A 115343-nucleotide genomic window follows, 5' to 3' on the forward strand; every position below is an offset into this window, starting at 1 on the left:
ACATCCTACCGAATCCTGACGAACTCCGAATGCCACTTGATATACGCGGCAGTGAGGCTTGGGGTGCTAAGGTCCCAGGCCGAGAGGGAAAGAACCCAGACCGCCAGCTAAGGTCCCAAAATTTAGACTAAGTTGAACAAAGGGGGTCCACTTGCTTAGACAGCCAGGAGGTTGGCTTGGAAGCAGCCATTCCTTTAAAGAGTGCGTAACAGCTCACTGGTCGAGCGAGAGGGCATCGATAATAATCGGGCATCAAGTCTAATACCGAAGCTGCGGATTGTATTTATACACTGGTAGGGGAGCATTCCCTGCCGCGATGAAGGCGCGCCGGCAAGGCGCGTTGGAGCGCAGGGAAAAGCAAATGTAGGCATAAGTAACGATAATGCGGGCGAGAAACCCGCACACCGAAAGACCAAGGTTTCCTGATCAACGCTAATCGGATCAGGGTTAGTCGGGTCCTAAGGCCGAGGCGAAAGCGCAGGTCGATGGACAGCTGGTTAATATTCCAGCACCGGCCATGCATAGCGATGCGGTGACGGAGAAGTGAAAGGACCGCGCACTGACGGAATAGTGCGTTTAACACCGTAGGTATTGGACCGGTTGTAAAGTACGCCGGACTAGCTGAAAGTGGAAAGTACGCCAACCCTTCGGGGGCGGCGATAGTGTCCCTAACCAGGCTCCCGAGAAAACCCGCTAAGTGTTTGACTGCATGGCCGCCCGTACCGCAAACCGACACAGGTGGTCGAGGAGAGAATCCTAAGGTGCTCGAGTGAATCACGGCCAAGGAACTCGGCAAAATGGCCCTGTAACTTCGGGAGAAGGGGCGCTTCCTCTGGGCAACCAGAGAAGCCGCAGTGAAAAGGCCCAGGCGACTGTTTAACAAAAACACATGGCTTTGCGAAATCGAGAGATGAAGTATAAGGCCTGACACCTGCCCGGTGCCGGAAGGTTAAGAGGGGGGGTTAGCCTCTAAGGCGAAGCTCTGAATCGAAGCCCCGGTAAACGGCGGCCGTAACTATAACGGTCCTAAGGTAGCGAAATTCCTTGTCGGGTAAGTTCCGACCTGCACGAATGGTGTAACGATCTGGGCGCTGTCTCAGCCGTGAGCTCGGTGAAATTGTAGTCTCGGTGAAGATGCCGAGTACCCGCAACGGGACGGAAAGACCCCATGAACCTTTACTATAGCTTAGCATTGACGCTGGGTAACTCATGTGTAGGATAGGTTGGAGGCTGTGAAGCGGTGTCGCCAGGCATCGTGGAGCCGTCCTTGAAATACAACCCTTGAGTTGCTTGGCGCCTAACCTCATAAAGTGGGGAACAGTGCTTGGTGGGTAGTTTGACTGGGGTGGTCGCCTCCAAAACAGTAACGGAGGCTTTCAAAGGTTCCCTCAGCACGCTTGGTAACCGTGCGCAGAGCGCAATAGCATAAGGGAGCTTGACTGTGAGGCCTACAAGCCGAGCAGGGCCGAAAGGCGGATATAGTGATCCGGTGGTTCCGCATGGAAGGGCCATCGCTCAAAGGATAAAAGGTACTCTGGGGATAACAGGCTGATCTCCCCCAAGAGCTCATATCGACGGGGAGGTTTGGCACCTCGATGTCGGCTCGTCACGTCCTGGGGCTGGAGAAGGTCCCAAGGGTTCGGCTGTTCGCCGATTAAAGTGGCACGCGAGCTGGGTTCAGAACGTCGTGAGACAGTTCGGTCCCTATCTGTTGTGGGCGTAGGAGATTTGAGGGGTCCTGACCTTAGTACGAGAGGACCGGGTTGGACGAGCCTCTGGTGGACCTGTTGTGGCGCCAGCCGCAGCGCAGGGTAGCTACGCTCGGACGGGATAAGCGCTGAAAGCATCTAAGTGCGAAACCCGCCCCAAGATGAGATCTCCCTTGAAGGGCCGTCAAAGACGATGACGTTGATAGGCCGCAGGTGTAAAGTCAGAGATGGCAAAGCCGAGCGGTACTAATTGCCCGGGCGCGTCCGGTGCGGTGCACTGGCCCGCCGCTCTCGTAAATTTCCTTGCTTTTCTCTCCCCCACTTATCATGTCATAAAGCATAGGGCACGCATAGAAACCGTGCAACGATAATGGTGGCTATGGCCCCGGTGAACACCTCTTCCCATTCCGAACAGAGCAGTTAAGCCCGGGAGCGCCGATGGTACTGGGGTCACACCCGGGAGAGTAGGTGGCCGCCAACCCCAACAAAGGGGCAGCAGGAGACAATCCCGCTGCCCCTTTTCCTTTTTATACACCCACCAGGGAAGGGAGGCATAGCAGCCCCAACAAACTGGCCAAGATACAAGTATAGCTCTGGAAGCATGTTGTTTTTTCATCTGCTCCTCTTTAACTTGTGCTATGGCATTCTTGTACCCGTCTTTCCTTTTTGCACTAGCCGCTGTGGCTGTTCCTGTTATACTTCACCTGGTGCAACTTAGGCGCGCTAAACGGGTGCTGTTTAGTAATGTGCGTTTCATACAGGTCTCCAAAGACCTGACTGCAAGTCAGCGTAATCTTAAGGAGCTACTTATTCTACTTTGCCGGATACTCTTTATTGTTTTCCTGGTTTTAGCCTTTGCACAACCTTTTTTGCCTGCCTCTGATACTGCGGTGGCTACTGATGAGTCAGATGTTGCTATAGCAGTTGATAATTCCTTTAGTATGCAGAATATGCATCAACAGGAAGACCTGACACTACTAAATGTTGCGACAGACCAAGCAAAAGTAATTGCTGATCTTTTTCCAGCATCAGCTGCTATCATGTTGTCTTCTACAGACATGCTCAATCATGGAGCTCCTGTACAGAAGAATGAGGCCGCTGCCATACTAGACCAGCTGAGTTTCTCTGCAAAGAGTTTCGCAGCATCCGCAGCCCTAAAGAGTCAACCTTCGCATCTGTTTATACTTTCAGATTTCCAGAAGAACACCTTTTCGCCCTCTATACTAGGTGAGGCAGACTCTGCTACGCAAGTGCACCTGGTCCCTATGGCTGCTGCCACTACTACTAACGTCACTATCGATTCAGTTTATCTGGAGGACGAGTTTATCAGATCTGGGGCTGAAAACCTGCTACACGTGCTATTAACTAATACAGGGAGCGAAGCAATAGAAGATGTGCCTGTTAAGCTTTTCCTTCAGGATGAGCAGGCATCAGCCTTAAGTATAGATTTGCCAGCTAAACAAGCTACAGAGGCAGTATTGTCCTTCAAAGCTGCTGGAAACAAAACTACCAGAGCTTATGTGCAGGTGGAGGACTATCCTGTTGAGTTTGATAATACCTATTATTTTGTACTGGCTCAGTCTGCACCTATTCAGGTAGTAGAAGTGTCTGATGCACCTAACTCAAACCTGCAAAGGCTATACAGCAACGAACCCTTTTTTAGGTTTACTTCTTTTCGAAGTGGTGCTATAAACTACGCTAGTATGGCTGGAGCCGATATTGTTATACTTAACGGTGTTGAATCGCTTACAGCAGCTCTTGCCGCTACAGTGGCTAATTATGTGAAAGAAGGTGGTAATTTGGCTGTTATTCCGCCGGCAGGTGAGAACAGAGGCGCTTATACTACACTTTTCCAGAATCTTAATTTACCCGCTTCGTTTACTGGTGCTTCGGCTGATGCAGCTAAAACCAGCTTAGCTACGCCGAATCCCAACAACCCCTTTTTCCGAAGCATTTTCTCAGACTTCAATGCTGACATGCAAATGCCATCGGCAGCTAAAAGCTTAGCTTGGTCTAGAGCATCTGATGACATATTGAAGTACAGAGGAGGTGCGCCTTTTCTGTCACGCTTCAACAGAGGGAGCGGCTCAGTTTTTATGATGGCAGCGCCACTAAAGGAGAACTACAGCAGCCTTCCAAACCATGCGTTATTTGTGCCTATAATGTATCGCCTGGCAATTAGCAGCTATAAACAGTTGCAGCAGTTGGCCTACACCTTAGGTAGCGAAACCATACAAGTACCGGCCTTGGGGCAAAGGAATAAACGAGAAGGAGTATATGAGCTCCGTAAGGATACCTTAGCATACATTCCGGAGCAACAGGTGAGAGGAGGAAAACTTATCTTTAATGTACCTCCTGATATGGATGAGGCTGGCTTTTATACTTTACAGTTTCAAGACTCGGCAGTGGCAACGCTTGCCTTTAACTATAGCAAAGAAGAGTCTTACCTGGAGCAGTATAGCCCCGATGAACTGAAGGCATTGGTAGGAAATGATCGGCCTAATGTTCATGTGTACGACTATGGAGATGCTTTTTCTGTGAAGGGAGAGTTCGAAAAAAGATATTTTGGCGTTAAGCTTTGGAAATATTGCCTAATATTGTGTCTGTTTTTCCTGATGGCCGAAATAGCACTTATTAGATTCCTCTAACATGAAAGTACTTCTCCGAGCAGCAACTATTTACAACCCACAGTCTGAGTATCACCTGCAGCAGCAGAACATCCTGATAGAAAACGGCACCATTACCTATATTGGTCCAGATGAAAAGGAAGCAGACCATACAATTGCCAGCGATGGCTTAAGTGTATCAGCAGGATGGGTAGATATGCAAGCTTATACCGGAGAACCGGGCCTGGAGTATAAGGAGGATTTGGAAAGCTTAGCTGCAGCTGCAGCTGCGGGCGGTTTTACAGAAGTGCTCCTCTTGCCAAACACAGAGCCGGTGGTGCAGACAAAGAGTGCCATTAACTTCATCAAAAGTAAAGCGCAAACCTTACCGGTAACGCTCTTGCCAGCTGCTGCAGTAACTGTAGATGCACAAGGCAAAGACCTAACAGAAATGATAGACCTGCACCAGTCTGGTGCGATGGCCTTCACAGATGGTACGCACCCGCTACAGGGAGCAGATGTAATCTTAAAAGCACTGCAATACCTGCAGCCGCTCGATGGACTGCTGATGAACAGGCCAGAGCATACACGCCTTACCGAAGGCGGGCAAATGCACGAAGGCGAAGCCAGCACACGTTTGGGTATGCGTGGTATACCTGCTTTGGCTGAAGAAGTAATGGTAAGCCGCGATTTACAGCTACTAAGCTATGCTGGTGGTAAACTCCACTTCTCATTAATCTCTACATCAGCTGCCGTAGAGGCTATCCGCAAGGCAAAAGCGGCTGGCCTGCAGGTAACCTGCGATGTAGCCAGCTACCAGGTAGCTTTTACAGATGACACCATTGAGCCATTCGATACAAACTATAAAGTAACACCTCCTTTCCGTAGTCATACAGATGCAGAGGCCATCAAAGAAGGTCTGAAGGACGGAACAATCGATGCGGTGGCTTCAGCTCATATGCCGCAGGATGTAGAGGCTAAAAAGCTTGAGTTTGATCTGGCAGATTTCGGCATCATTAACTTACAGACTGCCTTTGCTGTGGCTAATACTACATTGGAATTACCGGTTGAGGTACTAGTCGAAAAGCTTAGCTCTAACCCACGTCGTATACTTGGGTTGTCAGAAGCTCGTGTAGCGGTAGGCGAAGCTGCAAACCTTACCGTTTTTGATCCTAGCCCATCATGGATGCCAACGCAGGAGGCGAACAAATCTAAATCCCACAACAGCCCATTCTTTGGCAAAGAGCTAAAGGGCAAAGTGCTGGCGACAATTCATAAGGGGCAACTAGTGCTCAACGATTCTTTTTAATATATTTAAACCTATATTTAGGTGTAGCTAACCTCCTAGAAGGTAGGCTTATGTAGAGGGCTTATGTTTAATCAAACAATTGTTCGGGTAAGTATACGCTATGGCGTATTTGGAGGCATTGTAAGTTTTGCACTGGTGGCCCTGCTGTACCTCATAGGCTATAATCCTTTTGGAGAAATTGGCCGCATCTCATACTTGCCTATCCCTGTTTTCATATTTCTGGCCATACGTTACTTTAAAAAGTTTAACGAGGGCGAACTGAACTTTGGGAAAGGCTTTAGAGTAGGCCTGGCAACCTCTTTCTATATAGCCCTGTGCGCGGCTATGCTGGTGTTTGTCTTTATCTACTTAGTAGGGCCTGAGATCATGAACCAGCATGTGGTAGAGATGAAGAGACTGCTGGAGGAAACTCGTGAGGAGCAGGTTAAGCTGCTGGGACAAAAAGTATATGATGAGGGCATAAGTGCTCTGGATAATATAACGCCAAGTATGTTGGCTGCCGATGATTTTGTGCGGAGGATTTTTGCAGGGTTGGTATTTTCGTTAGTGGCTGCCGTTTACTTCCGGAAGTAATAACTTCTAACCTATAACATAATAACCATGACTGAGAAAGAACCCTCTGTTGGATCTGTAGCCTTAAAGTGGGGCTTCATCTTTGCGCTAATTGGCGTAGTGTTTTCGTTAATTCTGATGGTAGCCGATTTGTCTGAGAACCGCTGGCTCTCAAGCCTGGCTTACATTATCCTGATCGTGGGCATTGTGGTAGCCATGAAAAACTATAAGGAGTTAAACCAGGGTTTTATGTCTTATGGACAGGGCTTGGGTATAGGCTCCATTGTATCGGCTATTTTTGGCTTCCTGTCTGGTCTGGGTTCTTGGTTGTACATTGAATTTGTAGACCCGGAGTACATGGCGCGCGTTATGGAGAAACAGCGTGTGCAAATGCTGGAGCAGGGCCTGACGGATGAGCAGATAGATGCAGGCATGGCAATGGCTGAGAATTTTCAGGGCCCGGTTACGATGATTCTTGGTGCTACCGTTGTCACATTAATATTAGGGTTTATCCTGTCGCTGATCATCTCTGCGGTGATGAAGAACACGCGACCGGAGTTTGAATAGAACATGCAATACGCTTACGATATTTCGGTAGTAGTTCCGCTTTTCAACGAGGAGGAGTCGCTGCCTGAGCTCGTGCGCTGGATCAGGAGAGTGATGCACGCGCACGAGTTTTCTTATGAGGTGATACTGGTGGATGATGGCAGTACCGACCGCTCCTGGGATGTGATAAACACCTTGGGTGAGGAGGATAAAGCCGTGAAGGGTATCAGCTTTAACCGTAATTACGGCAAATCCGCTGCTCTTAACGAAGGCTTCCGCCGTTGTGAGGGCGAAGTGGTTATTACCATGGATGCCGACCTGCAGGACAGCCCCGAGGAGATCCCGGCGCTGTATGACATGATCAAGAACCAGAAGTATGATCTGGTTAGTGGCTGGAAGAAAAAGCGCTTTGATCCACTCAGCAAGACTATACCCACCAAGTTTTTTAACGCTGCTACACGCAAGTTGTCAGGCATACAGTTGCACGACTTTAACTGTGGTCTGAAAGCTTACCGCCAACTGCTGGTGAAAAGCATTGAGGTGCACGGTGAAATGCATCGCTACATACCTGTAATTGCTAAGTGGAACGGCTTTACCAAAATAGGCGAAAAGGTAGTACAGCACCAGGAGCGTAAGTACGGCACCACTAAATTTGGCTTGGAGCGCTTTGTGTATGGTTTCCTGGACCTGCTCTCTATAACCTTCGTGAGCCGCTTTAAGAAGCGACCGATGCACTTCTTCGGCTCCTTTGGTACACTTATGTTCGTGGTGGGTTTAGGTATTACCATATGGCTTATTTTACAGAAGTTGTTTGGCCTGTACTCAGGTGGTCGCGTGCGCGATATCGTAGATCAGCCTTTGTTCTTTCTGGCTTTAGTGGCCGTTATACTTGGTGTACAACTATTTCTGGCGGGCTTCTTGGCCGAGATGATCTCCATGGCGTCGAATAAGCGGAACGAGTACCTCATCCGCGACAAAGTAGGCGCAATCAAAAAGTAATGGCAAAGCGGGTAACCATAGTTGGTCCGGCGCATCCTTTACGTGGCGGTGGTATGGCTACCTTTAACGAGCGGCTGGCTTATGCTTTTCAGGAAGCTGGCTGCGATGTGGAGATCGTCACTTTCAGCCTGCAATATCCTTCCTTTCTATTCCCGGGCAAAAGCCAGTTTACTGAAGAGCCTGCACCTCCAGGGCTGCGGATCAAAGTACTTGTTAACTCCATCAACCCTTTGAGTTGGTGGAGTGCTGGTCAGTACATCAGCAAGCAGAAGCCAGACCTGGTAGTGTTTCGGTACTGGCTACCATTTATGGGGCCTGCTTTGGGTACGATAGCACGACTTATCCGGCGCAACAAGTATAGTCGCATTCTGGCTATAACCGATAACGTTGTGCCGCATGAGAAACGCCCAGGCGATGTACCTTTCACGAAGTATTTTCTTAGCTCTTGCCATGGGTTCGTAGCACTTTCCCGCTCGGTACAGCAGGATCTGGAGCGATTTGAGCCTGCTAAGCCAAATGTATATCTTCCGCACCCACTCTACGACAACTTTGGAGCGGCCGAGACTAAAGAGGCTGCCTGTGCTGCCTTAGGACTTGATGCCAAGTATAATTACCTCTTGTTTTTTGGCTTTATACGCGCCTATAAAGGGTTGGACCTGCTGCTGAAAGCAATGGCTGACCCATGGGTAAAAGAGCTGCAGAATCTCAAGTTGATCGTTGCTGGTGAGTTTTACGAAGATGCCGCTCCGTACCTGCAGTTGATTGAAGAGCTGCAGCTGCAGGACAGGCTTGTGATGCGTACTGACTTCATACCTAACGCTGAAGTACGCCACTACTTTTGCGCTGCCGACCTGGTGGTGCAGCCCTACAAGCATGCTACGCAGAGTGGAGTAACACAGGTAGCTTACCACTTTGATAAGCCAATGGTGGTAACACGTGTGGGAGGCCTTTCTGAACTAGTTCCGAATGGCGAAGTAGGCTATGTGGCAGAACCACAGCCGGAGGCCATTGCTGCAGCTATTCAACAATTCTATACTTCTTCTGCAGGAACTGCCTTTTCAGAGAACATCAGAAAGTATAAGAAGCGCTTTAGCTGGAGCCGCTTTGTACAAGCCATGTGGGAACTGGCCGAAAAGGTGAAAACATAACATCCTGCCAAAGTAATAGCTCCTGTTCATAAGTGGCTCAGTGTCTTGTCTAGCTGAAGGTGCTTATGAGTAAATACAGAAAGGATTATAAATTTATAAGTCTGAATATTTGTCGCAACATTAAACAATCCCTACATTTAGTTTTAAAATAGCCACGTCGCTTCTAACTATTTATGCAAAAGGGATTGTTTATACTTGCTATTGCGCTAGCTCTCTTTTCATGGCCTTTTGTTGCCTCGTCGCAGGCTCACCTGGCTGATACCAGCTTTGTAGAGCAAGCCGTTGCAGATGCAGTGCAGTCCTACAAAAACAGCACTGGAGTACAGAGCCACTTGTACACCGGATCTGAATACTACTACATCCCAGACTCTTACCTGGATGGTCATCAATTCTTCAAGTCAAAGATTTTCAGTACAGGGTCTGTGCAATACGATGGTGTGTGGTACCGTGGTATACCTTTGCTGTACGACGTAGTGGTTGATGAAGTGCTTACCACTCACCCAACCAGTGGATACATCCTGAAACTGGTGAAGCAGAAAGTAAGGTCTTTTGAGCTAGGAGGAGAAACATTTATATACTTAGGTGCAGATAGCTCTGTCATTCAACCTGGTTACTACAGCCTTCTCCATAGTGGCAAAGTGAAAGTGCTTGCCTTTCGCGACAAGGAGGTGCAGGAGCGAACTACTACCAATGGCCTTGAGGGGGAGTTTAGGGTAACAGACAAATACTATCTCTACAAAGACGGAAGCTATCATCAGGTTAACAAGAAGCGCTCTGTTCTGAATGTGTTGCGCGACGAGAAAAAACAACTGAACAGGTTTATCCGGGACAACAATCTCAAGTTCAGAAAGCAGAAAGAGGCAGCTATCACCAAAGTAGCCCAATACTACGACACGCTTAAGAACTGATATCCCCCCGAGCATGTGCTTTTTTCGTTCATCAGTCGCCTAGGTTACTATATGCATCATATCTACCGAAAACTCTTTCTGCTGATCCTGCTTTCCGCGGGCACTATAGCAACTAGTTTGGCACAGCAAGCCACCGAGCCATTGGTTACAGGCAAGTATACCAGCACTGCTTTTCAGGACTTCATTAAAGACCTGGAAGCGCAAACATCCTACACCTTTTATTTTGATCCTGCGGCGGTTGATAGTTTGGCGGTAACGATGCAGGTGAATGCGCAGCCGCTGAGCCAGGTAATAAAGCAGGCCTTGCAGGGAACAAACCTTCACTTTGCCATCAGTCAGCAACGGCAGGTATTCATCACCGCAGAGAGAGCTATACTTACCAGACTACCGAAAGATTTTTTTACCAAAGGAGGCGCAACTGAAGCAGCAGGGCAGCCTCAGCTGGCAGAGTTATACTTACCACAGCAGCAAACACGGGCAAAGGCAGTCTCCGAAATCAAGCTATATGAAATAGGTACACCCAATAGCAATAACAAGTCGGGCAAGGCGAATCTGGCCGGTACTATACGCGATGCCAAAACAGGAGAGGCCATAATAGGAGCCTATGTCTATATTGAGTCGCCTACCATAGGCACAGCTTCGGACCAATATGGGTATTACTCTTTAACGCTGCCTGTGGGAAGGCATGAGCTAAAGATTCGTGGAGTGGGGCTGAGAAACGCTCGCCGCCAGGTGATGCTCCACAGCAATGGGAAGCTTGATATTGAGATGGAAGAGGAGGTGCGCACACTGAAAGAAGTACTGGTGGAAGCGGAAAAAGACCGCAATGTGTCGGGCTTGCAGATGGGTATGGAACGCCTTGATATCAGAACCATAAAACAGGTGCCGACAGCCTTTGGCGAGACAGATATTTTACGCGTGGTACTCACTTTGCCAGGTGTGAAGTCGGTGGGAGAGGGAAGTACGGGTATGAATGTGCGAGGTGGCTCCACAGATCAGAACCTGATTCTTGTGAACGATGCCACCATCTATAACCCTGCCCACTTATTTGGCTTTTTCTCGGCCTTCAATCCGGATGTGCTAAAATCAGTGGAGCTATACAAAAGTGCTGTACCAGCCAAGTATGGCGGCCGCTTGTCGTCGGTGCTGGAGGTAACAACCCGCGAGGGGAATAAAAAGGAGTTCTCTGGCTCTGGCGGTATAGGTTTGCTAACAAGCAGGCTGACGCTGGAGGGACCAATTATCAAAGATAAGACATCTTTTTTACTGGGAGGCCGCAGCACTTACTCTGACTGGATCCTGAAGCAGCTGCCGGACAAATCATTCAAGAACAGCGAAGCCTCATTCTATGATTTGAATGCCCACATCAGCCACGAAATCGCTAGCAAGAACAGTTTATACTTTACCGGCTATTTCAGCAAAGACAGGTTTAAACTGGCGGCTGATACGCTCTATCGCTATAAAAACCAGAACGCAAGTATAAAATGGAAGCACAACTTCCATAACAAGCTATACACTGTACTTACCGGTACACACAGCCATTACAGCTACGATATTTCTAACGAAGAAAATGCAGTTAATGCGGCAAAGCTAGCCTTCGGCATAAACCAGACTGGCCTGCAGCTCGACTTCAACTACTTCCCGGATTCTAAGCATACTGTTGATTTTGGAGCTAGCTCTATACATTATCATGTAACACCAGGCAGTCTCACGCCAAATAGCAGCGAGTCGCTGATTATGGAGGAAAAAGTACAGCGGGAGAAAGCTCTGGAGAGCGCAATCTATATCTCAGATCGCTTTGATGTAAGCCAGCGGCTGTCCCTATCTTTTGGCCTCCGGTATTCTGTATTTAATGCACTTGGCCCAAGGGATGCGTTCACCTATGCGCCCGGAGTGCCTAAAACAGTAAGTTCTATAGTAGATACTCTTTCTTATGGTTCAGGTGAATCAATTGCCACCTACCATGGGCCAGAGTATAGGTTCTCGGCAAGGTATGGATTGTCTGATAACTCTTCTGTGAAGGCTAGCTATAACAGGCTACGCCAGTACGTGCACATGCTCTCTAATACAGCCTCCATGTCACCTACTGATACCTGGAAGCTGAGTGACAGGAATGTAAAACCACAGATAGGGGACCAGGTAGCATTGGGATACTACAGAAACTTCAGGGCAAATACCATAGAATTCTCGGTAGAGGCCTACTACAAATGGATGCAGGACTTCCTGGACTACAGAAGCGGGGCCAGCATAATCATGAACCACCACATAGAGACAGATGTGGCTAATGCCGAAGGAAAAGCTTACGGCGTGGAAGTGATGCTGAAGAAAGCAACAGGCAAGCTGAACGGATGGGTGAGTTATACTTACTCCCGCACGTTAGTACGCATCAATGATCCAGCCACCTCTGAGATCATTAACAGGGGAGAGTGGTACCCGAGCAATTACGATAAGCCACACGACTTCACCATGATCAGCAATTACCGTTTTAGCCAACGCTTCAGTACATCCCTGAACTTTACCTACAGTACCGGTCGGCCAATTACGCTGCCACTGGCCAAGTATCACGACGGCAGCACGCAGCGCATACTTTACTCTGACCGAAACCAGTACCGTATTCCGGACTACTACCGTGTAGACTTCGCGATGAATATCGAGGGCAACCACAAGGTCAGGAAGCTGGCGCATAGTTCCTGGACGCTGGCTGTGTATAATCTTACAGGCCGCAAGAATCCTTATTCTTTATACTTCAAATCTGAGAACGGTCAGATTAACGGGTATAAAATGTCGGTTTTTGGGCAGCCTATACCTACTGTAACCTATAACTTTAAGTTTTAAGCACATGAGATTCCGAAACTGGAACAAGTTAATGCGTTGGCTTACTATGATGCTGTTGGTTAGCAGTTGCGTTGAGCCTTACTCGCCTGAAGTGCTGGAAGCGCCGAACAGCTTCTTAGTGGTGAACGGGTTTATCAATGCCAATGGCCCAACTACGATTCAGCTTCTCCGAACCCAGAACCTGAATGAAGAAACACCACCACCTGCAGAAACAGGGGCAGTTGTAAGAGTGGAGTCAGATGCCGGTGAGAGTTACACCCTGTATGAAGCAGGAGATGGCAGCTATACAGCTGGCAACTTAAACTTAAATCAAGCAAATAAATATAGGCTGTTTATCAGGACCCAAAACGGGAGGGAGTATACTTCTGAGTTTGTAGAGGTCAAACAAACTCCGGCTGTCGATGAAATTACTTGGGAGGTAATAGGCAACGAGGTGCAGTTGTACGTAAACACCCATGACCCAACCAATAATACACGCTACTATCGCTGGGAGTATGAAGATACCTGGCAGTTTCGGTCTGCTTTTTACACCAGCCTAAAGTTTGAGAATGACACGGTTGAAGATCGAACGGACAACGATCCGCTTATCTACAACTGTTGGAGGTCAAGTAGCTCAAACACTCTAGAGCTCGGAAACTCTGTTAGGCTCAGCCAGGATGTGATCAGTAACTATAAGCTCTTAGCCCTACCCTACAACACAGAGAAATTAGGTATTAAGTATAGCATGTTAGTAAGGCAATATGCCCTTACCCGTGAGGCCTATGAGTATTGGGAGATCCTCAAAAAGAACACAGAAAGTATAGGTACGCTGTTCGATCCATTGCCCTCCCAGTTAACAGGAAACATACGAAGCGTGGATGATCCGCAGGAGCCTGTTATCGGCTTTGTGACGGCATCCACCACACAAGAGAAGAGAGTGTTTATAGAGCGGAAAGATCTGCCAAGAGAGTGGCGCACCTTTATTCCTACCTGTTCTATTGATACACTTCTATTCGGAGAAAGGAGCGTGAAAGATTTCTTCAGCAGTGCTTATGTACTGCCGGTTGAAGAAGTTCATCCTCCTAATGGGGCACCTGTTGCCATTGGATATACCTACGCTTCCAGAAACTGTGTTGACTGCAGAACCAGAGGTACAAATGTTAAACCTGACTATTGGGAATAAATGATGCTTCTTAAGCAAGAGTCAAAGGTGCCGAAAAAGTTATACAGGCAGTTAATGCGATTGAGTGTAGCCGCGCTAGGCATCATGTTTAGTCTGGGTCATACTCCTCATGCTTGGGCACAAAACGGAGCGTTGGAAAGTATAGCGAAGGATTTTGACCAGCACCGGAAAAAAGCCTTACAGGAAAAGCTCTTCCTCCACGTTGATAGGCCAGCGTACATCTGCGGCGAAACCATGTGGTTTAAGCTCTATAATGTAGATGGTACCCTGCACAAGCCACTTGATATGAGTAAGGTAGCCTATGTGGAGGTACTGGATGCATCGCAGAAGCCGGTGCTGCAGGCAAAGATAGCCTTGAAAGAGGGTGTAGGCAGCGGGTCTTTTATCCTACCAGCTACGCTCGTTTCGGGCAACTATAGCGTCAGGGCTTACACTAACTGGATGAAGAACTTCAGCCCAGATTTATACTTTGAACAGGCTGTTACCATAGTTAATACTCTCCAAAAACTGCCGGTGCAGGAGGTGCCTAAAGGTGCGGCCCTTACTGCCCAGTTCTTCCCGGAAGGAGGAAACATGGTAGCTGGTGTTGCTAATAAAGTAGGCTTCCAGGTGGTAGACCAAGCTACAGGCGAAGGTGTGGCCTTTAAAGGAGAAGTGCATGACCGGGAGGGGAATAAAGTAGCAGAATTTGAGCCTCACAAGTTCGGGATCGGACATTTTATATTTACACCTGCTAAAGGCGGGGAGTACACTGCCATAATCAAACTGGCAGATAATCGTAGCCTGGTAAAGAAACTACCTTCAGCTTATGAGCAAGGATATGCGCTGCAATTAGAAGATACAGGTGCAGCGCAACTGCAGATAACGGTTAACCAAGCAGGAGTACAGGGGGAGCAGTTGTACCTACTCGGCCACACCAGGCAAATGATAGCCATAGCCGATGTAGCAGTTGTAAGTCAGGGAAGGGCAGTGTTTCTGGTTGATAAGAAGTTGCTGGCAGATGGTATTATTCACTTTACCGTTTTTAATGCCAACAAGCAGCCAGTGTGCGAGCGACTGTACTTTAAACGGCCAACACAAACACTGCAGCTGAATGTGGCAGCAGATAAAGCAGGCTATAACTCACGCGAAAAGGTAACACTGGACCTGTTAGCTGAGGCAGGTGTTGGTAAAGCTGCCTCAGCTAACCTTTCGCTAGCCGTGTTTAAACTTGACTCGCTGCAGAAGAACACCGGAAGTAGCATAGAAAGTTACATATGGCTTACTTCTGATCTGAAAGGTACAATTGAAAGTCCGAGCTATTACTTCTCTGCTGAAGGAGCAGCTGACCGTGAAGCCATGGACAACCTCATGCTGACTCATGGGTGGAGCCGCTTTAAGTGGGAAGATGTGTTGGGAAAGGAGCCGGCTAGTTATAAGTTCTTGCCCGAATACGATGGCCACCAGATAAGGGGTAGAGTTACATCTAGTGCAACCAGTAAACCGACTGAAGGCGTGGTTACCTATCTCGCCTCGCCAAGTAAGCTCATCCGCCTGTACAACTCCACCAGCAACGCGGATGGCTTTATTAGTTTTGACATGAAAGACTTCTTCGGAGATCGCGACATTGTGCTACAGAGCAACTATACCAAAGACAGCACTTATCACTTCGAGGTTTTCAGTCCTTTCTCTGATAAGTATGGACAGAAAAGTCAGTTGCCCTTTAATCTCTCCGAAGAACTGGAGCATGAGCTCACCCTACGCCATGTGCAGGCACAGGTGCAGCAAGCCTACTTTAGCAGCTACAGCAACAGGATAAAGCCAGCCAACGTGGATAGCCTGGCTTTTTACGGAAAGCCTGATGAGCAATATTTCCTGGACGATTACAAGCGATTTAAGGTGATGGAAGAAGTGATGCGGGAGTATGTGCCAGGGGTGCAGGTCCGAAAGCAAGGGGGCAAGTTCCGCTTCATGGTTTTTAACAGGCCTTATAGAAGCATATTCAACAATAACCCGATGGTACTGTTGGATGGCGTGCCTGTTTTTGATATAGATAAGATTATGGCTTTTGATCCGCTGAAGGTTAAAAAGCTGGATGTAATTTCCAGCCGCTTCTTCAACGGCCCTTTGATCTATGAGGGGCTAGTAAGTTATACTACTTACAAAGGCGATCTGGCAGGTTTTGAGTTGAATCCGAAAGCCTTGTTTCAGGCATACGAGGGACTGCAGCTAGAAAAAGAGTTTTACGCCCCTAGCTACGAGACAACAGAGCAAAGACAAAGCCGCTTAGCCGATTTCCGCAATTTACTCCATTGGGAACCAAACCTCAGCCTGGAAGCCGGTAAAGGGAACAAATTAAACTTTTATACTTCAGACCAGGCTGGTACTTACCTAGTAGTGGTGCAGGGAGTTTCAGGAGACGGGTTGGTTGGCAGCAAAGTACATTCTTTCACTGTGAAGCAGCCACGCGTATTGGAGTAATATCATTCTTTAATAACTTGAGCAAAGAAGTGCGGCGAGCGCAGTGTTCGTAAACTTTAAACTCATCTAAAACTATGAAAAAGAAGAACCACATACTTATACTGGGTGCCGGAGGAAACATAGGGGGCAAAGTAGCAAAAGAGTTAATCACTCTTGGCGAGCAGGTGGCTGTGTTTGGTCGTAGCCGCGAACGCCTGAGCAGCTTTGAAGGTAAGGCTGAGCTAAAAGAAGGCGATTTTAACGACGATAAAGCTTTAGGGCAGGCTCTTCAGAAAGCAAACAGCGTTTTCCTGACAGTGCCTGATGCTGCTTTTAACGATGCAACTGCTACGGCCAAACGTTTGGGTGTTTTGCTTCAGGAGACACCTGTAACGCATGTTGTGAACATCAGTAACAGCATTGTCAGGAAAGGCGGCGTACCTACCAGGTTAGTAGCCTTGGAAAATGAGCTAAATGAAGCGCTAAGGCAACATCTGCTGCATTTGCGTTGTGCCAATTTTTTCGAGAACCTCAACTGGGGCTTACACACGCCATACGCACCAGACCTGAGGCTACCATATATTTCATCCTACGAAGTGGCCTATGTGACTGCCAGGCATCTGCAGCAGCAGGACTTTACAGGCAAGCAGGTGAAGGCGCTGTTAGGCGAGCGCGACTATAGTATGGCTGAGCTGGCAGCCGCAGCAGGTGTAGCCTATCAGCAGCAGCCTTATACTCCTGAAAACATACACTTCTACAAACCTTTCAACGATGGTGATTTTGTGGTGGAGCAGCGACAAGACAGTCATACGTCTGTTCAGAAAGAAGAACGCTTTACCTTAGGCTATTTCCTTAAAAACAACTTATTGCTTCAGGTTTAAGAGTACGTTTAGCTAAAACAGAGCTCTTAATTACATGAGGAAGTACACCAAAAACAAGAATCCCCGGAAACCAATGACGTCCGGGGGTTCTTGTTTTAAAGATATTTATGAAGAGTGCTTATACCAACTCTACACCTGTATAGTTGAAAGGAGAGATTTTCTTAAGCTCCTCTTTCACGGCATCGCTTACCTGTAAGGTATCAATGAAAGTATGGATGCACTCTTCCGTCATTTTTTCGTTTTTACGCGTCAGTTCTTTCAGAGCCTCGTATGGTTGTGGGTATCCCTCACGGCGCAGCACAGTTTGTATACCTTCCGCTACTACAGCCCAGTTGTCTTCCAAGTGAGCATTCAGAGCAGCCTCATTCAGCTCCAGCTTACCAATACCTTTCTCTAACGATTTTAGAGCAATTAGTATGTGAGCTAGTGGTACTCCAACGTTGCGTAGTACAGTAGAGTCGGTTAGGTCACGCTGTAGGCGGGAGATTGGCAGTTTAGCAGCCAGGTGCTCCAGCAAAGCATTGGCAATGCCTAAATTACCTTCAGCATTTTCAAAGTCGATTGGGTTTACCTTGTGGGGCATGGCAGAAGAGCCTACTTCACCAGCTTTAATTTTTTGCTTGAAGTATCCCATAGACACATACTGCCACACATCGCGGGAGAAGTCTAGCAAGATAGTGTTCAGACGCTTAAGTCCATCGAAATAGGCTGCCAAGTTATCATAATGCTCAATTTGAGTGGTATACTGGCTACGCTGAAGACCCAGAACGTCCTGCACAAAGCGGTTGCCGAAGTCTGGCCAGTTAATGCTTGGGTAAGCCACATGGTGTGCGTTAAAGTTACCGGTAGCACCGCCAAATTTAGCCGAAAAAGGCACCTGGCTCAGTAAGTTCAACTGTGCCTCCAGGCGCTCTGCAAAAACCATCATCTCCTTGCCCAAGCGTGTAGGAGAGGCCGGCTGTCCGTGGGTGTGTGCCAGCATCGGAATATCTTTCCACTGCTGTGCTAGCCCTTGCAGGGTTTGATGCACTTCCTGATAAGTAGGCTGCAGTACACGCTCGTGCGCCTCACGAAGTGAAAGCGGAATTGCTGTGTTGTTTACATCCTGTGAGGTTAAACCGAAATGAATAAACTCTTTGTACTCACTGAGGCCCAGCTCATCGAACTTTCCTTTGATATAGTACTCCACCGCCTTCACATCGTGGTTGGTGGTTTTTTCTGTTTCCTTTATAGTTAAGGCATCCTCCTCAGAGAAGTTCTCATAGATGGCGCGCAGCTCCGGAAACTGGCTGGAACTGATGTTCTGCAGCTGTGGCAGTGGTAGCTCGCAAAGTGCTACAAAGTATTCTACCTCTACCAATACGCGGTAGCGGATCAGGCCAAATTCAGAAAAGTAAGGGGCAAGGTCGCTGGTGTGGCGGCGGTAACGGCCATCAACCGGCGAAATAGCAGTGAGTGTTGTTAAGTTCATGTTATGGGGATGTGGTTCTCCTGTTCAAAGATACACAGGTTTGCCTCAGGAAGCCAAATATGCACCGCTACTCTTATACTTTAGCTCTTTAATGCCTCATTTTTTGCAGATAATTTGATGCAACTTATTGACAGATAGAATGTTTAAGATTCTGCCTAATGTGAAATTTTGGCACTAAGCTTGCGGAAAGTGGCGTTAAGGGTATATCCTAACAGGCCTGCAACCGTAATAGGTGAAGTATGTTTATAATATAGCTTAATACCATTAAGTATATATATAATTTAGTATATTAAAAGTACACCATAGATTTTTTGATACAATTCTTATTACTTAATTCGCACCGGATTATATTTTGGACCGACGTTTGAAAAATAAAATACTGATTTGGGCTGGCGGAGTGCTGGCCTTCTTTATACTTCTGACTGTGCTGCTCTTCGCCTTCAGAAGCCGCTTGCTGGAGTATACCATTGAGCGGGTAATTGCCAAAGTAGAGAACAAGTACCCCGCGGATCTTAACATTGGCAGCGCTGAGTTTGTGGACTGGAACTCAGTTGTGCTTAGCGATATTTCTTTTGTACCGCATAACTTGGATACCCTCTTCACCACAGATAGTGTTCACGCTACTGTCAGTTTCCGCTCGCTCTTTAAAGGCCGAGTAGTTTTCAGGCGTTTGCAGGTAACCGATGGCTACCTCACTGCTGTAAAGAACAATGATGTAACCAACTTTGGCTTTCTCTTTAAGAATGGAGAGGAAACAGAGCAACCTGTTGATACTGCTAGTACGGGCCGAAACTATGGTCTCCTGCTCAATCGCTTGATAGAAACAGCTTTCGATAACGTGCCGGATCAGGTAGATTTCAAAAACCTGAACGCCTCTTATACTTCGCCTAATCGTACCATCGACATCAGAATGCCATACTTGCTAATGGATGATGGAAACATTGATTCAGAGGTATATGTACGCACTGACTCCATAGAGAACAACATGCGTGTGCGAGGTACCATAGACCCCGGCGATTACCGGATTTCTGCCAGTCTCTATGCCGGCGACACTGCTGGCATACGCCTACCATATGTGCAGCAGAAGTTTAATGCAAAAGTTGCTTTTGATACGCTGCATGTAAGCCTGGAGGATAAGGAGTTTCGGAATGATATGCTAACGGTTCGGGGTAACGCCATGGTAGATGACCTTGTGCTGAACCACGAAAAACTTGCTGCCGAGGATATACATGTTAGTGAGAGTGCTGTAGATTATGTGATAACGCTAGGGCCTAACCTTTATGTAATTGATAGCCTCACAGAGGTACGCGTAAACAGAGCCCGTACTAATATTTATGCAGCTTATCAGAATAAAGATTCTAAGATTATAGACCTGAAGGTGAAAACCGAGCAGGTGGCTGCAAACGATTTCTTCGACTCCCTGCCATCTGGCCTGTTCGAGAACTTGGAAGGTATCAAGGCTGAAGGATGGCTGCAGTATGATATGAAGTTTCATGTAAACATGGATAGCCTGGAGCAGGTTGTGTTTGATTCAGACCTAGATGCTTCTGAAGACTTTAAAATAGTACAGTGGGGTAATACCAATATCGAAAAGATAAATGGCTCGTTTACGCATACCATGTATGAGTACGGCAAGCCGATCCGTACCTTCACTGTTGGGCCTTCTAACCCATTCTACAGCCCTATTAGCCAGATTTCGCCGTACCTGCGTAACGCCATACTTACTGCTGAGGATGCAGGCTTCTATAGCCACAACGGTTTTCACGAAGAAGCTTTCCGGCAGGCAATTATCAAGAACCTGAAAGAGGGAGAGTTCGCCCGCGGTGGTAGTACCATCTCGATGCAGCTGGTGAAAAACGTGTTCCTGACTCGCCAGAAGACGGTAGCCCGTAAGGTAGAGGAGGCCATAATTGTTTGGTTAATTGAGAACCTGGACCTGGTATCAAAGAACCGCATGTTCGAGGTCTACCTGAACATTATTGAGTGGGGACCAGATGTATACGGAGCTAAGGATGCATCCCGCTTCTATTTTGGTAAGCAGCCATCGGAGCTGAACCTGGCAGAAGCTATCTTCTTGACCAGCATTATACCTAGCCCGAAACGCTACCGTGCCTCCTTCGATAGCCACGGTAACCTGCGTAGCTGGAAATCTGGATATTACCGCATGATTGGAGGCATCATGCGACGTAGGGGGCTGATTACTCAGGAAGAGTATGAGAACTTATATCCGAACGTGCGCCTTTATGGCCGTGCCCGCGACCTTATTGTAACCGCTCCTGATACCTCTGTTGTGGAAGAGGAGGATAATGACCAGTTTGAGCTGGAAACAATAGATATGCTGGACTTCTAAAGCATAGAGTATATACAAAACAGCCCCTGTAGCTCGTGCTGCAGGGGCTGTTTTGTATATACTCTATGCTGAGCAAACTCCGCTTAGCTTAAGCAACTATTTGCATTGCTCTAACAAAGGGGCAATTTGAGCTTCTTTTACTCCTAGTTGCAGGGCTTTTTCTAAGTCTGACTTTGCAGAGCTTTTGTCGCCTAAGGCTAACTCAAGTTCTGCCCGTGTTACATAAGCTATACCATAGTCTGTGTCTAGCGCCAGCGCTGTCTTAATGTCTTTCATACCTCTGTTATAGGCTTTCATTAGTAGGAACAAGTCTGCTCTGTTGTTGTACAGTATAGCATCTTGAGGATAATTTAGAATTAGGTCATTCAGGTCTGTTAGTGCTTCATCATACTTACCTTCAAGTTTTTTAATATTGACTAAGTTGGATTTTGCCTGATAGTTTGTGGGGTTGATTTTTAGTAGGCTCAACAAGTCAGCTTTAGCTCCTTGCTGATCGCCTAGTAGTTTTTTAGAATAAGATCTGTTAAGTAAAGCTTCTTCGTTAGATGGATCCAGGGCTAAGGCTGCTGTATAGTCCTCTACGGAACCTTTATAGTCTTCCATGACACGCTTAAGTGAAGCTCTGTTGTTGTAGACAAAGGCAGATTTGTTGTTTAGCTTACCCGCTTTACTGTAGGAAGACATGGCTTCTTTGTTTTTGCCTAGCCTGCGATACATGGTGCCCAAGTTGGAGAAGTGGATGTAGTTCTTCTCATTTTTTAGGGTCTTTTTTGATGGCAGCTTCAAGTTTCTCTATGGCACAATCCATATCATTTTGTTTAAAGCAGTTGTAGGACTGATCTACTAACTCACCGTGTGTCTGGGCCTGAACACCAACACTACAAGCCATAAGCAAGACAATGAGGAGGTTTTTTTCGTGCTTATTTTCATGTTTATACAATGTTTATTAAGTATAGAAAATCTCAGTTTTATATCAAACCCATTCTTACTATAGTGTATAGTCCTGTTTTCTTTGATATATTCAGCCATGACTAAAAATCAACAACCGCTTGGCCTTATACCACGTGCAGGAGCCATGGCCGCCCGGGTAGGCTTAGACTGGTTCCTGCTAGCGCTTATAAGTATGATTGTGCTGGCTTATTTATGGCCGGAGCTAGGTGTAGATCGGGAGCCAATATCCCTAGGTGATCTGGCCAATTATGGCGTATCCGTTATCTTCTTTTTCTATGGCCTGCGCCTGAGCCCTGAGAAGTTGAGGGTGGGCTTGAGTAACTGGAAGCTACATGTAGTGGTGCAGCTGAGTACCTTTGTGCTTTTCCCGTTGCTGATTCTGCCACTGCACACTTTTTTTGAGGATACACCGCAGGAGCTTCTTTGGTTAGGCGTGTTTTACCTGGCAGCTTTGCCATCTACTGTTTCTTCTTCGGTAGTAATGGTATCGATTGCCGGTGGCAACATACCTGGAGCCATCTTCAACGCCAGCATCTCCAGCCTGATGGGCATCTTTATTACCCCCCTTTGGATGGGATTGTTCTTGACGGCCAATACCGAAAGTTTTGATATGGGAAGTATAATGGGCAAACTGGCATTGCAGGTCCTTTTGCCAGTGATAATGGGTATAGTGTTGCATCGTTTCTGGGGAGAATTTGCAGAGCGAAACAAAAGCCGCCTGCGCATATTTGACCAGATTATCATTCTGATCATTGTCTATACTTCTTTCTGCGAATCTTTTGCCCGTGAGATGTTCAGTGGCTATAGTGTTGGAGATATACTTATTCTTGGCACTGCCATGATTGGCCTCTTTTTCCTGGTGTACGGTCTTATCCTCGGCATTACGAAGTTGCTTGGCTTTAACCGCGAGAACCAGGTTACAGCGATCTTTTGTGGGTCTAAAAAGTCGCTTGTTCATGGCACTGTTATGTCCAAGGTACTTTTTCCGGGCGGCAACATGGTCGGTATTATCCTGCTTCCGATCATGATCTACCACGCCTTGCAGCTGCTCGCAGCAAGCATCATAGCTAAGGCTGAGGCACGGAAAGCTGCTGATTAACTCTTAGAAAGTGTACTGATCATCTTCAGACTTCATAAAAAAGCCCCATCTGTTTTTACAGATGGGGCTTTGAATTATATAACTCCGCAGCCTATGCTACTTGCTTCTGCTTTTGAGCCTGTAAAGCGGCCTCCTCTTTATCTAACAGCTTCTTGTCAAGTATAAATGGGCCGAAAGGAAGCAAAGAGGCGATGAAGCCAGCTGCTACTTTCTTAAATGACCAGTTGTACGCTAGTGTTACCTGCAGTAGTGCCAGTATGTACAGTACAAACAGCAGGCCATGTGCCCAACCTACATACTTTACAAAGAGAGGCATGTCAAACATATACTTTAGGGGCATAGCAATACCTAACAAAATCAGGTAAGATAAGCCTTCGTAAATGCCCACTGTGCGGAGGCGCGAAATAGGAGTTTTCATGAGTGCTATGATTCTTGGTGAATGTTGCTGCCTTGCAACATCATAAAGGTACAAAACGTGCCTTGCTTTACTTCTTAAATTCGACGGAAGTAAGGAAACAGCAGTTATTCGGCATGTTTCACCAATTAGATGGGACAGTCATTCCAGGCTACTCCTGCGTTACTGTTTTAGGTGTGGCAGGTGCTGCAAAAACTTCGTTCTGAATACCAAGAGAAAAGCCATGGATAGCATCGAAAATGGCTCTTACAAAATCCTCGTCCAAACCGATATCGCTCGCTGCTATAAGCCTGTTTTCCAGGAGTTGCTTCCAACGGCCAGCCTGGTAAATGTCAAGTGAATTGGCACGCTTGTACTCACCAATACGCTTCGATACATCAGCACGCAGGAACAGCACGTTAAGCAGTTCACTATCTAAACGATCGATCAGGGCACGCAGGTCCTGCAACTGTTCTGGTTGTGCTACACGCTCCGACTCCAGGTCCAGTACGGTCAGCAACTTATCCAGTCCGGCTGGCGTTACCTGCTGCGAAGCATCGCTTAATGCTACATCCGGGTTGATATGTGTTTCAATCATCAATCCATCCACGCCTAGGTGCAGCGCCTGCTGGCTTACTGTCTCCAGTAAATCGCGACGGCCGGCAATATGGCTAGGGTCACAAAGTAGCGGAATGCCAGGGGCGAGATTACGAATTTCTTGTATAGTTTGCCACTTCGGGTGGTTGCGATAAGGCTTATTATTAGGAGTGGAGAATCCGCGGTGGATCAGGCCCAGGTCAGTGATGCCGGCACGGTTCAGGCGCTCCAGTGCTCCCAGCCACAACTGTATGTCTGGGTTAACAGGGTTCTTTACCATTACCGGAATGTCTACGCCTTGTAGCGCATCTGCTACTTCCTGTACCGAGAAAGGGTTTACTGTAGTGCGTGCACCAACCCAAAGTATATCTACGCCATGCTTCAGGGCCTCTTCTACGTGTTGTGTATTTGCTACCTCAACGGCAGTTAGCAGGCCTGTTTCCTGTTTTACAGTTTTTAGCCACTCCAGGCCAATAGTACCTACACCTTCAAACATGCCCGGGCGAGTGCGGGGCTTCCATATTCCTGCACGGAAAATGGATACACGATGGTCTTTTTTCAACTCCAATGCTGTTTGCAGCATCTGTTCTTCGGATTCAGCACTGCAGGGACCGGCAATTACTGTTGGTAACGGACCACCGTTCAAGATTTTAGTAGTGGCAACTGTTTTTAGGTTAGATGTTGTGGTACTCATGGTTATACTTTGGTTAATGTTTCCTTAGATAATTTGATTCTGTTGATGGCTTCCTGCAGCTGTTCTGCGGGGGCACAAAGAGACACGCGTAGATAGCGCTCGCCCTGGCTGCCGAATATTTTTCCGGGTGTCAGGAAAATTCCCTGCTCATAGAGCAGCTCATCGAGATAAGCTTCTACATTAGATACTTCCTGAGGTACTTTGGCCCATACAAACATCCCAATCTGGTTTAACTGAAATGTGCAGCCAAGCTCCTCCAGAAGTAAATGTGCTAACTGCTGCCGCTCAGCATACACAGCATTGCGGGCAGAATGCCAGCTGTTACTGTTTTGAAGTGCGGCAATGGTGGCCTCCTGTATTGGTAGCAACTGCCCGGAGTCCAGGTTACTCTTCACGGCAAGTATGGCGGCAAGGTACTCCCGCTGTCCCAACACCATACCCACGCGCCAGCCAGCCATATTATGCGACTTGCTTAGCGAGTTTAGCTCTAAGCAATTCTCCTTGGCTCTGGCTATACTTAACAGGCTCAAAGGAGCTTGCTGGTGTAGCACCAGGCTGTAAGGGTTATCATTAATAAGAAGCAGGCCGTGTTGCTGCGTAAAGGCTATAAGCCACTCAAACATTTCTGCTGTGGCAGCAGTTCCTGTTGGCATGTGCGGATAGTTGATCCACATCAGTTTAACACCGCCTTGAGCCACTAGCTTTTCCAATTCCTCACGCTGTGGTAACCAGCCATTAGCCTCATCCAGTGTATAAGTTACTGCCTCGGCACCTGCTAGTTTTGCTGCAGCAGCATAGGCCGGGTAGCCAGGGTTTGGAATCAATATTTTATCTCCCGGATTAAGAAAGGCCATAGAAATATGGAAGATACCCTCCTTTGATCCAGCCAGAGGCAGTACTTCCTGCTCCTTCAGTTCTACCTTGTAGAGTTGCTGATACCACTGTTGCATAGCCTGTCGTAGCTTGGCGGTACCATTATAAGGTTGGTATCCGTGAGTAGTAGCCTGCTGCGCCGACTGCGTTAGTGCTTCTACTGTAGCCGGGGAGGGCGCCATGTCGGGGCTGCCAATGCCAAGGTTAATGATGCTTTTTCCCTGAGCCTGCAGTGCACGCACCTCTGCCAATTTTCGGGAGAAGTAGTACTCCTGAACATGCTGTAACCGGTCTGCTTTAGGTATGATCATAACTCCTTAATGTGTAGCTAAAGCCTCTTTTTCTGGTGTTGCTACACTTGGTCGTGCAGCCTTCTCCAGCATTCCCAATACCTGCATGTCTTCCACTAACGGCCTTACCTGTGCAATTGCCTCCTGCAGTTGCTCCACATGCGCAGCCTCCAATTCGGCAACCAAATGCGCGCGGGTATCAGTTGTTGGCAGTGTTTGCAGGAGCGTAAGCTCTACCTGGTGCTTTTGCAACAGGCTAAGGAGTAAGGTTAGGGTAGAGGTATGTAGTGGTTTCCTGAAGGAGAGAATAGCTTTATCCGCTCCGGCTGCTACTTCAGGATTCTGACGCTGTAAAAGCAGGAAGCGGGTGTAATTATCAACAGAATCAGCAATGTTACTGGCCAATACCTCCAGTCCGTACAGTGTAGCAGCTGCCTTACCTGCAATGGCTGCGGTGTTCTTTAGCTGCTGCTCCAGTATGATTCTAGCGCTGTCAGCAGTATCGTGCGTCTCTACAGGCTGCAGTTGTGGGTGCTGCTGTAAGAAGGCACCACATTGTGCCAACGCCACTGGGTGCGACAGTACAGTTTGGATTTCTGTTAAGTTCTGCCCCGGCAACGCCAGCAGGTTCTGGTCTATTGGCAGCCAATGCTCTGCTATAACATGCAGCCCGTGCTCCTGTAGCAATGTATAATTTGGCAACAGGCTCCCGGCCAACGTATTCTCAATAGCCATTACTGCGGCATCTACTTCACCTTGCTCCAAGGCTGTGCAGAGGCTACGGAAGGTAGTGTGAGGCACCGACTCAACGGCATTACCCTGGCACAGCTGCCTGGCGGCCGCATCATGGAATGAGGCTGGGCCACCCTGGATTGCGATTCTGGTTCTGTTCATGGTGAGGTACAGGCTTAAAAAGAAAAAGCCCCGCTTTTGGCGGGGCTTCTCGGTTATACTTTGTTAGTTCACAAACACAATAGCATTACCTGTGGAGCCCCGTCGGAGTACCAAAAAAGTAATAGCTAAAGTAAAACGTGTTGTGTAACATTTGTCTTTCTTGTTCTTATCTGGTGCTAAATGTACTTAGCGGAATTTATAAATCCAACTAATAAATTGTTTTTTTGCTAAGCCACGGCAGATGATCCTACTCCGCTTTGCGGATTCTGGCGATGCTGCTGTAGTGCATTCATCAATGATTTGACGAAATTACTGTCCATGCTGCCTGCGCTGTCACGCTGTAGCCATGAATCAAGCTCCTGCTGCCAATGAGAAGTTTGCAGGCTTTCCTGTACATCGCCCATCTGGTGCAGGCTTATCTTTTGAGATACCTCACGGCGGCGCAGCAACAGCTCTACCAAGGCCTTGTCCATGTTGTCCATTTGCTGACTAAGGTCGTCCAGCTGCTCTACCAGGCGGTTAGTGCCATCTAATTTTACTTTCGTTTCGATGGCATTGATCAGTAGTTCTAACTCCTGCGGCATAAGCTGCTGCTGTGGGCTGCTTAAAGCAGCTGCAGGGTTCATGTGCGACTCAAACAAGAGACCGTCAACGCCAAGATCTACTGCTTTCTGGCTAACCGGGTATAACATACTTCGGCGGCCAGCTATGTGTGCTGCATCACACAGTATAGGCAGCTCAGGGTGCATTTCCTGCAGTTGTAGCATGTGGTCCCAGCGTGGGTGGCTACGGTACGGATACTGCTCGTCGGCAGCAAAGCCGCGGTTAATCAGGCCAAGGTCGGTGATGCCGGCTTGGTTCAGGCGCTCCAGAGCACCAAGCCAAAGGCGCATGTCTGGGTACACCGGGTTATTTACCAGCACAGGCATGTCGGTACCTTTCAGGGCAGCGGCAATTTCCTCCATAGCGAAAGGGTTTACCGTAGCGCGTCCGCTGATGCTCAGGATGTCTATGCCATGTTTCATGGCCTCCTCGGCATGCTGTGCATTGGCCACTTCGCAAGCGGTGCGCAGGCCGGTTTCTTTTTTCACCATATCGAGCCACTGTAGCCCCACCGTACCGACGCCCTTGAAGGAATTGGGGCGTGTGCGCGATTTCCAGATTCCTGCCCTTAACACATTAATGCCTTTGATGGCTTTTAACTGTTGGGCAGTTTTCAGCATCTGCTCTTCGCTTTCGGCACTGCATGGTCCCGCAATTAGCACAAGCTTGCCGTCTGCGTGTCGGAAGCTGCTTTGTTGTGCTACATTGATGGGTGTTCTACTTGCTTTCATGGTTGTTGCATGTTAAAAAATTTCTTTTTCTGTTTTGGTGTTGGGTTTAGTTTGAAATAGGCTGAAAACAAAAGAGCCCCGCTGATGGCGGGGCTCCCTTGGTGGTTTATTCTTGACAACTTTTTACGCTGCATAATACACTACCTCAGAAGCCCCGCATGAGGCACCTTAAAGGAATTAGTATTAATATTGGCCAGTAGTTGTAGCATGTCTTGTTCTAATTTTAAGCAAGTAAGAAAATTATTCTGTATAAATGCAAGTCTTTGCTGTAATTTATTTTTTGTAAATTATTTGATTTGCTGCAAAGACTGTTGCTCCTGAGCCTGAGGACTATTCCTTGATAGGAGGCTCAGGCAAGTCGCTTTCCTTCTTGGGGAAGAGCAGCGAGGCAATGATAGAGATGGCCAGTATAGCTCCCACTGCTATAAGCGCATAGCGCATATCCATATGGTAAATATCGCTGATCAAGAGTTTTACCCCGATGAAGGCCAGTATAAGCGAGAGACCGTAGTGCAGGTAATGGAACAGCTGCATAATGCCAGCCAAAGCAAAGTATAGCGCCCGCAGACCCAGCAGCGCAAACACGTTGGAGGTGTACACGATAAATGGATCCTTCGAGATGGCAAGTATGGCCGGAATCGAATCGGCAGCAAAAACCACATCTGTACTTTCTATCATGATAAGGACCAGGAACAGGGGAGTGGCGTACCACTTGCCATCTATCTTGGTGAAGAACTTTCCGCCAACGGCAGTTTTGGTGATAGGCAGGTGCTTACTGGTCCACTTAACCAGTGGGTTGTGCGCTGGGTCCACATCATTATCATGCGTAAAAGCCATTTTAATACCCGTATACACCAGAAAGGCGCCCAGGATGTAGATAAGGAAGTGAAACTTGGTGATAAGCGCCACACCCACAAGTATAAAAATAGCGCGCAGCACCAAGGCTCCGAACACTCCCCAAAACAACAGGTTGTGCTGGTACTTGGGCGGTACTTTAAAGTAGTTAAAGATCAGGATGAAGACAAAGAGGTTGTCTACGCTCAGGGATTTCTCTATCAGGTAACCGGTGAGGAACTCCATGGCGGGCTGTTCCCCTTTCCAGAAGTAGATAAGCACATTAAAGCATAACGCCAGCACGATCCAGAACAAGCTGGTAAGCAGTGCTTCCTTTATCTTCACCTCGTGCTCCTTCCGGTGGAACACAAACAGGTCCAGGACGAGCATTAGAACCACAAAGGCATTAAAGATGATCCAGAAATATATGCTATCCATAAGCGTAAGGATATTGTGCTGTTCTATGAAAGTCCAAATATAAGGAAGGGAAACAAGACTTGCTGATTCTGTTATACAGAATACTAGTGCAGGAGTAAAAATCTGGCTTTGAGGGTAAAACAGTTCACAGATTCCCTCTTACTCAAGCAGGTACTAAAGGGTAGACCGACTTTGATATTCCGAATCTACAAACTAGCAGGAAGGTGCTCGCCGCGGTCACATTATAAGTGGGAGTAGTATGATTTAATAGCGGTCGAAGTGACGAAAGTAGCTATTGATCTTCATCTTGAGCACACCAAGTACAGCCTCCTTAAAAATACCGGATGACATTTTAGATACACCCTTGGTGCGGTCAGTAAAAATGATTGGCACCTCTTTGATCTTGAAGCCATACTTGTAAGTAAGAAACTTCATCTCGATCTGGAAAGCATAGCCCACAAAGCGGATTTTGTTTAGCTGGATGGTCTGCAGAACCTTACGGCGATAGCACTTAAAACCAGCAGTAGTGTCGTGGATAGGCATACCTGTAACGAGGCGCACATAAAAACTGGCAAACCACGACATGAGCACGCGGCTCATGGGCCAGTTAACCACGTTTACCCCCTGCACATAGCGGCTACCAATAGACATATCATAGCCATCAACGGCACAGGCTTCGTAAAGGCGCAGCAGGTCTTCAGGGTTGTGTGAAAAATCGCAGTCCATCTCGAAGATGTACTCATAACCGTGGCGCAGTGCATACTTAAAGCCATGGATATAAGCTGTACCCAAACCTAATTTACCCTGGCGGGTTTCAAGGTGCAGGCGGCCTGGGAACTCATGCTGCAGTTGGCGGACAATGTCTGCAGTACCATCGGGAGAACCGTCATCAATAATCAGCAACTCAAACGGGTGACTCAAAGACATCACCTTACGTACCATCGCCTCTATGTTTTCCCGCTCGTTATAAGTTGGGATGATCACCAACGCATCTTTCATGCTTCAAATATAGCTAATCAGCTATTGTAGGCATGAGGCAGAGTTAAATTAATTTTGTTTGCCAGCTCTTTGGCATACCTGATACAGCTGGGAACTGATATACCTGAGTGCCAATTTGCGGCTATAAACATACCTTCTCCTTCGAGGGTGCAGGCCATCTTGTGTGCGTCCTCGATGTGTAAGTCGTACTGCGGCATAGACTGTTGCCAGAGGTGAGTGTACTGGAAGTTTGGCTTATCTGCTGTAATGTTGTGCAGGTTTTTTAGTTCCTGGTGCACTTGCTGTAGCAGCCCTTCTGGCTTTGTTAAGGCATGCTGCTCCGACTGTGTACCTCCCACAAAAGTAGTAAACAGCACCTCGTGCGGACGGCAGCGGCCGCTAAACACTGAGCTGCTCCAGATACACCCTGTGGTAAAAGCATCTTCAGCCTTTGGGTGCATTGCTCCAAATCCTTTCAAAGCGTTTCCCACATCCCGACGGTTGTAGGCAGTGTGTACCACATGAAGGGGTGGGTAATGGATGTTTTGCAATGCAGCAGCCATGCCCGGAAAAGTATAGTGCAACAGGTCTGCTGCTTTGGGAGCAGGCAAGGCCAACACCAGCAGGTCATACTCTTCATTGTCGGTATCGGCAGGGGAGGTGCAGCTAATAATATACTTTCCCTGGCTGCGGGTTATCATTTCTACGCGGTGTTCCGTGTGTAAGGAAATGAGCTTATCTGCAATAGCCTTTGGCAAAGTTTGCATACCCTCTACAAAAGAGAACAGCTCAAGGTAGTCTGCCTCATTTGAGCACTGTGCCAAGCCTTTCAGTACCGAACCATGTTCCTGCTCCAGCCTTTTTAGCTGAGGAAACAACTTCCGGATGAGTAGTTTATCTGGGTCGCCGGCATAAAGGCCGGTAACAAAGGGGTTAACACCGTAATCCAGCACGCCTGCCCCAAAGCGACGCTCAAAAAACTCTGTTACTGTTTCGTACTCATGTCCGGCAGGAGGAACGTTTTTCTCCTGTAGGATGCGGTACTTTGTCTGCCAGGAGAAGAAGTTATTTGATAAGAGGGAAAAAGGTGTGAGCGGAAGCCTTTCATAGGTGCCGTTGCGTAGTACGTAGTGATTGCGACTGTTACTGTCGGCAGGCAACACTTCCTGCTCCAGCTTCAGTTCACGAATCAGATCTTCCAGTTCTGGGGTGTATTGTATAGAGTTAGGCCCTAGCTCCAGGAGGTAATCGCCTACTTTTACGGTTCGTACATTACCACCTACCTGCGTGCCTGCCTCAAACAGGTCGTACGGAATACCTAGCTTCTGAAGGTAGTAAGCCAGCGCCAAGCCTGAAATTCCTGCTCCAATAATCGCTACTCTCATCTGCTGCCTGTGTTCCTGTTTTGTGGCACTTAAGTTAGTGGCTCTGCCCTTGCCTAAACCACTAGATACTTTCTTAAACGTGATTTTATGTAATTTAGCGCCTTAACAAATGCAAACTATCCCACATGCAAAAGCAAAAGTGTGTATTTCTGGACCGCGATGGCGTGCTTAACCGCGAGCGTGGCGACTATACGTATGCTTTAGAAGACTTTGAGGTACTGCCCCGAGTGCCGGAGGCGCTAAAGTTGCTGAAGAAGAACGGTTATCTGCTGATAGTGGTTACAAACCAGGCGGGCGTAGCCAAAGGCTTGTATACCAAGGCTGATGTTTTAGCTTGCCATCAGAAACTGCAGGATACTTGCGACACATTAATCGATGCTATTTATGTGGCTCCAAATCACCCGAACTTTTCGGCCTCCCTTTCCAGAAAACCAGATAGCCTGATGCTGGAAAAAGCCATAGCGAAATATAGTGTCGACCCGGCGCAGTCGTGGTTGGTAGGAGACTCTGAGCGGGACCTGCAGGCTGCTGAAAAGGTGGGAGTGCGCTCTATATTAGTGGGAGACAAATATGCGCCAGCTACTCATGCCCATCAGATGCAAGACCTGTGGGAAGCTGCACAATTTATACTTCAGAATGCTTAAGGAGTAGGGATAGCAGGGAGGGCGTAGTTGAGATTTCCTTCTTGTACTGGGAGTATTTCTTGGGCTATCAGATTACTATGCACTAGGGCCGGCGGTATGAGTCAGAATTACAATGTATACCTAAAAAACAGGACTACTCAGCCGGATCGTTTGCTTTTCGCCTTTTGATCTCTACCTCTGAACTTCCTTTGTAAATCTTACCTGTTTTGGCGTTCACGCGGTACATGTAATACTTGTGTGCATCATACTCGATATAATACCCAGTTTCAGGATCCAAGACTTTGCTTATATGTGGATAGAGCCGTAAGCCAGATTCCGGATCATCTACATGTGTTTTGGAAACATCAATCGGGTTAGGCATAGGAACAGAGGATGACACGCTATTGGAAGCATCTGGAGAGGTGGTCCATCGCAGTTTAGCATAAGGCGTTTTTTTGAAAGTCTCGAACTTCTCTGCAAAAGCTTCCTTTTTATCAGACTGAGCATATGCCCCGAGGGTATATATAACAGCTAGTGCTGTCAGTACATGCTTTAGAATTCTCATCTTTGCCTTTCTTTTAGCTTGTAAAAATATAGCTACAATTATTTATAATTTTAAGTTGTGAAATATTGGCTGCTAAACCGATCTGCGTGTCCCGTTTTAAAAGAGTACTGAAGCTATTCGACTCGTTAGATGTGAGGTCATGTCGCAAAACAGACATTCGTGACCTAATGTAGTTTCATGTGCTGTACTACCTCTGTTGGTGCAGCACGATCAATGTTACTAAAAACAAAAAAACCGGCCTGAAGCCGGTTTTTCTATATGTATGATTTAGCTCTTCTTAGTGAACTAGATGCTGGCATTATCAGTTGCCTGCACCTCAGCTGAGGCAGTTACTGCGGTTTTTTCCTGAGCCTGGTTCTCTACGCTTGCGTAGTTGTACGCCGGGCAATACGTTTTGCAAGAGGCCATACCAAGTGCCAGGCACAGACTTCCCATTAAGATAACTTTCTTCATGATTATGATTTTTTGGAGGATTCTAAATCAAAAATAGTATAAATACTTTAAAAGCAAAATAACTGTTACAAAAAATATAGGATGTTACCTATACTTCATAGCCCAGGATTCTCATCATTGACTCACTTGACTGCTCTGGTGCGAACTGCCAAGAAATCAACTCGCCATTCTCGTCCCGATCAATCAAAATATGCTGTGGTGATGGAATTAAGCAGTGTTTAATGCCTCCATAACCGCTTAGCTGCTCTTGGTACGCTCCCGTATGGAAGAAGCCAATGTACAACGGATCATTCTTTGGGATTTTTGGTAAGAATACCTGGAACGAGTGCATTTCCGAATTGTAATAATCCTGGCTATCGCAAGTCATTCCACCTATCTGTATCTTACGGTATTCTTTGTCCCAATGATTCACTGCCAACAGTGGCCAGCGCTGGTTCAAAGCCCATGCATCCGGCAGGTTTGTGATAAACGACCCATCGATCATATACCACAGCTCCTTGTCGTTTTGCAGCTTCTCGTCAAGTATAGAGTAGATAGTGGCAGCACTCTCACCTACAGTAAAGATACCGAACTCTGTAAAGATGTTTGGTTCCGGCACGCCCTCCTCGTTACAAATACGCTTGATGGTGCGCAGGATCTCCTCTGTCATGTACTGGTAATCATAGTCAGCCTGAATGGACGTCTTTATCGGGAATCCTCCACCGATATCAATTGTATCCAGCTCAGGGCATACCTTCTTTACCTCTGCATACTTATGTACAAAACGGCTAAGTTCAGACCAATAGTATGAGGTATCTTTTATACCAGTGTTAATAAAGTAGTGCAGCATCTTCAGCTCAAACTTAGGGTCTGGCTTAATCTGCTTCTCGTACAGGTCGATTACGTCGTTGTAACGAACACCCAGGCGCGATGTATAGAACTCGAACTTCGGCTCCTCGTCAGAGGCCAGGCGAATGCCTACCTTGGTCTTCTCGTTTACGTGCTCCTTATAGTACTCAATCTCACCCAGGTGGTCGAGTATAGGCATGCAGTTTACAAAGCCCTCGTTAATCAGCTCTGAGATCCACTGGCGGTAACGCTCTCTTTTAAAACCGTTACAAACAATGTATGTATTCTTATCGATTTTACCTTTTTTGTATAGTGCTCTAATGATCTGAATATCATAACCTGATGAGGTCTCGATATGTATATCATTTTTGAGAGCTTCTTCCATTACAAAAGAGAAGTGGGAAGCCTTAGTGCAGTAGCAGTAAGTATAGGTGCCTTGGTAGTCAAGCTTTTGCATACCTTCATTGAACAAGCGCTTAGCCTTTTGGATCTGAGAGCTTATTTTAGGGAGGTATGTTAATTTAAGGGGTGTGCCATATTGCCTGATGATATCCATCAGCGGAATCCCATTGAAGAAAAGCTCATTGTTCTCTACCTGAAACTCAGCTGTTGGGAAGTCAAAAGTTTGGTGTATTAGATCAGTGTATTTATCCATTTATGGTACTTGTGAAATAAGAAAACATGCAATATTGATGGTTATTTACCATCTTTGCAAAAACTTTGTTCAAGATATTATGTGAAACGCAAATTGAATTAATTTAATTCAGGATCAGCACTTAAGTAAAATACTTTAATGCAGCGCTTCATGTGGTTTTTGATGCTAATAGGTAACGCATGAAAAAAATTAAACTGATAGAAGTTAGATCTGAGTTGGGAGCTGGTACACGCGGAGCCAGCATGGGTATTGACGCACTTAGAGTTGCCTGCTGGGACAAGGGATCTGATTACTTCAAGCGGTTTAATTCTATCAGCGTACCAGATTTGAACTATACCTTGTTCGATCCGGACGTTTTCCCAAACGCTCACCGTATTGACAGCATACTGACCGTGCAAAAGAACATAGCAAGGGCAGTAGAACAAACCATTTCACAGGATATGTTTCCGCTGGTGCTGGCCGGCGATCATTCTAACGCTCACGGTACTATTGCTGGTATAAAAGCTGCCTACCCAGATAAGACTTTAGGTGTAATCTGGATAGATGCACACGCTGATATTCACTCTCCTTATACCTCACCATCGGGTAACGTGCATGGCATGCCGCTGGCCATGGCTCTTAATGTTGATAACCTGGACCGCCAGATCAACGACCCGGCTCCGGAGACAGTGTTCTTCTGGAACTCGCTGAAAAAGCTGGGTTATAATGGGCCAAAGCTAAAGCCAGAGCACCTGGTATATATTGTGGTGCGTGATACAGAGGAGCCAGAGGATTATTTCATCAAGAAGAATGGCATCAAGAACTTTACGTATGCCGAGTTTACAGCCAAAGGAGCGAAGGCAGTGGCCGAAGAAACACTGGAGCGCCTGAAAGACTGCGACATCATTTACGTTTCGTTCGATGTCGACAGCCTCGACTCCAAGTTCTCAAAAGGAACGGGTACGCCGGTAGAGGTAGGCCTGACAGTGCAGGAAGCAAAAGACCTGAACTACTACCTGCTGCAGGACCCGCGTATTGTGTGCTACGAAATGACAGAGATCAACCCTACGCTGGATAGCGAAAACACCATGGCAGAAAATGCCTTTGATATTTTAGAAACGGCCACAGAGGCTATCTTGCAAAAAGAATCTAAAAGCACTGAATCTAAAAGTACAGCCATACATTAATGCAACTTCAAACCACCATTAGCCAAAGCATCAGCCAAGCATTACAGGCTGTGTTCGGAATTACTGTTGACGCCTCTCAGATAGCACTACAGCCAACCCGCAAGGAATTTGCCGGTTCATTTACCTTCGTTACGTTCCCTTACACCAAACAGGTGGGCAAAGGGCCAGAGCAAATTGGCCAGGCATTGGGCGAATACCTGAAGGAAAATGCTCCAGAAGTAAAAGACTTTAACGTGGTGAAGGGCTTCCTGAACCTGGAAGTAAAAGAGGCAGAGTGGCTGCGGTTGTTCCGCAACATTATGGCTGACCCTAACTTTGGCCATGGCGAGGGGAGTGGACGAAACGTAATGGTGGAGTATTCTTCTCCAAACACAAACAAGCCTCTGCACCTGGGCCACCTGCGCAATAACTTCCTTGGTTACTCAGTGGCCGAGATCTTGAAAGCCAACGGCCATAAGGTGATGAAGGTGAACCTGGTGAACGACCGAGGTATCCACATCTGTAAGTCGATGCTGGCTTACGAAAAGCTTGGCAACGGCGAGAACCCTGATAGCAGCGGCATTAAGGGAGACCACCTGGTGGGCAAGTACTACGTGCTGTTTGACAAAGCTTACAAAGAGCAGATAGACGAGTTGGTAGCACAGGGTATGGATAAGGAAGAGGCTAAGAAAAAAGCTCCTTGGATGCTGGAAGCACAGGAAATGCTACTGAAGTGGGAGCAAGGCGACGAGCACGTGGTAAACCTTTGGAAAACCATGAACAGCTGGGTGTATGCCGGCTTTGATGAGACTTATCGCACCATTGGTGTTGATTTCGATAAATACTACTACGAGTCTGAGACTTATACTTTAGGTAAGGAGCGCGTAGAGGAAGGCCTGCAGAAAGAAGTATTCTTTAAAAAAGAGAATGGCTCTGTGTGGGTTGACCTAACTGACGAAGGTTTGGACGAGAAGCTGTTGCTTCGAGCAGATGGTACCTCGGTATACATTACCCAAGATTTGGGAACGGCTGAGCTGAAGTACAACGACTTCCCGTACGACCAGTCTGTATACGTGGTGGCGGATGAGCAGAACTACCACTTCCAGGTACTGAAGGCTACGCTGAAGAAGCTTGGCAAATCTTACGCCGACGGTATCTACCACCTGTCTTACGGCATGGTAGATCTGCCTTCTGGTAAGATGAAATCCAGAGAAGGTACCGTAGTGGATGCTGATGAACTGGTGCAGGAGATGGTAGACACAGCGCGTCAGCAGACAGAGGAGCTAGGCAAGATTGAGGGCTTTACCCAGGAGCAGGCACAGGAGCTGTATCATACACTGGCTATGGGCGCTCTGAAGTACTTCCTGCTGAAAGTAGATCCGAAGAAACGTATGCTGTTCAACCCGCAGGAATCTATTGACTTCCGTGGTAATACAGGTCCGTTTATACAATATACCCACGCTCGAATCTCTGCCATACTTCGCAAAGCAAGTGAAATGGGAATCAAGTTCGACCCGGCCGCATTCGACAGCTTTGATAACCTGCACGAAGTAGAGCAGGAGGTAATCATACAACTAGGCAACTTTCCGGCTGTAGTGAAAGAGGCAGGCAACCTGTACGCACCGTCTGTAATTGCAAACTATGTTTACGAATTGGCTAAAGCTTACAACCGTTTCTACCAGGAGATCTCTATCTTCAACGAGACAGATGAGCAAGCACGTAGCTTCCGTATTGCACTGTCGGCTATGGTGGCCCGCTTCGTACGCGAGAGCATGAAGCTGCTGGGTATCGAGGTGCCGGAGAGAATGTAGTAGAACTCAACTACTTCAGAAAAAGCATTGTGATAGCCCCTTATGGCTGCTGTAGGAGAGGAGTAACCAGTAGAAGTATAAAGTATAGTACGCTGCAACAAAGCAAATGCTGGGTTGTTGTAGCTGCACAAGAGTGAACTGTAACGCAACATCAACCAAAACTCGTATGCTCAAAAAGTTTACAAACTCTCTACAAACAGCTATGCTGCTGGGCCTGTTAAGTATAACAGTGGCTTGCCAGCAGAGCAATGGTGCTAACCAAACAACCGAAACAATGGCTTCAGAAATGAGTACCAACAACCAGATCAGCGACTTTTACACATTTAAAGTGAATGGGCTGGATGGCAAAGAAGTGGATTTCTCTCAGTATAAAGGCAAAAAAGTATTGCTGGTAAACACTGCCTCTGAGTGCGGCTACACCCCGCAGTACGAGGGTCTACAGCAGCTGCACGAAACACACGGAGATGAGGTGGTAGTGCTGGGCTTTCCGGCTAACAACTTTGGCGGCCAAGAGCCGGGCTCTCACGAGGAGATTGCCTCTTTCTGCCAAAAGAACTATGGCGTAAGCTTTCAGATGTTTGAAAAAGTATCTGTAAAAGGAGAAGACAAGCATCCGCTGTATGTGTGGCTGACAGAGAATGCTCCGGGCAACGAAGAACCAAGTTGGAACTTCTGCAAGTACCTAGTTGATGAAAATGGTAAAGTAGTGGCCTTCTATCCATCTAAGGTTAAGCCGATGGATGAGGAACTGCTAAGTGCTATACAAAAGTAGTATGGCTGGGGCGCTTTTAATCTGCGCCAGCAATAGAATCCTAATTTCAAGGTTTTGAATACATCACATCACACAAATACCCAGAATCCAGGTCTAATAAAGGTCTGGATTTCGGCTTTTAGGCCTCGCACCCTTCCGCTGGCACTCTCTTGTATAGGCATGGGAGGCTTTATGGCAGCTGCGAATGGCTTTTTCAATGCAACGGTGGTAGCGCTCTGTATATTTACAACGCTCTTTCTGCAGATACTCTCTAACCTTGCCAACGACTACGGCGACTCCAAGCACGGAGCCGACAGTGTACATAGGGAAGGACCAGTGCGGGCAGTGCAGGCTGGCCTTATTCAGGCTGAGCAAATGAAGAAAGGTATGATCGTGTTTAGCCTGCTGTCGCTGGTTTCAGGTTTGCTGCTGTTGTGGGTAGCCTTCGGAACTGAAGGTATGCTGCTCTTTCTGCTGTTCCTGGTGCTGGGGCTTGCCTCTATCTGGGCAGCTATTAACTATACCGCAGGCGACAACCCTTATGGCTACGCAGGCTTGGGAGATATTTTCGTGTTCATCTTCTTCGGGTTGGTGGGCGTACTAGGTACATACTTTCTGCAAGCGCAGGCGCTGGAGGCAACGGTTATACTTCCTGCGCTGGTGTGCGGCTTTTTCTCTGTGGCCGTTCTCAACGTTAACAACATCCGCGATATTAATTCTGATGTATTAGCAGGCAAGCGCTCCATACCCGTAAGGCTTGGGCCGAAGCGTGCGCGCGTGTACCATGTGCTGATACTGTTTAGTGGTGTGCTAAGTGCATTTGCCTATGTGTTGCTAACCTATGAAAGCCCTTGGCAGTTCCTGTTTGTGCTCACACTGCCGCTGGTCTTGGTAAACGGAGTGAATGTGTGGCGAAAGCAGACTTCTAAGGAGCTGGACCCATACTTAAAGCAAATGGCCATGACTACACTGCTGTTCGTGCTTCTGTTTGGGATAGGACAGGTGCTGTAAGAGGCATTAAAGTATAAAAAGAAAGCCGCCGGTACTAATCAGTGCCGGCGGCTTTCTTTTTATACTTGTCGCTAAATCATCTCACTTTTTGATGAACGAGAATTAAGGCAACGTAGCTATTTTACAGGTTCTGCATGTTGTTTGTAATTCTCATCAGCCAACTCTGTTGCTTCAGTAGCTCTGTTGGTAAGAATGTACATTCGTAGAAGTATGGCTACAAGTAAACCAGCTGCCGTGGCTAGAAGGTCCTTATAGTCAAAAGTTCTGGAGGTGTATTGCTGCTCTATTTCATAGGCCATTGCTCCGAGTGCCGCAAAGAGAATACTGCTACCGTTGCTTTTAGAACTAAACCCTGACAAGAGCAAACAAGCCCCAAGAGCATAGAAACAGCTTGGTCCAAAACCTTGAAAGCCCCAGTCTTCAATGCCATTTTCTAGCACCCAAGGCCTGTACAAAAGCTTGCAAACAAAGCCCAATATGGCTGCAACTATTCCTGCTAGTATTAAATGCTTCTTCTGATCATCCATTCTTATTAGAATTAATATTTTTTCAGAAGCAGGCTTAGTTGTTACCGCCGCCGCCATTGTCCCCTCCGCCACTTTTCAGGTCGTCGTTCTTAATGCCGCGCTTGGTGCGCTTAATGTCCTCTTTCAGCTTGCCGAACTTATAGCTGAGGCCGATGCTGATGCGGCGGCGCTGGTAGCGGTACTCGCTACGCTGGTCAAAGTTCTGACCGCTGATGTCGCTGTAGCTGGTAAAGTACTTGTTAAACGGGTTCTGGACAGAAAGACTGATGCTGGCCTTTTCATCCTTCAGAAAGTCCTTGCTTAGGGAGAAACCGCTCCAGAACTGCCCGTTTGAGCGGCCCTGCAGCAGCACGCGTGGGGCATAATAACCAGCGTTTATACTGGCGCGCCAGTTCTTCTCGAACCTGTAGCTGATGTAGCTGTACATGAAGCCGCTCACGCCACTGTTCTCCAGGTTCTGGCCCTCTATATTGCCGCTGAGTTCGCTGTAAGAAAGCGAACCGTTCAGGCTCAGACTTAATTTCTTGAACAGCGTAGAGTTGCCATTGAGCGAGAGGGTAGTGGTGCTGTTACGGCCAATGTTACCATAGGTAGTGGCACTCACAGAGTCGGCCGGATTAAAGGTGGTATAGCTCTGAATGGCGTTGTTGGTAAACGAATGGGTAAGTGTGCTGTTTAAGGAGTTGCTGTTTTTAAACATGCTGTGCCCCAGGCTAAATACGTGGCTTGTGGCGGCTTCCAGTTTCGGATTTCCGTAGGAAATGGCCTTTTCGTTCTGGCGGTTCACGTAGGGGTTCAGGTACCACAGGCTTGGGCGTTCGATGCGCTGCGTATAGGATACCTTCAGGTTGGCCATGTTCTTCAGGGTGCGCGTCAGCGTCAGGCTTGGAATCAGGTTCAGGTAATCCTGCTCCGCCACCGATCCCGAGGATTTGAAGTTGGCATCCACCACGGTCTGCTCCAGGCGCGTTCCTGCGCGTATGCCCCACTTGTCGTAGCGCAGGCTGGCCGAGGTATAAGCCGCGTATATGTCCTGGTCGTAATCAAACTCGTTGCTCAGCTCGGGCACCTCCTCAAATGTGTTGGTCTCAGCGTTGTAATTGCGGTAAAAGTAGTCGCTGCCGTTGTCTCGGAGTATGGTTTTGGCGCCAAGCTCCAGCGTGTGCTTCTTAAAAGGGTGCACGTAATCCACCTGCATGGTCTGTTCCACGGATTTTCCGTCGTTCAGGGTACGGGTATCGGCAGGTCCCCTGTAGTTCAGGATCTCCTCAAATGACAGGTTTGCCTCGTCGCGGTTGTTGTTGTCGCCGATTTTATAAGAGAGCGTGAGCAACTGGTTCTTGTTCCGTTTGAAGGTGTGCTGATAGTCCAGGCCTGCCTCCATACCGTCCCAATTTCCGGTGGTGTTTTGGTTGCGGTTAAACGCCTGCGTCTGGTTACCTGCTGCATTCAGCTGGTCTACCGTCTGCAGACCCAGTTGCTCCCAGTTACTTCTGTTAATGCTGAACTTAGCCGAGAGCAGGTTGAGCGTGTCTATCTCATAGCTCATTTCACTGTCTATGTATCGGAACTGGTTCTCGCTGTTTCCCTTGCTTTGCTGCAGCAAACTTGTGCCGGTGTTCCTGTCCTGGCGCTCAAAGCTACTGTTAAAGGTTGGGTTCGTGAACTTGTTAACCCCAGCGTAGGCTGAGATGCCGAGCTTGCCGACTTTGGCCTTGATGCTAGCCGAACCGAACCGGCTGTCGGGGGTAGCCTGCGATAGGTGCACGCTCCCGTTGTAGCCGTTGGACGGCTCGTTGTGCGTGATCACGTTAATGATACCGCCAACGCCCTCTGCATCATACTTGGCAGGCGGGTCGGTAATTACCTCAATGCGCTTAATCGTGTTGGCGGGCATGCTTTTGAACACATCTTTCGGGTTGCGGGCGAAGAGGGTGGAGTTTCTGCCGTTTACCAGCACCTTAAAGTTGCTGTTGCCATTTAGCTGTATGTTCTCGTCAGAGTCGAGGCTGAGCATGGGCACCTTACGGAGCATATCCAGTGCAGTAACGGTTTTGCTCTCCGGGTCAAACTCTACATTATAGCTGATTTTGTCGATGTCTTGGGTAATCAGCATTTTCTCGGCTGTTACCTCTACTTCCTGCAGTTGTTTGGCAGAGTTAACTAAGGCAATCTTGCCTAAATCTACCACAGGCTTACCTGGTTCAGGCGCAGGTACGTTCATCGAGAAGGGTTTATACCCAACAAATGTCAAAATAAGCTTGTAAGGAGCATACGGCAGACCAGATAGTTCAAAAGCGCCATTATCCTGAGTGAAAGTTGTTTTGAGCGCTTCTTCTTTGTCGGGTTGGCTAATAACTACGGTAACGTAGCTGAGAGGTACTTGACTGGCAGAATCTACTACTACTCCTTTGATGGTACCTGTAGTTTGAGCCCAACTAAAGGAGCAGAAGAATAGACACAGTGCCAGCAGTGCTGTTTGTTTCATGTGTATGTAGGTTATATAGTGAGTAAGCTATTCTAAGGTGAGTACAAAATGACTGTACCCATACTTTCAGGCTCTCACGGTTTTCCTCTTACACATTAGTCGGCTGTGCCCAACACCTCCCTAAAAGTTTCTCCTTTTGAAGGTACAACAAAGATTTTAAACTATAACTATAGTTGTTAAATCTTTTATCATAAAATTAATATAACATGAGGTGTGGGAAAATGTCTTTGGCTTGCTAGATACTACAGTGAAATCTACTAATCTCCGTAATTGGCAGTGGCCTGACCAAAGTATAGTTATATATAAGTAAAGAGTGCTAAAAAGGTACGAAGTATAAGAGGAAGTAGCTGTAGTTATGAGTATAAATAAAAAGCCACTGCCAACAAGGCAGTGGCTTTTTATTATGAGTGCAAAACCTTTACAACAGAGTATGGCTTTGTATAATCTGCCCTCCTCGTTGTACTAAATCTGCCTTGGCCTCCTCGAAGCCCTCTGCATTTATAGCACGTACAGCGTCTTCAACATAATATACTTTGAATCCCTCTGTTAGTGCATCCTTTGCAGAAAAGTAAACACAGAAGTCGGCGGCAAGGCCTGCTAAGTATACTTCAGTTATGCTTTTGCCCCGCAGGTAGTCAGCTAGTCCGGTGGTCTTTAAGCGGCCATTGTCATAAAAGCCGCTGTAGCTGTCTATTTCCGGATCAGTACCCTTTCTGAAAATAGCCTCGACACGGTTCTGCTCCATTTCTTTGGAGAACTCAGCGCCTACAGTACCCTGCATACAGTGGTCTGGCCACAGTACCTGCTCCAACCCGTTAAGGTTTATTGTCTCGAACACATTTTTGCCCTCGTGCTGAGAGGCAAAACTCTTATGGTTTATCGGATGCCAGTCTTGCGTAGCTACAACCAGTTCAAACTTATCCTGAAGTTTATTTACAACAGGTATAATAGCGTCTCCTTCTGGCACGGCAAGTGAACCTCCAGGTAGGAAGTCGTTTTGTATGTCTATCAGCAGTAAAGCGCGCATAGTTAATGTTTATGCTTGTGGCGGTGTGGCAGGTGCATTGTTTGCTGCTGTATTGCCGCCTTGGTTGTTGTTCTTGTTTCTGTTACGGTTCCTGTTATTACGTTTCTTACGTGGCTGTTGTGCCTGCTGATCACCAGTTACCTGTACCTGTTGATTAGCTTTACCTTCTGCAGAAGCCTGGCTTGGTTTGTTGCCGCTTCTGTTTTTGTTACGGCCACCATGGCTTTTACGATTTTCTCCTCCTCTGGAACTACCAGCACCAGGTTTACTGCCACTTCTATGGCGATGGCTGCCTGCATCTCTGCGGCCTGGCTCATACTTAGGGCCCGGACCAAAGTCTTCTGGTAAAGGTAATTTAGGCAATTCCCGCTCGATCAGTCTCTCCACCTTCTGCACCCGGAACATATCCTTTTCGTTCACAAAAGTGATGGCAACACCTGTAGAGGCAGCACGGGCCGTACGACCTACGCGGTGTACATAATCTTCCGCATCCTGTGGCATGTCAAAGTTTACCACATGGCTCAGGCTGTCAATATCTATACCTCTGGAGAGAATATCTGTGGCTACCAGGATCTGGTACTGCTTGTTCTTAAAGCCTTGCAGTGCCCACTCGCGTTCTTCCTGCGTCATGTCAGACTGTATGCCCTCGGCGGTGAAGCCCATCTTCTTTAGGGAGCGTACTATCTGAGACACGTTAGATTTACGCGATGTGAAGATGATCATGTTAAGCACCTCCAGGTTACGCAGCAGGTGCTCCAGTAGTGGCAGTTTCTGGTTATCGTAGGTTAGGTAAAGGCGCTGGTCTATACCTTCGGCAGGCTTAGAAATGGCCAGGTTAACTTCTGCCGGTTGCTGCAGGATTTGCTGTGCAAGGTCACGAATCTTACGTGGCATCGTAGCCGAGAACAGGAGTGTCTGGCGCTGCTTTGGCAGTTGGCCGATGATCTTGATCAGATCATCCATAAAGCCCATGTCCAGCATTTTATCTGCCTCATCCAGCACCAAATGGTTAAGCTTGTCTAGTTTCACATAGCCCATAGCCATGTGCGAGAGCAAGCGGCCCGGTGTAGCTATAATTATGTCAGCGCCTGTGGTAAGCGCACGCTTCTGCTGTTCCCAGTCGTCGCCTTTGTTACCGCCATAGATAGCAATGGAGCTTACTGAGGCAAAGTAACCAAAGCCTTCTACCTGCTCATCAATCTGCTTGGCAAGTTCGCGGGTTGGTACCAGAATAAGTGTGCTGGTGTGGTTGTAGCCTTCGTGTGATATGCGGTCGATAAGGGGAAGCAGGTAAGCGGCTGTTTTACCTGTACCTGTCTGGGCACACGCTATAAGGTCCTTTTGATCCAGAATCAGGGGGATAGCCTGTTCCTGAACAGGGGTAGGCTTGTTGTAGCCCATTGAGTTGATGCCTGTTAGCACATCCTCATGTAGGTTAAAAGAATGGAAGTCCAATGTCTTACTGTTTTGGTTAAATACATGGCGGCCATCTTTTTCCTCAGCCGCTTTTCTCAGTAAATATACTACAAATATGCCCATAAGCATCATATGTGTATTTCCTGATATTTTATAGGATATATTAGTTGTTTTATGAATTGGATTATGTTTTTAAAATTAAACGATTTGTGAGGCAAAAGATGAGTGAGGTTCTTTTATAAGTTCAACTTTGCGAGTGTCCATTTTGCAGCATAATGAAGGTTTTTAAGCAGTTTATATACATTAGCTTGCCTATATATATTATATAGTATAGGTAAAGTTATAGTCTGTTGCAACATTGTCTGCAGGATGGCGTAAACATCATCTAACAATGGAAAACCATAACATCATAAAAAGTATATATTAATTTCAATATAGTCATGAAAAAAGTTATACAAGAGTCACCTAACTTCTTTCTGTTGTTAGGGCTTAATATTATAAATGCTATCTTTATGCTGTTGCTTTAGTTACAGTAGTTTAGATATTTAGATACACTGAAAAGAGCGGTTCTGCATGATGCGGAACCGCTCTTTTTGTGTCTTTTAGGCAAAATTTCCTTATTTTGTAAGGAAGGGGTGGCGTACCCTTGGTATAAATGCACATAAGTAAAGTTATAATCAACTCATGGCAGGACATAACAAATGGTCGCAGATAAAGCGTAAGAAAGGCGCACTGGACGCTAAGCGCTCTAAAATCTTTACGAAACTGATGAAGGAAATAACAGTGGCGGTAAAAGAAGGCGGAGTAGACCCTGATGGAAACCCGCGCCTGCGCCTAGCTATCCAGACTAGTAAGGCAGCCAATATGCCCAAGGATAACATTGAGCGTGCAGTTAAAAAAGGAGAAGGAAGCGATGCAGGTAACTACAGTGAGGCAACTTATGAGGGCTATGGTCCCAATGGTGTGGCCGTGTTTGTAGAATGCCTGACAGACAACATTAACCGTACTGTACAAAATCTTCGCACCATGTTTAACAAAAGCGGAGGCAGCCTGGGCACCAGCGGCTCTGTAGAGTATCTTTTTGACAGAAAAGGTGTATTTGTAGCGAAGTTGGATACGGAGATGCCTGTGAAGGAAGATGAGCTGATGCTGGAGTTGGCAGATGGAGGAGCTGAAGAAGTGGAGTTCGAGGAAGGCTATGTTACTATTTACAGCGCTATGGAAGACTTTGGGGCAGTACAAAAGAAGGTGGAGGAGCTAGGGCTGGAGCTTGAAAGTGCTGAACTGCAGCGCCTGCCCCAAACAACAGTTAAGGTCGAGGACCCGGAGGCAGTACGGAAGATACTTCGTTTGATAGACTGGCTGGAAGATGACGACGATGTGCAGAAGGTGTATCATAACCTGGAGCTTAGCGAGGAAGTTATGGCTGAGCTAGAGTAGACTTAACCACTTTTAATCACAAGCCGCAAACGTTATGTCTGCGGCTTTTTATTTTTATTTACTGAACGATGTACAGCTGCTTTGTCTGCTGTGCCTTAAAGCCAGCTAGTCTGCTGAACTAATAGTATACCATGACACAACCGATTTTTAAAGACATGCTGGTGCTGGAGCTGGCAAGTGTGCTGGCCGGGCCAAGCGTTGGGCAGTTCTTTGCCGAACTGGGAGCGAAGGTGCTGAAAATTGAGAATGCTGCTACCAAGGGCGATGTTACCCGCAGCTGGAAACTAAACTCAGAACCTGCTGACGCCGATACTCCTGCCTACTTCTGCGCGGCTAACTGGGGAAAAGAATCGCTGGCGCTTAACTTAACAGATGCCGGGCAGCTGCAGCAGCTGTATACTTTAGTAAAGCAGGCGGATGTAATTATTGCCAGTTATAAACCGGGGGATGCTGAAAAGTTAAAGGTTGATTATGAAACACTCAAAAGCATAAACCCACGCTTGGTGTACGGGCACATCACAGGGTATGGACCTGATGATATGCGGGCTGGCTATGATGCGGTGGTGCAGGCAGAGAGCGGCTTTATGTATCTGAATGGGGAGCCAGGCGGGCTACCAACAAAAATGCCAGTGGCACTGATGGACGTTCTTACTGCTCACCAACTAAAGGAGGGGCTGCTAGTAGCGCTTCTGCAGCGGGAGAGGACAGGGGAAGGGCAACTGGTACAGGTGTCGCTGTTGCAGGCGGCAGTTTCATCCTTAGCCAATCAGGCTACAAATTACCTGGTGGCAGGGCAAGAGCCAAAACGTATGGGGTCGGAGCACCCTAATATTGTACCTTACGGCTCTGTTTACACTTGTAAGTGTGGTAAGCAGGTGGTACTGGCCGTAGGCGACGACAGGCAATTCAGGAAGTTGTGTGTTATACTTGGTGCCGAAAGTATGGCTGAAGACCCAAGGTTTAAAAATAACTATGCGAGGGTACAGCATCGGCAGGAGGTTAATGAGCGGTTGAGGCAGCTAATAGCGCAGCAGGACCGGGAGACTTTTCTACAGCAGTTGCATGTGCTACATGTACCTTCTGGGGCTGTACATACCCTGCCTGAAGTGTTCGCTATGCCGCAGGCACAACAGATGCTGTTACATGCCAGAGAAGTTAAGCCAGGGCTTCGGCAGATCGCTTTTAGGCTACTAGGGCAGGAGCCGCTGGAGTTAGTGCCTCCTCCAAACTATGGGAACTACGGGGAAACGTTATCTGTAAAATTGCCTGAGCATCAGTGATAAGTAGGAGTTGTCTTATTTGAGCGTCCTGAGAAGCTAGGGTAACAGAATGTGCGGAGAAATTCTGTTCAGGTACTGTCTTTAAGCTGCAACTTGTGGCTGCGCTAACATATTCATACAGCTTAATTTGAACAAAGTGGCTGAAACAGCGGTAAAAACATAATCCGACACACTCAACAACGGCATGCAAAGTACTATGGAAGATAAGTTAAACGATATTGTAAACGGCTTACATCACAAGTCTAAAACCAAGCAAGTCATTTACCGCAACACGAAAGATACTTTTGAGCGGATGAAGCAGATCTCGCAGGAGTTGGTGGCAGACCTTACGGAGCGCGTGACACAGCAAGATGATGAATTAGTGATAGAGTACCGCAATATAAGTGAGCATGAATTTCATATCAGGTTCACGGGCGACCTGCTGGTGTTCGTGATGCACACGAATATTGTCACCTTCCCTGATGACTACGAGATTATGCGCAACGACTATGTGGATGAAGATTTTAGGAGAAGGTTCTTTGGAACCATCATGGCCTATAATTTTATGGCTGATTCTGTTAAGTATAACCGCCTGGATGACCCAGGTTACCTGGTGGGGCGAATGCTCATCAACATCGATAACCACTTCTGTATTGAGGGGGTAAAGCAGCTGGACCTACCGAAAGAAAGAATAAGCAACATTGCTGAAAATGTGGTTTCAAACAAGGTGCTGCGTATTATAGTAGAAAGCGCCATGATTGCAGCCGTTAATAACGACCTGATGGGCCAGGATGTGAGCGATATAGAACGTATCACGCTGAAGCAAAAGCTGGAGAACATGCACCTGACCAGACCTCATAAACTAGGCTTCCAGATTAATCCTCAGCTTACACATTAATCTAGAGGCGTAAGCCATAAAAAATGCCCGGGCAGCACCCGGGCATTTTTAAATTAAAAACTTATTTGTCAGCCTCTACTGGCTCCTCCCGCAGTTTCTGAATGGCTTCTTCTATCTGCTGCAGGCTCTCTAGCAGCTGCTCAAAACTTTCTATGCAGAAGTACTGGCTCTGGAAGGTCTCCTTGATATAAGCCGTGTCCAGAATATGTTCCACATCAAATCCGTACTTCACGCTTTCATCTGACACTGATAAGTTACTCTCGCCTACCGAAGAGAGTATACCTGCACCGTAGATACGAGCCTCTGCGCCTGGCTTGCGGAACAGGCCAAATTCAATGGTGTACCAGTAAATGCGCGTCAGGCGGTCAATAATGTCCGGGCGATCTACGTGTTGTAGTGCCATGGCCGACAGTTTAGCCAAAAACTCGCAGTAGACAGGGATAGTGAGCAGCGGCACGTGCCCGAAAACATCGTGGAACATATCCGGTTCTTCCAGGTAATCGAGCTGGTCCATTTTTCTGATCCATACAGTGGCCGGAAACTTCTTCTCAGCTATAAGGCCAAAGAACAGCGCATCGTCTACAATGCCGGGAGCAGCCACTACCTCAAAGCCAGTTAAGGGCTTCAGACGCTTGTTAACCTCTTCAAAATTAGGAATGCGGTCCGGCTGGAAATTCACTAGCTTCAGCCCCTCAAAGAACTCTGGTATAGCTTTATTGGGTAGGTTCTCAATCTGGCGCTGGAACAGGATAGCCCAAACGTTATGGTTTTCTTCGGTGTAGGTGCTGTAGTTTTGTGTCAGGTTCATGTTATTGTAATTTGATATTTCTGATTTGGTATAAAATAAAAAAAGCAGGGGCTCAGGGCCGCTGCTTTGGCAGGTTCACCGTTGGAGGGCCTTTGGGCTACGCTCCTGTGTCTAAAATTAGTAGTTGTTGGTGATTGCCTTAGCTGCGGGTGCGGTAATAGCGATAATAATAGCTGTAATAGCTATACACGCTCAGGCAATAAGAATAAGCAGAATACAGCAGCGCCATGCCTGTGGAAGTAGGCAGAGAAAGTGTAGTCGCTATGGCTGCTGGTTTATGCATTCAAGGTTTTCGTGTTGCAATAATGCAATGCTTCTGGGTTAAACGCAAGAAATTTGATAAAGTTTTTCCGGTTTAGGATTCCCAAGTTCAAATTTTGCCTCTCTATAACAAGCGCAATGCCCATGTTTCTGAACATGACAAATACCTTCCCTAAATATATTTTTAATTTGTTGTTTGCTCTGTAGCACAATGAGTTATGTGGTAGTGTTGGTAATTTAAGTTGCCTAAATCCTGATGCCATATTGTTGCTGCAAATCGTATAAATTATTATACCTAAAGTGGTTAGGTTTTTTATTAAGTGAAAAAGGTATGAAGCAGGTAATATCTATAGCAAGCTTAATTGTGTTGATGATTACCTCTTTTATAGCCTGTACTTCACCACCTTCTGATACCAAGCAACTTCTAACGGAGCATGTCATTATTGTAGTGATTGATGGCTCCCGCTATTCTGAGACATGGGACACCACGCCAGGTTTGATACCCAACATGTCAACTAACCTGAAAGGCAAGGGAAGTTTTTTAGGCAACTTTTACAATGATGCCTATACCTACACTAACTCAGGGCATGCTGCTATAACAACTGGGGTAAACCAGCCTATCGATAACGATGGAGATGAGTTTCCCGCAAATCCTTCTATCTTCCAGTATTACCTGAAGAAGACAGGCAAGCCGGCTACTTCTGCCTGGATTGTATCAAGCAAAGACAAACTCCACATACTGGCGGACACTAAACAAGAGGAATGGCAAGGGGCATACCAACCCTCCATAAATTGTGGAGTAAATGGCCCTGGCTCCGGTTATCGTATGGATTCACTGACGCTGGTGGAGGCAAAAAGGGTACTGACAACACACAAACCAAACCTGATGCTCATCAACTTTATGGAACCGGATGGATATGCCCACGCAGGCAACTGGGATAACTACCTGCGAGGTATTGTCCGCAACGACAGGTATGTTATGCAGCTTTGGGAGTTCTTGCAGGAGGATCCTGCTTTCCATAAAAAAACGACACTGCTGGTTACCAATGACCATGGGCGGCACTTAGATGGAATAAACGGAGGTTGGATGGAACATGGGGATAAGTGTGCGGGGTGCGAGCAGATCTTTTTGCTGGCATTGGGGCCTGATTTTAAGAAAGGGGAGGTTGCTGCCAGATATACTTTGGTAGATATTGCCCCAACAGTTGCCCATTTACTTCAGTTTGAGATGGATTCAGTGGTAGTGGTGCCTCGACCAGATACCACAGTGGTAGAGCTAGCGATGGACTCTACTGTAGTAGGAGCCAGGAAAGACTCTATACAGGTAGAGATGAAAACGGATACAACCATTTTGCAAGGCAGAGTGATAAAAGAGCTATTCAAATAAGCTGCACAATTCCTGGTGTTACTTTGCTCTCGATCCTTTGCCACACGTTCTGAACATGGGGAGATAAAACCAGTGGCTCTTCGAAGCTATGCAAAGGCCTCATCTGTTTTTCCTGATCATACTACTATGGCTGTGCATGCCTCCACAGCTAAGGGCGCAGCCAGATTCTAGTTTACTCATTTCTGCTACAGACTCATCTGCTCTTTTAAAGCTGCAGAATCCGCTCTTCATAAACCAGGAGGTGCTTCACTTTAAGCTGTCAATGGATGTAAGGACAGTGTTGAAAGATCGGGGAGAAGATAGAAAAGACCATCGGGCAGTTATATCCTACAAGAGTGCTGATGGAGCACTTGTGGATGAAAAGCTCAAGGTAAAAGTGCGCGGAAACCGCAGACGCGACCCATCTGTATGTAATTTCCCGCCCCTGCAGCTGAACTTCTCCCGCAAAACGGTGGAGAAAACCATGTTCGGCAAAGTGAACAAGCTGAAAATGGTGACCCACTGCATCAACGATGAGTTTGTGCTGCGGGAGTACCTAGTGTACAAAGTATATAATGCCTTGACTGATACGAGTTACAGGGTTCGGCTGTGCCGTGTAGAGTATGAAGATATGAGAGGGAAGCGAAAAACAGAAATAAGGTATGCTTTTCTTATTGAGGATGATGATATAATGGCGGCCCGGTACAATGCTAAAGTAATACCAGAAGAGCTGATCATTGGGATGGATAAGACAGAGCTTTCATCTATGGCGAAGATGGCATTTTTCCAGTTCATGATCGGAAACACAGACTGGTCAGTACCCTATCGCCACAACATAGACCTCTTATCCTTTGACTCGCTTGCTCCACCCGTTCCTGTACCCTACGACTTTGATTATGCCGGTATTGTGGGCACACCGTATGCCTCGCCACCACCGGAGCTGGGAATTGCTACGGTAAGGCAACGTTTATTCCGGGGCTACAGCTATCCTGAGGAGGTCTATGCGGAGGTACAGAAGCACTTTAACAACAGAAAAGCTGCCATATATTCAGTTTACCAAAATTTTGAGCTGCTGGATGAACGGTATACCAGGCAAACCCTAAAATACCTGGATCAGTTTTACAGTGCGCTCAACAACAAGAAGGACTTTTATAACGCATTTGTGCGGATGGGGCAGCGGAATGAGCGAAACAGGGTAGTGGTAAAAGGGTTGGATTAAAAGAGAAGCCCTTCCTGGTTTCAGGAAGGGCTTCTTATAAGACTACATTATCTCTGCCAGCTCCAGCCAGCGAAACTCTTTCTCCTCCAGCTGCTCGTTTATAATTTCGAGCTCAGAAGCCAGCGCATGCAGTGCCTCGTGCTCGGTCACGCTGCCGCTGTTCATCGACTCAATAATCTCAGCTTTGCGACTCTCTAACTGCTCTATCTCCTGCTCCAGGCGCTCATACTCTTTCTTCTCGTTGTAAGTTGCCTTACGTTTGTTCTCGGGCTGTTCCTGCTTTTTAGGGGCTACTGGGGCAGGTATAGCTGTTTTAGCTTCTTCCTGCAGTACCTTTTCCTGCTCTTTCTGCCACTCGCGGTAGTCAGTATAGTTGCCCGGGAAGTTGCGGATTTTGCCATTGCCTTCGAACACGAACAGGTGCTCTACCAGCCGGTCCATAAAGTAACGGTCGTGGCTCACGATGATCAGGCAGCCTCCAAAGTTGAGGAGGAAATCCTCCAAGATGTTCAACGTGATAATGTCCAGGTCGTTGGTTGGCTCGTCGAGAATCAGGAAGTTCGGATTCTTGATAAGCACGCGCAGCAACTGCAGGCGACGCTTTTCTCCACCGCTCAGTTTGCTTACAAAAGTATACTGCTGTGGCGGCGCAAACTGGAAGTGCTGCAGAAACTGGCTTGCCGTAATTACCTCGCCGTTGGCCATTTCAACTACTTCAGCAATTTCCTTCACAATATCGATTACGCGCTGGTCTTCTTTATACTCCAGCTCGTCCTGTGTGTAGTAACCAAAAACGGTTGTTTGCCCGGCTTCTATCACGCCTGCATCTGGCTGCAGCTTGCCCGTAAGCATGTTCAGGAAGGTCGATTTGCCTGCTCCGTTAGGGCCAACTATACCTATGCGATCTTTCTTTTTAAAGATGTAGCTAAAGTCGTCCACAATCTTCTTCTCCCCAAAGGATTTAGAGATATGGTCAACTTCTATGATTTTTCCGCCCTGTCGGGTAGTCTTCACTGACAGTTCCAGCTGTGGAGCTGCTGTTTTCTTAGCTGCCTTCTCCTTTAGCTCCTCAAAAGCATCTACTCTATACTTGGCCTTCGTGCCTCGTGCCTTTGGCTGGCGACGTATCCAATCCAGCTCCTTGCGCATCAGGTTACGGGCCTTCTCGGTTTCGGCAGCGGCAGACATTTCCCGTTCTGCCTTCTTCTCTAGAAAGTAGCTGTAATTACCTTTGTAAGTATAAATCTCACCGTTGTCGAGCTCAGCAATCTCATTGGCCACTTTGTCCAGGAAGTAACGGTCGTGAGTTACCATCAGCAGGGTAGTGTTCTGCGTGCTCAGCATTCCCTCCAGCCACTCTATGGTGTCCAGGTCCAGGTGGTTAGTGGGCTCATCAAGTATAAGCATGTCCGGCTCCTCAATCAGCACACGGGCCATGGCTACTCGCTTGCGCTGCCCTCCCGAAAGGCTTTTGATCTGCACATCCAGGTTGTTGATGCCTAGCTTGGAGAGAATCTGCTTCACCTTCACCTCAAAGTCCCAGGCCTGCAGCTCGTCCATGCGCACCATCAGTTGCTGCATCTTGTCTGCACTGGTATTTGGGTTGGCGATAGCTGCCTCATATTCCTTGATCAGTTCCAACGTCTCGTTCTGCATAGCAAAGATCGTTTGCTGCACAGTCAGCTCCTCATCGAACTCCGGGTTTTGCCCCAGGTAGCCAATGCTGACTTCTTTACGCACGCTCACGCTGCCTTCATCAGGCGGTAACTTGCCCGCCAAAACGTTAAGCAGGGTGGTTTTGCCGGAGCCGTTTACGCCCACCAACACCACGCGCTGCCCCTGGCTGATACCAAAGTTCAGGTTCTTGAAAAGCCAGCGGTCGCCGAAGCTTTTTGAAATGTTTTCTGCTGATAAATAATTCATACTGCAAAGTTAGCGATGTGCTGACACAAAAGATAATGGCGCAGCTACAAACCTTCAAGTATAAAAAAAGGCTGACCTTGCGGGGCCAGCCTTCCTGTAGCTTTTAAAGTTTGTTTTAGTGACGAATGTCATGTGTTGCATGACGTGATACGTATGTTTCGCTTGGTCTGCGGTGTGTAGTAAGCGATGATAAAATGGCAAATATACCACCGATCAGATGCGGCATAAACACGCGGTCAGCAAAGTTAAACATCCATGGCGACAGTGCCAGGATCACACCCATACCAAAGTCAATCATCAGGTGTGTCTGCATCGGGATCTTGTGAACAAGACCTACCTCAAAGTCGGTCATCACTGTCATTAACAAGGTAGCAAGACCAGCTGCAACTATAGTCCAGGTTGCCCAGCCTGAATCAGAAAAGCCAAACAGCCATGGGGCAGCTATTAAAATAAGTCCTACTACATAGTCTAATATCCCGTGGAATCGGGTTGGAATAAATCTCATATTAATCCTCCTTTCGTAATTAGTTCATACTGCTTTATACGATGTTGGAAGGATTAGTATGAAAAATAATGCAATTTTTAAGTGAACGGTTACTCGTTAACAACAAGAGCACGTGCAAAATAATCGTGCAACATCTGGCTGCGGCGGGAGTTCACCATCAGTAAGAAACCCAACCCAAGTGGCACAAGCGATAAAAGCTTGCAGAAGTAACGTAAATTGGCCTGCACAAATGTAATTGGCTTACCGCGCAGATCCGTTACCCGAAGGCCCAGCGTAAACTTGCCAATTGTAGCCTGCTTCTGCGAAGACTCCAGCAATGTGTAATAGGCCCAATGGATAATAGGGAAGTACGGGTTCAGGAATATTGCTTTTCCAACCTCAACTAACTCCCACAGATTGATACCGTCTACTGCCATTTTATCCCAGGTCTGCAGGTGTTCAGGAACAGCGCTCAGTCCGTACAACAGGAAAGTGTAGGAAAAGACGATTAGGGTAGTATCCACCAGGAAAGACACAAGACGGGCCGACAGCGTGCCATAAAGGGCAGAGCGTTTTACCGTAGGAGCATTTGGAAGAGCGAAGGTAGTTTGCATGTGCGTAAGGGTTTTAGGTCCTGCGTGGCGATGGTAGTTCCTGTCAGTTGATTCTTTCCCTGGTACTCTGGAGATACACCTTGAAACAAGGTTAGCGTTTTTTTAGAGCGCTAAGTGTGGAGCGGTACTGCTATAAAAATAACTTTTTATTATTTATTAGCAAATGTGTAGGAATATTTTTATTTACTCCTGTTCTGTATGTAAAATTATTATTTGCTAATATAACTTTTTGTTGAAAGGGTAGATTCAAAAAGGTTACAAAATATTGTGAACGAACTTAATTTCAGGGTGAACAGCTTCTGAATTGGGCTTTTAGTTAATTTCGCTCATTATGATGCAGGAAAAGAAAGACAGACCTATCGGAATTTTTGACAGTGGGATTGGTGGACTTACTGTAGCCCAGGCAATTATAAATGTGCTTCCAAACGAGCGACTAGTTTATTTTGGCGACACTGCTCACCTGCCTTACGGCGACAAATCTACAGCAGCTATTCAAGCTTATGCAGTAAAGATCTGCGACCTGCTGATTCGGCAGCAGTGTAAGGTTATATTGATTGCATGCAATTCGGCTTCGGCGGCGGCTTATGAGTTGGTAAAGGAGTATGTAGGGAGTAAAGCAAAGGTGCTAAATGTGATAGATCCTATTGTGCAGTACATTGGCCGAACTTATCCAAACAAAACGATAGGCCTGATTGGCACTAAGCAAACGGTAAATTCCAATGTATACCGCAAGAAGGTAGACGAACTGGACAGAAACATTGAGTTGAAGTCTCTGGCAACACCTTTGTTGGCTGCCATGATAGAGGAAGGCTTTTTCAACGAATCCATCTCTGAAAGCGTTATCAACGCTTACCTGTCTGACCAGCACCTGCAGGGCACAGAAGCACTTATACTTGGCTGTACACACTATCCGCTTATCAAGAAGCAAATAGAAAAGTATTATGAAGGCAAAGTGGATGTACTTGATGCCAGCCAAATTGTAGCTCAGCACGTGAAAGAGTACCTGGAGCAGCATAACCTCGCCTCTGATAGCCCTAAAGGTGACCATACCTTTTACGTTTCTGACTTTACCCGCTCTTTTGAAGAGAGTACACGCATCTTCTTTAAGCGTAAAGTTCAACTGGAGCACTATCCGCTGTGGGAGTAGCAGGAGTTGGAAAGTTAAGTCTTACTTCCCACCGATTCTTTGGTTAAGATAGGAGATGAGCCGATCTTTTTGTCCTGGTAGTTTAGCCTGAGTTCTTACTTAAATGTAAGTAACTATTTGTGTAATAGGATATTATCCGGGATGAAAGGCTAGATAGGCTTGACTTCTATGAAGTATAAATTCCACCAATTGAAGAGGCTTCCGCGTAAAAAGGGTATCTTTAAGCTAATCAAGACTAATCCCGATGAAGAAGAAATATCTGACCATAGGAGACCTGAAGCGCAATGCCTTCATTGTAGCTGCCGCCGCCTGCATGGGCCTAACCAGTTGCGGCTCCAACAACCAGAACGAGGAATGGAATACAGGAGAAGAAGTAGCGGTGCCAGATGGTGTAATAACAGAGTTAACTGAGGAGGCTCCTGACGAATGGAAAATTACCGATGAGCGTACTACCGCACCCGGCCAGAGCATGGCTATCCTGAAGTATAACGATGGCCGCGTAGATACGCTGCAGGGGCTGGAGCTGCAGAACCAGATGCAGGCATTGGCTAATAACCAGCAAGTATACCAACAAGGCGGATTTGGTATGAGTAGTGTGCTTTGGTGGAGTGCGCTTGGGTTTATGGCTGGCCGTACTACAGCACCACGCCCAGGATACTATGCCAATCCTAACCTGATGAACAATACTGCCGCCTGGCGCCAGAATGTGCAGACCTACCGCCAGCAGAGTACAGCGCCACGCTCTGGGCGTAGTGGCTTTTTCAGAGGCCGTAGTGGTGGAGCAGGTGCTTAATTTCAGAGAGATTTAATGCAGAACAATAACTTAATTCGCTTGGAGCCGCACTCCGGCGACGTAGAAACGGCTGTGCGTGGCCTGGGCTGGGAGTGGTGCGTAGAAGACGGCTGTGCTAACTATGTGCCTGGCGAGGCGATAGTACTTCCTGAGCAGGAGGCTGATGCCCTGTTGGAGGCAGCTGATACACTGTATGAAATGATGGTGAACGCCATTCCGGATGAACTGCCGGATGAATTTCTGAATGTGTTAGGCATACCCCAAAACCTGTGGGAGCTGGTGCGGCACTCGTGGAACGATGAACGACACTGGCACCTGTATGGCCGTTTCGACCTGGTGCAGACACCGGAGGGACCTAAGTTGCTGGAATTTAATGCTGACACAGCCACTTCTATACCTGAAACAGCTGTGGTGCAGTGGGCAAGTCTGGCTGCAGCCGGTAAAAACAATGCTAAACAGTACTCAGGTCTGTATGAAGCATTAGTAGAGCAGCTGAAAACCTGGCGTATGTTAAACCCTGATTTAGCACCAGCCCTGTTGCTTACCTACATGGGAGGAAGCGCCGAAGACGAAACGAACTGCGCCGTTGTAGCCCAGGCAGCTACTGAAGCAGGCTTTGATCCACATATCTGTGCTGCCGAAGACATCAATGTTTCTACCGAAGGGGTTGAACGAGGCGTTTGGGCACAGGTAGAAGCAGAGCAGTGGCGGCAGTTCCCTTTCCTGTTTAAGTTACTCCCTTGGGAGCAAATAGCCTGGGACGAGCCGGAGCTATGTGAGAGCCTGACACAGCTGGCCGCCACCCGCAATGTAGTCATTGCCAATCCGGCTTATACTTTACTTTTCCAGAGCAAAGGTATGCTGGCCTGGCTTTGGAAAGCTTACCCGTACCACCCACTGTTGCTCGAAACAGACCTTACGCCCATCAACGGGAAATATATCCGGAAACCTTACTTTGGCCGCGAAGGGCAGAGTGTGGAAGTGGTAGACCGGGTGCGCGTGACAAAGGTGCCGGGGGATTATGACAATCAGCAGCAGGTATACCAACGTTGGTGCGACTTACCCGAAGATAATAAAGGCTACCAATACCAGGCTGGGGTGTTTTGGGCAGGAGAAGGCTGTGCTATTGGTTTCAGGCGTGAGAAGGGAATTATCACAAACTTGTCTCAATTTGTACCGCACCTGGTGGAGTAAAGCCTAATATTTTGAGGAGTAACTTTCTTCTGAAGTCCAGTTGATTAGTAACAAAGACAGATTCCAGAGGTATGCATTCAGCTCCGGCTGCAGCTTAACACCAGTGCTGCGGCCGGAGCTGAACCATTTTAAGAGCTTCCGCTCACCGAGATTTTAGTGTCGCCTTGGCAGTTAATGTTGCACGCTACTCAGCACTTTCAACAGTCAAAGTAAAATTATATATTTAAAAGAAATAGGGCTGTACTTTAATGTATTAACTTTGATATGAAAAAAGGAAAATCGAATAAGGCGTTGCTGTTGCTTGCTCTGGTGGGCTGCATTGGTGCAACAGGTATTACTGGCTGCTCCGGCCAAAAAGATAGCGAGGCAAACACTCAGGCAACAGCCACATCAGAAGAACAAGATAGAATGAAAATTAAGCAAGAACCCTTCGGCACAACAAAAGACGGACAAGAGACTACCCTTTATACTTTAGCCAACCAGCAGGGCATGCAGGTGAAAATTACTGATTTTGGTGCTACCGTTACTGCTGTGCTCACTCCTGATAAAAATGGGGAGATGGGCAATGTGGCACTAGGCTTTGACAGTCTGGCTGGTTACCAGAGCCCGGAGTACCTGAAGAGTTGGCCTTATTTTGGTGCTACAATAGGCCGGTTCGGGAACAGAATTGCCAAAGGCCGGTTTACCCTGAATGGGCAGGAGTATAAACTAGCTACAAACAATGATGAAAACCACCTTCATGGTGGCAATAAGGGTTTTGATAAAGTTATTTGGGATGCTGAGCCGTTACCAGACCAGAATGCTATCCGCTTTACTTATGTAAGTCCGGATGGAGAGGAGGGTTATCCAGGTACTTTGTCCACGCAGGTAACTTACACCCTTACCGATAACAACGAGATCAAAATAGACTATAAAGCTACTACCGACAAGGCTACTCCGGTAAACCTGACTAACCACAGTTATTTTAACCTGGCTGCAGGTAAGGCTAACGATGCGCTGGATCATGTGCTTACGATCAATGCAGACAAGTATACTGTTGTGAATGCATCGCTTATTCCTACGGGAGAGCTACGTCCGGTAGAAGGTACCGTGATGGACTTCAGAGAGCCGCAGTCAATAGGGGCACGGGTGAACCAGGTTGAAGGCGGAGGCTACGACCACAACTACGTGCTTAATGGCGAGAACGGGACCTTGAAAAAGGCTGCCACTGTATATGAGCTAACCAGCGGCAGAGTAATGGAAGTGCATACCACAGAGCCAGGCATGCAATTCTATTCCGGCAACTTTCTGGATGGAACCTTAACAGGCAGCGGTAATAAAGTCTATAAAAAGCACTACGGCTTCGCTTTGGAAACTCAGCACTTTCCTGACTCTCCAAACCAGCCAGACTTTCCGTCTACCATACTCGAGCCTGGTGAAACTTATGAGTCTACTACTGTTTATAAGTTCGGGGTAAGAGATAACGAAGGGCAGGCAAAGTAGAAGGAGATAAAGTATACTTTGTAGTCCCGCATTTCAGTAAAAAGGTGCGGGGCTACTTTTTTTCTTGACGCCTTCACGTGAGCAAGACCCGCAGGCGACTCGTCTACTACTCTGCTCCCTCCTCCAGGTCCTGATTAAGGCGCTACTTCTCCAATTCTCCAAATTAACCCTTACCTTTGCAGGGATAAAGACAAAACGCTTATGCTTGCTTTTCTGCTGACCTTAGGAGCTCTGCTTGGAGTGGTGGTTGTGCTGGCTTATGCCGAGCGCAAAGTGGCCGCTTTTATGCAGGACCGTATGGGACCTACCGAAGCGGGGCCACAAGGTTCACTGCAGGCTGTAGCCGACGTGCTGAAGTTGCTGCAAAAAGAGGACATTGTGCCGGCTGCTGCTGATAAAAAACTGTTTAAGCTGGCCCCGATTCTCATTTTTGCTGCTGTGTTTGCTGGTTTTGCGGTGATACCTTTCACTCCGGATCTGATACCGGCAGGCATTGGTATCGGTGTGTTTTACCTGCTAGCAATAGTATCACTGGATGTGATAGGTTTGCTAATGGCAGGCTGGGGCTCAAATAATAAGTATGCTATGCTGGGTGCGATGCGCTCAGTTGCACAAATTGTTTCCTATGAGATTCCGGCTGGCCTGGCTATACTTTCGGCTGTAATGATTTGCCAGTCGCTGGACTTCCAGGAGATAAGCTACCAACAGGGAGCCTTGATGAACCAATTTCCGGGAATGGAATACGACATGAACTGGTTGTTCGGCATCGAAGCACTAGGTATAAATACTACGACTGTCGGTGGCATCACCACCTGGAATATTTTCCGGGCACCTATATTGCTGGTTAGCTTCGTGATTTACTTTATTGCGTCGCTGGCTGAAAGTAACCGTGCTCCATTTGATATTCCGGAGGCGGAGTCAGAACTGGTGGCAGGTTTCCACGTGGAGTACTCAGGCTTCCGGTTTGCCGTGCTGTTTTTGGCAGAGTATAGTATGATGGTGCTGGTGTGCCTGGTGGCGGTTATACTGTTTTTGGGTAGCTGGAATACGCCACTTCCTAACATTGGCCCTGTTAGCTTAGCCTATTGGTCAACTGGTATTCCCGGTGAACTGTCTGGTATACTTTGGGGTGTTTTTTGGTTGCTGAGCAAGACGTTTGTGCTTCTGTTTCTGCAACTGCAGCTTCGCTGGACTTATCCGCGCCTGCGTGTAGACCAACTGATGCACCTGTGCTGGAAAGTGCTTACACCAGTTGCGCTGGGGGTTGTACTGATTGCAGGCATCTGGCGTTTGTTGATGATCTGATAGTAGTTAGGAAGTTAAAGAATTAGAAAGTTTAAAAGTGATAGTGATAATCAGCAACTTTCTAACCTTCTAACTTTCTGAATTTTAATTTGAATGAAGTGAACAAAGCTATAAAACAACATAATGGTTTCGGGTATGTGGTGAAATCGCTGCTAAGCGGGCTGAGCCTAACCTGGAAGCATTTTAAGAATGCCCGAAACCGACGTACACCCGATTATGTGTCGGACGAAAATTACTTTAAGCAGCCTGATGGTATGGCTACGCTTAAGTATCCGTACGAATCTATTCCGGTGCCTGACAATGGCCGCTATCGTTTGCACAACGAGATAGACGATTGCATTGTCTGCGACCTTTGCGCCAAGATCTGCCCTGTGAACTGCATCACGATTGACTCTGTGAAGGCCACAGAGGATATAGGAGTAACTTCTGACGGCACGAAGAAGCGCTTGTACGCTCCAACTTTCGATATCGACTTAGCCAAGTGCTGCTACTGTGGCCTCTGCACCACTGTTTGCCCCACCGACTGCCTCACCATGACGCCGGTATACGACTTTTCAGAGGTTAATATCAAGAACATGGTGTACCACTTCACTAACCTTACGCCGGAGCAGGCTGAGGAGAAGAAGCAACTGTTTGCGAAACAGCAGGAGGAGATAGCGGCAGCCAAGGCAGCGGCTCTGGCAGCGCGGAAAAGCAATCAATAGTGATGCAGGCAGCAAAGATTATACTTTCATTGCTAGTTGTGGCCCTGGGGTGGTTTTTCTTGGGGTATGGCTACAGCACTTTGCTTGGGCACCCGATTTCTACCGTTCTCTTCATTGGAGGGCTGGCGTTATCTTTGGCAGGAGTAGTAGGTGTCATCTTAAGTGCCAGAAGTAAAGCTTAAGCTGAAAAGAATGAAGCCATCTATCGGAGACCTGCAGGTAGTCATATTCTACGCACTGGGAGCAGTCTTTCTTCAGTTTTCGCTCAATCACGGTTGGAGTGCGCCGGAAGCTAACACAAGTGACCAATACATACTTGCCGCCTTCTTTGGCGCAGGTATGGTTTGGCTGCTGTTTGAGCTGTTCCGCTTTATTAATAGTGCTCAAAGCCTTTCCGATCTCTTTCCTTTACTGATTAACCTGGTTGGTTTAGGATTGTGCGTAGGCTACTTGATGCATGTGGAAGAGGGACGTGCCGAGCCACTTATGTCGCAGCCAAAAGATGTGGATACAGTCACCATTTCGGGCGATACGCTTCTGGGCATTCAGAAAGGCGACACGATTTTCTATAGAATAGGGGATAAGGTACTTATTGATAAAAAGGCCGTACAAAAAAAGTAAATACATGCTTTTCTACATCTTCGCCATACTAGCCATACTTTCCGCAGCATATGTGGTGCTGACGCGTAACCTGCTGTACGCAGGTTTTTCGCTGCTGATCACGCTGTTAAGTATAGCTGGCATTTACGTGCTGCTGTTTGCAGACTTTATCGCCGTAACACAATTAATGGTATATGTGGGGGGAGTGCTGGTGCTGATACTGTTCGGTATTATGCTCAGCAGCCGTGTGCACGATAAGTCGGTGCTGTCGGAGAGTGTAAACAAAGTATGGGGCACACTGGTGGCTGGCCTTATACTCGTAGGATTAAGCTACACTATTCTTAAAGCCAACATCAACTCTCTGCCGTGGCTGCAGACAATGCAGGTAGATGTACTGGGAGAGCAAAAAAGTACCGTGCAAAGTATAGGCATCAAGCTGATGACAGATGTAGTGGTGCCCTTTGAACTGGCGTCGCTGCTACTGCTGGTTGCCCTGATGGGAGCTGCCTATATTGCCACCGACAAACAGAAAGCATAAGTATGAATATTCCTTTAGAACATATTCTGCTCTTGAGCGCCGTGCTGTTCAGTATCGGCATATTGGCTGTTATATCCAAGCGCCATGCGGTAGTAGTGCTGATGGGTATTGAGCTGATCTTTAACGCCGCGAACCTTAACCTGGTAGCTTTTAGCCGGCATGATCCGCAGCTGTTGCAGGGGCAGATGTTCTCCTTGTTCGTGATTTTGGTCGCTGCCGCTGAGGCTGCCGTGGCCTTGGCCATAGTGCTGCGGGTTTACCAGTACTTTAAAACGGCTAACCTGAGTGAGGTAGTGACAAAGGAACAGTAGCTCCAAGCTTATACTATTCCATATTAACTATCCTTATTACTTTACACCAAAGTATGTAACTTTGCCCGCTGTTAGCTGGCGCAGCCACGCATTCCAGAAATAAAACCGAAAGTATACGTTGGAGCTATCCGAACTTATAAAGCCTTTGGCAACCACTCCCGAAACTTCAATGGCATTAGTTGTGCTGTTGCTGCCATTGGTGGGCTTTCTGGTATTGTTTCCTTTAGGCAAGCGCTTGCCGCGCCAGGGCGACTGGCTGGGCATTGGACTCACAACGATTGCACTTATCTTGTCCGGATGGCTGTATTCACAGACTTGGAACACTGCTACTTTCCACAGCCGCTCTACCTGGTTTAGCCTGCCTGGCAGTTCACTCATAGATTTTACCGCTGGTATTCTTATTGATAACCTCACTGTGCTGATGCTGGTCATTGTTACCTTCATCTCACTGCTGGTGCAGCTGTTTTCGGTGGGCTACATGCACGGCGACAAAGGCTATAGCCGTTATTTTTCCTTCCTGGGCCTGTTTACTTTTAGTATGCTGGGAATTGTGCTGGTAGACAACCTGCTGCTCCTGTTTATGTTCTGGGAGTTGGTGGGACTGTCCTCTTACCTGCTTATAGGCTTCTGGTTTCATAAGCCTGCAGCAGTAGCAGCCAATAAAAAGGCGTTTCTAGTAAATCGTATTGGCGATATTGGGCTGTTGCTGGGCCTGTTTGCCTTCTATACCTACTTTCGAACTTTCGACCTGGAGGCGCTGCGGGCGCTGATTGGCAGTGGCAACTGGCAGGGCGGGAGTTTTATCACCACGTATGCCTTGCATAATCAGGAGTGGATGGTTGAACTAGGGCCTATTTTCCTGACAGTGGCGGGGCTGGGGCTCTTTCTGGGCTGTGTGGGTAAATCAGCGCAGTTTCCGCTACAAGTGTGGCTACCAGATGCTATGCAGGGGCCTACGCCTGTTTCGGCGCTCATACACGCTGCTACTATGGTAGCGGCTGGCCTGTACCTGGTAGCGCGGTGCTATGCGTTTTTTACACCGGAGGCTTTAATCGTAATTGCTATAATAGGAGCCATTACCGCTTTGATAGGTGCACTGGTGGCACTCACGCAACATGATATCAAGGCTATACTAGCTTTCTCAACCATCTCTCAACTAGGATACATGGTTATGGGCATGGGTACAGGCGCACACGATGCAGCCCTGTTTCACCTGTCTACGCATGCTTTCTTTAAGGCGGCGCTGTTCCTCAACTCTGGTATTATCATTCATGCCATGCACCGGGGGCTGCACCACCATCACTTGCACCTAGATGCACAAGATATACGCAACATGGGTGGGCTGCGAAAGGCCATGCCGCTCACGTTTTATACTTACCTGATCGCCACAGCTGCATTGGTTGGGCTTCCATTATTCTCCGGCTTCCTCTCAAAAGATGCTATACTTTCAGGCAGTTGGGCCTGGGCGCAGACCATGAGTACCAACGGTAACAGTTTATACTTCGTGGTGCCGATAATAGGGTTTACGGTAGTGCTACTAACTGCTTTCTACATGGCACGACACATGTGGTTTATCTTCTTCGGGGAATTTAGAGCTTCCTTTAGTGTGCAGGATCTTCGAGTTGGTTCGGGGCAAGAGGTAGAGCGCATCATGTTGTTTCCGGTTGTTCTGCTGGCGATACTTTCATTGGGAATTTTCTTTTCGCTTAATCCTTTAAGCTTCGGGAGCAGCTGGCTTATGCAGGGCATCAGCCTAAATAAGTTGTCAACTTCTTACATCCTTGCTGATGAGCTGTTACAGGCTGTACAAGTGCAAGATGCGAAAAACCATACGTTGCACCTGGTGTTTGGAGTGCTTTCGACGCTATTAGGCGTGGCAGGTGTTAGCTTTGCTATTCTAAAGTATCGGCACAAAACTGCTGCGCAATTGCAGCAAGAGGAACCGCAAAATAAGTTGGCGCAGCTATCGCAACAGCATTTCCGGCTTAATGAATTTTACGACAAGGCGTTTGTGCGGCCAACAATGGTACTGGCTCATACTCTTTATCGCACCGATAAGTGTGTGATTGACTATGTCCTGAACAATGGAAGCAAAACGCTGGTGATACTTGCAAAAATAGTTGCCTGGTTTGATCGCTGGGTGGTAGATGGGCTGGTGTGGCTGGTTGGAGCCTTGTCTAAAGTTGTAGGACGACTGGGGCGTGGCCTGCAGAACGGAAAGGTGCAGAGTTACTACGCCTACTCTTTGTTCGGATTTATTTTGCTAATGCTATATATCATCCTGTTTTGATGTTAATTTCGCAATCTGGATTTACTGGATGAGAAGGCTGGCAGATCTAAGGGTTTGTAGCATTGAGTAAACATCTTTTAACTGTAACAAGATCAGCTAAGTACTCAACGGTAATTTTTTGTTTGAACGTCCAGCAAGCTCAAAATTGTCTTGATTCTTTTGCTTCCTTTTCTCATTAAGGAGAAAAGGAAAGGCTATCCGGCGAGGTGAAAGGTTGGCGAAGAGCCAAAAGAATCAGGTTAAAGAAAGCCGAAGTTGCATAGGTCCAACTTCAATTGTATTGTCTCATAAACATGAATTTTATACTTAGTAGTCTTATTTTTGTACCCTTGCTTGCGGCACTTGTTGTGCTCGCATTGCCTGTCCGCTTCCAGAAGCCGATAAAGACAGTAACGTTGCTGGGAACGCTGGTGCAGATGGGGCTGGCCATACTTTTATACCTAGGCTTTGACGGCACTGTGCTCTCTAATGGGCAACAGGGGTATCAGTTTGTGGAGCAGGTAAACTGGATTGGCTTTTCGCTTGGCAGCTTGGGGCGTTTCCAAATTGACTACTTTGTGGGTGTGGATGGCGTCAGCATTAGCATGGTGTTGCTTACAGGTCTTGTCGGGGTGATCGGAGTAATCTCCTCCTGGAACATCACTAAAAATGTGAAGGGCTATTTTCTCCTCTACCTGCTGCTCATGACAAGTGTGATGGGCTGTTTTCTGGCGCTCGACTTCTTCCTGTTTTACCTCTTCTTCGAGTTTATGCTCCTGCCGATGTACTTCCTGATCGGTATCTGGGGAGGACCGAAGCGTGAGTATGCCTCAATCAAATTCTTCATCTATACCTTAGTAGGCTCGCTCTTCATCTTGCTGGTAATGATTGGGCTGTATACTTCTGTAATTGATCCGCAGGCAACAGCAGTGCAAATGGGGCTGGTGAAGCAGGGAACAGTGGCAGGTGCTGATGTATTAGCGAAGGTGCAGGAGATGCTGCAGTACAACCAGATCAGCAACTATAATCTGGTGCGTACTTTCAGTATTCCGGCCATGATGGAGCCGGCAAACTTTATTCCGAAAAGTCTGCTGCATGTGCTTTCCGGTTCAACTCTGTGGGAACTGCCGCTGCGCTTTGTTGCTTTCTTGTTGCTGTTTGCTGGTTTTGCCATCAAAGTGCCGTCGGTGCCAGTGCATACCTGGTTGCCTGATGCACACGTGGAGGCTCCAACACCTATCTCTGTGCTCTTGGCTGCTGTACTTCTGAAAGTAGGTGGCTATGGTTTAATCCGTATTGTTTATCCTGTTTTCCCGGATGCCGGAACATACTTTGCTGTACTGGTAGGAGGCTTAGGCGTTCTGTCAATCATTTATGGCGCATTGAATGCACTGGCCATGAAAGATCTGAAAAAGCTGATCGCCTATTCTTCAGTGTCGCATATGGGCTTTGTTCTGTTGGGCCTGGCTTCGTTAACAAATGAAGGAGTGAACGGTGCCATCTATATGATGTTCAGCCACGGTATTATCTCTGCCATGCTCTTCCTGGTGGTGGGCGTTATCTATGATCGCACGCATAACCGCATGATTCATAACTTCAGAGGTCTGGCTAATGTTATGCCGGTGTACACAACCTTTGTGGTGATTGCTTTCTTTGCCTCACTAGGCTTACCTGGGTTCTCTGGTTTTATTTCAGAACTGTTGGTGTTAGTAGGAGGCTTTGGTGCACCTGAGGCTACTGGCTTACTGCCGCGTTGGCTAACGGTGGTGGCGGTGTTCGGGCTTTTACTGGCTGCGGCATACTACCTATGGGCGCTGCAACGCATGTTCTTTGGCAAGTTCTGGATCTTCCCAGAGCTTCGTGAGAAAGCCCTTATTACTGACCTCACCAAAAGAGAGTACCTGATGCTGGTGCCGCTGGCTGTGCTAGCCCTGATATTCGGTATTTTTCCGCACCTGCTCCTCGACAAGATAGGCTTCACGGTTACCGGCTTTACTGAGCTGGTACTGCAGCGTGGGCAGGAGCAATTAGGTTTAATTTTATCAACGCTAAGGTAAGTGAACGAACAGGCAGTATACTTAGCAGAGCAACTGAATGCTATCGTAGCCGGCGCAGGTACACTTCTGCCGGAGCTGCTGCTGGCCTTCTTCTTCCTGCTGCTTGTTACGCTCGACCTTTTCAGGCAGCACAGAGTAAAGCGCCTGCTTCCTTGGATAGCCTTGACCGGGCTGTTCTGGGTACTGGTGTTGCAAATACTGGGTGGCTATACTTCGGGCGACGAGCCTTTTCTGAACCTGCTGATTTCTGATGGTCTGGCCCGGTACGGCGGTATACTTTTTAGTGCTGCAGGTATCTTTACAGTGTTTATGTCGCTGCAGCTCAAAAATCTTGAGAAGCTAGAAGAGGGCAGAGGCGAGTTCTACGCACTGGTGGTAGTGCTGGTATTGGGGCTTAACCTGATGGCTAAGTCAACTAACCTGCTGATGGTGTTCCTGGCTATCGAAACGGTTTCAATTGCCTCTTACATCCTTACCCTTACCTTTAAGAAAGAAAAACGAGCTGTAGAGGCTGGTTTGAAGTATGTGCTTTACGGGGCGCTATCGGCGGGAGTAATGCTGTATGGCATGTCTTTCTTTTATGGGCTTACCGGTACGCTGGTGTATACTTCCGAAGCCTTTGCTTTGGGATTACTACAGGCCGATGCTTTGCTTGTAACCGTGGCAACTATACTGGTGCTGGCTGGGTTTTTCTTCAAAATATCTGCAGCACCTTTTCACTTTTGGGCACCTGATGTATACCAAGGAGCTCCGCTGCCAGTGGTGGCACTCTTCTCTACCGGACCTAAAATGGCCGGTATACTGGTGATTCTTCGCTTTGTAAACAATTTTGCCGATGCTGATTCTTTTGCGGATGTGCAGTTGCTGCTTGGGGTAGCAGCTATCGCTACGCTGGCTATTGGTAACTTTACGGCACTGTGGCAGAGGTCGCCTCGGAGGCTGTTGGCTTATTCCTCAGTGTCGCATGCAGGCTTTTTGCTGGCGGCTCTGCTGGCTTTTGGTACCAACTATACTTCTGGCGTACTTTTCTACCTCACGGTGCTGCTGTTCATGAACTTCGGTATTTTCCTGCTTTTACAGGTGGCCGAGGAACGGTTCGGGGTACAGACGCTTGAGGATTTTTCTGGCTTGGGCCGTTTGCAGCCATACTTCGGTGTGGTGTCCATTCTGTATTTACTCTCCCTTACAGGCCTGCCGCCATTAGCCGGTTTTATGGGCAAGCTGCTGATTTTTAGTAATGTTTGGGAGGCATATACCCTGAGCGGAAACAATATACTGCTAGTGCTGTTGATGGTGGGTATTCTGTTAACTGGCGTGGCGCTATTTTACTATATCAAGATACCATACTACCTTTTCTTTAAAAGGAATCAATCTCAGGAAAATTTAGTTATTTCACCGTCGAATAAACTGCTGCTGGCACTGTTCGCCCTGCCGCTGCTGGTCCTGTTCTTTAAGCCCGACCTGCTGCTGCACTGGATAGAACAATTACTGGCGCAGACACTTTAAAAGCACTCATGAGCGACGCAATCAAGCACGAATGTGGTATCGCCTTAATCAGGCTCAGAAAACCAATTAGCTACTACGCCGAAAAGTACGGCACACCGATGTATGGCGTTAATAAGCTGTACCTGCTCATGCAGAAGCAGCACAACCGTGGCCAGGATGGTGCGGGGGTTGCCAGCATCAAAATCAATGCTCTGCCTGGTATTGATTACATCAGCCGTTTCCGTTCCGTTAAAACCCGTGCCATTGATAGCATCTTTGGTAAGGTAGGAAAGGAGTATCAAAAGCTGAAGGAAGAGTATCCGGAGAGATCTGAGGATGTAGAGTGGGTTTGGGAGAATATGCCTTTCCTGGGCGATGTATACCTGGGCCACCTGCGTTACGGAACCCATGGCTTAAACAGCGTGGATAACTGCCACCCAATGGTGCGTGAGAACAACTGGCGCAGCCGAAGCCTTGCCGTAGCCGGTAACTTCAACATGACCAACGTAGACGAGCAGTTCAACAAACTGCTGGATCTGGGGCAGCACCCTAAACATAAGTCAGACACAATTACGGTACTCGAGAAGATCGGCCACTTTCTGGACGAGGAGAACCAGAGGCTGTTTGACTACTACAAGAAAGGAGACTATACTAACAAAGAAATCACGCAGCTGATAGAGCAGAACCTGGACATGCAGCGTGTGCTTAGGCGTGCTGCCAGAGATTTTGACGGTGGCTATGCTATGGCAGGTCTTACTGGTTTCGGTGCTTCTTTCGTGGTGCGCGATCCTAACGGTATCCGCCCTGCTTACTACTACATCGATGATGAGGTGGTAGTAATTGCCTCAGAGAAGCCAGCTATTAAAACTGCTTTTGGTATTGAGTACAGTGATATTAAAGAGATCACTCCAGGACATGCTTTGATCATAGACAAAGCCGGCAATCCTGAGCTGCTGGAAGTAACAGAGCCGCGCGAAAAACTATCATGCAGCTTCGAGCGCATCTACTTCTCCCGCGGTAACGATCCGGAGATCTACGAAGAGCGCAAGAACATGGGTAAGCGTCTGTGCCCCCAGATTCTGGAGGCTATCGATTATGACCTTAAGAATACAGTGTTCTCCTACATTCCGAACACAGCCGAGACATCTTGGCTGGGTATGATGAAGGGTATAGAGAACTACCTGCGCGATTACCGCAAAAAAGCTATCCTGAATCAGGACCTGACAGAAGAGCAGCTGGATGAGATTCTGCAGTTTAAGCCACGTGCTGAGAAACTGGTTATCAAAGATGCCAAGCTGAGGACTTTCATTACTGACAATGATAGCCGCGATGACTTAGTAACACACGTTTATGATACTACTTATGAAGTTGTGAAGAAAGGTGTGGATACGCTGGTAGTGCTGGATGACTCAATTGTACGAGGTACAACGCTGGAGAAGAGCATCATTAAAATGCTGGATAAACTGGAGCCTAAGAAGATTATCATTGTTTCCTGTGCTCCGCAGATCCGCTACCCAGATTGCTATGGTATAGATATGTCCAGAATGAAGGAATTCGTAGCCTTTAGAGCACTTCTTGGACTGTTGAAAGATACAGGTCAGGTTGATAAGATGCAGGAAACCTACAATAAGTGTCTTGCAGCGGCTGGTACACCTGCCTTCAAAGAAACCAACTTTGTGCAGGAGCTTTATGATCTGTTCACGCACTATGAATTAGCTGATAAAGTAGCCGAAATCGTGAAGGCTCCTGAGGTAAATGCAGAGGTACAGGTAATCTATCAGACTATCGAAGACCTGCACGAGGCTTGCCCAAACCATAAAGGCGACTGGTACTTTACGGGTAACTACCCAACACCAGGTGGTACAGGCGTTGTAAACAGAGCGTTTATGAATTTTGTGGAAAATAAATCCGGCAGAGCATACTAGAAGAATAAGCATAAGTTTATACATAAGGACCGGCCGCTGCACAGAATGCAGCGGCCGGTTTTGTTTTCGGGAAGTACAGCCTTAGTGCTGTAGGATTTGGAGTCCGGTTAACCCACCCCTAACCCCCAATGCTGTCAACTTAGGGAATTACGTATTGTAAAGGAAAGACTTAAGTATTTATGATAGTGTTAAAAAAAGAATTTGGCAATTTTGAAGGATCTTCAAAAAGTTATAAGCAGTGACGATTCTAAGCGCGTCTACCGCCAACGGGAGCAGGATTTCACGCGCCACCGCGTGCCCGCCTTCGTGGGGCTGGTGGTGAGCCAGATCAATTTGATGAGCAGGAGCCTGAGCGTGGAGGTGAGCCGCCTTGTGGAGCGCTTTCTGGGGATTGGCCGCGACTGCAGCAAACAGGCTTTCTCCCAGTGCCGCCGCAAGCTCAGGGCCGAGGCTTTCACCGCCCTGCGCCAGCGGCTGGTGGAGCAGTTCTACGCCGACGGGGAGTGCAGAAAATGACAGGGCTACCTGACGCTGGCCGTGGACGCCTCCACGCTGCAGCTGCCCGAGAGCCCGGCCCTTGCCGCCGAATTCGGCCTGGCCGAAAACAAGGGCAAGAGCATGCCCGGGAGCCGGCGCGCGGCGGCCGCTTCAGGAGCGAAAAGCTGCTGGGCTTCCTTTCCGCCGGGCAGCCCAGGCTGTGGGTGCGGTGCGTGAAGGTGGCGCTTAAAAGCGGGGAGACGCAATTCCTGCTCACCAGCCTGGAGAAGCTGGATGCCTCCTGCTTAGGGGCCCTCCACCACAAGCGCTGGGGAGTGGAGACGGGGACCGGCTTTCAGAAGAATGCGCTGCAGCTGGAGAACTTTTCCGCTTAAACGGCACTGGGGATCAGGCAGGATTTCGAGGCCCACATGCTGAGTGTAAACCTGAGCGCGCTGCTCATGGCAGATGCCCAAGAGGAAGTGGACACGGAGCAGGCCCAAAAACATAACAAGCACCGCTACAAAGTCAACAGGGCCGTGGCCCTGGGGCTGGTCAAAGACAACCTGGCAGTACTGCTGCTGGGCAAAGAGCCTCTGGAGCAAGTATATGACAGGCTCCTGGAAAAAATCAAAAAAAGGAAAGAGGCCGTCAAACCCGGCAGAAGCTTCCCCAGAGCCAGAAAGCTTCATTACAAATTCAGCATCACCAAAAGAAATGTCTTATAAGCACCTTAAGTTGACGGCATTGCCCCTAACCCCTCTCAAGAGGGGAATTCTCGGGAACGATAAACATCCCCTTGCCTTCAAAGGGGGAGCAATGGCACTGGCTATCGACCTGATTCCATTCTTTGAGTTGAGCGCCCTGGCGCAGGAGGGAACACAGCACGATGCCCTTATCCCCAAGACGAGGCCTCCCGGCCTGTAGGGGACCAAAGCCAAAGCTGAAACAACAGCAGTTGTAAGGCCAAGTATGAAGAGCATCTAATAAGAACAACTTTCCTCAAGTTGTAAAACCCTGAAGCCATGAAAGTATAGACAGTTACAATTCCTCCTGGTATCAAAATTCTCCTAAGCAAATTAAACTATCTATACCTGACTCAGTCAAAGCAAGAAGATAAAATACTGTGGAGCCCTTACAGGTAGTAGTATTTTATCTTCTTGATGCTTAACTTGATATCCAAAACTATCTAATCCTTATACTATTACCCAATTCTACCAAATGAAGAAAATCTTAACCATTGCAGCCTGCCTTGCTTTTAGTGCAGGTGGTGTAATGGCGCAGGAGACTTTTCCGCGCAACGGCGTGTACGACGAACGCGCCGGACTGGTGGCCTTTACCAATGCCACTGTCCATACAGATTACAAAACAACTATCTCCAACGCCACCCTTGTTATCCGTAACGGCAAAGTAGAAGCTGTAGGTACTAATGTAAAAGTGCCAGCCGGAGCCGTAGTGATGGATGCTAAAGGCAAACACATCTATCCGGGTTTGGTAGATATGTACTCCAGTTATGGCCTGCCAGAAGTAAAGGCAGAGCGCAGAAACTGGCGTGCTGCTCCGCAAATGGAGTCAACGAAGCAGGGTGCCTATAACTGGAACGAAGCCATTCGCCCGGAAACTAATGCGGTAGAGCTGTTCAAGGTAGATAGCAAGCAGGCCGAAGAGCTGCGCAAGCAGGGCTTTGGTACTGTACTGGCTGTGCACCGCGATGGTATTGCACGTGGTACAGCTGCCTTGGTAACTTTGGCTGAAAAGCGCGAGAACGAAGTAATTCTTAAAGATAAAGCTGCCGCTGGTCTGTCGTTCGATAAAGGTTCTTCGAAGCAAGACTACCCGAACTCGTTGATGGGCTCTGTAGCTTTGTTGCGCCAGACTTACCTGGATGCGCAGTGGAACGCACAAAATGCGGCAAAAGAGCAGAATATCTCTCTGAAGGCATTTTCGCAGGCGAATAATTACCCGCAAATTTTTGAAGCTGATAACAAGCTGAACATACTTCGCGCTGATAAAGTGGGGGATGAGTTCGGTAAGCAGTATATCATGAAAGGAGCCGGCGACGAGTACCAAATGTTGCCGCAGATCAAGGCTACGAATGCCCCTATCATTCTGTCGCTTGATTTCCCAAATGCTTATAATGTAGAAGATCCGTTTGATGCGCGCCGTGTATCGTTGGAAGACATGAAGCATTGGGAGATGGCTCCTGCTAACGCTGCCCTTCTGCAGAAAGCCGGTGTTACCATTGCTTTCACAGCACACGACCTGAAGGATAAGAAAAATTTCCTGCCAAACCTGCGCAAAGCGGTTCAGTATGGCCTGAGCGAGGAAGAAGCTCTGAAAGCCGTGACTGCCACGCCAGCTAAACTCCTGAATGCGGAGAACCTAGTTGGTAGCCTGAACAAAGGCATGCTGGCTAACTTCATCATCACTACTGATAACCTCTTCTCTGAGGATGGTGTAATCCTGGAGAACTGGGTGCAGGGTGAGCAGTTTAAAATATCTGACGTGCCAGCCGATTTCCGTGGCGTTTATACTTTAAAGCTAGGTAATGATACAGGCCGCAAGTTCCTGATCGCTGGTTCGGCTGAAAAGCCAGAGTTGAAAGTAATCGCTCAGGACACGGTAAAAGGTAACATCAGCATTAAAGGAAATCTTGTTACCATCTATTTTTCAGAGAGCAAAGACAGTAAAGAAAGCATCCGCCTGAGCGGTTGGGTAGCCGGCAAAAACCTTCAGGGTGAAGGCCAGTTGCCAAATGCTTCTTCTGTAAAGTGGATAGCCGCCTACTCAGAAGCCATGACGGAGCAGGAGAAAAAAGATCGTGCAAAGCAAGCTGCTGATGTAGCTGTTGGCAGCATGATTTATCCGTTCCGTGCTTTTGGCCAGCCAGAGCTGCCAAAACAAGAGACACTACTGATTAAGAATGCCACTGTCTGGACAAACGAGAAAGAAGGTAAGCTGGAGAACGCTGATGTACTGATCAAAAATGGCAAAATTGCCAAAGTTGGCAAGAACCTTAGTGAATCTGGCGCTAAAGTGATTAATGGTACAGGCAAGCACGTTACGCCAGGTATTATTGATGAGCACTCGCATATTGCGCTTGATGGCGTGAACGAGGGTACACAGTCTGTTACCTCAGAGGTGCGTATGGCCGATGTGGTGAACCCGGAGGATATCAATATTTACCGTCAGCTGGCAGGTGGCGTTACCACATCGCAGTTGCTGCACGGTTCTGCCAACCCAATTGGTGGCCAGTCTGCCATCGTGAAGCTACGTTGGGGTAAGAGTGCCGACGAAATGCTGGTAGAGAACGCCGATGGCTATATCAAGTTCGCTTTGGGCGAAAATGTGAAGCAGTCGAACTGGGGCAGCACACAAACCATCCGATTCCCGCAGTCGAGAATGGGTGTGGAGCAGGTGTATGTAGATGCCTTTACCCGTGCCAAAGAGTATGAGCAGGCCTGGAACAGCTACAATAAGCTGAGCAAGCGTGAGAAAGCCAAAACCTCAGCCCCTCGTCGTGACCTGGAGTTGGAGGCGCTGGTAGAGATCCTGAATGAGAAGCGCTTTATCACATGCCACTCTTACGTGCAGTCAGAGATCAACATGCTGATGAACGTAGCCGATGAGATGGGCTTCAAAGTAAACACTTTTACACACATCCTGGAAGGTTATAAAGTAGCTGACAAGATGAAAGAGCATGGTGTAGGTGGCTCTACCTTCGCTGACTGGTGGGCTTATAAGATGGAGGTAAAAGATGCCATTCCGCACAATGCAGGCATCATGAACCAATTGGGTATTGTAACAGCTATTAACTCTGACGACGCCGAGATGGCCCGCCGTCTGAACCAGGAAGCAGCCAAGAGTGTGAAGTACACAGGCATGAGCGAGGAAGACGCCCTGAAAATGGTTACTCTGAATCCTGCTAAGCTTCTGCACCTCGACGATAGAATGGGTAGCCTGAAAGCTGGTAAAGACGCTGATATTGTGCTTTGGAACGAGCATCCGCTTTCTATCTATGCTAAGCCACTGAAGACTTTTGTAGACGGTGTTGCTTACTACGACCTGGAGCGCGACGAGCAGATGCGTGAGGACCTGGAAAAAGAGCGTATGCGCCTGGTGCAGAAAATGCTAAACGAGAAGGCTGGTGGTGCTAAAACGCAGGCCCCAAGCAACAAGAAAGCTCGTGTGATGCACTGCGAGGAGGTAGAGCACAGCGAAGAGGAGTCATACTTTGCATACTAATTTTTGAGACACAGGATATAAGACAAAAGACACATGACTTTATCTGTGGTCATATCAAAATTTAAGAACATGAAAATTCATAAAAGATATATTTCTGCTTTAGTGGCGCTGTTATTTACAGTGCCTGCTCTGGCGCAGGTTCCTGCTCCGGCAGCTAAGCAAAGCAAGCCAATGTTGCTGAAGGGTGCTACGCTGCACGTAGGCAACGGACAGGTGGTAGAAAATGCTGCCGTAGGTTTCGATAACGGGAAGATCACGTATGCTGGTCCGCAGAACGGTGCCAACCTGAGCGGCTATGAAGTGATTGACGTAACTGGCCAGCACATCTATCCAGGACTGATTCAGCCGAATGCAGCCCTTGGTCTGAACGAGGTGGAAAGTGTTCGTGCTACTATTGACTGGCGTGAAGTAGGGGAGATGAACCCGAACGTACGCTCGGTAATCGCTTACAATACTGATTCAGACATTATTCCTACTGTACGTGCCAACGGTGTACTCATGACGCAGTTAACGCCGATCGGCGGTACTATTTCTGGTACTTCGTCTATTGTGCAGTTGGATGCCTGGAACTGGGAAGATGCTATTGTGAAAGCCGATGAAGGTATGCACCTGAACTGGCCTAACATGCTGATAGAAACCGGTAACAGCCAAGTGGATGAGCGCCTGAAGCGTATGGCAGGTGAGCGTGAAAAAACAATCCAGGAGCTGGAGAAGCTGTTCCGTGATGCGGCTGTGTATAAATCTGGCAAGCATGACAACGAGAACCTGAAGCTGGCCTCCATGACTAGCCTGTTCGATGGCTCCAGAAAACTGTACATTCATGCAAACTATGGCAAGGAGATTATAGAAGGTGTAAACTTCGCAAAGAAGCATGGTGTGAAGGAGGTAGTGGTAGTAGGTGCTCGCGATGCAGTAGCTGTAGCCGACTTCCTGAAGGCAAATAATGTAGCGGTGATTTACTCTGGTGTGCATGCCCTGCCGTCGCGTGCTGAGGAGGATGTGGATATGCCATACAAAACTCCGTACCTTCTGCACAAAGCGGGTATACCTTTTGCGCTGGATTATGACCTGGCGATCCACGGTATCCGTAACCTGCCTTTCATAGCTGGAACTGCCGCAGCTTACGGGCTGGATAAGGAGCAGGCACTGGCTTCTGTTACCTTGAATACAGCAAAGATTCTGGGTGTAGATAAGCAGGTTGGTTCTGTTGAAGTAGGCAAGGATGCTACGTTAGTGGTATCTACTGGTGACCTCCTGGACATGCGTACTAACAATGTAACATACGCTTTTATCCAAGGACGTAATGTAGACCTTAATAACAAGCAGAAGTACCTGTACGAGAAATTCGACAACAAGTATAAGAGCCAGCAGCAGCAAGTACCAGCTGGCGCTACCTCATCTTCAGGTAAGTAATTATACTCACTAATACTAAAAAAGGGAGGCTGCCAAAATTTGGTAGCCTCCCTTTTTTATGGCTGTTGCTTTGGTAACTGGTTCAAATGTACTTCAACTTCTTAGTTATTCATTGTACATTTTTTCTGCTTGAGAAGTAGATTACATAAACAGCCTTACATGTTCACATCTGAGCCGGTATAAGTATTGAACTTCAGCTTTTGCTCCAGAAGCACCTCGTTTCCAACTCCACGAATCTGCATCGTAACGTTAGCTTGCTTCTCTCCCCAGGCAATATCAAAAATGCCGAAGTTTAACGCACCTACCTGCTCGCCCACACGGTAACGGTTCCCGCTCTTGCTAGGCTCACGGTGGTGTGTCATTCCGCTGGAAGTGATTTCATATATTGGTTGCTGATATCCCTCCAGCTTTATCTTTGCTAATTCACCCACATGCCTGTCGCCGGAGAGGAGCACCGGGTTGGCAGGGTGTGTATTTTCCAGGAGCTTGAGCAAGCGCTTTCGGGCTTTCGGAAAAGCTGACCAGCTGGTATAGGCATGGCCATTTGGTAGTATCTGCATGCCGCTCGCGATAATGTTGATCTGGGCATCGCTGTTAGCCAGCTCCTGCTCCAGCCACTGCCACTGAGCTTCTCCAAGTATGTCTCCGCTATAGTTTGGCAAGTATAAGCCAAAGAACTTTTTAAATTTGTCGCGGTGGTAACGTGTGTCCAGTAAGAACACCTTCACTTTCTGCTTTCCTTCCCCAAAAGTATAGCTCCGGTAAATGCCTTCCTGCTTACGCACCGGAGCATTGGCTGGCACACCCATGAAATCCAGAAACAATTGCTGGCTCTGTGCCTTCTGGGCAAATTCTCCGCCGGCATCATTATAGCCAAAGTCATGATCATCCCATGTACCTGTAATGGACGCTGACTGTACTAACTGCCTGTACCCTGCCTGTTGCTGTTGGCGGCTATACTTGTTGGCCAGAGTATCCATGTTATGGGTATCTGCATAGATGTTATCTCCTAGCCATATCCACAGGTCTGGCTGAGCTGCAGCTATGGCTGGCCACAAAGGCTGTGGCTCGTCCTGATTATTACAGGAGCCAAATGCAATGCGGGCTTTGCTATTTGCTTTTGATTGTACTTCAGAAGATTGTGCGGAAAGGTCGAAAGCTGAGAACAGGAACAGCGGCAGGATTACAGCCATTATGTTCCCGAAGATCTGGTTGTTTATGTGCATGTTCTCCTTACATAACGAAAGAACCATTTGTTCCTTCACCGGACTATAAGATAAGCCTGACCGGCAGTTTTTTGTACAATTATATGGAGAAGCTACTCAAAGTAAAAGGTAAAGGCATGATGATGCCGCGAACCATAGGTTTATCTTTCATAGAGGTAACATCAAAATGGCAATTGTAAAGTAACAAACCCAACGTATATAGCTGAGGTGCGTTTATAGATATAAATCTGAGTATTTAAAAGAACATAACTATGGAAAGAAACGACCGAAATAACAATCGCGAATTCGAAAATAGGTATCAAGATAACAACCGAAATGAGCATCGTAGAGACTATCGCGATGACAGCAACGAAGGCTTTCAAAACTACAGAAGCCGCTATAGCAACACTCATGGCAACTACTACGGTATGCGCGACGACAATGCTGAGTACCGTAACGTGCGTGGGTATAACTCTGACCCTAATGCTGGGAGCAGAAGTGGTGGCCCGGTAGTAGGCTACGGCGCAAGCAGTTACCGAGGAGTAACTGAAAGCGGAGACCAGGATAACAACTACCGTTATGGTGATCCTAACCCGTATATGGGCAATAACCGCAACCGCCAAAACAGCGGAGGCTATGAGCGTACCAGAGGTACTGGCTGGGGAGCCGAAGACTATTATGGCACCTATGGCACTTCCAGAGGTACAAATTACAGCGCCGGTTCCTATGACCAGGACCAATACAGCCGCCAGGATAACAGCTACCGTTATGGTGGCGAGGGCCGTAGATACGATGACTTTAACCGCGACGAGGACAGAAAGATGTTTAGAGGCCGCTCTGGTGAAGGGTATAATATGTTGGGTATAGACGCCTACTACGACCGTGGTGAGCACAGAGAAAGACGCTCTGACAACGACTACCGTGGCGGCGATCAGAACCGATTCTACGGGCGCGATAACGATAACAGTGATCTCCGCTACGAAGGCGATATCCGTAGTTCAAGCCGCGATAACGATAATTACGCTAATGGCATGTACTCCAGCAACCGCTCTTATGTAAGCGACAACGACGATTACAGCCAGCGCAGCAGCCGTTACCGTCGCCCTGGCGAAAGCTCAGGGCCTGATTATGGTGCAGACTCTGGTATCAGCAACTACGGTAACCAAACTCCGCGAGCCTAAATATTTTAACTTCAATAAAAAAAGTCCGCAGCGTAACTGCGGGCTTTTTTTGTGCCATACCCTAAGGCGGTGACTGCGTAAGTATAAGCAGTTGCTGCCAGGTAAGGTGGCTTACTGATTTTGATTTTTATGATGATGAGAAAATTAATGTCTATACTCCCAGCTGTACTGCTGGTATTCGTGTTAGGCAGCGCCTGCACGGTGCAGAACAAGAACCAGGCTGCCGAAACCGATAGTATTGTAGATGCCTATTGGACGCTCCTTTCCATTGAGGGGCAGGATGTACAAAGGCCGCAGAACACTAAAACTGCTTTTATCCGTTTTGAGGAAAGGGAGAGCCGGGTGGTAGGCTTTACCGGTTGCAACAGGTTCTTCGGGAAGTATGAACTAGGGGAGGAGAGCCTGAAACTGTCGCAACTTGGCTCCACACGAATGGCCTGCCCCGATATGGAGCAGGAGAACAAAATTATGGACGTGCTAAGCCGTGTAGATAGTTATCGCGTTGCAGGCGATGTGCTAACGCTTTTCTCTAAAGGTACTGCCGTGGCCATGTTTATGTCTGGCACAGAGCAGAGCATAGACAACGAAGTAGAAGAAAACGTTACTATAGAGGTGGACAGTGTGGGTATTTATTAAGCGCAGGAGTCAACACTGCGCTATCAAAATTACCCTCTAGCCTGTGTATAATTTAATGGGTACCTGATTAGACCTGTGTCTTAAGCAGTAACTCGTTAAACTTCTCCAGTAGGTTGATGTACTTACGCTGCAGGTTAACCAGCTCCTGTTCGCAATCACGAAGGTTGTTTGGCTTGTATACTTCCTGTGGCTCGCTATCGAAAGGCAGCAACAGGTTGGTGCTCATTTGTGGCTGCGGCTTAGGAGCCTCTTTTTTCACAGTTTTACTCAGGTGTGGGAAATCCTGTGAAAAGTCATGGTGAATTACCTCGCCCAGCTTCAGGATAAAGCTATAAGGTATGCTAGACTCTTTAAACTTATTGTAAAGGGTCTTACGGCTAATGCTCATTTTCTCGGCTACCACGCCAATCGCTACGCCGCTTGCCTTGATGGCATCACGAATTACCTCGCCTCTGTGTGTGTTTGTCTTTACCATTCTCTTCTTCCGTTACCTGTTTGTGTAACCATAGTTTCTTTTACAAAAATAGGTAAACGATATGTATGAAATGTGAATGTGGACAAATTTTACACGGTTGTATTGGCCATCCGTGGATACCAATTGTGAAAATAGTTGAAAAACAATACTTTATATTTCAGAAGGAATTTCACTACCCACAGCTTATCTACATTTCCATACTTTATCCACACCTGTCAACAGCTTACAAAGAATCTTCCGCATAAAAAAAGCCTCCAGAAAGTATGTCCGGAGGCTAGGGGAAGTGCTTTATTTTTGCTTCTTCAGTCGTTGGCGTTCTTCATACCGAAAGTAAGCAGTTAGAAAGCTAAGCATGGTTAGCACAGCTATCAATGAAAGGTATTCCATTCTTGTACATCATTACGTTACACTTACCTTACAGGCATCTGTAGCTCTACAATAAGGTTATAATACTCCCTGTGTAGGCAGATGCATTCTATTGGTCCTTAAGCTAGTACTATGGTCCTTCGGCCTGTATGCACCACTGGTTACAGGAGCGGAGGCTAGGAGAAAGGTGTGTAAAACCTGTTTCGGGAAAGCCCAGGTAGTGCGGAGAAGTATAAGTCTGAAAGACATGCAGACCTTGCGGAACGGATATTGAGTCCAGCAGTGCCTGTGCGTTGGCAACTTGTAGGGCCTGTGAAAGAGACTGTTCCTCCTGGTGGTATTGCGCTACTATTTGTGTTAATGCCTGTGCCTGCAGTGCCACTTTTTGCTGCGGACACGCAAGTGCAAATGCGCAAAAGAAGTATACTATGTGTAGCAGAGCCATAAGCAGCAGCAGGTATAGCAGCATTGTTTATACGGCAAAGTAATGTTGCAGATGATGCTATAAAATTTAATTTTGAAGCTTTACCCTCAGGAAGTATAAACCTACAACGGCAGCTACGTAAGCTACTGTAAAAACCACAACACATGCAGCAACGCTCCATTATAGGTGTCGATATTGGCACCACCAGTACAAAAGCAGTGGCCTTTGGTTTAGATGGCGAAGTGCAGTATCAGCAGTTGATGGAGTACCCTATTATTAGCGATGAGCCTGGGCAAGCTGAGCACGATCCAGAGCAGGTATTGCAGGCTGTGCTAGTTACATTGGGGAGAGTAGGAGAGTGGTTGGAGGATCATGGGTACGAGCCAGTAGGGGTAAGCTTTAGCAGCGCCATGCACAGCCTTATACTAATGGGTGCTGATGGAAAACCTCTCACGCGCTGCATTATCTGGGCCGACACCCGCAGCCATATGCATGCTGATGAAATAAAAAGCAGCAAGCTGGGGCATAAGATTTACTTGCAGACCGGCACACCCATTCACCCCATGTCGCCATTGCCGAAAATCAGCTGGCTGCGGCAGGAATATCCTGAGCTGTATAAAAGTGCAGTTAAGTTTATCGGCATCAAGGAGTATGTATTTTACCGGCTGTTTGGGGAGTACAAGGTAGATTATTCTGTAGCCTCGGCAATGGGGCTGTTTGATATCTTTGAGTTTAGCTGGCATACTGATGCTCTTAGTGTGGCTGGTATAAGCTCAGACCAGCTTTCAGAGCCCGTGTCCCCAACTCATATTTTTACTGGCCTCAACACCTCCGAAGCGGATTTGCTACACCTGCCTCCTAAAACCCCTTTTGTTATTGGAGCTAGCGATGGCTGTCTGGCTAACCTGGCTTCGCATGCAGTGCGGCCTGGTGAGGCAGTGGTAACCATAGGCACAAGTGGTGCTGTGCGTACCATAGCCAACCAACCCGCCACAGACCTGAAAGAGCGCGTGTTCAGCTACATCTTAAACGAAAATCATTTTGTATTGGGAGGGGCTGTAAATAACGGGGGGGTGGCATTGCGCTGGTTCCGAGATACCTTTTATCCTTCCGAAACAGCCGAGGCTATTGCCAAAGACCAGGACATATACGAGCTGCTGAATGACGTAGCAGAAGGCATTGCACCGGGAGCTGAAGGCTTGCTGTTTTTGCCGTACCTGTTAGGCGAGCGTGCTCCGATTTGGGATGGAAACGCCCGAGCCTGTTTTATTGGCGCGAGCTATAACCACACCCGGGCGCATTTTCTCCGGGCGGTGATGGAAGGCGTTATATTCAGCGTCAATAGTGTAGTAAAGGCGCTTGAGCAGACAGTCGGGCCTATTGCAGCTATCTATGCCAATGGTGGCTTCTCGTTCTCGGAGCTATGGGTGCAGATGCTGGCAGATGTGACAGGCAAGAAAGTGCAGCTGACGGAAACCTCAGAAGGCTCGGCATTTGGTGCTGCCCTGATGGGGATGTATGCCCTTGGTGTTATCTCTTCTTTGGAGGAAGCAGAAAGTATGATTCGGGTAAGTAAAACTTATGAGCCAGACCCGCAGCGGCAACAGACCTATAGCAAAGCCTACGCTGTATATGAAGAACTGTATCCTAAGCTTAAGGATAGTTTTGAAAGATTAAGCAAAGTATAGCTACCATAAAAAAAGCCGGGGGGACCCTTTTATGGAGTCCCCCCGGCTTTTAATCAATTTTCAACTTTTAGCCATACTCTTTAACGGCACTAGGGAAGCAAGGTTACACTAAGACCAAAAAATTGTGTAAGTTTTTAAAAAAAATTTGTGGCAGAATAGGTGCTTCACTAAAAATACTGCCATAAACAGCTCAGAACCCAATATTTCGGTTAATTGTAAAGAATGAATTTAGTACAAAAATGCTCAGAAATTTATTTATGGGCAGAGCTTCTACAGGCTGTAGTGCAGCCCAATACTTAGATTAAAGCTGTTCATGGCCTGGCGGTGTTGAAAGGGCTGGCCTTTGGTGTCTAGTACAGTAAGCTTTGGACTAGTGTACAGCAGCCCCGCCTCTATGTTTATCAGAAGCTGCTGCAGATGGAAGTTGATGCCGCCTCCCCATCCTAATGCAGGCGCTGTGGCTTTATCAGAAGGCATATTGATGTTTCCATAGGGAGTAGTTACCTGCCAGGAGGCACTGCGATTAAAGGCAGCGCCTGCCGAGCCTTTTAGGTACACAGCGGTAACATCCTGAAACAGGATCTGGTAATAAACATCTGCCATGGTAAAAATAGAACGCCATGGTGCTGATGATTTGCTCGTGACTATCTCTTCACTCTCGCCAGTGAACTCATCAAGATCATACCGGTTGTGGCGGTAAGTCAAAGAGGTCCCTGTTGCCCAGTTCCTGCTCAGGTTATAGCGGTAACCGCCATTGAGCAGAAGTCCGTCGCGGGCAAACGCAGGGTAGGCATCCTCAAAATCTGAATGCTTAAAATTGCCATTAGCAAAAGCGTTGCCTATCTGTAGCCCCACTACGTGCTTTTTCTCTTCCTCGTCAAATTGAGCATTTGCGTTAAATGCCAGAAATGTAGCAAGTGCGCAGAGTATAAGTTGTTTCATATGGAACAAGTATAGCTTACCTGATTAGGTCCTGGTACTCTGGGTGCTGTTTTAAGTACTTTTGTACGGCCTCACAAGAGGCAATCACTTTCAGGTTATGTTCTCGTGCATACTCCAGGGCAGTAGCAATCAGCTCCTGTGCTAAGCCCTTGCCACGGTAAGCTTCCGGCACAAAGGTATGCGTCAGGTTCAGCACTCCTTCCTCTGGTTTGGCATAGGCTATTTCACCTTCCTCGTCATCTTCCAACTTAGCAGTAAACTGTTGGTACTTTTCCTCGTGTATGATCTCGTATTTCAATTGATTAAAATTTTATTTCATGTTCACGGCTTTCACTCTGGTCTAGCACTAAGATAACTTTCTGTCTGCTCACAATGCCGTTTTCTCTCTTCTCTACCTGTACCACAACAGGTTTGTTAGCCGGTACTGTATATCGGCTTTTGTACTGCCAACTCATGTCGGCTACAGTTGTGCAGCTGTCTATATCTGATTCAGCTAATTTATACTTTATTGTCGCTGAATAACTAGCGTCTGGTTGTGAAGGCTCCTCACGAGTTAAGTTTAGGGTTAGACTGGCACTTGGCGTGATGGTGTAGTTCTGGATAATAGTGGTGTCGCGGGATAGCGCATAACTTCCCCAGCTGCTGTAGCCTAGGCAGCTTAGGTATTTTTCCTGCTCACAATCAGTAATGATCTCGATGGCGCCTCTTTCAAGCTCTGCATCACGAAGCAAAAAACGCAGCTCATAGTTACCGTCTGCATCGGTGGTAGCAACGGCTTTATGGTGGGTTTCGCTGCTGCCTAATCCTAAGCGGTCGGACCATTGTACCCGTAAAGTAGCTCCGGAAACAGGCATCCCGTTTTGGTTGGAAACATGACCTTTTATAACAGTACAGGAGCCGGGGCAATACTTGCTGATGTAGTCATTATAATCAACATCGCAGGAGGTAAGGGTAGTGGCGATAAGAAGGAGCCAAAGGACCATCTGTGAGCTTGCGTATGTCTTCATATGTAGTGGTGTCGTAGAGGGGTTTATACTACAATATACATTTTTAGATATATCTTTTTGACGTTATACAGAAACTTCCCTCCAGGTATAGTATTGATTCGGTTTTGCTTTATGACCCATGTAACTGTTTGAGAGTTGCAGGCTTAGGAAGGTTTCAGGTGAAAGAGCAGTAAACCCTCTGGTAAGTCTTACTTCTTGGGAGTACCTTTGCAGCCCAAACAGAACACCACCGCATGCACCGCCACTTTATTCTTTTTAAGCCTTACGGATACGTCAGCCAGTTTGTAAGTGAGAGCCCAAAAAAGAAAGTGCTGGGCGATCTTTATGATTTTCCGGAGGGTACTATGGCTATTGGCCGCCTTGATGAGGCTAGCGAAGGGCTACTGCTGCTGACAACAGATGGCAGGGCCAGCGAGCTGGTGCGGAGCAGTAAAGTTGAAAAAGAGTACTATGCCCAGGTAGACGGGCTTATTACAGAAGAAGCTATCCAGCAGCTAAGCCAGGGCATTACCATACGTACAGAGAAGGAGTGGCATCAGACAAAGCCATGCCAGGTGCAAAGGTTAGGAGTTACACCCGAGCTACCAGAGCGGGCACGGAAGATCCGGGACGAGCGCCACGGCCCCACCAGTTGGATATCCATAACGCTTACAGAAGGCAAGTTCAGGCAGGTGCGCAAGATGACAGCTGCTGTTGGCTTCCCGACACTGCGTTTAGTGCGTGCGCGCATTGGCGGTATAAACGTTGGCAACATGGCCGCCGGTGAAGTGAAAGAGGTAAGCCGTTTCGACCTCGGAGAAAGTCCTTAAAAAGTTTTTCTAGCTACTTTTATCCCGTTTCTAGGGAACTAAGAACGGCGTTTGAGAGGGGCCAGCAGGTAATCTAAACCGTTGACCTTAATCTCGTAGATAGTGGCTAGCTGCATACCTAACTTACCGGGTGGTAGCCCTTTACCGTAAAACCACTCGAGGTAAGAGATTGGCAGGTCGCAGAGCAAAGTACCCTTGTACTTGCCAAAAGGCATCCGGTGCTGTACAAGCTCCTGAAGTATGTTAGGATTGGGTTGGGTATCGGAGGTGTGCATGGCTGGCAAGGTAGATAATACGAAACATTGCACCAAGTAAAATGTTATATACCTCTGTTAGCTGCTGCAGCATATATGGCAGGTGCGGCAGTATAGTTTATTTTATGTTGTAACTTTGAATCGATTCTAAAATCGTTACATGACGCGAAAACAATATTTTATCATCATACTTATTCTCGGGTCGCTGGCTACTATCAGTCCTTTCTCGATCGATATGTATCTGCCAGGTTTCCCGGCTATTGCAAAAGATTTAAATACCACCATTGCCCAGGTGCAGCTTTCTCTTACGGCTTACTTGGTGGGTATTTCGGCAGGGCAGTTGCTTTATGGTCCGCTCCTGGACCGCTTTGGACGTAAAAAGCCGCTGTATGTTGGCTTGTTTATTTATATCCTCACCTCGCTGGCCTGCGCCTATACCGAGTCGGTTAATTCGCTTATAATAATGCGTTTCCTGCAGGCAATAGGGGGCTGTGTGGGCATGGTGGCAGCACAGGCACTGGTCCGCGACATTTTCCCTGTAAACAAAACAGCGCAGGCTTTCTCCTTGCTAACGCTAGTGATCGCTGTGTCGCCGATGGTGGCTCCTACGGTGGGTGGCTACCTGACTGCTGCTTTTGGCTGGCACTCTGTGTTTGTTATACTTGCTGTTATCACGGCTCTTATTATGTTGGGCGTGTACTTTGCCTTGCCAGAAGGACAGCAAGCTGATGCCTCTATCTCGCTTAAGCCAAAGCCGGTGCTAACAAACTTTTTTACAGTACTGAAGCAGGAGCAGTTTTTATTATACATGCTGGCTGGAGGTATAGCCACGGCAGCTCCATTTGCCTACATAGCGGGCTCGGCAGACGTGTTCATGAACATCTACCATGTGAGTGAGCAGGAGTACGGTTGGATCTTTGCTTTTCTGGCTTTCGCTATGATTGGCTCCACACAGCTCAACCATATTATCCTGAACAAATTTAAAAGCGAGAGCGTGATCGACTTCACGCTCATCTACCAAACTGTAGTGGGAGTACTGCTGGTTGTCGGCACCTATTATGGATGGTTTGGGAAGTATGCATTGATCGCCTTGCTGTTCATCTTCCTGACCGGTCAGGGTTTGTTGAATCCAAATGCTACAGCACTTTCGCTGGCCCCATTCACAAAGAACACAGGTAGTGCGGCTGCTTTGCTGGGAAGCTTTAGAATGGCAATGGGTGGTCTGATGTCGGCAGCAGTAAGTGTGTTGCATACAGGCACTACTCTGCCAATGGTAAGCGTTATGGCCGCTTGTTCGGTGGTAGGTCTGATTATTCTGTTGTTAGGTAAGCGCACCATCCGCTACAGAGCCAATCGTCGCTCTGTGGAAGATGATACCTCGGTATTGGTCTCGACTGCATCTGATATGAATTAAGTATAGGTGTACAAAGAAAAAGCCGGAGTATGCAGATGCTCCGGCTTTTTCTTTGTAAGACCATCTTATCTAGCGGCTGAAAGTATATCAGGCCTTTGTCATTTCAATGTGGTCTATGCCATCTTCATCATATACCGGGCCTGACTGCACAAAGCCGAAGCTCTCATAAAATCCTTTGGCATAAAGCTGTGCACCAATTTTGATGAGTCCCTGGCCATACAGGCGGTAGCATTCTTCAATAGAATATTCAACCAGCAGTTTGCCTACACCAGTACCGCGCACGGCCATACTTGTAACAATACGGCCGATAGACATGGCATCAGGATAGGAAACGCCCGGCGGCACTAAACGAGCAACGGCCACCAGTTCCTCGCCTTTATACAGCAGCAGGTGCTGGCATTTCTGGTCCTTATTGTCCATGTCCAGAAATACGCAAGTCTGCTCTACTACAAACACCTCGCTGCGGAGGCGCAGCATGTCATACATCTCGTTTGGCGTAAGCTCCTCAAAGGCTTTGCTGATTTTGGTAAAAGTCATTATAGGGTAATATCTTGTTAAATAGAATTGAGTGCGATGTTACTAAAATCAAGTATAGCAAGCACCCTTTGCGCATAAAAAAGCCGCTACTGTAGGCAGCGGCTTAATCAATATCTTATACTTGAAGAACTGTTACTGCGACCACTCCGTCGGCTGGCGGTCCCAGCGGTGACCTTTCAGTTCTTGTAGTAGTTCCTGCGACAGTCCTTTGCCATCGCTGGTTGCAAGGTTTGCCTTCACGTGGTGCTCCTTACGCATGCCCGGTATGGTCGTGCTGATCTGGGGGTTGCTAAGTATAAAGCGAAGCGCCATCTCGGCCATGGTCATGCCTTCTGGTACCAGCGGTCGTAACCTTTCAGCATGGTCAACACTGCTGTTCAGGTTCTCTGGCACAAAATAGGTGTTGCGCCAGTCGCCTTCCGGAAAAGTAGTATCCTTGGTAAGGTTGCCGGTCAGGGTGCCTTCATCGAAAGGTACACGTGCAATAATACCTACATCCAGCTTCTCGCACAGCGGGAACAGTTCGTCTTCAGGTGCTTGGTCAAAGATGTTGTAGATTACCTGTACAGCACTGATGTGCCCTGTGCGGAGCGTGTTCAGCACATTATTGGGTTCCCAGCGGTTCACACTAACACCCATGTGCTGTATTTTACCATCAGCTTTTAGCTTTTCCACGGCATGCTGCCATTCCTCATGCTCTGCCCAGCTGTCTTCCCACACGTGGAACTGCTGCAGGTCTATGGTCTCCACACCCAGGTTCTTCAAGCTTTTCTCAGTGTACTCAATAATGTGGTCTGCCGGAAAAACATCCTCCAGTTTAAAATCAGGCTTCGATGGCCAGGTGAAGTTTTTAGGTGGAATCTTTGTAGCAATGTATAAGCGCTTTTCTGGGTGGCGCTTTATAAGCTGGCCCAGTAGCTCTTCGCTGTGGCCTTCGCCATATCCCCAGGCAGTGTCAAAGAAATTACAGCCGTTTTCTACGGCAATGTCCAGTGAGTGCCCCGACTGTATGTCATCTGACTCTGTCCAGCCAGCCATGCCCCACATGCCGTAGCCTACTTCGCTTATGTTCCAGCCTGTGCGGCCAAATCGTCTGTATTGCATAAGTGTCTTTTTTTGGTAGAACTCTAAAATACGAAAAGCTCAGAAAGATATAAGTGTAATCTTCGATTGAAAATCTGTTGGCTGCTATAATTCTAACTTAGCCCACTCCAATAAATGCTGCCGGTATCGTCTGTTTCTCTTTGTTGATAGCTAAAGAGAAGGTTGCTACAGATCCTTCTACAATCTCTGCAGCAGCAGTAGAGGAAACTTTTCTTAAGTTTTAATGTACATACATGAAATGTATGTATCTTTATCTATATTTACCAGGTATGTTTGAGAGAACCGTAGGAAGGCAATCAGCAAGTATGAATTCTTGAGGATCTGCTCATCCCTATGAAAATATTAAATCATAACCTATAACCTTAAATAAAAACAGAAAACTATGGCAACTACAAAGTGGGTAGTAGACCCAACGCACAGCGAAGTACAGTTTAAAGTTAAGCACCTGATGATTTCTACCGTAACGGGATACTTTACCAAGTTTAATGCAGAGGTAGAGACAGAAGGTGATGACTTTACTAAAGCTACCAGCATTGTGTTTACAGCCGATGTAGACTCTATTAACACCAATAACGAGCAGCGTGATACGCACTTGAAGTCTGCTGATTTTTTCGATGCAGAGAACCACAACCAGGTTAGGTTTGAAGGTAAAAGCTTTGAGAAGGTAGGGGAGGATGAGTATAAGCTACATGGCGACCTGACCATCCGCAACACTACGAAACCTGTAACAGTAAATGTTGAGTTTGGCGGAGTTGTAGTAGACCCTTACGGACAGACGAAGGCTGGCTTTACAGTTACTGGTAAGATCAACCGTAAAGATTTTGGCTTAACCTGGAATGCTGTAACGGAGGCAGGTAGTGTGGTGGTTAGCGACGAGATAAAGCTAAACAGCGACATTCAGCTGGTAAAGCAAGGCTAATACAAAACCATTATAAAATAAAGAAGCTCCGGGGACCCTGCTCCGGAGCTTCTTTATTTCTGGCAGGAAATTTTATTTTCCTGCTACTAGTTTTCTTATCTGTTCCTGCACAGCAGGATCCTCTTTATATGCCTTCATCAAGGCATCATATTTTTCACGTGTCAGGCCTTTTGCTTCAATAGCCTGTTGTATTTTTTCTCTGGTTTCAGGCTGTAGTTTAACAACCTCCTGTGCAGCATTGCTAAAAGCAGCTATCTCTTCCGTGTTTTCTGCCACCTCATCCAGCTTCTGGGCTCGGTGTGCTTTTGCCAGTTCGTTGAATCGAGCAAGCGTAAGGTCGTTGTCCTCAATTACGGCTACCATGGTGTCGCGGCTGGCTTTTTGAATTTCCGTTACACTGGTGTTTGCATCTACAAACTGCTGTAGTTCTTCATCAGTATACTGCTGAGTCTGCTCCTGGGCTGTACCATCTGGGGTGGCTGCCTCCTGAGCAAGGGCTGCACTTCCGAAGCACATAGTTGCCATGGCAAGTGCAGCTGTGATTGTCCCTTTCTTAATGAATACCATAAAGGATTTTTTTGGATTGGGTTAAAAAATAGATTTAAAACAGGATGCGCTCCTATGCTTTCTAACCTGATAAAAGAAGCGAAAAAGGAACCGTAGCGACCATGATATTAATCATAGACAATTACCCTGTACAGCTCAATATAACTTTTTTTAATGCCAAAGTCAAGAATTACTGTGCAAAAGGTATTTTGGCAGCTGTTAAGCCTGAGCAATGCCTACATAAAAAGCAACTATCGATAAGGAGTTTTAAGTGGTTGATCTTGAGGTTATTTAGCTGTGGGAGAACAAGTATTTGTAGCTATTTTATTTGATTCACGTTGCGGATAAAAAGATTTGCGGTAGAACGGCTTTGTTATGTGTGCAAAACCGTAGGTGTGGAAAGTAGTGCCGTTTTACAGTTATATCGTGCAAACCACGTATAGGGGTATACGAGCAAGAAAACATGAGCAGACTAAACCGATACCAGCTTGCTTTTTTGAAATGGCGCAGAAGGCAGAGCAACAGCCGGATTATGCCTTTTGTACTGAGCGTAGTGGTAGGCCTTATTGTAGGGGTTGCTGCAATTCTTATCAAAACCATCATCTTTTATATTGAGCAGTATGCCGTGTACTTTGCCCCTAAGCTGCTCAACTTTCTATTGCCTTTGCTGGGCTTCCTGCTGGTAACGTTTATCAACCGCAACCTCTTTAGCAAAACGGCCTATTTCAGTGGCGCCCGCAACGTGATTGAATCCATTGAAAAGAATGCCTCTATCATCAGGTTCAGACTCATCTACTCTAAGTTCATCACAACAGGTCTTACCATCGGCTTCGGGGGTAGTTCGGGAGTTGAGGCCGCTATTATCTCCAGTGGTGCGGCAGTAGGCTCCAACGTCGGTCGCTTTCTGGGGCTGGGCTACCGCCTGCGCACCCTGCTGATTGGCTGTGGGGTAGCAGCTGGCATTTCGGCAATATATAACGCGCCTATGGGGGGATTCATTTTTGCGCTTGAAACCATACTTCCTGAATTTACTCCTACACTGCTTATCCCGCTGCTAGTGGCTGCTGCGGCTGGTAAAATCCTGTTTGAGTTTATCATGGGCGAGCATTTACGTTTCCAGGTACCACTCACCGACTTCGCTTATGAGCAGATACCGCTTATCATATTGCTGGGGGTGTTGGGTATGCTCATGTCAAGTTACCTGCTCAGAACCTACAGCTACTGCGCCATTTACTTCTCCCGTATTCCCAATGCCTATGTGCGGGCTTTAGTGGGTGGTGTAGCCTTAGGCAGCATCATCTTCCTGCTGCCGCCAATGTACGGCGAAGGGTACGTAAGTATAAATGCCTTGCTTAATGGGGAGGAGCGGTCGCTGTTCGTAAACTCGCCCTTGGCCATCTTACCGAATACTGCGTGGTTTAACCTATTCTTCTTTTTTCTGATTACGATGGTAAAGCCAATTAGCACAGGTATCTGTGTAAATTCTGGAGGCGAAGGAGGATATTTTGCACCGTCTCTTATTACAGGAGGTTTACTCGGATTTCTGTTCTTTAAGATTGCCGACTTTATATTTCCTTTCTATGAACTCAACCAGGCCACCTACATATTCCTGGGTATGGGTAGTGTGTTTGCCTGTGTTATGAATGCCCCGGTAACGGCAATATTCCTTGTGGCGGAAATTACGCAGAGCTACCAGTTGTTTGTGCCGCTGATGCTGGTATGCGCTGTTTCATACTTCCTTAAATATTACATGGAGAACCTGAGTAAAAGTGTGGTGCAGCCGAAAGGGCAAAGCAAGGCACTGCGGGTAGATCGTATTCTCTTGAATCAGCTAAGCATTAGACAACTAGTGGAGGAAGACAGTGTATCGGTAACAGAGAATGCTACTTTCAGGGATGTGGTAGAGACATTTGCCAAGTCAAACAAAGATGTGCTGCAGGTGCTGGACGAGAAAGGCATGTTGAAAGGCGTAATCACCCTCAACGACTTCAGGCAGCGATTAGGAGATATATCAAATTACGATACCATACTAGCCAGCGATCTAATGCACCCTCCTGAGGCAGTGGTAGAGATAGACGAATCAGCAGCGGAGGTTTTGGATAAGTTTGATGCTTATAAGCTCTGGTCGTTACCAGTGGTGCGGAATGGTAAGTTCAAAGGCTTTATTTCTAAAAGCAGGCTGCTTACCCAATACCGCAATGAACTTACCCGTGTCAACAGGTTTTTCTAGCGGTTGTCTTTTCCTGCTTTAAGTCTATCCTATGCTCGAAATAAGCTGGAGCTTAATGCCGTTGTGTGCGGAGTGATGCTTGCTTAGAAAGTATGCATGGAGCATTAAAAACAGTGTTTTCTCAAAATAAGAAGCATTTCCATAACAATAAGAAGGGCTACTCCGTTTGTACTGAAATAAAAAATAACCATAAACCAGAGATAAACTATGGAAACATCAAATGATCTAAAGAACAAAGCCGACAACTTTAACCCACAAAAAAACGAAGGGCCAGTGGCCGCAGCAATAGAAGAGTATACTTCCAGAATACCATCAGATGTGTACCTATGGGCTGCACTTGGCTCTATGGCTGTTTCGGCAACACTTAAAGTGATGAGAAAAGATGAAGAGGCCTTATTTGTAGGCCAGTGGGCTCCATCATTCCTGTTGCTAGGTGTATATAACAAACTGGTAAAACAACTAGGTAAAGACAAGTACTCATCTTAATATTTGCCCATAAACAAGAAGAGGAAGCTATCGGCTTCCTCTTCTTGTTTATGGGCTTTCCATACTTGTGATACCTCACGAAACTACGCCTCCTGCTCGCTTACACGCTCATACTTTGTAGCAATCTCAGTAGGAGAAATTTCACGGTTATAGTAACTCGTGTATGCCTTCGTAACCTGGGCGCCCAACATCAGAATCACTGCAGAGTAAAACACCCACAGCAGCAGTACTACAAGTGATCCCGCCGTGGCATAAATGCCAGCTACTTTTACATTCTGCAGTATTATGTTGATAAGCTCTTTGCCTACCAGAAAAAGGGCAGAGGTGATAATGCCTCCGACAAAAGCATTTTTCCAGCCTACTTTGGCATCTGGCAAAACCTTATGCACGGCTGTAAAAAATACCAGCATCATCAGGATATTAAACAGCGTGTTGGTCGTGCGTATAGCAGGGCTCAGAAATTCCTCAAACAAATCCCGTAGCTGCTCACTGTAAATACTTATGATCATGTCCAGCAGGATGCTGGATAGGAAGAAGAAACCAAGGCTGGCAACTATCAATAGGGTAGATACCCGGTGCTTGAGCAGGGTCAGGTATTTTACATCATCCCGCACTCTTACCTGCCACACAGAGTTAAGTGCCTTCTGAATAATAAAGAAGATTATGGTGGCGCTTTTAACGATAACAACTAAGCCTACAAGGATACCCCAGAAAGTAATGGGTATGTCTGTTAAGTTCTTCAGGACCTCGCTTACCTGCTGCGCAGCCTGCTTACTGATCAGGGCTCTGATATGCTGCACAATTTCCTGTTGTACATCTGACTCCTTAAAAAAGAGAGAACCCAGGAAAGAGAGAAAGATCAGGATGGCAGGTAATGAGAAGATAGTGAAAAAGGCAATAGCAGCACTATATACAATAGGCTCACCCTGTTGGAAATTCTTTTTAGAGTCTTTAAGTATTTGCCAGCTTGTTTTTAGGAACGTCTTCAACTCTCGCCTCTGTCTTTAAATTTTGCATACAGATGAATAACGCTCAGCTGCTTCGGATGTTCGTACTTTCTGCTGTGGCTGCCCCTGTGCTACCCCACTGAGGTGTGTGGTAGATGAAAGGCTGCTAAAATATTAGTACACATTTGCAGCATTGCACGTAACAAGTAGGATTATGTTTGGCATCAATGATATTCCTAAATTCTTTCTGGCGTTCTTTTTGGTACTCCCCATCATCTCTTTTTTGCACGAGTTGGGGCATGTTTTCTTTGCATGGTTGATGGGTGGCAAAAACATTAAGGTTACCATTGGCTCCGGAGACAGGATATTTCGCTTGGGTATGCTGGAAGTTCGGAAGTACTATTTTTGGTATGGCCTCTGCTCGTTTGACAACCTGAAGCGCAACAAACGTTTTTCTAATATCCTCATCTTTCTGGGAGGTGTTCTGTTCAATGCCATCTCTACTCTAGTCGTTATCTTTCTGGTGGAGGAGAAGGTGCTGGAGGAGGGAATGCTTACCTATCAGTTTACATACTTCTCTATGTACTACATTTTCTTCGCGCTGCTGCCTATGCCTTACCCAGATGGTAGCTACAGCGATGGGAAAGTGATACTAGACCTGATCCGGAATAAGTCACATTTAGCTGATAACATTTACCGTGTGCAGTGGGATGATGAAAAGGCACAGTGGTGCGTGTTTGATCATGATCATGCTTTGGTTCAGGCTTTTAATGATGAGGAAGAGGCGTTGGCCAAAGCCCATGAGGTAGCGAAAAGCAACCGCCCTAGCCGCCTGCTGAACAGTAGGAGTGGTGAGGAGACAGAAATTTGCAATTACCCCAGAGTCCCGCTCTAATGCAGGCCTGTGGCCTTATTTATACTTCATAATACTGTAAAACTACACATCTACCTTTTGGTTGTCTCGTAGTTAGTAGCACATTAAAAAATCCTGAACTATGATTGCAGCAATATTTAGCTTTTTAGTGATGCTGAACCCTTTTGCGCTTTTCCTGTACCTGAAGCCTGTCATGAGCGACCTTTCCGATACCGATTTCCGCTCAGTCTTCCTGAAGGCTTCTATGATATCCTTCAGTATTTACCTGGTATTTCTGCTTTTCGGGGATCTGGTGTTTCAGACTGTGTTCCGCATTAACTTTGAGTCGTTCCGGATTTTTGGCGGTATTGTTTTGTTCTCTTTTGCCTACATTTTTATTGTGCAGGGTAAGAAAGCCTTCATACAAATAAAGGGAGACCTGCACGACCTTGCCTCTGAAATAGCCCTGCCTTTTATGGTTGGTGCAGGTACAATTTCACTTACAGTGCTGATGTCAGAACAACTGGAGCTGTGGCAGGGGGTGCTTTCGCTTGCCATTATCATGGTAGTTAACTTTGCCATTATTATGGGGCTAAAGAACATCCGCCGGAGTATGCGCTCCAAAAAAGTACAGATTGCTTTTGATAAGAATATGGAACTCCTGCTCCGCGTTAACGGCTTTTTCTTGGGAGCCATAGGGGTAGATATGGTAGTGACAGGAATCAAGAACCTTATGGCAGCAGAGATAATGTAGCACTCCGCTTTGCCACCTTACATTCTTTTCCTGTCACTGTACTTAAGTTACTTGATAACCTCTTCGGAGTATACCAACCACAACGGTACATTAATGTCCGTGTTGTACATTTCGGTAGGTACGCTGCCCAGGCTCAGCGAAGGCAGTGGGTTATTACCTTTCAGGCCTAGCACCAGCAGGTCGTGGCGTCCTTTTTCCAGGTGCAGTGCAACACGCTCGGCTATACTTTTATTAGCAGCTCTTACCAAAGTATACGGCACGCCAGCTATCTCCTTGTGCCGCTTCTGCAAGTCGGCAAATTTTCCTTTTACCACTTCCTCAGCCTTCTTGACAGCCTTTTCTTCAGAGATGAGCGGGAAGAACTGCCCTGGCAGGCGGTACACGTGCATAATCTCCAGCTGAAGCCTTAGCTGGTCAGACAGGTTCTTGCTTAGTCTAAGTGCATGTACAGAGGCATCAGAAAAGTCTATCGGCACCAGCACCTTTTGTATATTGAAACGGGCCGTTTCAGGGAACACGAGCATGCTGCACGGGAGTATGCGCAACAGCTTTGTGCCCAGTGCTCCGGTGCTTTTATCGCTCATCTTCTTGCCAAGCACTGTTAGCTTTATTTTATAGCGCTTTACCAGGTCGGCAAGTATAACTTCTGTATTGGGCTCTTCGCTTACAAGTATCTCATGGTCGGCAACATTGCCAAATTGTTCGGCTACAATATCCTGTATGTTGCCCTCAACCTCGCTGGCAAGATCTACGTCTCCAAACCATTCCTTAAAATCCTCGCTTAGCTCGTATACTTTGATGTTGTGCACAAAGTATACTTTGCGTACCTCCAGCCGCTCACAAATAGAGCGGGCAAAAGCCACAAGCTTATCATCTATATCGCTTAGGTCGAGGCATACCATCATGGCGTCGATCGTAATCATAGTGCGTTAGGGTTTGGTGGTGTAGGATTATCTTTGTTTATGGCTGCAGTTGCTTTTGCATCTTGCCTTTGGGCGCGTTTGGCCAACATTTCGGCTACTAATTGCTGGTAAGCCTTACGCTGTTGCGCTTTGCCTAGTTTTGTCTCTTCCTCCAACTCTTCAGACAGACCTCTGTACAAGCTGTAGCACATCGACAGCAGAATAAGTGCAAAAGGTAGACCTGTAATGATTACTGCTGTTTGCAGGGCCTGCAGCCCCCCGCCAACCAAGAGTACAGCTGCCACGGCACCTTCAGCCACAGCCCAGAACACTCGGATAGCAACCGGCGAATCTGCTCTACCACCAGATGTTAAGCTATCCACAACCAAGGACCCTGAGTCGGAGGAGGTGATAAAGAAGCCAGTAACCAGGATAATGCCTATGATGGACAGAACTGTAGAGAAAGGAAGCTGCTCAAAGAAAACAAACAAGGCTGTTGACATGTCTGTTGCGACGGCCTCGGCAACCGCAGTTTCACCAGCCAACACCTCGCGCAGCGCCGTGCTTCCGAATGCCGTCATCCATAGGAAAGACAGTAATGAAGGAACAATTAACACTCCGAGTACAAACTCCCGGATAGTGCGGCCTTTTGAGACACGCGCAATAAATATACCTACAAACGGTGCCCAGGAAATCCACCAGGCCCAGTAGAAAACTGTCCAACCGCCCTGCCAGTTTCTGCTGGAGTAGGCTTCGTTCCAGAAGGACAGTTGCATAAAGTTGCCGATGTAGGAGCCTGTGTTCTGTACATAGGAGCCAAGTATGAAAACGGTAGGGCCAAGTATCAAAACAGCCAGCAATACCACAAGGGCAATGCGAATATTCCACTCACTCAGGATACGAACGCCTTTATCTACTCCGGTAACAACTGAGATAGTAGCTACAGCGGTAATACCTGCTATCAGCATGATCTGTGTATTCACATCACTGGATATGGTGGGGAATACATGGTTTAGCCCGGCAGCTACCTGTTTCACTCCAAAACCAAGTGAGGTGGCCAAACCAAAAACTGTCGCTATTACTGCCAATATGTCGATGATGTCACCAATCAGGCCATGGATACGCTCTCCCAGGAATGGGTAAAACACAGAACGGACTGTTAATGGGAGCTTCCTGCTGTAGGTGAAGTACGCCAGCGATAAGCCTACCAGAGCATAAATTGCCCAGGCATGGAGGCCCCAATGCAGAAAAGTGTAGTTCATGGCTTGCCTTGCAGCAGCGGGTGTGCCCGGCTCACCAAGCGGTGGTGTCTGGAAGTGGTTAATAGGCTCGGCTATACTCCAGAACAACAAGCCTATACCCATACCGGCGCTGAACAGCATGGCAAACCATGCCGAGGTGGTAAACTCAGGCTTAGCTTCTTTGCCGCCTAACCTGATGTTAGCAAACTTACCAAAGGCCATGTACAGGCAAAAGGCCACGAAGATGTTTACACTTAATATAAACAACCACCCCATACTGGATGTGATAGCACTTTGTACATCTGCAAAAAAAGCCTCGGCGCTTTCCTTGAAAATAAGTACTAGGGATATACTTATTATCAATAGGATGATCGAAGTCCAGAATACAGGGCCATTTACCTCCAGTCCAAGAGATTTCTTTTTATCACTTCTTACTATACTCATTCAGGCTATATTAAAAGAATCAGAAATAATATCCAAGGTTGATGTTAAAGCGCATGTGCCAGTCTGTTTCACCGGGCGTACCTGCAGCAAGGGCGTTTGTCCATTCCGGGCCTAGCCATGGGTGGTTGTATCCAAAGGCTGCGTCTGTATAAATATACATGGGGCCTGCTGTCCATAAGGCTCCCAGCACGTTCATGTGAGCGTTTTCAAAACCACTTACGCGCTTGTTATAGTAACCGTAGTTGTTGTAGATATCTATACCCTGCAGCAGCTTTGTACTAACCGGAATGTGGTAGGAAACACCTGCGGTGTAAACTTCCCCTTTATTCGCCACATTGTAATTGGCTCCGTAGGCACCCATTTCCACAAAATCAAGCTCAGCTCCGGCGGCATACTTCGGGTTAAAGTGGTAAAGCATGGCCTGCAGTTTTACGTTCCAGGGGCTGTGATCGGCTTTATATTCATAATGTACTGCTCCGGCGTAGCGGGTGCCGTTTCGCTCGGTGTTGAGGTTGTAAAGCAAGCCGCCCTGCAGCGAGACGCCGAGTTCGTGCGCCAGACTATCACCTAATCGCCGTACCACTTTAAAGTCAAGCTGGTTGTTCTCCTTGTTGCGCCCGGTAACATCATAGGAGTAGCGGTTAGGACTTGGGTCCGTTAGCGCAAACACAAACTCCTCGGCACTTTTATAATAAGCCGCCTGCCACTGCCATAGGCCTGTGTCGTGTATGTACTTTACGCCCATGTCGTGGTCATCCTCAAAACCAATATAATAGGTCATGTTAAAGAACCAGTTGTTGGAGTTATACTGCTGGATGCCGAACGGCACCTGGTTAAGGCCAACCTGTAGTTGCGATTGGTCCGAGAAATCGTACTGAAACCAGGCCTGTTTTAAAAAGGAGCCGCCAAAGGCTTGGGAATAGTGTCGGAATTCTGCGTTCAACTTGATGCCTTTATACTCGGCTTCAGCGTTCAAACGGAACACGTCGAAGCCAAAATCCCCACCACGTTCTAACTGATCATCTTTCCAAGTGGAGAGGTTGTAGTTAAAACGAACAGCGCCTCCTAATTTAAGGTACGGTTTGTCCTCAGGCTTCTCTTCAGGGTACTGCGCATGGCAAACTGTACTGAAGAGGAGAAGGAGGGGCAGGAAAAATAAAATCCGATGTAGTAAAGTTGTTTTCAATTGCACCTAGTGTTAAAGTATAATATTGCACTACATAAATGACGAAGTGAGACAGTAAAGGTTACTGAAGGTTAGGCTATGGGGGTGTATGACGTTTTTAAACAAGCAGACAAGCCTGGAAAAATAGCAGCAAAAACAAAAAGCCCCACAGGCATTTACCTGCAGGGCTTTTTGTTTTACAGTTTATACTTGCTGCTTAAAATATACGCATAAGCTGCTCGTCGGGGTATACTATTTCTTGGACTGAGGTCCTGGTACCGGGAAACCACGGTCACGCATTAAGGCATCGATCTTAGCATCGCGTCCACGGAACTGGCGGTATGCATCTGCCGGATCCATAGAGTTGCGTGGTGCAAACAGGTACTTCACCAGCTTAGCAGCTACCTCAGGATCATAGAACCCACCTGGTGCCTCAGCAAAAGCCTCAGCTGCATCAGAGGTCAGCACGTCAGCCCACAGGTATCCGTAATAACCAGTTGCATAGCCTTCACCAGAGAACACGTGTCCGAAATGAGGTGAGCGGTGGCGCATCACAATCTCCTTCGGCATACCTAGTTTAGATAGTGTTTCACGCTCAAATTTGTCCGGATCCAAACCGTTTGGATCAGCCAAGTGGAAGTGCATGTCCATCAGGGCAGAAGCAAGGAATTCGGTAGTGGCAAAACCTTGGTTGAAGGTAGAAGCTTTCTTGATTTTCGCCACCAGCTCCTTCGGCATCGGCTCACCAGTTTTGTAGTGCTTCAGGTAATTGTTAATCACCTTGTCAGTAGCCAACCAGCGCTCCAGCAACTGAGACTGGAACTCAGTATAGTCACGCACGCCGCTGTTCAGCGTAGGGTACTTCACGTTGGATGCCAGGAAGTGCAGTGCATGTCCGAACTCGTGGAAGAATGTTTCTGCATCATCCCATGAAACCAACACCGGCTCACCTGGAGCAGGCTTCACAAAGTTGGAGTTGTTAGACGACAGAACTGTCTCCTTGCCATCGAAAGTAGTGTGGGCGCGGTAAGTTGTAGCCCATGCACCAGAACGCTTGCCCTGACGTGCAAATGGATCCAGGTACCACAGACCAATATGTTCACCAGTGGTTTTATCTGTTACTTCCCATACTTTCACATCCTCGTGGAATACAGGCACAGAACCCTCTGGTACTGGCGTGAACTTGAAGTTGAAGAGCTCTCCAGCTGTAAAGAAGATAGCGTCCGTCAGGTTACCTAGTTCAAGGTACTGCTTCACCTCGTCAGAGTTCAGATCATACTTCTGCTGACGTACTTTCTCAGCATAGTAACGGTAGTCCCAAGGCTCAATCGTAATCTTGGTTTTGCTGGTCTTGTTAGCAACTTTCTGCATATCGGCTACCTCTTCCTTCACGCGGGCCAGGGCAGCAGGCCAAACGGCTTGCATCAGCTCCATAGCTGCTTCAGGAGTTTTGGCCATGCGGTTTTGCAGGCGCCACTGTGCATAGTTGTCATAGCCCATCAGCTTCACGCGCTCGTTGCGCAGCTTCAGGATCTTGGTGATGTTTTCGTTGTTGTCGTTCTCATCACCGTTGTCGGCACGTGAATAGTAGTTTTTCCAAACCTTCTCACGCAGCGCACGCTCATCAGAATAAGTCAGGAACTGGTCCATAGACGAGCGGGTGTTCGTAACAGCATACTTGCCTTCCTGTCCGCGGTCAGCTGCTGCTTTGGCCGCTGCCTTCACGAAAGACTCCGGCAGGCCGCCCAGCTGGTCTTTGGTAAGGTAAACTACATACTTCTCTTCGTCGGCCAGAATATTGTTAGAGAACGAAGTATAAAGTGACGAAAGCTCTTTATTGATCTCAGCATAACGCTGCTTTTTCTCCGGGCTCAGGTCAGCGCCTTCCATGGCGAAGCCTTCGTACACGAGCTGCACCACGCGCTGCTGATCAGCAGGAAGCGGGTTCTTTTGAGCGTTTTCGTAAACAGTTTTGATGCGCTGGAACAGCTTTTCGTTTTGTGAGATCTTAGAGTTGAACTCAGAGATTTTAGGAGCCAACTCTGCCTGAATCTCTCTAAACGCTGGTGTAGACACATTGCTGCTCCAGATGCCGTAGTACGTGAACACGCGGTTCAGCTCCTTGCCAGCTCTTTCCATCGCCTCGATGGTGTTTACAAAAGTGGCAGGTTCAGTTTTATTGGCGATCGCCTCAATTTCAGCCAGGTTAAGAGCCATTGCTTTCTCCATGGCTGGCTTCAGGTCGGCCAGGTTCATCTTATCAAAAGCAGGAACGCCGCCATACGGCCCGGTCCACTCTTTCAATAGCGGGTTGGTTTCGGTCTGAGGTTGCTCCATTGCCGTAGTCGTTTGCTGTGAGCCCTGTTGCTTTTGCACAGAGGTGCAGCTTGCTAAAGCCAGCAGGGCAACTAAGCCCGATTTCTTACCGGCTGTTATAATCTGATTATGCATCATTTTAAAGTGGGTGAATTAGGTAGTTGCAAAACTATTGCACAAGTTACTAAAAATAATGGAGATTAGTTTTTAGGCCTACAAAGAAAGGGTTTGAGCAGGGCCGCTAAGAAAGTATTCTTAAAGTAGTTGCTATTGTAACACAGAATCTATTATTTAGGTCCATGATTAAGATGAACAGCAATAACCTATACTACTATTATTACTGCATAAGCCTCTCACGGGATTTAGGTACAGGCTGTTGTTGACTTTACATGATACTGATACCTTTTAAGTCCCGGCTTGCCGGGACTTTTTGTTTATAACTGATTTAACTCAACTAGTGCAGGATGTAAGTGTCCCAGCGTCGCCAAGTACCGGATGCCGGAATTGCACTAGTATACTCAACTAACACAGAAGCATTCTATGAAAGTAATAACCATAATTGGATTGGGTTTGATAGGTGGCTCAGTTGCCCGCGACCTGCGAAGAACGGGCTTTGCCTCAAGTATAATAGGAGTGGAGCAAAGCTCGCAGCATGCAGCTACTGCTCTACAACTAGGGCTTGTAGAAGAAGTACTTCCGCTGCAAGAGGCAGTAGCACAGTCTGATGTAGTGGTACTGGCCATACCTGTTAATGCCATTGCTACTATGCTGCAGCCCGTGTTAAGCCTGTTGCCTGAGAAAGCTATACTTATAGATTTTGGCTCAACAAAAGGCTTGCTTTGTGAGCAAGTTCGAAACCATGCAAAGCGACAGCAATATGTAGCTGCACACCCCATTGCAGGAACGGAGAACTCAGGGCCTACGGCAGCCTTGGAAGGCTTGTATGCCGGAAAGACTAACATTGTCTGTGAACGTGAGTTATCATCTGATGCTGCCATGGCTGTTGCAATGGAACTGTTTGAGGCGCTTGGCCTGCAAACTGTTTTCATGGACCCTGAAGCGCACGACAAGCATCTTGCTTACATTTCGCACCTTTCGCACATTAGCTCTTTTGTGCTAAGTATGACAGTACTGAATGTTGAGAAGGAGGAAAAGGATATTTTCGCCCTTGCCGGCAGTGGTTTTGCCTCAACAGTGCGCCTTGCTAAAAGCTCACCAGCCATGTGGGCTCCAATTTTTGAGCAAAACAGCACTTATCTAAATAATGCACTGGAAGAGTACATCACATTACTTAAAGACTTCCAGCAGCATTTACATAACCGTAATTCTGATAAGCTCTGTAAGATGATGGAGGAGGCTAATAAAATAAGACCTGTATTAGAAGGTAAGAGTCAGTAAAACTGTTTAGATAAAAATAAAGGAAGTATAAATATCCCTTTCATGAGGTTCAAGGATATTCCATTTAATGCGATAGTGCTCTTGTGCTTCCAGAGTTTAGATTTACACCATCTTTCTGGAGTTATAAAGTTGTGTAATCTGCTTTAAGGCAAACTTTTAAGAAATTCATGTACCTACTTGTAATTTAATAATTTTGATGCAAATTGCATCGGCAGAGGACATTGTAAGCCTAAGCCTGTAGGTGAATAATTATAGTTGAATGGAAATCGCGTCTGAAGAAGTCTTTCAGAACAGTTTTGTAAGGGTGCTGTATAATAAGGCGGCTTCATTACTCATCATAAAATGGACCCGCCAGATAGACCTGGAGGAAAGAAAAGAAGGTTTTTCATGGGCGCTGGACTTTTCTATTAGCCAAAGTGTAAAGTATTGGTTAATAGATGATGAGGAAATTTTTATCATCACATCGCAGGAGCAAGAGTGGGTTGAAGGCCCCTGGACAGAACTGGTGGCCACTTCCGGAATACTGAAAATAGCTGTGTGCCTGCAGGACCATTACAACAGCTTGGCAACGCTCACTGATTTCACCCGAAGAGCAAAGGACAATTATCTCCGCCACGGTGTAACACAGCACGAGGTTTTCATGGATGTACAAACTGCCTTGGAGTGGCTCCTGACAAAAGAAGAGTAGCGCTCTGTCTGTCTTTGCGTAGGTAGTCAACTTAAATCACAGCAACATTTCTCCTTTCGAATTAATTGTGCCAGCCTTGTCAGCTGTGGCAGCAGCAAATTAACCCTGGTATAGCTATACTAAACAATAGAAACTTGCGTAGAATATATTGTATCATCAGCAAGTTTCAGCCATGTATACTACTGTATTCAAATTTGAGGAAGGGAGCGCTTTTGTTAAGAACAAACGACCTGTTGGCCTAGAGATCAAAAACAGGCTATTGTGGCAGGCTGTTCGTCTCTCTAGAACAGGTAAAAATGTTTTTAAAGAAGGCTTGGTTATCTATACACCTATTCCTTCATATTTAGAAGGCCCTACCACATTAGAGGTATACTGGGATTTTAAAAGTCCTGAGGAGTACTACAGTGGCATGAAAAATGCTTCTTAGTATAGTATAACAAAGCCTGTATAAGCAATTTCTTTTTCCGTTTGTCCTCGTATACCATCTACATGAACCTCAACCTATTTAACACCCACTCCCTTGCCGGAAGATTGGAAATAATTGTTGCGCATGGGAATTTTATCGCCTATCGTGGTAGAAGAGGCTACCGGATTGAGCTATACGACCTAGGCAGCTTTTTTGCTGAGATCTGGTATAACCCAGAAAATAACTACATAAGTTTAGTAAGAGGATTCAAAAGTAAGAAGGCGCTCGAGCCTTACATTAACCAGATTAACCTGATGGAGATGTTCGACTGGTAGAGACTCTGATTCCAAAGCCTGCTACACTTTCAGCATTGATACCTTTTACACCCAACTAAAGAAGATATACTCTAAAGCCTTGCAGCCACAAAAATGCAGGGCTTTTTTATGCGCGAAACAAACCAAAATGAACAGTCTGAGGTACTCTAGGCAACCTATCGTAGTTGCACCTCAACATTGCAACAGCTTAATGTTGATTAGTAAACCAATGTATGTTTTTTTAATTTGCGATTTGAAGACCCTTTAGTTGGAACTTAAGCTCATTTAATGAACATCATAAGAAACCTAAAGATCAGGGATAAGCTATTGCTACTGCTTTCCCTGTTGCTATTCCCGCTCATTTACTTTATAGCTACAACAGTAGTACAGGAGCTGGAAAAAAATGAGGAACTAAAACATGAGGTTTATCAACTCGAAGAGTCAGAAAGGATTTCTAACCTCATACACGCTTTCCAAAGAGAAAGAGCACGCACACTGGCTGTGGCTGAAGGAGACTCCTCTTTTTTATCGGAAGCTAAGAGAAGCCAAAATCTGACGGATATAGAGCAAAGAAAGCTTGTAGCCTTTCTCGAAGCTTCAGGAAAGACTGTGCCGGAACTTGCACAGCTCAGTGAGTTACCGAAGTATCGTAGAGCCTTGGGGCAGAACAAGCTGGATATAGAGGAATACAGAAACTATTCTACTGAGGTAATTACCAGCCTTCTAAAAAGTATAGATGCCAACACAACAGGTATAGATAACATGCAGATTGCTTTGCAGCTGCACAGCTTCAGGCTGATGACAGATGCAAAGGTGCAGCTTGGCAGGATAAGAACTTGGGTGGTTAGGGGCACTGTGGGAGGTGGCTTCTCTTACAAGGATTATGCTGCATTAGCTGTTATAGAAAGCATGTATCATAAGTCTCTTGCAGATGTACAGTCACTTATAGATCAGGAGACCATAGATGAGCTACAGAAGGTAACTTCTTCTGAAAGTTATGCCAGGTCAAATGCTTTATTACAGGCCGTCGAAAACAAGCCAAACCTAGACCTTTCCAGCTATAACTCAACTGCCGTTTTTAATGACTTCTCCCAAAGCATTGAAGGCCTGCGAAATGTAGAAACACTGCTGATAAATAAGGTAAGGCAAAGAGTGCAGGCAGAAAGCGAGGAGAAGCAGAAGAACGTAATGCTTCTGATAGGTGGTTCAGTCATCATTTTTAGCCTTGTTTTCCTGCTAGCCTTCTATATCATAAACCTTGTTTCCAGTTCATTATCCAGCCTAAAAACAGCTGCAGACAGAATTCGTTTAGGAGCCACAGACGTTGCGATCAATATTGACAACAAAGATGAGATTGGGAGCCTTGCTTCTTCCTTTCAGGGTGTAGTGGAAAGAAACATTTCCCTTTCGAGAGTGGCCAAAGCCATTGGCGAGGGAAATTATAATGTGGAAGTTGAGGCACAAAGCAGCGATGATATGCTCGGCATGTCTATACGCGACATGAGAGATAACCTGCGTGCCTTTACCACAGATAACAATAACCGCAACTGGATATTAACAGGTATTTCCGAACTGAGTAACCTGGTAAGCGGGGAGAACTCCATCGATAAGGTAGCGGAGAAAGCTGTCAAATACCTATGCGATTATACTAATTCAGAGGCAGGGGTATTATACCTGCATAACGACAATGGTGTGCTGGAGCCAGCAGCCAACTATGGTGTACAGTATACCAAAGAGCAGTTGCCGTCTTTTAATGTAGGCACAGGTAAAGTTGGAGAGGCCGTAAGTGAGCGAAAAGTAAAGCTACTGGAAGGTGTGCCTGATGAGTATATGAAGGTAAGAACAGGTCTTACCGAGATTGAGCCTGCTTCTATCATCATTCTGCCGCTGTACTTTGCCAACAACATGGTAGGGGCGCTGGAGCTGTGCTCTCGCCAGCCCTACACAGAGTTGCATCAAAAGTTCTTTGATACAGCCTCTGAAAGAGTGTCGGTTGTTATACATACCCTGAAAGCGCATCTGCAAACGCAGGAACTACTGTACGAAACGCAGAACCAGGCCGAGGAGCTGGAAACGCAGCAGGAGGAGCTGCGCCAGCTGAATGCTGAGCTGAAGGCTTCGGAGGAGGAGCTGCGTGTTAACCAGGAAGAACTTCAGGAGAAGAATTCGGAGCTGGAAGAAAAAGCGCAGTTACTGGAGGAGCAATACGAAGCCGTTAGAGTTAAAAACAAAGCGCTGGAAGATGCCCGTGAAGCTATCGAGTTGAAAATACAGCAGGTAGAGACGGTGAGCAAGTATAAGAGCGACTTTTTGGCCAACATGAGTCATGAGTTACGTACGCCGCTCAATAGTATCCTGATCCTTTCGAGGCTTCTAGCTGATAATGTAGAGAACACGCTTTCTACGAAGCAGATCGACCACGCTCATATCATTCATAAATCTGGTAACGACCTGTTGAAGCTTATCAACGAAATTCTGGACCTGTCGAAGATTGAGTCAGGTATGGTGAAGCTGGAAACAGAGGAGATTAAGGTAGCTGATATCTCCATGGCGCCGATGTTCCGTGAGATGGCTGCCAAACGAAAAATCCGCTTCAGCGAAAACCATGCAGCAGATATTTTTGACACAATAGTTACTGACCGCTTCCGCCTCGAGCAGATTCTCAGAAACTTTATAGGCAACGCCATCAAGTTTACTGATGAGGGAGGCGAGGTTGAGCTGTCAGTATATCCGGTGCACCGCAGGCCAAACTTCAGATCAGAGAGATTGCGCGAACAGCAGGATATTATCGCCTTTGCTGTGCGTGATACTGGTATAGGTATACCTAAAGATAAACAGGAGCAGGTGTTCGATGCCTTCCAGCAGGCCGATACGTCCACTACCAGAAAGTACGGTGGCACAGGGCTTGGCTTAACCATCAGTAAAGAACTCGCTACTTTGTTGGGCGGGGAGCTGATGCTGGAAAGTGAGCTTGGCGTGGGTAGTACCTTCACCTTATACTTGCCAAGGGTACCTCATACCGAAACCAGAAAAGAAGAGCCAGTACGAGCGAGCATGCCTGCACCTGAGAGCAAGGCCGAAACAATAAGCAATGTGTTTGAACGCATGGAGCAGGACGAGAAGAAGAACATTTCGGTGCTTATTGTGGAAGACGACAAAGGCTTTAGCGATATACTGGCTGACTTTGCCACAGCCAAGAACTTTAAGGTGCACCAGGCTTACACTGGGCAGGATGGTATGCGCCTGGCACGCCAGGAAAAACCGGATGCTATGCTGCTCGACATACACTTGCCGGATACTACTGGTTGGGACATCCTGAAAGAGATTAGGGCAGACAAAGACCTGCGCCACACAAACGTGCATGTAATGTCGGCTTATGATAAGGAGGTAATCGGTGAGTTTGCCGATAATGAAGAGTACTTGCCTAAGCCTGTAACGTTAGAAATGTTGAACAAGGCATTCACGTCTATCTCTACCACTTCCGGGACCTTTATCGAAAATATTCTGATCGTAGAGGACAACGAGATAGAAAACAAGGCAGTGGCAGAGCTGTTGCTTGCACATGGGCTAAAGTCTACATCTGCTTATTCTGCCGAAGAAGCTGAGCAAGTGCTGGCCAAGCAAAAAGTCGATTGTATCATCCTGGACCTTAACCTGCCAGGCATGAAGGGATATGACTGGATGAAGAAAGTGAAATCTCAGCAGGGCCTTTCCGATATTCCAATCATCATCTACTCCGGCAAAGACCTGAGCGAAGAAGAGGAAGCAAAACTGAAGGAGTTTGCCAATACCATTATCATCAAAAATGAGTACTCTTACCTGCGCCTGCTGGACGAGGTACAGCTGTTCCTGCACAAGGTAGACCAGAAGCTGCCGCCAGGTAACGAATTTAAAATGAAGCTACATGTGCCGGAAGAAGTGCTTCGCTCTAAGAAAGTGCTGTTGGTGGATGACGATGTACGCAATATCTACTCGTTGAGCAGCCTGCTTGAGCTGCATGGCATGCATGTGGTGACTGCCTACGATGGAAAAGAAGCACTGCAGAAGCTGGAGAATGATAAGGGCATTGATATGGTGCTGATGGATGTGATGATGCCGGAAATGGACGGAATTGAGGCGACAAAACGTATCAGGGCTGATTTACGTTTCAAGCATCTCCCAATCATTTCACTCACAGCGAAAGCCATGAAAGAAGACAGAGAGAAGTGCCTGAAAGCAGGTGCGTCTGATTATATACCTAAACCAGTAGATACGGAGAAATTACTTACCCTAATGCGGGTGTGGCTGTATGAAGCTTGAGAACGAGGCACATTTTGAGCAGGAGGTTGAGGCGCTCATACAAGATATTCATACCCAGTATGGGTACGACTTTGGCGGATATGCAAGAGCTTCGGTTTATAGAAGGATCAAGCGGTTTCTGGGTCAGAAAGGCCTGGCCTCTGTAGAAGAGCTGAGAGGTGCGCTGTTTGCTAACAGCTACTTTTTTGAGAACTTTCTGCAGGAGGTCACTGTGAACGTAACCGAGATGTTTCGCGACCCTGCGTTCTTTCTGTCGCTACGCGCTAATGTGCTGCCCATACTTTCTACCTATCCCTACATTAAGATTTGGGATGCAGGCTGCTCGACCGGGGAAGAGCTTTTTTCGCTGGCCATTCTGCTGGAAGAGGAAGGACTGCTGGGCAGGACCAAGATTTATGCTACCGACATCAATCAAAAGGTACTGAAGCAGGCAAAAGAAGGTATATTCTCAGTCTCTAACATGGCGTCTTATACTGCAGGATATTATGCTGCAGGGGGTAAACGAGAGTTTTCAGGCTACTACCGGAGCAACTATGGAAACGTGAAGTTTGACTCATCTCTGGTGAAGAACGTGGTTTTTTACCCGCACAACCTGGCCACTGACTCCTCCTTCAATGAGTTTCACCTGATTCTGTGCCGCAATGTGCTCATTTACTTTAACCGTGAGCTGCAGGAGCGGGTTTATAGGTTATTTGATGAGAGTCTGGTAAGCCTGGGGTACCTGGCGCTGGGCAAGAAAGAGACTTTAGCTATGTCGAGCATCAGTACCAGCTATAATATTGTAGACAAGAGTAATCGCATATACCGTAAGGCAAGCTGATGATAAAATCGTCGAAGATTGTAGTAATGGGAGGGTCTTGGGGAGGCCTGCAAGCATCACTATCTGTTCTGAAAGAGCTACCTGCCACTTATCCTATTCCTATTGTGCTGGTGTTGCACCGCCTGCGCAATTTCGAAGGTAGCCTGCCGGAGCTGTACGACAGCAAAACCTTACTTAAAGCCGTGGAGGTGGATGAGAAGGAGGAGGCTCTGCCTGGGCACGTATACTTGGCTCCCTCTAATTACCATGTGCTGCTCGAGAAGGACCAAACGTTTTCGCTGGACGATTCTGAGCTGGAAAATTACTCCAGGCCAGCCATAGATGTTACCTTTACAAGTGCTGCCGATGTGTATGGCAGCAACACCATAGGTATTTTGCTAAGTGGAGCCAGCCGCGATGGCAGTGCAGGCCTAAAGTATATCTCCGACAGGGGAGGGACTGTAGTGGTGCAGGACCCAGCAGAAGCCGAATTAGACACCATGCCACTAGCAGCCATCGATCAAGTTCCTGATGGAGAAATTATGAATTTAGAGCAAATTCAAGCATATTTACTTTCCTTGACATGATCATAGACCCACAACCTAACATACCTGCTTTGGCGTCTGACGTGCATCCGGTAAAGATCCTCCTGGTGGATGACAAGGCCGAGAACCTTGTGAGTCTGGAGAGCCTGCTTGCTAAGGAAGATGAGAATATCTCTTACCTGTTTGCTAACTCCGGTGAAGAGGCCCTGAAAATTGCCCTACAAGAGGAGCTTGCTCTAATTATGCTGGATGTGCAGATGCCCGGCATGAACGGCTATGAGGTGGCCCGCTACCTGCGCGATATCTCTAAAACCAGGGATATTCCCATCATTTTTGTAACGGCCATCGATAAGCAGGATGTGCATGTGATTGAAGGCTTTGAGGCAGGTGCCGTAGATTTCCTGTTCAAGCCTTTGCACCCATACATTACCAAAGCCAAAGTATCCACTTTCGTTAAGTTTTACCAGCAAAAGAAAGAGCTGGAGAAAGTAAATAAGCTTGCTCTGGAAGTAAACGAAGAGCTTGAGGAGCGGGTAAAAGAGCGCACCAAAGAGCTTACCAGGGTAAATAAGGACCTGGACAACTTCGTATACACAGCCTCCCACGATCTTAAAGCTCCGATCAACAACATAGAGGGCCTGATGGTAGCCCTGCGCGAAACTATGCAGGAGAAACAGCTGGACCAGGAGGAAGTGGTGCCGCTTATGGATATGATCAGCGGTGCTATCGGCCGGTTTAAGCTTGCCTTACAAGACCTGACGGAAGTAGCGAAGGTACAGTACGAAGAAGCTGTCAATCAGGAAAGCATCAGCTTTAAAGAGGTGCTGGAAGATGTAAAACTGAACATCAAAGATCTGATTGCGAAGTATGACGCTGATGTAGTGGATGACTTCTCTAAAGCACCGGATGCTGTTTTCTCAAGAAAGAACCTGCGCAGTATACTTTACAACCTTGTGTCTAACGCTATTAAGTATAGCTCCCCGGAAAGAAAGCCTGAGGTAAAAGTCTCTACGAAATTAGTGGATGGTTATACCTTGCTCACGGTTCGGGATAACGGGCTTGGCCTCAGAAAACAAGATCAGCAGAAAGTGTTTGGCATGTTTAAGCGCCTGCACGCACACGTAGAAGGAACAGGCGTAGGACTGGCTATTGTGAAAAGAATTGTGGAGAACTGTGACGGGCGGATAGAATTTGAGAGTGAGCTAGGGAAAGGTACCGTATTTAACGTATACCTGAAGAATTAAGCACACACTGTAGCCCTACAATTACCCAGCAATCTGACGAAGAGCTGGTACTGCAGCAATAAGACTATGGAAGAACAAAATAAACGTGACAAGCAGGCTATCCTGCAACTATATAACCAAGTACTACCTGCTCTGGCAGAGCACATCCACCGGAGCGTTACACCTGTAATATCCCTCTTCGACAACTTTAACCTGGAGCGGCTCCTCGATACCTGGACAAAAGATCCTGCGTCAGATTCGTCAGTAGAAGTAAGCATCGAAAACGGCAACATTCAGCAGTTAGGGCTAAGGCTTAGGCTGGAAGGTTTCATGAAGCCGGGTGTGGAAGCCTTTGACCTGACAAAAGACCTCCTGTTTAAGCTGGAGCACGATAGCTATACTGTAGGGCCAGATAAGAACATAAGCTGGCTCGAAAAAGGATACCTGCAGCGTTGGGAAAATAATGAATATGAGATGGTAGCTTCCCGGTGGAGCGAAGAGCTGATCGACTTGCTGACAGAGCGCCTGGAAAAGCTAACTTAACTTTCCGACTATGAAGTCGCCTGCTTTTGTTAAACCAGTTAGCTGGCTCTACGCACTGTTTTTAGTGCTGAGCCTTTCTGCTTGCAACTCCTGCCAGGCTCAGAAACAACCAAAGGAAGCGGGCGCTTATACTACAAAAACGCCACACCGCGACGGCATTGGCAAAGTATACATGGGCCGTGAGATAGCTGGAGTCATGAGTGCCTCAGGAGGTGCCTGGCTGGAGCGGGACTCGCGGCAGGAGGAGGAAAATGTAGCCTTGGCCATAGAGCATATGGAGTTACTCCCTAATAGCGTTGTGGCTGACATTGGAGCTGGTACAGGTTACTATACCTTCCGTATCGCTCCCAAGGTGCCTGAAGGAAAAGTATACGCTGTAGATGTTCAGGATGCTTTTATCTCGGCGCTGAACAAAAGAAAGGAGCAGTTGGCGCTGTCAAATGTGGAGGTGGTAAAAGGCGGTAATCAGCGTATTAACCTGCCAGACAATACCCTCGATTTAGCCATCATGGTAGATGTATACCACGAGCTAGAGTATCCACAGGAAATGTTACAGGCTATACACAAGGCACTTAAACCAGGTGGTAAGTTACTACTGCTGGAGTACCGTGCCGAAGATCCCTCTATCCCCATCAAAGAATTACACAAAATGAGCACAAGCCAGATAAATAAAGAACTTACCGTCAATGGCTATAGGCTCTACAAGCAAAATGGTTTTCTGCCGATACAACACTTCCTGATGTACCAAAAAGTAGCAGATTAACTGCTTTTATCTTTTCTTCTGGTACTGAGTACCACTCTCCTACGAGTCCGGTTACTCCATTTTGATAAATAATTTACAAAAATTATAAGTTTGATATTCAATTAGTTATTGGTTGTTAAAAAGAGGTTAAGCCGGAGTGGCATACATATTGTAAATCTACCCGATAGTTACGTGACTGATTAAAAACATTTTATGAACACGTTTATGAAAAAGGGAAAATACGTTTTCGGTTTGGTCTTTATAGTATCGATCTTACTGAACATACCAGGTATGGCACAAGATAGAAAGGTAAGCCCACAGGCTAAAGGTGCTGTAATTGGAGCTGCCACTGGTGCGGCTGCAGGTGCTATTATACATAAGCGCAACCGTGTGGTTGGCGGTGTAGTAGGTGGTGTTGTAGGAGGCGGTGCAGGCTATGCCATAGGCAAGCGCATCGACAATAAGAACAAAGCTGAGGAAGCAGAAAGAGCTGCAGAGGCGGAAAGAATAGCTGCAGCAAACAGAGCTGCCGAAGAAGCAAGAGCTGCAAGAACAGTGGCTGTAAGCAAGCCGGCTCCAAAAGCTACTCCAGCACGAAAGGCAGTTACTGCCAAGCGTGAAGCTGCTCCTGCTCAGCAGGCGTTGGTTGCTCAGAACCAGGTGGTGGTGCCTTATGCTGCCTACCAGGAGGTTCAGGACCCAATCATCAGCCTTGGCTATTTGCCTAACTTGTCTTTCGGAGTATCAAACACAGCATACCCTACTTCTGAGGTTAGAAGAAAAAGCTGGTAACATCTTTACTGTTGTTCTGTAGCAGGTGCTGCACGAAAGCAGCCTTGCTACAGAAATTAACGACTCAGACATTCAAAGCATTAAAAATCAGACTTATGAAACGCTATTTATATTTTCTGCTCTTTGCATCCTTATTTACCGCCTGTACCCAGAAGGAAGATGCGGTAAGCGTGCAAAACCTTAATCAGGAATTTATTGGTGCCTGGAATAGTAATGACCCTGAAAAGGTGATTTCTTACCTGGCCGAGGACGTACAATTTATCCAGGGCGAAACGCACTTCAGAGGAAAGTCCGATGTGGCAAACAGATGGGTAAAAGATACCTACACTACTATCAGCGATTTAAAGACTAACGTAGTGAGCAGCGGTACTGACAGTGAGATGGCATACGAGGCAGGTACATTTTCTGTAGATGTATTGTCTGAAGGGCCTGATCAGCCAAACGGAATCGGCGAAGGTAACTTTATCCTGCTCTGGAAGAAAACCACTGAGGGCGATTGGAAGCTTAGCTATGCACAGCTGGAGGGGCTGCCGGTTCAGGTGAAGAATTAACATGAAGAACGTAATACTTAGTTAGCAGCTTAAGCTGCATACAAACAAAAAGCCAAGCAGGTACACCTGCTTGGCTTTTTGTTTTAGCTGCGCCTGCTTCTGCGTAAAGCAATAATGGTAAGTATAAACCTGCTGCCTTAGCACCACCAAAGCAGCAGGTTCTTTGGCTCTATACTTAATTAGAGTACAGTCGTTTCAGAATGTGTTCCTAATGCTTCAGGATCAGTTTAAGAGATTCGGAAGCAGAGTCGCTTACAATACGTGCAATGTATACACCTTCTCTAAGGCTCTCTCCCTGCACATCAACCTTAACCTGCTCATTCGCCATGGCTGTGCCTGCTTTGAGTTGCTTTACTAATGTACCCTGCATATCATACAGGTTTACTGTATAATTACCAGCTTGCTGCAATGTAAACTGAACAGTTGCTTTGTCGCTGAAGGTAGTAGGGTAGGCTATGGCCTGTATTGCCTCCTGCTGCAGTACATTCTGGCAAGGGCTTGCTACCACTTCCTGTTTGTAGAACCTGATATCGTCTATGGCACCTGAGCCAGATAGCCTCCATGGATCCCTTCTGCCGTCAAGCACAACTTTCATTTTCATTACGCCCATTGTATTACCTAAGCTTAGGGTTTGCTGACTGTTGTTGCCTAAAGCTTTTAGCTTAAACCTTTGTATCTCGTTATCCTCCCCATCATAAAGATACACCCATGACTCATCCTCATACTCGTCAATATCGAGTACTTTTATCGACTCCATGAAGACAGGGCCTATGGCTGAGAAATCCAAAATCAATTCCCCGCCCCACTCGTTATCATCCGGAACGTCAGACAAATCTTTGTTTACTATCAGCACATTTCCCCAGTCCTTGGTGTAAAGGTCTGCATCATCGCCGGTAGGTGCCTGGGAGTCGAATATAGCAGCGTGATTTTCCGGTGCAAAGAAGATTGGGTAGCCTTGGTTACGCTTTCTACCTGTCACAGCAATAGGACCTAGCTCTGTATTGATAGTTGAGATCAACCCTTTCT

The 115343-nt window shown here is 47.2% G+C and carries 103 protein-coding genes and 2 rRNA genes (2 of these 105 cut by a window edge); 67 read left to right on the plus strand and 38 right to left on the minus strand.

Annotation, left to right across the window (positions count from 1 at the left end; genetic code table 11):
* The 13 genes from PKOR_RS11185 to PKOR_RS11245 all read left to right on the plus strand — a co-directional run.
* Nucleotides 1–1979: ribosomal RNA gene (locus PKOR_RS11185) — 23S ribosomal RNA — on the plus strand (it extends 918 nt beyond the left edge of the window).
* A 99-nt stretch (nucleotides 1980–2078) separates the two neighbouring features.
* Nucleotides 2079–2190, plus strand: a 5S ribosomal RNA gene (gene rrf / locus PKOR_RS11190).
* Between the two features lie 157 nt (nucleotides 2191–2347).
* A complete protein-coding gene (locus PKOR_RS11195; protein WP_046310804.1) occupies nucleotides 2348–4357 on the plus strand; it encodes a BatA domain-containing protein in 2010 nt (669 codons plus the stop codon).
* A 1-nt stretch (nucleotide 4358) separates the two neighbouring features.
* Nucleotides 4359–5624: a dihydroorotase gene (locus PKOR_RS11200; RefSeq protein WP_046310805.1), complete on the plus strand. Its 1266-nt coding sequence runs from the start codon at nucleotides 4359–4361 to the stop codon at nucleotides 5622–5624.
* A gap of 63 nt (nucleotides 5625–5687) precedes the next feature.
* Nucleotides 5688–6197 carry a DUF4199 domain-containing protein gene (locus PKOR_RS11205; RefSeq protein ID WP_046310806.1) on the plus strand — a complete coding sequence of 170 codons (510 nt, stop codon included), beginning with the start codon at nucleotides 5688–5690 and terminating at the stop codon, nucleotides 6195–6197.
* A 27-nt stretch (nucleotides 6198–6224) separates the two neighbouring features.
* Nucleotides 6225–6743 carry a DUF4199 domain-containing protein gene (locus PKOR_RS11210; RefSeq protein WP_046310807.1) on the plus strand — a complete coding sequence of 173 codons (519 nt, stop codon included), beginning with the start codon at nucleotides 6225–6227 and terminating at the stop codon, nucleotides 6741–6743.
* A gap of 3 nt (nucleotides 6744–6746) precedes the next feature.
* Nucleotides 6747–7721 (plus strand): glycosyltransferase family 2 protein, encoded by a 975-nt coding sequence (locus PKOR_RS11215; RefSeq protein WP_046310809.1) that lies wholly within the window; start codon nucleotides 6747–6749, stop codon nucleotides 7719–7721.
* Entirely contained in the window at nucleotides 7721–8869 is a 1149-nt protein-coding gene (locus PKOR_RS11220; protein ID WP_046310810.1) for a glycosyltransferase, read from the plus strand. Before PKOR_RS11215 ends, PKOR_RS11220 begins: the two co-directional genes overlap by 1 nt.
* A gap of 173 nt (nucleotides 8870–9042) precedes the next feature.
* Nucleotides 9043–9777 carry a hypothetical protein gene (locus PKOR_RS11225; protein ID WP_046310812.1) on the plus strand — a complete coding sequence of 245 codons (735 nt, stop codon included), beginning with the start codon at nucleotides 9043–9045 and terminating at the stop codon, nucleotides 9775–9777.
* Between the two features lie 51 nt (nucleotides 9778–9828).
* On the plus strand, nucleotides 9829–12612 hold the full coding sequence (locus PKOR_RS11230) for a TonB-dependent receptor (RefSeq protein WP_046310814.1): 2784 nt from the start codon (nucleotides 9829–9831) through the stop codon (nucleotides 12610–12612).
* Between the two features lie 4 nt (nucleotides 12613–12616).
* Entirely contained in the window at nucleotides 12617–13774 is a 1158-nt protein-coding gene (locus PKOR_RS11235; protein ID WP_046310816.1) for a DUF4249 domain-containing protein, read from the plus strand.
* 27 nt (nucleotides 13775–13801) lie between these two features.
* On the plus strand, nucleotides 13802–16234 hold the full coding sequence (locus tag PKOR_RS11240) for a hypothetical protein (RefSeq protein WP_148561671.1): 2433 nt from the start codon (nucleotides 13802–13804) through the stop codon (nucleotides 16232–16234).
* A 74-nt stretch (nucleotides 16235–16308) separates the two neighbouring features.
* Nucleotides 16309–17094 carry an NAD(P)H-binding protein gene (locus PKOR_RS11245; RefSeq protein WP_046310817.1) on the plus strand — a complete coding sequence of 262 codons (786 nt, stop codon included), beginning with the start codon at nucleotides 16309–16311 and terminating at the stop codon, nucleotides 17092–17094.
* Nucleotides 17095–17212: 118 nt separating this feature from the next.
* Here PKOR_RS11245 and purB read toward each other — a convergent pair whose 3' ends face one another.
* Nucleotides 17213–18565 (minus strand): adenylosuccinate lyase, encoded by a 1353-nt coding sequence (gene purB, locus PKOR_RS11250; RefSeq protein ID WP_046310818.1) that lies wholly within the window; start codon nucleotides 18563–18565, stop codon nucleotides 17213–17215.
* A gap of 364 nt (nucleotides 18566–18929) precedes the next feature.
* Between purB and PKOR_RS11255 the strand changes: the two genes are divergently transcribed.
* Entirely contained in the window at nucleotides 18930–20915 is a 1986-nt protein-coding gene (locus PKOR_RS11255; RefSeq protein ID WP_046310820.1) for a biosynthetic peptidoglycan transglycosylase, read from the plus strand.
* Between the two features lie 96 nt (nucleotides 20916–21011).
* Here PKOR_RS11255 and PKOR_RS11260 read toward each other — a convergent pair whose 3' ends face one another.
* A complete protein-coding gene (locus PKOR_RS11260; RefSeq protein ID WP_046310822.1) occupies nucleotides 21012–21701 on the minus strand; it encodes a tetratricopeptide repeat protein in 690 nt (229 codons plus the stop codon).
* Nucleotides 21702–21942: 241 nt separating this feature from the next.
* Between PKOR_RS11260 and PKOR_RS11270 the strand changes: the two genes are divergently transcribed.
* Entirely contained in the window at nucleotides 21943–22965 is a 1023-nt protein-coding gene (locus PKOR_RS11270; protein WP_046310825.1) for a bile acid:sodium symporter family protein, read from the plus strand.
* 91 nt (nucleotides 22966–23056) lie between these two features.
* Here PKOR_RS11270 and PKOR_RS11275 read toward each other — a convergent pair whose 3' ends face one another.
* The 8 genes from PKOR_RS11275 to hemG form a co-directional block, all read right to left on the minus strand.
* Nucleotides 23057–23383, minus strand: a complete 327-nt coding sequence (locus PKOR_RS11275; RefSeq protein ID WP_046310826.1) for a DUF3817 domain-containing protein — start codon at nucleotides 23381–23383, stop codon at nucleotides 23057–23059.
* Between the two features lie 148 nt (nucleotides 23384–23531).
* The gene (locus PKOR_RS11280; protein ID WP_046310828.1) at nucleotides 23532–24650 is read right to left on the minus strand and encodes a chorismate mutase; all 1119 of its coding nucleotides are present in this window, start codon (nucleotides 24648–24650) and stop codon (nucleotides 23532–23534) included.
* A gap of 2 nt (nucleotides 24651–24652) precedes the next feature.
* Nucleotides 24653–25834, minus strand: a complete 1182-nt coding sequence (locus PKOR_RS11285; RefSeq protein WP_046310829.1) for a pyridoxal phosphate-dependent aminotransferase — start codon at nucleotides 25832–25834, stop codon at nucleotides 24653–24655.
* A 6-nt stretch (nucleotides 25835–25840) separates the two neighbouring features.
* Nucleotides 25841–26707, minus strand: a complete 867-nt coding sequence (locus PKOR_RS11290) for a prephenate dehydratase domain-containing protein (RefSeq protein WP_046310831.1) — start codon at nucleotides 26705–26707, stop codon at nucleotides 25841–25843.
* Nucleotides 26708–26934: 227 nt separating this feature from the next.
* Nucleotides 26935–28041 carry a chorismate mutase gene (locus PKOR_RS11295; protein WP_084694768.1) on the minus strand — a complete coding sequence of 369 codons (1107 nt, stop codon included), beginning with the start codon at nucleotides 28039–28041 and terminating at the stop codon, nucleotides 26935–26937.
* Nucleotides 28042–28371: 330 nt separating this feature from the next.
* Nucleotides 28372–29313: a TerC family protein gene (locus PKOR_RS11300; RefSeq protein WP_046310833.1), complete on the minus strand. Its 942-nt coding sequence runs from the start codon at nucleotides 29311–29313 to the stop codon at nucleotides 28372–28374.
* A gap of 243 nt (nucleotides 29314–29556) precedes the next feature.
* Nucleotides 29557–30291 (minus strand): polyprenol monophosphomannose synthase, encoded by a 735-nt coding sequence (locus tag PKOR_RS11305; protein WP_046310834.1) that lies wholly within the window; start codon nucleotides 30289–30291, stop codon nucleotides 29557–29559.
* Nucleotides 30292–30308: 17 nt separating this feature from the next.
* Nucleotides 30309–31655 (minus strand): protoporphyrinogen oxidase, encoded by a 1347-nt coding sequence (gene hemG / locus PKOR_RS11310; protein ID WP_046310836.1) that lies wholly within the window; start codon nucleotides 31653–31655, stop codon nucleotides 30309–30311.
* A 125-nt stretch (nucleotides 31656–31780) separates the two neighbouring features.
* Here hemG and PKOR_RS11315 point away from each other — a divergent pair, with 125 nt between their 5' ends.
* Complete coding sequence (locus PKOR_RS11315) at nucleotides 31781–32299, plus strand: D-glycero-alpha-D-manno-heptose-1,7-bisphosphate 7-phosphatase (RefSeq protein WP_046310837.1); 519 nt, start codon at nucleotides 31781–31783, stop codon at nucleotides 32297–32299.
* Nucleotides 32300–32432: 133 nt separating this feature from the next.
* Here PKOR_RS11315 and PKOR_RS11320 read toward each other — a convergent pair whose 3' ends face one another.
* The 3 genes from PKOR_RS11320 to PKOR_RS11325 form a co-directional block, all read right to left on the minus strand.
* A complete protein-coding gene (locus tag PKOR_RS11320) occupies nucleotides 32433–32843 on the minus strand; it encodes a hypothetical protein (RefSeq protein WP_046310838.1) in 411 nt (136 codons plus the stop codon).
* Between the two features lie 285 nt (nucleotides 32844–33128).
* A complete protein-coding gene (locus PKOR_RS25050; protein WP_158453762.1) occupies nucleotides 33129–33296 on the minus strand; it encodes a hypothetical protein in 168 nt (55 codons plus the stop codon).
* Between the two features lie 88 nt (nucleotides 33297–33384).
* Nucleotides 33385–34779 (minus strand): type III PLP-dependent enzyme domain-containing protein, encoded by a 1395-nt coding sequence (locus PKOR_RS11325; RefSeq protein ID WP_046310840.1) that lies wholly within the window; start codon nucleotides 34777–34779, stop codon nucleotides 33385–33387.
* Between the two features lie 179 nt (nucleotides 34780–34958).
* On the opposite strand from PKOR_RS11325, the gene rocF reads away from it, so the two are divergent.
* The 4 genes from rocF to PKOR_RS11345 all read left to right on the plus strand — a co-directional run bounded on the left by rocF (nucleotide 34959) and on the right by PKOR_RS11345 (nucleotide 39497).
* The gene (gene rocF / locus PKOR_RS11330; protein WP_046310841.1) at nucleotides 34959–35945 is read left to right on the plus strand and encodes an arginase; all 987 of its coding nucleotides are present in this window, start codon (nucleotides 34959–34961) and stop codon (nucleotides 35943–35945) included.
* A complete protein-coding gene (gene argS / locus PKOR_RS11335; RefSeq protein ID WP_046310842.1) occupies nucleotides 35945–37735 on the plus strand; it encodes an arginine--tRNA ligase in 1791 nt (596 codons plus the stop codon). Before rocF ends, argS begins: the two co-directional genes overlap by 1 nt.
* Nucleotides 37736–37901: 166 nt before the next feature.
* Complete coding sequence (locus PKOR_RS11340) at nucleotides 37902–38507, plus strand: glutathione peroxidase (protein WP_415837230.1); 606 nt, start codon at nucleotides 37902–37904, stop codon at nucleotides 38505–38507.
* A 54-nt stretch (nucleotides 38508–38561) separates the two neighbouring features.
* Nucleotides 38562–39497 (plus strand): 1,4-dihydroxy-2-naphthoate polyprenyltransferase, encoded by a 936-nt coding sequence (locus PKOR_RS11345; protein WP_046310844.1) that lies wholly within the window; start codon nucleotides 38562–38564, stop codon nucleotides 39495–39497.
* A 116-nt stretch (nucleotides 39498–39613) separates the two neighbouring features.
* Here PKOR_RS11345 and PKOR_RS11350 read toward each other — a convergent pair whose 3' ends face one another.
* From PKOR_RS11350 to PKOR_RS11365, 4 genes are all read right to left on the minus strand, one after another.
* The gene (locus PKOR_RS11350) at nucleotides 39614–40081 is read right to left on the minus strand and encodes a hypothetical protein (RefSeq protein ID WP_046310845.1); all 468 of its coding nucleotides are present in this window, start codon (nucleotides 40079–40081) and stop codon (nucleotides 39614–39616) included.
* Nucleotides 40059–42512, minus strand: a complete 2454-nt coding sequence (locus PKOR_RS11355) for a TonB-dependent receptor (protein ID WP_046310847.1) — start codon at nucleotides 42510–42512, stop codon at nucleotides 40059–40061. Before PKOR_RS11355 ends, PKOR_RS11350 begins: the two co-directional genes overlap by 23 nt.
* Nucleotides 42513–42930: 418 nt before the next feature.
* Nucleotides 42931–43539 carry a bifunctional nicotinamidase/pyrazinamidase gene (gene pncA / locus PKOR_RS11360; RefSeq protein ID WP_046310848.1) on the minus strand — a complete coding sequence of 203 codons (609 nt, stop codon included), beginning with the start codon at nucleotides 43537–43539 and terminating at the stop codon, nucleotides 42931–42933.
* A 9-nt stretch (nucleotides 43540–43548) separates the two neighbouring features.
* On the minus strand, nucleotides 43549–44940 hold the full coding sequence (locus PKOR_RS11365) for a DEAD/DEAH box helicase (protein WP_046314387.1): 1392 nt from the start codon (nucleotides 44938–44940) through the stop codon (nucleotides 43549–43551).
* Nucleotides 44941–45639: 699 nt separating this feature from the next.
* Between PKOR_RS11365 and PKOR_RS11370 the strand changes: the two genes are divergently transcribed.
* The 3 genes from PKOR_RS11370 (at nucleotide 45640) to PKOR_RS11380 (ending at nucleotide 48552) form a co-directional block, all read left to right on the plus strand.
* Nucleotides 45640–46395: a YebC/PmpR family DNA-binding transcriptional regulator gene (locus PKOR_RS11370; protein ID WP_046310850.1), complete on the plus strand. Its 756-nt coding sequence runs from the start codon at nucleotides 45640–45642 to the stop codon at nucleotides 46393–46395.
* A gap of 131 nt (nucleotides 46396–46526) precedes the next feature.
* Nucleotides 46527–47675: a CaiB/BaiF CoA transferase family protein gene (locus tag PKOR_RS11375; protein ID WP_046310851.1), complete on the plus strand. Its 1149-nt coding sequence runs from the start codon at nucleotides 46527–46529 to the stop codon at nucleotides 47673–47675.
* Nucleotides 47676–47871: 196 nt separating this feature from the next.
* Complete coding sequence (locus tag PKOR_RS11380) at nucleotides 47872–48552, plus strand: hypothetical protein (protein WP_046314388.1); 681 nt, start codon at nucleotides 47872–47874, stop codon at nucleotides 48550–48552.
* A gap of 61 nt (nucleotides 48553–48613) precedes the next feature.
* Here PKOR_RS11380 and PKOR_RS11385 read toward each other — a convergent pair whose 3' ends face one another.
* Nucleotides 48614–49360 (minus strand): phenylalanine 4-monooxygenase, encoded by a 747-nt coding sequence (locus PKOR_RS11385; protein WP_046310852.1) that lies wholly within the window; start codon nucleotides 49358–49360, stop codon nucleotides 48614–48616.
* Nucleotides 49361–49499: 139 nt separating this feature from the next.
* Nucleotides 49500–49643 carry a hypothetical protein gene (locus tag PKOR_RS25055; protein WP_158453763.1) on the minus strand — a complete coding sequence of 48 codons (144 nt, stop codon included), beginning with the start codon at nucleotides 49641–49643 and terminating at the stop codon, nucleotides 49500–49502.
* A gap of 309 nt (nucleotides 49644–49952) precedes the next feature.
* Between PKOR_RS25055 and PKOR_RS11395 the strand changes: the two genes are divergently transcribed.
* Nucleotides 49953–51008, plus strand: a complete 1056-nt coding sequence (locus PKOR_RS11395; protein WP_046310855.1) for an alkaline phosphatase family protein — start codon at nucleotides 49953–49955, stop codon at nucleotides 51006–51008.
* Between the two features lie 88 nt (nucleotides 51009–51096).
* A complete protein-coding gene (locus tag PKOR_RS11400; protein ID WP_052738819.1) occupies nucleotides 51097–52206 on the plus strand; it encodes a hypothetical protein in 1110 nt (369 codons plus the stop codon).
* 42 nt (nucleotides 52207–52248) lie between these two features.
* Here PKOR_RS11400 and PKOR_RS11405 read toward each other — a convergent pair whose 3' ends face one another.
* The 3 genes from PKOR_RS11405 to PKOR_RS11415 form a co-directional block, all read right to left on the minus strand.
* Entirely contained in the window at nucleotides 52249–54129 is a 1881-nt protein-coding gene (locus PKOR_RS11405; protein WP_046310857.1) for an ABC-F family ATP-binding cassette domain-containing protein, read from the minus strand.
* Nucleotides 54130–54244: 115 nt separating this feature from the next.
* On the minus strand, nucleotides 54245–54634 hold the full coding sequence (locus tag PKOR_RS11410; protein WP_046310859.1) for an SPW repeat protein: 390 nt from the start codon (nucleotides 54632–54634) through the stop codon (nucleotides 54245–54247).
* A gap of 89 nt (nucleotides 54635–54723) precedes the next feature.
* Nucleotides 54724–55227: an RDD family protein gene (locus PKOR_RS11415; RefSeq protein ID WP_046310861.1), complete on the minus strand. Its 504-nt coding sequence runs from the start codon at nucleotides 55225–55227 to the stop codon at nucleotides 54724–54726.
* Nucleotides 55228–55561: 334 nt separating this feature from the next.
* On the opposite strand from PKOR_RS11415, the gene murI reads away from it, so the two are divergent.
* From murI to PKOR_RS11515, 20 genes are all read left to right on the plus strand, one after another.
* Nucleotides 55562–56374, plus strand: coding sequence for a glutamate racemase (murI, locus tag PKOR_RS11420; protein ID WP_046314391.1), 813 nt, complete (start codon nucleotides 55562–55564; stop codon nucleotides 56372–56374).
* A gap of 244 nt (nucleotides 56375–56618) precedes the next feature.
* Entirely contained in the window at nucleotides 56619–57167 is a 549-nt protein-coding gene (locus tag PKOR_RS11425; protein ID WP_046310862.1) for a Cj0371 family chemotaxis-regulating polar lipoprotein, read from the plus strand.
* Nucleotides 57168–57182: 15 nt separating this feature from the next.
* Nucleotides 57183–58361, plus strand: coding sequence for a glutathionylspermidine synthase family protein (locus PKOR_RS11430; RefSeq protein WP_046310864.1), 1179 nt, complete (start codon nucleotides 57183–57185; stop codon nucleotides 58359–58361).
* A 264-nt stretch (nucleotides 58362–58625) separates the two neighbouring features.
* The gene (locus PKOR_RS11435) at nucleotides 58626–59843 is read left to right on the plus strand and encodes an aldose epimerase family protein (protein ID WP_046310865.1); all 1218 of its coding nucleotides are present in this window, start codon (nucleotides 58626–58628) and stop codon (nucleotides 59841–59843) included.
* Nucleotides 59844–60044: 201 nt separating this feature from the next.
* A complete protein-coding gene (locus tag PKOR_RS11440) occupies nucleotides 60045–61148 on the plus strand; it encodes a complex I subunit 1/NuoH family protein (protein WP_046310867.1) in 1104 nt (367 codons plus the stop codon).
* A gap of 98 nt (nucleotides 61149–61246) precedes the next feature.
* On the plus strand, nucleotides 61247–61852 hold the full coding sequence (locus PKOR_RS11445) for a NuoI/complex I 23 kDa subunit family protein (RefSeq protein WP_052739114.1): 606 nt from the start codon (nucleotides 61247–61249) through the stop codon (nucleotides 61850–61852).
* 2 nt (nucleotides 61853–61854) lie between these two features.
* On the plus strand, nucleotides 61855–62034 hold the full coding sequence (locus PKOR_RS11450) for a hypothetical protein (RefSeq protein ID WP_046310868.1): 180 nt from the start codon (nucleotides 61855–61857) through the stop codon (nucleotides 62032–62034).
* 10 nt (nucleotides 62035–62044) lie between these two features.
* Nucleotides 62045–62473: a hypothetical protein gene (locus tag PKOR_RS11455; RefSeq protein WP_046310870.1), complete on the plus strand. Its 429-nt coding sequence runs from the start codon at nucleotides 62045–62047 to the stop codon at nucleotides 62471–62473.
* Nucleotides 62474–62477: 4 nt separating this feature from the next.
* Nucleotides 62478–62990 (plus strand): NADH-quinone oxidoreductase subunit J family protein, encoded by a 513-nt coding sequence (locus PKOR_RS11460; protein ID WP_046310872.1) that lies wholly within the window; start codon nucleotides 62478–62480, stop codon nucleotides 62988–62990.
* 2 nt (nucleotides 62991–62992) lie between these two features.
* Complete coding sequence (gene nuoK / locus PKOR_RS11465; protein ID WP_046310873.1) at nucleotides 62993–63301, plus strand: NADH-quinone oxidoreductase subunit NuoK; 309 nt, start codon at nucleotides 62993–62995, stop codon at nucleotides 63299–63301.
* A 169-nt stretch (nucleotides 63302–63470) separates the two neighbouring features.
* Nucleotides 63471–65591 (plus strand): NADH-quinone oxidoreductase subunit L, encoded by a 2121-nt coding sequence (nuoL, locus tag PKOR_RS11470; protein ID WP_046310874.1) that lies wholly within the window; start codon nucleotides 63471–63473, stop codon nucleotides 65589–65591.
* 293 nt (nucleotides 65592–65884) lie between these two features.
* Nucleotides 65885–67627, plus strand: a complete 1743-nt coding sequence (locus PKOR_RS11475; protein WP_046310876.1) for a complex I subunit 4 family protein — start codon at nucleotides 65885–65887, stop codon at nucleotides 67625–67627.
* The gene (locus PKOR_RS11480; RefSeq protein WP_046310877.1) at nucleotides 67628–69133 is read left to right on the plus strand and encodes an NADH-quinone oxidoreductase subunit N; all 1506 of its coding nucleotides are present in this window, start codon (nucleotides 67628–67630) and stop codon (nucleotides 69131–69133) included. It abuts the gene before it with no gap.
* Between the two features lie 8 nt (nucleotides 69134–69141).
* Nucleotides 69142–71037 (plus strand): amidophosphoribosyltransferase, encoded by a 1896-nt coding sequence (locus PKOR_RS11485; protein WP_046310878.1) that lies wholly within the window; start codon nucleotides 69142–69144, stop codon nucleotides 71035–71037.
* A 201-nt stretch (nucleotides 71038–71238) separates the two neighbouring features.
* Nucleotides 71239–71553: a hypothetical protein gene (locus PKOR_RS11490; RefSeq protein WP_046310880.1), complete on the plus strand. Its 315-nt coding sequence runs from the start codon at nucleotides 71239–71241 to the stop codon at nucleotides 71551–71553.
* On the plus strand, nucleotides 71550–71909 hold the full coding sequence (locus PKOR_RS11495; RefSeq protein WP_046310881.1) for a hypothetical protein: 360 nt from the start codon (nucleotides 71550–71552) through the stop codon (nucleotides 71907–71909). Before PKOR_RS11490 ends, PKOR_RS11495 begins: the two co-directional genes overlap by 4 nt.
* Before the next feature lie 66 nt (nucleotides 71910–71975).
* Nucleotides 71976–72242 (plus strand): hypothetical protein, encoded by a 267-nt coding sequence (locus PKOR_RS11500; RefSeq protein WP_148561672.1) that lies wholly within the window; start codon nucleotides 71976–71978, stop codon nucleotides 72240–72242.
* A gap of 10 nt (nucleotides 72243–72252) precedes the next feature.
* On the plus strand, nucleotides 72253–72441 hold the full coding sequence (locus PKOR_RS11505) for a hypothetical protein (RefSeq protein WP_148561673.1): 189 nt from the start codon (nucleotides 72253–72255) through the stop codon (nucleotides 72439–72441).
* A gap of 294 nt (nucleotides 72442–72735) precedes the next feature.
* The gene (locus PKOR_RS11510) at nucleotides 72736–75759 is read left to right on the plus strand and encodes an amidohydrolase family protein (RefSeq protein ID WP_046310886.1); all 3024 of its coding nucleotides are present in this window, start codon (nucleotides 72736–72738) and stop codon (nucleotides 75757–75759) included.
* Nucleotides 75760–75828: 69 nt separating this feature from the next.
* Complete coding sequence (locus PKOR_RS11515) at nucleotides 75829–77172, plus strand: amidohydrolase family protein (protein ID WP_046310888.1); 1344 nt, start codon at nucleotides 75829–75831, stop codon at nucleotides 77170–77172.
* Between the two features lie 155 nt (nucleotides 77173–77327).
* On the opposite strand, the gene PKOR_RS11520 is transcribed toward PKOR_RS11515, so the two are convergent.
* A complete protein-coding gene (locus tag PKOR_RS11520) occupies nucleotides 77328–78398 on the minus strand; it encodes an alkaline phosphatase D family protein (RefSeq protein WP_052738821.1) in 1071 nt (356 codons plus the stop codon).
* 251 nt (nucleotides 78399–78649) lie between these two features.
* On the opposite strand from PKOR_RS11520, the gene PKOR_RS11525 reads away from it, so the two are divergent.
* On the plus strand, nucleotides 78650–79558 hold the full coding sequence (locus PKOR_RS11525) for a hypothetical protein (RefSeq protein ID WP_046310889.1): 909 nt from the start codon (nucleotides 78650–78652) through the stop codon (nucleotides 79556–79558).
* 147 nt (nucleotides 79559–79705) lie between these two features.
* On the plus strand, nucleotides 79706–80194 hold the full coding sequence (locus PKOR_RS11535; RefSeq protein WP_158453764.1) for an META domain-containing protein: 489 nt from the start codon (nucleotides 79706–79708) through the stop codon (nucleotides 80192–80194).
* 67 nt (nucleotides 80195–80261) lie between these two features.
* Here the strand turns inward: PKOR_RS11535 and PKOR_RS11540 are convergent, their stop codons facing one another.
* Together PKOR_RS11540 and PKOR_RS11545 are read right to left on the minus strand one after the other, a co-directional pair.
* Nucleotides 80262–80669, minus strand: a complete 408-nt coding sequence (locus tag PKOR_RS11540; protein WP_046310893.1) for a hypothetical protein — start codon at nucleotides 80667–80669, stop codon at nucleotides 80262–80264.
* A gap of 496 nt (nucleotides 80670–81165) precedes the next feature.
* Entirely contained in the window at nucleotides 81166–81504 is a 339-nt protein-coding gene (locus tag PKOR_RS11545; RefSeq protein ID WP_046310894.1) for a hypothetical protein, read from the minus strand.
* 119 nt (nucleotides 81505–81623) lie between these two features.
* Here PKOR_RS11545 and PKOR_RS11550 point away from each other — a divergent pair, with 119 nt between their 5' ends.
* Entirely contained in the window at nucleotides 81624–83147 is a 1524-nt protein-coding gene (locus PKOR_RS11550; RefSeq protein WP_046310896.1) for a gluconokinase, read from the plus strand.
* 270 nt (nucleotides 83148–83417) lie between these two features.
* Here the strand turns inward: PKOR_RS11550 and PKOR_RS11555 are convergent, their stop codons facing one another.
* The 3 genes from PKOR_RS11555 to PKOR_RS23490 are packed head-to-tail and all read right to left on the minus strand — an operon-like array spanning nucleotide 83418 to nucleotide 85096.
* Nucleotides 83418–84089, minus strand: coding sequence for an outer membrane beta-barrel protein (locus PKOR_RS11555; protein WP_046310897.1), 672 nt, complete (start codon nucleotides 84087–84089; stop codon nucleotides 83418–83420).
* 16 nt (nucleotides 84090–84105) lie between these two features.
* Nucleotides 84106–84387: a GNAT family N-acetyltransferase gene (locus PKOR_RS11560; RefSeq protein ID WP_046310899.1), complete on the minus strand. Its 282-nt coding sequence runs from the start codon at nucleotides 84385–84387 to the stop codon at nucleotides 84106–84108.
* Nucleotides 84388–84391: 4 nt separating this feature from the next.
* On the minus strand, nucleotides 84392–85096 hold the full coding sequence (locus tag PKOR_RS23490; protein WP_148561674.1) for a carboxypeptidase-like regulatory domain-containing protein: 705 nt from the start codon (nucleotides 85094–85096) through the stop codon (nucleotides 84392–84394).
* Between the two features lie 233 nt (nucleotides 85097–85329).
* Here PKOR_RS23490 and PKOR_RS11570 point away from each other — a divergent pair, with 233 nt between their 5' ends.
* On the plus strand, nucleotides 85330–85905 hold the full coding sequence (locus PKOR_RS11570) for a pseudouridine synthase (RefSeq protein ID WP_046310900.1): 576 nt from the start codon (nucleotides 85330–85332) through the stop codon (nucleotides 85903–85905).
* A gap of 38 nt (nucleotides 85906–85943) precedes the next feature.
* Here the strand turns inward: PKOR_RS11570 and PKOR_RS11575 are convergent, their stop codons facing one another.
* The gene (locus PKOR_RS11575) at nucleotides 85944–86213 is read right to left on the minus strand and encodes a DUF3820 family protein (protein ID WP_420806335.1); all 270 of its coding nucleotides are present in this window, start codon (nucleotides 86211–86213) and stop codon (nucleotides 85944–85946) included.
* Nucleotides 86214–86319: 106 nt separating this feature from the next.
* Here PKOR_RS11575 and PKOR_RS11580 point away from each other — a divergent pair, with 106 nt between their 5' ends.
* Complete coding sequence (locus tag PKOR_RS11580) at nucleotides 86320–87573, plus strand: multidrug effflux MFS transporter (RefSeq protein ID WP_046310904.1); 1254 nt, start codon at nucleotides 86320–86322, stop codon at nucleotides 87571–87573.
* A gap of 87 nt (nucleotides 87574–87660) precedes the next feature.
* Here the strand turns inward: PKOR_RS11580 and PKOR_RS11585 are convergent, their stop codons facing one another.
* Both PKOR_RS11585 and PKOR_RS11590 read right to left on the minus strand, forming a co-directional pair.
* Nucleotides 87661–88110, minus strand: coding sequence for a GNAT family N-acetyltransferase (locus tag PKOR_RS11585; protein ID WP_046310906.1), 450 nt, complete (start codon nucleotides 88108–88110; stop codon nucleotides 87661–87663).
* Nucleotides 88111–88242: 132 nt separating this feature from the next.
* On the minus strand, nucleotides 88243–89214 hold the full coding sequence (locus PKOR_RS11590; protein WP_046310907.1) for an aldo/keto reductase: 972 nt from the start codon (nucleotides 89212–89214) through the stop codon (nucleotides 88243–88245).
* 382 nt (nucleotides 89215–89596) lie between these two features.
* Between PKOR_RS11590 and PKOR_RS11595 the strand changes: the two genes are divergently transcribed.
* A complete protein-coding gene (locus PKOR_RS11595; protein WP_046310908.1) occupies nucleotides 89597–90133 on the plus strand; it encodes a YceI family protein in 537 nt (178 codons plus the stop codon).
* Between the two features lie 72 nt (nucleotides 90134–90205).
* Here PKOR_RS11595 and PKOR_RS11600 read toward each other — a convergent pair whose 3' ends face one another.
* On the minus strand, nucleotides 90206–90700 hold the full coding sequence (locus PKOR_RS11600) for a DUF4168 domain-containing protein (protein WP_052738824.1): 495 nt from the start codon (nucleotides 90698–90700) through the stop codon (nucleotides 90206–90208).
* 442 nt (nucleotides 90701–91142) lie between these two features.
* Between PKOR_RS11600 and PKOR_RS11605 the strand changes: the two genes are divergently transcribed.
* Nucleotides 91143–92909 carry a chloride channel protein gene (locus PKOR_RS11605; protein ID WP_046310909.1) on the plus strand — a complete coding sequence of 589 codons (1767 nt, stop codon included), beginning with the start codon at nucleotides 91143–91145 and terminating at the stop codon, nucleotides 92907–92909.
* A 207-nt stretch (nucleotides 92910–93116) separates the two neighbouring features.
* Nucleotides 93117–93395 carry a hypothetical protein gene (locus tag PKOR_RS11610; RefSeq protein ID WP_046310910.1) on the plus strand — a complete coding sequence of 93 codons (279 nt, stop codon included), beginning with the start codon at nucleotides 93117–93119 and terminating at the stop codon, nucleotides 93393–93395.
* 83 nt (nucleotides 93396–93478) lie between these two features.
* Here the strand turns inward: PKOR_RS11610 and PKOR_RS11615 are convergent, their stop codons facing one another.
* Nucleotides 93479–94384, minus strand: coding sequence for a YihY/virulence factor BrkB family protein (locus tag PKOR_RS11615; protein WP_046310912.1), 906 nt, complete (start codon nucleotides 94382–94384; stop codon nucleotides 93479–93481).
* Between the two features lie 172 nt (nucleotides 94385–94556).
* On the opposite strand from PKOR_RS11615, the gene PKOR_RS11620 reads away from it, so the two are divergent.
* Both PKOR_RS11620 and PKOR_RS11625 read left to right on the plus strand, forming a co-directional pair.
* A complete protein-coding gene (locus PKOR_RS11620) occupies nucleotides 94557–95237 on the plus strand; it encodes a site-2 protease family protein (RefSeq protein WP_046310913.1) in 681 nt (226 codons plus the stop codon).
* Nucleotides 95238–95337: 100 nt separating this feature from the next.
* A complete protein-coding gene (locus tag PKOR_RS11625) occupies nucleotides 95338–95949 on the plus strand; it encodes a MarC family protein (protein WP_071843139.1) in 612 nt (203 codons plus the stop codon).
* A 47-nt stretch (nucleotides 95950–95996) separates the two neighbouring features.
* On the opposite strand, the gene PKOR_RS11630 is transcribed toward PKOR_RS11625, so the two are convergent.
* The 4 genes from PKOR_RS11630 to PKOR_RS11645 form a co-directional block, all read right to left on the minus strand.
* Entirely contained in the window at nucleotides 95997–96872 is an 876-nt protein-coding gene (locus PKOR_RS11630) for a universal stress protein (protein ID WP_046310914.1), read from the minus strand.
* Nucleotides 96869–98536, minus strand: coding sequence for a BCCT family transporter (locus tag PKOR_RS11635; RefSeq protein WP_046310916.1), 1668 nt, complete (start codon nucleotides 98534–98536; stop codon nucleotides 96869–96871). The genes PKOR_RS11630 and PKOR_RS11635 overlap by 4 nt, the downstream gene beginning before the upstream one ends.
* Nucleotides 98537–98555: 19 nt before the next feature.
* Nucleotides 98556–99722: a porin gene (locus PKOR_RS11640; RefSeq protein ID WP_235337478.1), complete on the minus strand. Its 1167-nt coding sequence runs from the start codon at nucleotides 99720–99722 to the stop codon at nucleotides 98556–98558.
* A 231-nt stretch (nucleotides 99723–99953) separates the two neighbouring features.
* Nucleotides 99954–102155 carry a M3 family metallopeptidase gene (locus PKOR_RS11645; protein ID WP_235337480.1) on the minus strand — a complete coding sequence of 734 codons (2202 nt, stop codon included), beginning with the start codon at nucleotides 102153–102155 and terminating at the stop codon, nucleotides 99954–99956.
* Nucleotides 102156–102557: 402 nt separating this feature from the next.
* Between PKOR_RS11645 and PKOR_RS11650 the strand changes: the two genes are divergently transcribed.
* The 12 genes from PKOR_RS11650 (at nucleotide 102558) to PKOR_RS11705 (ending at nucleotide 114317) form a co-directional block, all read left to right on the plus strand.
* Nucleotides 102558–103415: a prephenate dehydrogenase gene (locus PKOR_RS11650; RefSeq protein WP_046310917.1), complete on the plus strand. Its 858-nt coding sequence runs from the start codon at nucleotides 102558–102560 to the stop codon at nucleotides 103413–103415.
* A 259-nt stretch (nucleotides 103416–103674) separates the two neighbouring features.
* Nucleotides 103675–104103 (plus strand): hypothetical protein, encoded by a 429-nt coding sequence (locus PKOR_RS11655; protein ID WP_046310919.1) that lies wholly within the window; start codon nucleotides 103675–103677, stop codon nucleotides 104101–104103.
* Nucleotides 104104–104275: 172 nt separating this feature from the next.
* Nucleotides 104276–104530, plus strand: a complete 255-nt coding sequence (locus PKOR_RS11660) for a hypothetical protein (RefSeq protein ID WP_046310921.1) — start codon at nucleotides 104276–104278, stop codon at nucleotides 104528–104530.
* A 62-nt stretch (nucleotides 104531–104592) separates the two neighbouring features.
* Nucleotides 104593–104844, plus strand: a complete 252-nt coding sequence (locus PKOR_RS11665; RefSeq protein ID WP_046310922.1) for a hypothetical protein — start codon at nucleotides 104593–104595, stop codon at nucleotides 104842–104844.
* 267 nt (nucleotides 104845–105111) lie between these two features.
* Nucleotides 105112–109122, plus strand: a complete 4011-nt coding sequence (locus PKOR_RS11670) for a response regulator (protein ID WP_046310924.1) — start codon at nucleotides 105112–105114, stop codon at nucleotides 109120–109122.
* Entirely contained in the window at nucleotides 109112–109942 is an 831-nt protein-coding gene (locus PKOR_RS11675) for a CheR family methyltransferase (RefSeq protein ID WP_046310925.1), read from the plus strand. Before PKOR_RS11670 ends, PKOR_RS11675 begins: the two co-directional genes overlap by 11 nt.
* Nucleotides 109942–110508: a chemotaxis protein CheB gene (locus tag PKOR_RS11680; RefSeq protein ID WP_046310926.1), complete on the plus strand. Its 567-nt coding sequence runs from the start codon at nucleotides 109942–109944 to the stop codon at nucleotides 110506–110508. The genes PKOR_RS11675 and PKOR_RS11680 overlap by 1 nt, the downstream gene beginning before the upstream one ends.
* The gene (locus tag PKOR_RS11685; protein ID WP_046310928.1) at nucleotides 110505–111710 is read left to right on the plus strand and encodes a sensor histidine kinase; all 1206 of its coding nucleotides are present in this window, start codon (nucleotides 110505–110507) and stop codon (nucleotides 111708–111710) included. Before PKOR_RS11680 ends, PKOR_RS11685 begins: the two co-directional genes overlap by 4 nt.
* 66 nt (nucleotides 111711–111776) lie before the next feature.
* Entirely contained in the window at nucleotides 111777–112232 is a 456-nt protein-coding gene (locus tag PKOR_RS11690) for a hypothetical protein (RefSeq protein ID WP_046310929.1), read from the plus strand.
* A 10-nt stretch (nucleotides 112233–112242) separates the two neighbouring features.
* Nucleotides 112243–112995 carry a class I SAM-dependent methyltransferase gene (locus tag PKOR_RS11695; protein ID WP_046310931.1) on the plus strand — a complete coding sequence of 251 codons (753 nt, stop codon included), beginning with the start codon at nucleotides 112243–112245 and terminating at the stop codon, nucleotides 112993–112995.
* Between the two features lie 204 nt (nucleotides 112996–113199).
* A complete protein-coding gene (locus PKOR_RS11700) occupies nucleotides 113200–113766 on the plus strand; it encodes a glycine zipper domain-containing protein (RefSeq protein WP_046314402.1) in 567 nt (188 codons plus the stop codon).
* Nucleotides 113767–113861: 95 nt separating this feature from the next.
* Nucleotides 113862–114317, plus strand: coding sequence for a YybH family protein (locus tag PKOR_RS11705; protein ID WP_046310933.1), 456 nt, complete (start codon nucleotides 113862–113864; stop codon nucleotides 114315–114317).
* A gap of 208 nt (nucleotides 114318–114525) precedes the next feature.
* Here the strand turns inward: PKOR_RS11705 and PKOR_RS24475 are convergent, their stop codons facing one another.
* Nucleotides 114526–115343 carry the 3' portion of a T9SS type A sorting domain-containing protein gene (locus PKOR_RS24475; RefSeq protein WP_158453765.1) on the minus strand. 1354 nt of this gene lie beyond the right edge of the window, so 818 of the gene's 2172 nt are visible here — the last part of the coding sequence; the start codon falls outside the window, past its right edge — the gene reads right to left on this strand; it ends in the stop codon at nucleotides 114526–114528.

This window comes from Pontibacter korlensis (assembly GCF_000973725.1).
Taxonomy (GTDB): Bacteria; Bacteroidota; Bacteroidia; order Cytophagales; family Hymenobacteraceae; genus Pontibacter; species Pontibacter korlensis.

Bases quoted from the DNA above. Each gene is read 5' to 3' on its own strand.
- PKOR_RS11195 (WP_046310804.1), top strand. From the start codon at position 2,348: ATGGCATTCTTGTACCCGTCTTTCCTTTTTGCACTAGCCGCTGTGGCT.
- PKOR_RS11200 (WP_046310805.1), top strand. From the start codon at position 4,359: ATGAAAGTACTTCTCCGAGCAGCAACTATTTACAACCCACAGTCTGAG.
- PKOR_RS11205 (WP_046310806.1), top strand. From the start codon at position 5,688: ATGTTTAATCAAACAATTGTTCGGGTAAGTATACGCTATGGCGTATTT.
- PKOR_RS11210 (WP_046310807.1), top strand. From the start codon at position 6,225: ATGACTGAGAAAGAACCCTCTGTTGGATCTGTAGCCTTAAAGTGGGGC.
- PKOR_RS11215 (WP_046310809.1), top strand. From the start codon at position 6,747: ATGCAATACGCTTACGATATTTCGGTAGTAGTTCCGCTTTTCAACGAG.
- PKOR_RS11220 (WP_046310810.1), top strand. From the start codon at position 7,721: ATGGCAAAGCGGGTAACCATAGTTGGTCCGGCGCATCCTTTACGTGGC.
- PKOR_RS11225 (WP_046310812.1), top strand. From the start codon at position 9,043: ATGCAAAAGGGATTGTTTATACTTGCTATTGCGCTAGCTCTCTTTTCA.
- PKOR_RS11230 (WP_046310814.1), top strand. From the start codon at position 9,829: ATGCATCATATCTACCGAAAACTCTTTCTGCTGATCCTGCTTTCCGCG.
- PKOR_RS11235 (WP_046310816.1), top strand. From the start codon at position 12,617: ATGAGATTCCGAAACTGGAACAAGTTAATGCGTTGGCTTACTATGATG.
- PKOR_RS11245 (WP_046310817.1), top strand. From the start codon at position 16,309: ATGAAAAAGAAGAACCACATACTTATACTGGGTGCCGGAGGAAACATA.
- purB (WP_046310818.1), bottom strand. From the start codon at position 18,565: ATGAACTTAACAACACTCACTGCTATTTCGCCGGTTGATGGCCGTTAC.
- PKOR_RS11270 (WP_046310825.1), top strand. From the start codon at position 21,943: ATGACTAAAAATCAACAACCGCTTGGCCTTATACCACGTGCAGGAGCC.
- PKOR_RS11275 (WP_046310826.1), bottom strand. From the start codon at position 23,383: ATGAAAACTCCTATTTCGCGCCTCCGCACAGTGGGCATTTACGAAGGC.
- PKOR_RS11280 (WP_046310828.1), bottom strand. From the start codon at position 24,650: ATGAGTACCACAACATCTAACCTAAAAACAGTTGCCACTACTAAAATC.
- PKOR_RS11285 (WP_046310829.1), bottom strand. From the start codon at position 25,834: ATGATCATACCTAAAGCAGACCGGTTACAGCATGTTCAGGAGTACTAC.
- PKOR_RS11290 (WP_046310831.1), bottom strand. From the start codon at position 26,707: ATGAACAGAACCAGAATCGCAATCCAGGGTGGCCCAGCCTCATTCCAT.
- PKOR_RS11295 (WP_084694768.1), bottom strand. From the start codon at position 28,041: ATGAAAGCAAGTAGAACACCCATCAATGTAGCACAACAAAGCAGCTTC.
- PKOR_RS11300 (WP_046310833.1), bottom strand. From the start codon at position 29,313: ATGGATAGCATATATTTCTGGATCATCTTTAATGCCTTTGTGGTTCTA.
- PKOR_RS11305 (WP_046310834.1), bottom strand. From the start codon at position 30,291: ATGAAAGATGCGTTGGTGATCATCCCAACTTATAACGAGCGGGAAAAC.
- hemG (WP_046310836.1), bottom strand. From the start codon at position 31,655: ATGAGAGTAGCGATTATTGGAGCAGGAATTTCAGGCTTGGCGCTGGCT.
- PKOR_RS11315 (WP_046310837.1), top strand. From the start codon at position 31,781: ATGCAAAAGCAAAAGTGTGTATTTCTGGACCGCGATGGCGTGCTTAAC.
- PKOR_RS11320 (WP_046310838.1), bottom strand. From the start codon at position 32,843: ATGAGAATTCTAAAGCATGTACTGACAGCACTAGCTGTTATATATACC.
- PKOR_RS25050 (WP_158453762.1), bottom strand. From the start codon at position 33,296: ATGAAGAAAGTTATCTTAATGGGAAGTCTGTGCCTGGCACTTGGTATG.
- PKOR_RS11325 (WP_046310840.1), bottom strand. From the start codon at position 34,779: ATGGATAAATACACTGATCTAATACACCAAACTTTTGACTTCCCAACA.
- rocF (WP_046310841.1), top strand. From the start codon at position 34,959: ATGAAAAAAATTAAACTGATAGAAGTTAGATCTGAGTTGGGAGCTGGT.
- argS (WP_046310842.1), top strand. From the start codon at position 35,945: ATGCAACTTCAAACCACCATTAGCCAAAGCATCAGCCAAGCATTACAG.
- PKOR_RS11340 (WP_415837230.1), top strand. From the start codon at position 37,902: ATGCTCAAAAAGTTTACAAACTCTCTACAAACAGCTATGCTGCTGGGC.
- PKOR_RS11350 (WP_046310845.1), bottom strand. From the start codon at position 40,081: ATGGCGGCGGCGGTAACAACTAAGCCTGCTTCTGAAAAAATATTAATT.
- PKOR_RS11355 (WP_046310847.1), bottom strand. From the start codon at position 42,512: ATGAAACAAACAGCACTGCTGGCACTGTGTCTATTCTTCTGCTCCTTT.
- pncA (WP_046310848.1), bottom strand. From the start codon at position 43,539: ATGCGCGCTTTACTGCTGATAGACATACAAAACGACTTCCTACCTGGA.
- PKOR_RS11365 (WP_046314387.1), bottom strand. From the start codon at position 44,940: ATGGGCTACAACAAGCCTACCCCTGTTCAGGAACAGGCTATCCCCCTG.
- PKOR_RS11370 (WP_046310850.1), top strand. From the start codon at position 45,640: ATGGCAGGACATAACAAATGGTCGCAGATAAAGCGTAAGAAAGGCGCA.
- PKOR_RS11375 (WP_046310851.1), top strand. From the start codon at position 46,527: ATGACACAACCGATTTTTAAAGACATGCTGGTGCTGGAGCTGGCAAGT.
- PKOR_RS11380 (WP_046314388.1), top strand. From the start codon at position 47,872: ATGGAAGATAAGTTAAACGATATTGTAAACGGCTTACATCACAAGTCT.
- PKOR_RS11385 (WP_046310852.1), bottom strand. From the start codon at position 49,360: ATGAACCTGACACAAAACTACAGCACCTACACCGAAGAAAACCATAAC.
- PKOR_RS25055 (WP_158453763.1), bottom strand. From the start codon at position 49,643: ATGCATAAACCAGCAGCCATAGCGACTACACTTTCTCTGCCTACTTCC.
- PKOR_RS11395 (WP_046310855.1), top strand. From the start codon at position 49,953: ATGAAGCAGGTAATATCTATAGCAAGCTTAATTGTGTTGATGATTACC.
- PKOR_RS11400 (WP_052738819.1), top strand. From the start codon at position 51,097: ATGCAAAGGCCTCATCTGTTTTTCCTGATCATACTACTATGGCTGTGC.
- PKOR_RS11405 (WP_046310857.1), bottom strand. From the start codon at position 54,129: ATGAATTATTTATCAGCAGAAAACATTTCAAAAAGCTTCGGCGACCGC.
- PKOR_RS11410 (WP_046310859.1), bottom strand. From the start codon at position 54,634: ATGAGATTTATTCCAACCCGATTCCACGGGATATTAGACTATGTAGTA.
- PKOR_RS11415 (WP_046310861.1), bottom strand. From the start codon at position 55,227: ATGCAAACTACCTTCGCTCTTCCAAATGCTCCTACGGTAAAACGCTCT.
- murI (WP_046314391.1), top strand. From the start codon at position 55,562: ATGCAGGAAAAGAAAGACAGACCTATCGGAATTTTTGACAGTGGGATT.
- PKOR_RS11425 (WP_046310862.1), top strand. From the start codon at position 56,619: ATGAAGAAGAAATATCTGACCATAGGAGACCTGAAGCGCAATGCCTTC.
- PKOR_RS11430 (WP_046310864.1), top strand. From the start codon at position 57,183: ATGCAGAACAATAACTTAATTCGCTTGGAGCCGCACTCCGGCGACGTA.
- PKOR_RS11435 (WP_046310865.1), top strand. From the start codon at position 58,626: ATGAAAAAAGGAAAATCGAATAAGGCGTTGCTGTTGCTTGCTCTGGTG.
- PKOR_RS11440 (WP_046310867.1), top strand. From the start codon at position 60,045: ATGCTTGCTTTTCTGCTGACCTTAGGAGCTCTGCTTGGAGTGGTGGTT.
- PKOR_RS11450 (WP_046310868.1), top strand. From the start codon at position 61,855: ATGCAGGCAGCAAAGATTATACTTTCATTGCTAGTTGTGGCCCTGGGG.
- PKOR_RS11455 (WP_046310870.1), top strand. From the start codon at position 62,045: ATGAAGCCATCTATCGGAGACCTGCAGGTAGTCATATTCTACGCACTG.
- PKOR_RS11460 (WP_046310872.1), top strand. From the start codon at position 62,478: ATGCTTTTCTACATCTTCGCCATACTAGCCATACTTTCCGCAGCATAT.
- nuoK (WP_046310873.1), top strand. From the start codon at position 62,993: ATGAATATTCCTTTAGAACATATTCTGCTCTTGAGCGCCGTGCTGTTC.
- nuoL (WP_046310874.1), top strand. From the start codon at position 63,471: ATGGCATTAGTTGTGCTGTTGCTGCCATTGGTGGGCTTTCTGGTATTG.
- PKOR_RS11475 (WP_046310876.1), top strand. From the start codon at position 65,885: ATGAATTTTATACTTAGTAGTCTTATTTTTGTACCCTTGCTTGCGGCA.
- PKOR_RS11485 (WP_046310878.1), top strand. From the start codon at position 69,142: ATGAGCGACGCAATCAAGCACGAATGTGGTATCGCCTTAATCAGGCTC.
- PKOR_RS11495 (WP_046310881.1), top strand. From the start codon at position 71,550: ATGACAGGGCTACCTGACGCTGGCCGTGGACGCCTCCACGCTGCAGCT.
- PKOR_RS11500 (WP_148561672.1), top strand. From the start codon at position 71,976: ATGGCAGATGCCCAAGAGGAAGTGGACACGGAGCAGGCCCAAAAACAT.
- PKOR_RS11510 (WP_046310886.1), top strand. From the start codon at position 72,736: ATGAAGAAAATCTTAACCATTGCAGCCTGCCTTGCTTTTAGTGCAGGT.
- PKOR_RS11515 (WP_046310888.1), top strand. From the start codon at position 75,829: ATGAAAATTCATAAAAGATATATTTCTGCTTTAGTGGCGCTGTTATTT.
- PKOR_RS11520 (WP_052738821.1), bottom strand. From the start codon at position 78,398: ATGCACATAAACAACCAGATCTTCGGGAACATAATGGCTGTAATCCTG.
- PKOR_RS11525 (WP_046310889.1), top strand. From the start codon at position 78,650: ATGGAAAGAAACGACCGAAATAACAATCGCGAATTCGAAAATAGGTAT.
- PKOR_RS11535 (WP_158453764.1), top strand. From the start codon at position 79,706: ATGTCTATACTCCCAGCTGTACTGCTGGTATTCGTGTTAGGCAGCGCC.
- PKOR_RS11540 (WP_046310893.1), bottom strand. From the start codon at position 80,669: ATGGTAAAGACAAACACACACAGAGGCGAGGTAATTCGTGATGCCATC.
- PKOR_RS11545 (WP_046310894.1), bottom strand. From the start codon at position 81,504: ATGCTGCTATACCTGCTGCTGCTTATGGCTCTGCTACACATAGTATAC.
- PKOR_RS11550 (WP_046310896.1), top strand. From the start codon at position 81,624: ATGCAGCAACGCTCCATTATAGGTGTCGATATTGGCACCACCAGTACA.
- PKOR_RS11555 (WP_046310897.1), bottom strand. From the start codon at position 84,089: ATGAAACAACTTATACTCTGCGCACTTGCTACATTTCTGGCATTTAAC.
- PKOR_RS23490 (WP_148561674.1), bottom strand. From the start codon at position 85,096: ATGAAGACATACGCAAGCTCACAGATGGTCCTTTGGCTCCTTCTTATC.
- PKOR_RS11570 (WP_046310900.1), top strand. From the start codon at position 85,330: ATGCACCGCCACTTTATTCTTTTTAAGCCTTACGGATACGTCAGCCAG.
- PKOR_RS11580 (WP_046310904.1), top strand. From the start codon at position 86,320: ATGACGCGAAAACAATATTTTATCATCATACTTATTCTCGGGTCGCTG.
- PKOR_RS11585 (WP_046310906.1), bottom strand. From the start codon at position 88,110: ATGACTTTTACCAAAATCAGCAAAGCCTTTGAGGAGCTTACGCCAAAC.
- PKOR_RS11590 (WP_046310907.1), bottom strand. From the start codon at position 89,214: ATGCAATACAGACGATTTGGCCGCACAGGCTGGAACATAAGCGAAGTA.
- PKOR_RS11595 (WP_046310908.1), top strand. From the start codon at position 89,597: ATGGCAACTACAAAGTGGGTAGTAGACCCAACGCACAGCGAAGTACAG.
- PKOR_RS11600 (WP_052738824.1), bottom strand. From the start codon at position 90,700: ATGGTATTCATTAAGAAAGGGACAATCACAGCTGCACTTGCCATGGCA.
- PKOR_RS11605 (WP_046310909.1), top strand. From the start codon at position 91,143: ATGAGCAGACTAAACCGATACCAGCTTGCTTTTTTGAAATGGCGCAGA.
- PKOR_RS11610 (WP_046310910.1), top strand. From the start codon at position 93,117: ATGGAAACATCAAATGATCTAAAGAACAAAGCCGACAACTTTAACCCA.
- PKOR_RS11620 (WP_046310913.1), top strand. From the start codon at position 94,557: ATGTTTGGCATCAATGATATTCCTAAATTCTTTCTGGCGTTCTTTTTG.
- PKOR_RS11625 (WP_071843139.1), top strand. From the start codon at position 95,338: ATGATTGCAGCAATATTTAGCTTTTTAGTGATGCTGAACCCTTTTGCG.
- PKOR_RS11630 (WP_046310914.1), bottom strand. From the start codon at position 96,872: ATGATTACGATCGACGCCATGATGGTATGCCTCGACCTAAGCGATATA.
- PKOR_RS11635 (WP_046310916.1), bottom strand. From the start codon at position 98,536: ATGAGTATAGTAAGAAGTGATAAAAAGAAATCTCTTGGACTGGAGGTA.
- PKOR_RS11645 (WP_235337480.1), bottom strand. From the start codon at position 102,155: ATGATGCATAATCAGATTATAACAGCCGGTAAGAAATCGGGCTTAGTT.
- PKOR_RS11650 (WP_046310917.1), top strand. From the start codon at position 102,558: ATGAAAGTAATAACCATAATTGGATTGGGTTTGATAGGTGGCTCAGTT.
- PKOR_RS11655 (WP_046310919.1), top strand. From the start codon at position 103,675: ATGGAAATCGCGTCTGAAGAAGTCTTTCAGAACAGTTTTGTAAGGGTG.
- PKOR_RS11660 (WP_046310921.1), top strand. From the start codon at position 104,276: ATGTATACTACTGTATTCAAATTTGAGGAAGGGAGCGCTTTTGTTAAG.
- PKOR_RS11665 (WP_046310922.1), top strand. From the start codon at position 104,593: ATGAACCTCAACCTATTTAACACCCACTCCCTTGCCGGAAGATTGGAA.
- PKOR_RS11670 (WP_046310924.1), top strand. From the start codon at position 105,112: ATGAACATCATAAGAAACCTAAAGATCAGGGATAAGCTATTGCTACTG.
- PKOR_RS11675 (WP_046310925.1), top strand. From the start codon at position 109,112: ATGAAGCTTGAGAACGAGGCACATTTTGAGCAGGAGGTTGAGGCGCTC.
- PKOR_RS11680 (WP_046310926.1), top strand. From the start codon at position 109,942: ATGATAAAATCGTCGAAGATTGTAGTAATGGGAGGGTCTTGGGGAGGC.
- PKOR_RS11685 (WP_046310928.1), top strand. From the start codon at position 110,505: ATGATCATAGACCCACAACCTAACATACCTGCTTTGGCGTCTGACGTG.
- PKOR_RS11690 (WP_046310929.1), top strand. From the start codon at position 111,777: ATGGAAGAACAAAATAAACGTGACAAGCAGGCTATCCTGCAACTATAT.
- PKOR_RS11695 (WP_046310931.1), top strand. From the start codon at position 112,243: ATGAAGTCGCCTGCTTTTGTTAAACCAGTTAGCTGGCTCTACGCACTG.
- PKOR_RS11700 (WP_046314402.1), top strand. From the start codon at position 113,200: ATGAAAAAGGGAAAATACGTTTTCGGTTTGGTCTTTATAGTATCGATC.
- PKOR_RS11705 (WP_046310933.1), top strand. From the start codon at position 113,862: ATGAAACGCTATTTATATTTTCTGCTCTTTGCATCCTTATTTACCGCC.